The sequence below is a fragment of the Micromonospora lupini str. Lupac 08 genome (genome assembly GCF_000297395.2).
GTDB classification, from domain to species: domain Bacteria; phylum Actinomycetota; class Actinomycetes; order Mycobacteriales; family Micromonosporaceae; genus Micromonospora; species Micromonospora lupini.
Map to the genome: position 1 here is coordinate 1,851,735 of NZ_HF570108.1, position 101,878 is coordinate 1,953,612.

97 protein-coding genes, 6 tRNA genes and 3 pseudogenes (1 of these 106 running past the window's edge) are annotated in these 101,878 nt (G+C 72.3%); 55 read left to right on the plus strand and 51 right to left on the minus strand.

Annotated elements, in window-relative coordinates:
* The 4 genes in view from MILUP08_RS09680 to MILUP08_RS09695 are tightly spaced (at most 56 nt apart) and all read left to right on the plus strand, a layout consistent with a single transcriptional unit that may run on beyond the window.
* Nucleotides 1–817, plus strand: the 3' portion of a protein-coding gene (locus MILUP08_RS09680) for an 8-amino-7-oxononanoate synthase (protein ID WP_039907566.1). The gene continues 320 nt to the left of window position 1, outside the view; only the last 817 of its 1,137 coding nucleotides appear in the window; the start codon falls outside the window, past its left edge; it ends in the stop codon at nucleotides 815–817.
* 26 nt (nucleotides 818–843) lie between these two features.
* Nucleotides 844–1,548, plus strand: coding sequence for a dethiobiotin synthase (bioD, locus tag MILUP08_RS09685; RefSeq protein WP_358107647.1), 705 nt, complete (start codon nucleotides 844–846; stop codon nucleotides 1,546–1,548).
* Between the two features lie 54 nt (nucleotides 1,549–1,602).
* Complete coding sequence (locus tag MILUP08_RS09690; protein ID WP_237747046.1) at nucleotides 1,603–3,189, plus strand: sensor histidine kinase; 1,587 nt, start codon at nucleotides 1,603–1,605, stop codon at nucleotides 3,187–3,189.
* 56 nt (nucleotides 3,190–3,245) lie between these two features.
* On the plus strand, nucleotides 3,246–3,863 hold the full coding sequence (locus MILUP08_RS09695) for a response regulator (RefSeq protein ID WP_039907571.1): 618 nt from the start codon (nucleotides 3,246–3,248) through the stop codon (nucleotides 3,861–3,863).
* 31 nt (nucleotides 3,864–3,894) lie between these two features.
* Here MILUP08_RS09695 and MILUP08_RS09700 read toward each other — a convergent pair whose 3' ends face one another.
* The 3 genes from MILUP08_RS09700 to MILUP08_RS09710 form a co-directional block, all read right to left on the minus strand.
* Nucleotides 3,895–4,716 (minus strand): ABC transporter permease subunit, encoded by an 822-nt coding sequence (locus MILUP08_RS09700; RefSeq protein WP_007457097.1) that lies wholly within the window; start codon nucleotides 4,714–4,716, stop codon nucleotides 3,895–3,897.
* Nucleotides 4,713–5,645: an ABC transporter ATP-binding protein gene (locus MILUP08_RS09705; protein ID WP_007457099.1), complete on the minus strand. Its 933-nt coding sequence runs from the start codon at nucleotides 5,643–5,645 to the stop codon at nucleotides 4,713–4,715. Before MILUP08_RS09705 ends, MILUP08_RS09700 begins: the two co-directional genes overlap by 4 nt.
* An 83-nt stretch (nucleotides 5,646–5,728) precedes the next feature.
* Complete coding sequence (locus MILUP08_RS09710) at nucleotides 5,729–6,589, minus strand: polysaccharide deacetylase family protein (protein ID WP_237747047.1); 861 nt, start codon at nucleotides 6,587–6,589, stop codon at nucleotides 5,729–5,731.
* 109 nt (nucleotides 6,590–6,698) lie between these two features.
* Here MILUP08_RS09710 and MILUP08_RS09715 point away from each other — a divergent pair, with 109 nt between their 5' ends.
* Nucleotides 6,699–6,992 (plus strand): hypothetical protein, encoded by a 294-nt coding sequence (locus MILUP08_RS09715; protein ID WP_007457101.1) that lies wholly within the window; start codon nucleotides 6,699–6,701, stop codon nucleotides 6,990–6,992.
* On the opposite strand, the gene MILUP08_RS09720 is transcribed toward MILUP08_RS09715, so the two are convergent.
* Entirely contained in the window at nucleotides 6,966–8,147 is a 1,182-nt protein-coding gene (locus MILUP08_RS09720; RefSeq protein WP_007457102.1) for a cytochrome P450, read from the minus strand. The two genes, MILUP08_RS09715 and MILUP08_RS09720, sit on opposite strands and share 27 nt — an antisense overlap.
* A gap of 9 nt (nucleotides 8,148–8,156) precedes the next feature.
* Nucleotides 8,157–8,825 carry a class I SAM-dependent methyltransferase gene (locus MILUP08_RS09725; protein WP_007457104.1) on the minus strand — a complete coding sequence of 223 codons (669 nt, stop codon included), beginning with the start codon at nucleotides 8,823–8,825 and terminating at the stop codon, nucleotides 8,157–8,159.
* Between the two features lie 190 nt (nucleotides 8,826–9,015).
* Between MILUP08_RS09725 and MILUP08_RS09730 the strand changes: the two genes are divergently transcribed.
* A complete protein-coding gene (locus tag MILUP08_RS09730; RefSeq protein WP_007457106.1) occupies nucleotides 9,016–9,876 on the plus strand; it encodes a hypothetical protein in 861 nt (286 codons plus the stop codon).
* A 45-nt stretch (nucleotides 9,877–9,921) separates the two neighbouring features.
* Here the strand turns inward: MILUP08_RS09730 and MILUP08_RS09735 are convergent, their stop codons facing one another.
* A complete protein-coding gene (locus MILUP08_RS09735) occupies nucleotides 9,922–12,852 on the minus strand; it encodes a M36 family metallopeptidase (RefSeq protein WP_007457108.1) in 2,931 nt (976 codons plus the stop codon).
* A 220-nt stretch (nucleotides 12,853–13,072) separates the two neighbouring features.
* Here MILUP08_RS09735 and MILUP08_RS09740 point away from each other — a divergent pair, with 220 nt between their 5' ends.
* Nucleotides 13,073–14,206, plus strand: coding sequence for an alkane 1-monooxygenase (locus MILUP08_RS09740; protein ID WP_007457111.1), 1,134 nt, complete (start codon nucleotides 13,073–13,075; stop codon nucleotides 14,204–14,206).
* A 4-nt stretch (nucleotides 14,207–14,210) separates the two neighbouring features.
* On the opposite strand, the gene MILUP08_RS09745 is transcribed toward MILUP08_RS09740, so the two are convergent.
* Complete coding sequence (locus MILUP08_RS09745) at nucleotides 14,211–14,792, minus strand: TIGR03086 family metal-binding protein (RefSeq protein ID WP_007457112.1); 582 nt, start codon at nucleotides 14,790–14,792, stop codon at nucleotides 14,211–14,213.
* Between the two features lie 99 nt (nucleotides 14,793–14,891).
* A complete protein-coding gene (locus tag MILUP08_RS09750) occupies nucleotides 14,892–15,494 on the minus strand; it encodes a TetR/AcrR family transcriptional regulator (protein ID WP_007457114.1) in 603 nt (200 codons plus the stop codon).
* Between the two features lie 406 nt (nucleotides 15,495–15,900).
* Between MILUP08_RS09750 and MILUP08_RS09755 the strand changes: the two genes are divergently transcribed.
* The 3 genes from MILUP08_RS09755 (at nucleotide 15,901) to MILUP08_RS09765 (ending at nucleotide 16,166) form a co-directional block, all read left to right on the plus strand.
* Nucleotides 15,901–15,973, plus strand: a tRNA-Gly gene (locus tag MILUP08_RS09755).
* Nucleotides 15,974–16,007: 34 nt separating this feature from the next.
* Nucleotides 16,008–16,078 (plus strand) — tRNA-Cys (locus tag MILUP08_RS09760).
* A gap of 13 nt (nucleotides 16,079–16,091) precedes the next feature.
* Nucleotides 16,092–16,166: transfer RNA gene (locus tag MILUP08_RS09765), tRNA-Val, on the plus strand.
* An 84-nt stretch (nucleotides 16,167–16,250) separates the two neighbouring features.
* Here MILUP08_RS09765 and MILUP08_RS09770 read toward each other — a convergent pair.
* The 5 genes from MILUP08_RS09770 to MILUP08_RS09790 form a co-directional block, all read right to left on the minus strand.
* Nucleotides 16,251–19,010, minus strand: coding sequence for an FtsX-like permease family protein (locus MILUP08_RS09770; protein ID WP_007457117.1), 2,760 nt, complete (start codon nucleotides 19,008–19,010; stop codon nucleotides 16,251–16,253).
* Complete coding sequence (locus tag MILUP08_RS09775) at nucleotides 19,007–22,171, minus strand: hypothetical protein (RefSeq protein ID WP_007457119.1); 3,165 nt, start codon at nucleotides 22,169–22,171, stop codon at nucleotides 19,007–19,009. Before MILUP08_RS09775 ends, MILUP08_RS09770 begins: the two co-directional genes overlap by 4 nt.
* A 7-nt stretch (nucleotides 22,172–22,178) precedes the next feature.
* Complete coding sequence (locus MILUP08_RS09780) at nucleotides 22,179–22,901, minus strand: ABC transporter ATP-binding protein (protein ID WP_007457122.1); 723 nt, start codon at nucleotides 22,899–22,901, stop codon at nucleotides 22,179–22,181.
* Entirely contained in the window at nucleotides 22,898–23,830 is a 933-nt protein-coding gene (locus tag MILUP08_RS09785) for an ABC transporter ATP-binding protein (protein WP_007457124.1), read from the minus strand. The genes MILUP08_RS09780 and MILUP08_RS09785 overlap by 4 nt, the downstream gene beginning before the upstream one ends.
* Before the next feature lie 336 nt (nucleotides 23,831–24,166).
* Nucleotides 24,167–25,147, minus strand: a complete 981-nt coding sequence (locus MILUP08_RS09790) for a helix-turn-helix domain-containing protein (protein ID WP_007457125.1) — start codon at nucleotides 25,145–25,147, stop codon at nucleotides 24,167–24,169.
* Nucleotides 25,148–25,217: 70 nt separating this feature from the next.
* Between MILUP08_RS09790 and MILUP08_RS09795 the strand changes: the two genes are divergently transcribed.
* Entirely contained in the window at nucleotides 25,218–26,033 is an 816-nt protein-coding gene (locus MILUP08_RS09795) for an isocitrate lyase/PEP mutase family protein (RefSeq protein ID WP_007457127.1), read from the plus strand.
* Nucleotides 26,034–26,169: 136 nt separating this feature from the next.
* On the opposite strand, the gene MILUP08_RS09800 is transcribed toward MILUP08_RS09795, so the two are convergent.
* A complete protein-coding gene (locus MILUP08_RS09800; RefSeq protein WP_007457129.1) occupies nucleotides 26,170–26,442 on the minus strand; it encodes a DUF6458 family protein in 273 nt (90 codons plus the stop codon).
* A 148-nt stretch (nucleotides 26,443–26,590) separates the two neighbouring features.
* Between MILUP08_RS09800 and MILUP08_RS09805 the strand changes: the two genes are divergently transcribed.
* The 4 genes from MILUP08_RS09805 to MILUP08_RS09820 all read left to right on the plus strand — a co-directional run bounded on the left by MILUP08_RS09805 (nucleotide 26,591) and on the right by MILUP08_RS09820 (nucleotide 28,671).
* A tRNA-Gly gene (locus tag MILUP08_RS09805) sits at nucleotides 26,591–26,663 on the plus strand.
* A 48-nt stretch (nucleotides 26,664–26,711) separates the two neighbouring features.
* Nucleotides 26,712–26,786: transfer RNA gene (locus MILUP08_RS09810), tRNA-Val, on the plus strand.
* Between the two features lie 112 nt (nucleotides 26,787–26,898).
* Nucleotides 26,899–27,549 carry a TOPRIM nucleotidyl transferase/hydrolase domain-containing protein gene (locus tag MILUP08_RS09815; protein ID WP_039907573.1) on the plus strand — a complete coding sequence of 217 codons (651 nt, stop codon included), beginning with the start codon at nucleotides 26,899–26,901 and terminating at the stop codon, nucleotides 27,547–27,549.
* A gap of 111 nt (nucleotides 27,550–27,660) precedes the next feature.
* Nucleotides 27,661–28,671: an NAD-dependent epimerase/dehydratase family protein gene (locus tag MILUP08_RS09820; protein ID WP_007457133.1), complete on the plus strand. Its 1,011-nt coding sequence runs from the start codon at nucleotides 27,661–27,663 to the stop codon at nucleotides 28,669–28,671.
* A 63-nt stretch (nucleotides 28,672–28,734) separates the two neighbouring features.
* Here MILUP08_RS09820 and MILUP08_RS09825 read toward each other — a convergent pair whose 3' ends face one another.
* Nucleotides 28,735–29,718 (minus strand): Acg family FMN-binding oxidoreductase, encoded by a 984-nt coding sequence (locus MILUP08_RS09825; RefSeq protein WP_007457136.1) that lies wholly within the window; start codon nucleotides 29,716–29,718, stop codon nucleotides 28,735–28,737.
* 262 nt (nucleotides 29,719–29,980) lie between these two features.
* Here MILUP08_RS09825 and MILUP08_RS09830 point away from each other — a divergent pair, with 262 nt between their 5' ends.
* Complete coding sequence (locus MILUP08_RS09830; RefSeq protein WP_007457138.1) at nucleotides 29,981–30,619, plus strand: response regulator; 639 nt, start codon at nucleotides 29,981–29,983, stop codon at nucleotides 30,617–30,619.
* A 10-nt stretch (nucleotides 30,620–30,629) separates the two neighbouring features.
* On the opposite strand, the gene MILUP08_RS09835 is transcribed toward MILUP08_RS09830, so the two are convergent.
* The 6 genes from MILUP08_RS09835 to MILUP08_RS09860 all read right to left on the minus strand — a co-directional run bounded on the left by MILUP08_RS09835 (nucleotide 30,630) and on the right by MILUP08_RS09860 (nucleotide 38,757).
* Complete coding sequence (locus tag MILUP08_RS09835) at nucleotides 30,630–32,306, minus strand: sensor histidine kinase (protein ID WP_051065917.1); 1,677 nt, start codon at nucleotides 32,304–32,306, stop codon at nucleotides 30,630–30,632.
* A gap of 98 nt (nucleotides 32,307–32,404) precedes the next feature.
* The gene (locus tag MILUP08_RS09840; protein ID WP_007457143.1) at nucleotides 32,405–33,388 is read right to left on the minus strand and encodes an Acg family FMN-binding oxidoreductase; all 984 of its coding nucleotides are present in this window, start codon (nucleotides 33,386–33,388) and stop codon (nucleotides 32,405–32,407) included.
* A 256-nt stretch (nucleotides 33,389–33,644) separates the two neighbouring features.
* Nucleotides 33,645–34,490, minus strand: coding sequence for a universal stress protein (locus MILUP08_RS09845; RefSeq protein ID WP_007457145.1), 846 nt, complete (start codon nucleotides 34,488–34,490; stop codon nucleotides 33,645–33,647).
* 10 nt (nucleotides 34,491–34,500) lie between these two features.
* Entirely contained in the window at nucleotides 34,501–36,894 is a 2,394-nt protein-coding gene (locus MILUP08_RS09850; protein WP_007457147.1) for a phosphoketolase family protein, read from the minus strand.
* Nucleotides 36,895–36,961: 67 nt separating this feature from the next.
* The gene (locus tag MILUP08_RS09855; protein ID WP_007457148.1) at nucleotides 36,962–37,822 is read right to left on the minus strand and encodes a universal stress protein; all 861 of its coding nucleotides are present in this window, start codon (nucleotides 37,820–37,822) and stop codon (nucleotides 36,962–36,964) included.
* A 131-nt stretch (nucleotides 37,823–37,953) separates the two neighbouring features.
* The gene (locus tag MILUP08_RS09860; protein WP_007457150.1) at nucleotides 37,954–38,757 is read right to left on the minus strand and encodes a helix-turn-helix domain-containing protein; all 804 of its coding nucleotides are present in this window, start codon (nucleotides 38,755–38,757) and stop codon (nucleotides 37,954–37,956) included.
* Nucleotides 38,758–38,866: 109 nt separating this feature from the next.
* On the opposite strand from MILUP08_RS09860, the gene MILUP08_RS09865 reads away from it, so the two are divergent.
* From MILUP08_RS09865 to MILUP08_RS09905, 10 genes and pseudogenes are all read left to right on the plus strand, one after another.
* Nucleotides 38,867–39,289, plus strand: coding sequence for a hypothetical protein (locus tag MILUP08_RS09865; protein WP_039905724.1), 423 nt, complete (start codon nucleotides 38,867–38,869; stop codon nucleotides 39,287–39,289).
* 5 nt (nucleotides 39,290–39,294) lie between these two features.
* Nucleotides 39,295–40,326: a zinc-dependent alcohol dehydrogenase family protein gene (locus MILUP08_RS09870; protein ID WP_202805207.1), complete on the plus strand. Its 1,032-nt coding sequence runs from the start codon at nucleotides 39,295–39,297 to the stop codon at nucleotides 40,324–40,326.
* 94 nt (nucleotides 40,327–40,420) lie between these two features.
* Nucleotides 40,421–40,657: an HTH domain-containing protein gene (locus MILUP08_RS09875; protein ID WP_007457155.1), complete on the plus strand. Its 237-nt coding sequence runs from the start codon at nucleotides 40,421–40,423 to the stop codon at nucleotides 40,655–40,657.
* Nucleotides 40,657–40,848, plus strand: a pseudogene (locus MILUP08_RS37525) (Clp protease N-terminal domain-containing protein); the annotation flags it as partial. The gene MILUP08_RS09875 and the pseudogene MILUP08_RS37525, both read left to right, overlap by 1 nt.
* 180 nt (nucleotides 40,849–41,028) lie before the next feature.
* Nucleotides 41,029–41,235: pseudogene (locus tag MILUP08_RS37530) on the plus strand (Clp protease N-terminal domain-containing protein); the annotation flags it as partial.
* Nucleotides 41,236–41,328: 93 nt separating this feature from the next.
* Nucleotides 41,329–42,333: a diacylglycerol/lipid kinase family protein gene (locus MILUP08_RS09885; RefSeq protein WP_039907577.1), complete on the plus strand. Its 1,005-nt coding sequence runs from the start codon at nucleotides 41,329–41,331 to the stop codon at nucleotides 42,331–42,333.
* Nucleotides 42,326–43,327: a YihY/virulence factor BrkB family protein gene (locus MILUP08_RS09890; RefSeq protein WP_007457160.1), complete on the plus strand. Its 1,002-nt coding sequence runs from the start codon at nucleotides 42,326–42,328 to the stop codon at nucleotides 43,325–43,327. Before MILUP08_RS09885 ends, MILUP08_RS09890 begins: the two co-directional genes overlap by 8 nt.
* A 71-nt stretch (nucleotides 43,328–43,398) precedes the next feature.
* Nucleotides 43,399–44,889, plus strand: coding sequence for a phosphatase PAP2 family protein (locus MILUP08_RS09895; RefSeq protein WP_007457162.1), 1,491 nt, complete (start codon nucleotides 43,399–43,401; stop codon nucleotides 44,887–44,889).
* 8 nt (nucleotides 44,890–44,897) lie between these two features.
* Nucleotides 44,898–45,698 (plus strand): endonuclease/exonuclease/phosphatase family protein, encoded by an 801-nt coding sequence (locus MILUP08_RS09900; RefSeq protein ID WP_007457164.1) that lies wholly within the window; start codon nucleotides 44,898–44,900, stop codon nucleotides 45,696–45,698.
* Nucleotides 45,699–45,761: 63 nt separating this feature from the next.
* Nucleotides 45,762–46,880, plus strand: coding sequence for a hypothetical protein (locus tag MILUP08_RS09905; RefSeq protein WP_144056891.1), 1,119 nt, complete (start codon nucleotides 45,762–45,764; stop codon nucleotides 46,878–46,880).
* A 16-nt stretch (nucleotides 46,881–46,896) separates the two neighbouring features.
* Here MILUP08_RS09905 and MILUP08_RS37080 read toward each other — a convergent pair whose 3' ends face one another.
* The 3 genes from MILUP08_RS37080 to MILUP08_RS09915 are packed head-to-tail and all read right to left on the minus strand — an operon-like array spanning nucleotide 46,897 to nucleotide 48,814.
* The gene (locus tag MILUP08_RS37080; protein ID WP_007457169.1) at nucleotides 46,897–47,025 is read right to left on the minus strand and encodes a hypothetical protein; all 129 of its coding nucleotides are present in this window, start codon (nucleotides 47,023–47,025) and stop codon (nucleotides 46,897–46,899) included.
* Nucleotides 47,022–47,855 (minus strand): alpha/beta fold hydrolase, encoded by an 834-nt coding sequence (locus MILUP08_RS09910; RefSeq protein ID WP_007457170.1) that lies wholly within the window; start codon nucleotides 47,853–47,855, stop codon nucleotides 47,022–47,024. Before MILUP08_RS09910 ends, MILUP08_RS37080 begins: the two co-directional genes overlap by 4 nt.
* Complete coding sequence (locus MILUP08_RS09915; RefSeq protein WP_007457172.1) at nucleotides 47,852–48,814, minus strand: TIGR03557 family F420-dependent LLM class oxidoreductase; 963 nt, start codon at nucleotides 48,812–48,814, stop codon at nucleotides 47,852–47,854. Before MILUP08_RS09915 ends, MILUP08_RS09910 begins: the two co-directional genes overlap by 4 nt.
* A gap of 378 nt (nucleotides 48,815–49,192) precedes the next feature.
* Between MILUP08_RS09915 and MILUP08_RS09920 the strand changes: the two genes are divergently transcribed.
* Nucleotides 49,193–50,614 (plus strand): cellulase family glycosylhydrolase, encoded by a 1,422-nt coding sequence (locus tag MILUP08_RS09920; protein WP_007457174.1) that lies wholly within the window; start codon nucleotides 49,193–49,195, stop codon nucleotides 50,612–50,614.
* A 66-nt stretch (nucleotides 50,615–50,680) separates the two neighbouring features.
* On the opposite strand, the gene MILUP08_RS09925 is transcribed toward MILUP08_RS09920, so the two are convergent.
* A complete protein-coding gene (locus MILUP08_RS09925) occupies nucleotides 50,681–51,001 on the minus strand; it encodes a DMT family transporter (protein WP_007457176.1) in 321 nt (106 codons plus the stop codon).
* A gap of 198 nt (nucleotides 51,002–51,199) precedes the next feature.
* Between MILUP08_RS09925 and MILUP08_RS09930 the strand changes: the two genes are divergently transcribed.
* Nucleotides 51,200–51,391 (plus strand): hypothetical protein, encoded by a 192-nt coding sequence (locus MILUP08_RS09930; RefSeq protein WP_039907580.1) that lies wholly within the window; start codon nucleotides 51,200–51,202, stop codon nucleotides 51,389–51,391.
* Between the two features lie 285 nt (nucleotides 51,392–51,676).
* Here MILUP08_RS09930 and MILUP08_RS09935 read toward each other — a convergent pair whose 3' ends face one another.
* The 6 genes from MILUP08_RS09935 to MILUP08_RS09960 form a co-directional block, all read right to left on the minus strand.
* Nucleotides 51,677–52,975 carry an RNA polymerase sigma factor gene (locus tag MILUP08_RS09935; protein WP_051065684.1) on the minus strand — a complete coding sequence of 433 codons (1,299 nt, stop codon included), beginning with the start codon at nucleotides 52,973–52,975 and terminating at the stop codon, nucleotides 51,677–51,679.
* A 4-nt stretch (nucleotides 52,976–52,979) separates the two neighbouring features.
* On the minus strand, nucleotides 52,980–53,381 hold the full coding sequence (locus MILUP08_RS09940; RefSeq protein ID WP_007457182.1) for a YciI family protein: 402 nt from the start codon (nucleotides 53,379–53,381) through the stop codon (nucleotides 52,980–52,982).
* 94 nt (nucleotides 53,382–53,475) lie between these two features.
* Nucleotides 53,476–55,683, minus strand: a complete 2,208-nt coding sequence (locus MILUP08_RS09945) for an alpha-galactosidase (RefSeq protein WP_007457184.1) — start codon at nucleotides 55,681–55,683, stop codon at nucleotides 53,476–53,478.
* Nucleotides 55,680–56,594 (minus strand): carbohydrate ABC transporter permease, encoded by a 915-nt coding sequence (locus MILUP08_RS09950; RefSeq protein WP_007457186.1) that lies wholly within the window; start codon nucleotides 56,592–56,594, stop codon nucleotides 55,680–55,682. The genes MILUP08_RS09945 and MILUP08_RS09950 overlap by 4 nt, the downstream gene beginning before the upstream one ends.
* On the minus strand, nucleotides 56,591–57,547 hold the full coding sequence (locus MILUP08_RS09955; RefSeq protein WP_007457187.1) for a carbohydrate ABC transporter permease: 957 nt from the start codon (nucleotides 57,545–57,547) through the stop codon (nucleotides 56,591–56,593). The genes MILUP08_RS09950 and MILUP08_RS09955 overlap by 4 nt, the downstream gene beginning before the upstream one ends.
* Nucleotides 57,548–57,568: 21 nt before the next feature.
* Nucleotides 57,569–58,900: an ABC transporter substrate-binding protein gene (locus tag MILUP08_RS09960; protein ID WP_007457188.1), complete on the minus strand. Its 1,332-nt coding sequence runs from the start codon at nucleotides 58,898–58,900 to the stop codon at nucleotides 57,569–57,571.
* A 284-nt stretch (nucleotides 58,901–59,184) separates the two neighbouring features.
* Between MILUP08_RS09960 and MILUP08_RS09965 the strand changes: the two genes are divergently transcribed.
* From MILUP08_RS09965 to MILUP08_RS09980, 4 genes are all read left to right on the plus strand, one after another.
* Nucleotides 59,185–61,176 (plus strand): beta-galactosidase, encoded by a 1,992-nt coding sequence (locus tag MILUP08_RS09965; protein ID WP_039905729.1) that lies wholly within the window; start codon nucleotides 59,185–59,187, stop codon nucleotides 61,174–61,176.
* 37 nt (nucleotides 61,177–61,213) lie between these two features.
* Complete coding sequence (locus MILUP08_RS09970; RefSeq protein WP_007457192.1) at nucleotides 61,214–61,987, plus strand: DeoR/GlpR family DNA-binding transcription regulator; 774 nt, start codon at nucleotides 61,214–61,216, stop codon at nucleotides 61,985–61,987.
* Nucleotides 61,988–62,018: 31 nt separating this feature from the next.
* Nucleotides 62,019–63,068, plus strand: a complete 1,050-nt coding sequence (locus MILUP08_RS33685) for a HEAT repeat domain-containing protein (protein WP_007457194.1) — start codon at nucleotides 62,019–62,021, stop codon at nucleotides 63,066–63,068.
* Between the two features lie 190 nt (nucleotides 63,069–63,258).
* Nucleotides 63,259–64,233, plus strand: a complete 975-nt coding sequence (locus MILUP08_RS09980) for a sporulation protein (RefSeq protein WP_007457196.1) — start codon at nucleotides 63,259–63,261, stop codon at nucleotides 64,231–64,233.
* A gap of 74 nt (nucleotides 64,234–64,307) precedes the next feature.
* Here MILUP08_RS09980 and MILUP08_RS09985 read toward each other — a convergent pair whose 3' ends face one another.
* Entirely contained in the window at nucleotides 64,308–64,592 is a 285-nt protein-coding gene (locus MILUP08_RS09985; RefSeq protein WP_377555661.1) for a hypothetical protein, read from the minus strand.
* Between the two features lie 404 nt (nucleotides 64,593–64,996).
* On the opposite strand from MILUP08_RS09985, the gene MILUP08_RS09990 reads away from it, so the two are divergent.
* Entirely contained in the window at nucleotides 64,997–65,416 is a 420-nt protein-coding gene (locus MILUP08_RS09990; protein ID WP_051065919.1) for a hypothetical protein, read from the plus strand.
* 102 nt (nucleotides 65,417–65,518) lie between these two features.
* Here MILUP08_RS09990 and MILUP08_RS09995 read toward each other — a convergent pair whose 3' ends face one another.
* A complete protein-coding gene (locus tag MILUP08_RS09995; RefSeq protein ID WP_007457202.1) occupies nucleotides 65,519–67,819 on the minus strand; it encodes a HelD family protein in 2,301 nt (766 codons plus the stop codon).
* Nucleotides 67,820–68,014: 195 nt separating this feature from the next.
* Entirely contained in the window at nucleotides 68,015–69,160 is a 1,146-nt protein-coding gene (locus tag MILUP08_RS10000; RefSeq protein ID WP_007457204.1) for a LolA family protein, read from the minus strand.
* An 89-nt stretch (nucleotides 69,161–69,249) separates the two neighbouring features.
* Here MILUP08_RS10000 and MILUP08_RS10005 point away from each other — a divergent pair, with 89 nt between their 5' ends.
* Nucleotides 69,250–69,906: a response regulator transcription factor gene (locus MILUP08_RS10005; protein WP_007457206.1), complete on the plus strand. Its 657-nt coding sequence runs from the start codon at nucleotides 69,250–69,252 to the stop codon at nucleotides 69,904–69,906.
* A gap of 53 nt (nucleotides 69,907–69,959) precedes the next feature.
* Nucleotides 69,960–71,351, plus strand: a complete 1,392-nt coding sequence (locus tag MILUP08_RS10010) for an ATP-binding protein (RefSeq protein WP_420329268.1) — start codon at nucleotides 69,960–69,962, stop codon at nucleotides 71,349–71,351.
* Between the two features lie 25 nt (nucleotides 71,352–71,376).
* On the opposite strand, the gene MILUP08_RS10015 is transcribed toward MILUP08_RS10010, so the two are convergent.
* Together MILUP08_RS10015 and MILUP08_RS10020 are read right to left on the minus strand one after the other, a co-directional pair.
* Nucleotides 71,377–73,026 (minus strand): tetratricopeptide repeat protein, encoded by a 1,650-nt coding sequence (locus MILUP08_RS10015; RefSeq protein WP_007457211.1) that lies wholly within the window; start codon nucleotides 73,024–73,026, stop codon nucleotides 71,377–71,379.
* A gap of 57 nt (nucleotides 73,027–73,083) precedes the next feature.
* Nucleotides 73,084–73,545, minus strand: coding sequence for a MarR family winged helix-turn-helix transcriptional regulator (locus MILUP08_RS10020; RefSeq protein ID WP_007457213.1), 462 nt, complete (start codon nucleotides 73,543–73,545; stop codon nucleotides 73,084–73,086).
* A gap of 49 nt (nucleotides 73,546–73,594) precedes the next feature.
* Here MILUP08_RS10020 and MILUP08_RS10025 point away from each other — a divergent pair, with 49 nt between their 5' ends.
* Together MILUP08_RS10025 and MILUP08_RS10030 are read left to right on the plus strand one after the other, a co-directional pair.
* On the plus strand, nucleotides 73,595–74,116 hold the full coding sequence (locus tag MILUP08_RS10025; RefSeq protein WP_007457215.1) for a VOC family protein: 522 nt from the start codon (nucleotides 73,595–73,597) through the stop codon (nucleotides 74,114–74,116).
* A gap of 25 nt (nucleotides 74,117–74,141) precedes the next feature.
* Entirely contained in the window at nucleotides 74,142–75,053 is a 912-nt protein-coding gene (locus MILUP08_RS10030) for a hypothetical protein (RefSeq protein WP_007457217.1), read from the plus strand.
* 81 nt (nucleotides 75,054–75,134) lie between these two features.
* On the opposite strand, the gene MILUP08_RS10035 is transcribed toward MILUP08_RS10030, so the two are convergent.
* Nucleotides 75,135–75,314: a DUF4236 domain-containing protein gene (locus tag MILUP08_RS10035; protein WP_007457220.1), complete on the minus strand. Its 180-nt coding sequence runs from the start codon at nucleotides 75,312–75,314 to the stop codon at nucleotides 75,135–75,137.
* A 461-nt stretch (nucleotides 75,315–75,775) separates the two neighbouring features.
* On the opposite strand from MILUP08_RS10035, the gene MILUP08_RS10040 reads away from it, so the two are divergent.
* The 6 genes from MILUP08_RS10040 to MILUP08_RS10065 are packed head-to-tail and all read left to right on the plus strand — an operon-like array spanning nucleotide 75,776 to nucleotide 81,097.
* Nucleotides 75,776–76,801: an ABC transporter substrate-binding protein gene (locus MILUP08_RS10040; protein WP_007457225.1), complete on the plus strand. Its 1,026-nt coding sequence runs from the start codon at nucleotides 75,776–75,778 to the stop codon at nucleotides 76,799–76,801.
* Nucleotides 76,798–77,727 (plus strand): ABC transporter ATP-binding protein, encoded by a 930-nt coding sequence (locus MILUP08_RS10045; protein WP_007457227.1) that lies wholly within the window; start codon nucleotides 76,798–76,800, stop codon nucleotides 77,725–77,727. Before MILUP08_RS10040 ends, MILUP08_RS10045 begins: the two co-directional genes overlap by 4 nt.
* Nucleotides 77,720–78,586 carry an ABC transporter permease gene (locus MILUP08_RS10050; RefSeq protein WP_007457229.1) on the plus strand — a complete coding sequence of 289 codons (867 nt, stop codon included), beginning with the start codon at nucleotides 77,720–77,722 and terminating at the stop codon, nucleotides 78,584–78,586. Before MILUP08_RS10045 ends, MILUP08_RS10050 begins: the two co-directional genes overlap by 8 nt.
* Before the next feature lie 11 nt (nucleotides 78,587–78,597).
* Entirely contained in the window at nucleotides 78,598–79,932 is a 1,335-nt protein-coding gene (locus MILUP08_RS10055) for an LLM class flavin-dependent oxidoreductase (protein ID WP_007457231.1), read from the plus strand.
* Nucleotides 79,929–80,489 carry a flavin reductase family protein gene (locus MILUP08_RS10060; RefSeq protein WP_007457233.1) on the plus strand — a complete coding sequence of 187 codons (561 nt, stop codon included), beginning with the start codon at nucleotides 79,929–79,931 and terminating at the stop codon, nucleotides 80,487–80,489. The genes MILUP08_RS10055 and MILUP08_RS10060 overlap by 4 nt, the downstream gene beginning before the upstream one ends.
* Entirely contained in the window at nucleotides 80,486–81,097 is a 612-nt protein-coding gene (locus MILUP08_RS10065; RefSeq protein ID WP_007457235.1) for a malonic semialdehyde reductase, read from the plus strand. Before MILUP08_RS10060 ends, MILUP08_RS10065 begins: the two co-directional genes overlap by 4 nt.
* A gap of 6 nt (nucleotides 81,098–81,103) precedes the next feature.
* Here the strand turns inward: MILUP08_RS10065 and MILUP08_RS10070 are convergent, their stop codons facing one another.
* Entirely contained in the window at nucleotides 81,104–81,559 is a 456-nt protein-coding gene (locus MILUP08_RS10070; RefSeq protein ID WP_007457237.1) for an RrF2 family transcriptional regulator, read from the minus strand.
* 7 nt (nucleotides 81,560–81,566) lie between these two features.
* Nucleotides 81,567–82,559 (minus strand): helix-turn-helix transcriptional regulator, encoded by a 993-nt coding sequence (locus tag MILUP08_RS10075; RefSeq protein WP_007457239.1) that lies wholly within the window; start codon nucleotides 82,557–82,559, stop codon nucleotides 81,567–81,569.
* 190 nt (nucleotides 82,560–82,749) lie between these two features.
* Here MILUP08_RS10075 and MILUP08_RS10080 point away from each other — a divergent pair, with 190 nt between their 5' ends.
* Entirely contained in the window at nucleotides 82,750–83,526 is a 777-nt protein-coding gene (locus MILUP08_RS10080) for an SDR family oxidoreductase (protein WP_007457240.1), read from the plus strand.
* Between the two features lie 141 nt (nucleotides 83,527–83,667).
* On the opposite strand, the gene MILUP08_RS10085 is transcribed toward MILUP08_RS10080, so the two are convergent.
* Nucleotides 83,668–84,099, minus strand: coding sequence for an SsgA family sporulation/cell division regulator (locus tag MILUP08_RS10085; RefSeq protein ID WP_007457244.1), 432 nt, complete (start codon nucleotides 84,097–84,099; stop codon nucleotides 83,668–83,670).
* 294 nt (nucleotides 84,100–84,393) lie between these two features.
* On the opposite strand from MILUP08_RS10085, the gene MILUP08_RS10090 reads away from it, so the two are divergent.
* Together MILUP08_RS10090 and MILUP08_RS10095 are read left to right on the plus strand one after the other, a co-directional pair.
* Complete coding sequence (locus tag MILUP08_RS10090) at nucleotides 84,394–84,951, plus strand: TIGR02611 family protein (protein ID WP_039905742.1); 558 nt, start codon at nucleotides 84,394–84,396, stop codon at nucleotides 84,949–84,951.
* 50 nt (nucleotides 84,952–85,001) lie between these two features.
* Nucleotides 85,002–85,073, plus strand: a tRNA-Val gene (locus tag MILUP08_RS10095).
* 256 nt (nucleotides 85,074–85,329) lie between these two features.
* On the opposite strand, the gene MILUP08_RS10100 is transcribed toward MILUP08_RS10095, so the two are convergent.
* The 3 genes from MILUP08_RS10100 to MILUP08_RS10105 form a co-directional block, all read right to left on the minus strand.
* Nucleotides 85,330–85,731 carry a hypothetical protein gene (locus MILUP08_RS10100; RefSeq protein WP_237747049.1) on the minus strand — a complete coding sequence of 134 codons (402 nt, stop codon included), beginning with the start codon at nucleotides 85,729–85,731 and terminating at the stop codon, nucleotides 85,330–85,332.
* Nucleotides 85,732–85,795: 64 nt separating this feature from the next.
* Entirely contained in the window at nucleotides 85,796–86,089 is a 294-nt protein-coding gene (locus tag MILUP08_RS34430; protein WP_007457249.1) for a GNAT family N-acetyltransferase, read from the minus strand.
* Nucleotides 86,090–86,377: 288 nt separating this feature from the next.
* Entirely contained in the window at nucleotides 86,378–86,917 is a 540-nt protein-coding gene (locus tag MILUP08_RS10105) for a hypothetical protein (RefSeq protein WP_144056893.1), read from the minus strand.
* Nucleotides 86,918–87,187: 270 nt separating this feature from the next.
* Here MILUP08_RS10105 and MILUP08_RS10110 point away from each other — a divergent pair, with 270 nt between their 5' ends.
* Nucleotides 87,188–87,463 (plus strand): hypothetical protein, encoded by a 276-nt coding sequence (locus MILUP08_RS10110; protein WP_007457253.1) that lies wholly within the window; start codon nucleotides 87,188–87,190, stop codon nucleotides 87,461–87,463.
* 655 nt (nucleotides 87,464–88,118) lie between these two features.
* Here the strand turns inward: MILUP08_RS10110 and MILUP08_RS10115 are convergent.
* Entirely contained in the window at nucleotides 88,119–88,892 is a 774-nt protein-coding gene (locus MILUP08_RS10115; RefSeq protein ID WP_039905746.1) for an ATP-grasp domain-containing protein, read from the minus strand.
* Between the two features lie 513 nt (nucleotides 88,893–89,405).
* Here MILUP08_RS10115 and MILUP08_RS10120 point away from each other — a divergent pair.
* Nucleotides 89,406–90,359: a hypothetical protein gene (locus MILUP08_RS10120; protein ID WP_007457258.1), complete on the plus strand. Its 954-nt coding sequence runs from the start codon at nucleotides 89,406–89,408 to the stop codon at nucleotides 90,357–90,359.
* Between the two features lie 135 nt (nucleotides 90,360–90,494).
* Here the strand turns inward: MILUP08_RS10120 and MILUP08_RS10125 are convergent, their stop codons facing one another.
* Together MILUP08_RS10125 and MILUP08_RS10130 are read right to left on the minus strand one after the other, a co-directional pair.
* Complete coding sequence (locus MILUP08_RS10125; RefSeq protein WP_144056894.1) at nucleotides 90,495–90,947, minus strand: hypothetical protein; 453 nt, start codon at nucleotides 90,945–90,947, stop codon at nucleotides 90,495–90,497.
* A 631-nt stretch (nucleotides 90,948–91,578) separates the two neighbouring features.
* On the minus strand, nucleotides 91,579–92,433 hold the full coding sequence (locus tag MILUP08_RS10130) for an META domain-containing protein (protein ID WP_167626037.1): 855 nt from the start codon (nucleotides 92,431–92,433) through the stop codon (nucleotides 91,579–91,581).
* A gap of 178 nt (nucleotides 92,434–92,611) precedes the next feature.
* Here MILUP08_RS10130 and MILUP08_RS35205 point away from each other — a divergent pair, with 178 nt between their 5' ends.
* From MILUP08_RS35205 to MILUP08_RS10150, 5 genes are all read left to right on the plus strand, one after another.
* Nucleotides 92,612–93,523: a hypothetical protein gene (locus MILUP08_RS35205; RefSeq protein ID WP_007457269.1), complete on the plus strand. Its 912-nt coding sequence runs from the start codon at nucleotides 92,612–92,614 to the stop codon at nucleotides 93,521–93,523.
* A gap of 3 nt (nucleotides 93,524–93,526) precedes the next feature.
* The gene (locus MILUP08_RS10135) at nucleotides 93,527–94,138 is read left to right on the plus strand and encodes a hypothetical protein (RefSeq protein WP_007457270.1); all 612 of its coding nucleotides are present in this window, start codon (nucleotides 93,527–93,529) and stop codon (nucleotides 94,136–94,138) included.
* Between the two features lie 365 nt (nucleotides 94,139–94,503).
* A complete protein-coding gene (locus tag MILUP08_RS10140) occupies nucleotides 94,504–95,613 on the plus strand; it encodes a hypothetical protein (protein ID WP_007457272.1) in 1,110 nt (369 codons plus the stop codon).
* Between the two features lie 81 nt (nucleotides 95,614–95,694).
* Nucleotides 95,695–96,108, plus strand: a complete 414-nt coding sequence (locus tag MILUP08_RS10145; RefSeq protein WP_039905754.1) for a hypothetical protein — start codon at nucleotides 95,695–95,697, stop codon at nucleotides 96,106–96,108.
* The gene (locus MILUP08_RS10150) at nucleotides 96,099–96,359 is read left to right on the plus strand and encodes a hypothetical protein (protein ID WP_007457276.1); all 261 of its coding nucleotides are present in this window, start codon (nucleotides 96,099–96,101) and stop codon (nucleotides 96,357–96,359) included. Before MILUP08_RS10145 ends, MILUP08_RS10150 begins: the two co-directional genes overlap by 10 nt.
* A gap of 38 nt (nucleotides 96,360–96,397) precedes the next feature.
* Here MILUP08_RS10150 and MILUP08_RS10155 read toward each other — a convergent pair whose 3' ends face one another.
* The 3 genes from MILUP08_RS10155 to MILUP08_RS10165 form a co-directional block, all read right to left on the minus strand.
* Nucleotides 96,398–96,922 carry a hypothetical protein gene (locus MILUP08_RS10155; protein ID WP_007457277.1) on the minus strand — a complete coding sequence of 175 codons (525 nt, stop codon included), beginning with the start codon at nucleotides 96,920–96,922 and terminating at the stop codon, nucleotides 96,398–96,400.
* 183 nt (nucleotides 96,923–97,105) lie between these two features.
* Nucleotides 97,106–97,603, minus strand: coding sequence for a YfbM family protein (locus MILUP08_RS10160; protein ID WP_144057093.1), 498 nt, complete (start codon nucleotides 97,601–97,603; stop codon nucleotides 97,106–97,108).
* Nucleotides 97,604–97,792: 189 nt separating this feature from the next.
* Complete coding sequence (locus MILUP08_RS10165) at nucleotides 97,793–98,101, minus strand: hypothetical protein (protein WP_007457279.1); 309 nt, start codon at nucleotides 98,099–98,101, stop codon at nucleotides 97,793–97,795.
* A gap of 146 nt (nucleotides 98,102–98,247) precedes the next feature.
* Between MILUP08_RS10165 and MILUP08_RS10170 the strand changes: the two genes are divergently transcribed.
* The gene (locus MILUP08_RS10170) at nucleotides 98,248–98,808 is read left to right on the plus strand and encodes a hypothetical protein (RefSeq protein WP_039905759.1); all 561 of its coding nucleotides are present in this window, start codon (nucleotides 98,248–98,250) and stop codon (nucleotides 98,806–98,808) included.
* Nucleotides 98,809–99,466: 658 nt separating this feature from the next.
* Here MILUP08_RS10170 and MILUP08_RS10175 read toward each other — a convergent pair.
* Nucleotides 99,467–100,372, minus strand: a complete 906-nt coding sequence (locus tag MILUP08_RS10175; protein ID WP_007457282.1) for a septum formation family protein — start codon at nucleotides 100,370–100,372, stop codon at nucleotides 99,467–99,469.
* A 734-nt stretch (nucleotides 100,373–101,106) separates the two neighbouring features.
* On the opposite strand from MILUP08_RS10175, the pseudogene MILUP08_RS34440 reads away from it, so the two are divergent.
* A pseudogene (locus MILUP08_RS34440) lies at nucleotides 101,107–101,261 on the plus strand (siderophore-interacting protein); the annotation flags it as partial.
* Between the two features lie 71 nt (nucleotides 101,262–101,332).
* On the opposite strand, the gene MILUP08_RS35815 reads toward MILUP08_RS34440, so the two are convergent.
* Nucleotides 101,333–101,878, minus strand: a 546-nt coding sequence (locus MILUP08_RS35815) for a VCBS repeat-containing protein (protein WP_237747050.1), incomplete at its 5' end; no start/stop codon positions are given.

Consider the following 101,878-nt stretch of genomic DNA (forward strand, 5'->3'; position numbering starts at 1 on the left):
GCTGCGGGCCCTCGTCCAGCCCCGGACCCTGCTCGTCTCGGACGCCCACAACCACGCGTCGCTCATCGACGGCTGCCGGATCTCCGGCGCGGAGACGGTGGTCAGCGCGCACGCCGACGTGACGGCGGTGGCCGCCGCGCTGGCCGTGGCGCCGGGACGTCCGGCGGTGGTGGTCACCGAGTCGGTCTTCTCGGTCGACGGCGACCTCGCGCCGCTGGCCGAATTGCACGCGGTGGCCCGTCGCTACGGCGCGCTGCTGCTTGTCGACGACGCGCACGCGCTCGGCGTGACCGGTCCGTCCGGGGCCGGCGCGGTCGCGGCCGCCGGGCTGGCCGGCGAGCCGGACGTCGTGGTCACCGCCACCCTCTCCAAGGCGCTCGGCGGTGCGGGTGGGGTGGTCGCCGGCCCGGCGGAGTTCGTCCGACACCTGGTCGAGACCGGCCGTACGTTCATCTTCGACACCGCCCTGCCGCCGGCCGTCGCGGCCGGTGTGCACGCCGCGCTGCGGCTGGCCCGGGCCGGCGACGACATGCGTGCCGAGCTGGCCGACCGGGTGGCGTTGGCGGTCGGTCGACTGGGCGCGGCCGGCCTGGCCGTCTCCGCGCCGGACGCGGCGGTGATCTCGGTGGCGGCGCCCGGCCCGGAGGCGGCGACCGCCTGGGCGGCCGACTGCCGGGACCGGGGAGTCGCGGTGGGCTGTTTCCGGCCGCCCTCCACCCCGGACAGCCGCTCCCGGCTGCGCCTCACCGTCAGCGCCGGGGTGCCCCGGGTGGATTTCGAGCGGGCGTTGGACGTCATCGTGGAGTGTGCGCCGTGAGCGCCGTGAGCGCGTGGGAGGGGCCGGTGCTGGTCACCGGCACCGACACCGAGGTGGGCAAGACGGTGGTCACGGCGGCGATCGCGGCGGCCGCGCAGGCCGCCGGCCTGCGGGTGGCGGTCGTCAAGCCGGGTCAGACCGGCACGGCCGGTGGGGAGCCGGGCGACGTGGACGCGGTCAATCGGCTGGCGGCTCCGCTGACGGGTCGTACGCTTGCCAGTTTTCCGGATCCGCTCGCCCCGCTGGCCGCCGCGCGGGTCGCGGACCTGCCGCCGCTTGAGTTGTACGCGGCGGTGGATGCCGTCCGGGAGGAGGCGGACAAGCACGACCTGGTCCTGGTCGAGGGGGCCGGTGGCCTGCTGGTGCCGATGGGGCTGCGTCCGTCCGGCGAGCCGTGGACGATGGCCGACCTGGCGGTGTCGCTCGGCGCGCCGGCGGTGGTGGTCACCCGCGCCGGGTTGGGCACGCTCAACCACACCGCGCTGACCCTGGAGGCGCTGGACCGTCGGGCGGTGCCGGCCGGCGTGGTGATCGGCGCCTGGCCGGCGTCGCCGGAGCTGGTGCACTGGACGAACCTGACCGACCTGGTGCCGAACCTGCTGGGCGCGGTGCCGGCCGGCGCGGGCGCGATCGATCCGGGGGTGTTCCGGCGGTCGGCGCCGGGCTGGCTCACTCCGGCGCTGCACGGGGTGCTCGACGACTGGCGCGTCTGGGCCGAGGAGAGCAGCTGAACACCTGACTTTCGTCGGTGTCCGCGCAGGTCGGGCGTGGGTAGCCTGGCCGCCGTGAGGATCCTGGACCGGTTGCTGCCCGGACGGTGGCGGCGTCCGCTGCTGGACGTGCTGCTCTGGGCGGTGGTGGCCGCTCCGATCGCGGCTGCCCGGCTGAGTCCGCCGTACCCGCGTTTCGACGTGGCGTTGCTGCTCGGCTCGCTGGCGCTGTTGGCGGCCGCGGTGGCGTCGGCGCGGCGCTGGCCGCTGGTGGGGTTGCTGCTGGTGGTGCTCGGTTCGCTTGTGGACGGCAACTTCGTCTTCGCCATCCCGGTGTTCAGCTATCTGAGCGGGCGGCGCAGTGCGGGCGCCGCGCCGGCGGCAGTGCTGTTCGGCGTGATCGCCCTCGGCGGCACGGTGTTGAACCTGGGGTTGCTCGGCACCGGGGCGGCGACCTGGTTCCTGCTCGCTTCGGTGCTGCTGTTCGCCGGGGTGTTCCCGTGGCTGGTGGGTCGCTACCGGCGGCAGCAGCAGGCGCTTGCCGACGCCGGGCGCCGGCACGTCGAGGCGCTGACGCGCGAGCGGCGGGGCGCCGCGGAGCGGATCCGGCTGCGGGAGCGGGCCCGGATCGCCGAGGAGATGCACGACTCGCTCGGTCACGACCTCAGCCTCATCGCCGTACGGGCCGCCGCCTTGGAACTGGCCGACGACCTCGCCCCGGAGCACCGGACGGCGGTGGGGGAGCTGCGGGCCAGCGTCGCGGCGGCGACCGAACGGCTGCACGGCATCATCGGGGTGCTGCGGGAGGAGGGCGGTCCGGCCGGCGTCCGCCCGGTGGGGGAGACCGTCGTCGACCTGGTGGCCGGGGCCCGCGAGGCCGGGATGGCGGTACGGCTGGACGCCCCGCCCGACACCGTGGAGTTGCCCGGGATGACCGGGTCCGCCGCCCATCAGGTGGTGCGGGAGGCGCTCACCAACGCGGCCCGGTACGCCCCGGGCGCGCCGGTGACCGTCACCCTCGCCCGCGACGCGGACGGGGTCGAGGTACGGGTGCGTAACGCGTCGGCGCCGGCCGGCCCGCTGCCCCGACCGGCCTCCTCGGGGAGCGGGCTGCTGGCCCTCGCCGAGCGGGTCCGGCTGGCCGGTGGCGTACTGGATGCCGGTCCGGGCTCCGACGGTGGCTTCGCGGTGCGCGCCCGGCTGCCGTTGCCCGCCGAGGCGCACTCCGGCGCGGGATGGTCGGCGGTGCCCGTTCCGGTGTGGGCCGTGCCCGACGGCACGGGTACCGCCCTGGTCGGCGGCGGCCCGGAACGGCCGGCGGACGCCGAGCGTCGGCTGCGCGAGGCGCGTCGTCGGGCCCGGCGCAGCCTGCTGACGGCGCTCGCCGCCCCGGCCGGCTTCGGGCTCGTCCTGTCTCTGCTCTACTACTCCTTCGCCACGGCCGGGACGGTGCTTGACGAGTCGGCGTACGACCGGATGCGGCCCGGGACCGAACGCGCCGACCTGCCCGGTCTGCCCCGCCGGCAGCTAACCCCGCCGCTCGGTGCGTCGGCGCCGGGGTGCGAGTACTACACCGACGGCAACTTCCCCCTCGCCGAGCCGACGTGGCGGCTCTGCTTCACCGACGGCCGGCTGGCCAGCAAGGAGCGGATAGCGTCGTGAACACCGACACGGCCGTGCCGACACCGGTCCGGGTGGTCCTCGCCGACGACGAGGCGATGATCCGGGCCGGCGTCCGGGCCATCCTCGCCGCCGATCCGGGCATCGAGGTGGTCGCCGAGGCCGGCGACGGGCGGGCCGCGGTGGAGTTGGTCCGCGCGCACCGACCCCGGGTGGCGTTGCTGGACATCCGGATGCCCTGGTTGGACGGACTGGCGGCGGCGGCCGAGATCCACCGGGTCGCGCCGGCCACCGCGACGCTCATGTTGACCACCTTCGGCGAGGACGACCACGTGGCCCGGGCGCTCGGGCACGGCGCGAGCGGGTTCCTGCTCAAGTCCGGCGACCCGCGCGAGCTGATCGCCGGGGTGCACGCGGTGGCGGACGGCGGGGCGTACCTGTCGCCGCGGGTGGCCCGCCGGGTGATCGAGCTGGGGGCCGGGCGGCTGGCGCGCCGACCCGCCGCGCGGGACCGGACGGCAGGGCTGACCGAGCGGGAACGTGAGGTGCTGGCCCTGGTCGGGGCGGGGCTGTCCAACGCGGAGATCGCCCGCCGGCTGCACCTGGTGGAGGGCACCGTGAAGAGCTATCTGACAAGCATCTTCACCCGACTGGACGTGCGTAACCGGGTGCAGGCGGCGATCCTCGCGTACGAGGCGGGGTTGGTCGAGCGGTGAGCGGGGGCCGCGAGGGCCCCCGCTCAGTGCCTCAGGCGTCGCGGCGGCGCAGGGCGGCCCGACCGAGCAGTAGGGCGGCTCCCGCCCAACCGACGAGCACCAGCAACCCCACCGCGCCCGGGTACGGGTCGGTGTCGCCGGCCATGAAGTGCCCACCGGCCACGCCGGGGAACGCGTCCGCGATCCGGTTCAGGACTGCGATGTCCGGCTCCTGCAGGGACAGCGGCACGATCATCAGGGTGGCGAAGAGCACGACGATCGTGAGCACCGCGCTGCGCAGTGCCGCGCCGAGGCCGAGCGCGAGGACGCTGACCAGGGCCAGGTAGGTCGCCACCGCCACGATGTCGCCGATCGTGCCGGCGGTCGGCGCGCTGCCCCACTCGCCGAGTACCGGCCGGGCGACCAGGGCGCCGACACCGCCGAGCAGCAGTCCGAGAACGAAGGTGACGGCGCCGGCCACCACGGCCTTGGCCAGGAGCACCCGGCCGCGTGCCGGGGTGCACTGCAGGGTCGTCCGGATGGTGCCGCTGGTGAACTCCGTGGTGATGGCGAGCAGTCCCAGTGCCAGCACGGCGTACTGGGTCAGCTCGACCGCGTCGATCAGCACGCTGCCGACGGCGACGATGCCGGGGTTGTCGGCCGGGTCGTCGTTGGTGTTGGCGTTGGCCGCGTAGATGGCGAGTTGTCCGGCGCTCGCGGCCATCACGAGCAGCCCGGCCAGCATCGTCCACCAGGTGCTGCGTACCGAGACCAGCTTGGTCCACTCGGCGGCCACCGCCGCGCGGAAGGCGGCCGGCGCGCTGAGCGCCGGCGCGACGGTGGGACGGCTGCCCACCACGGTCTGCGTGCTCATCGCGCGTCACCTCCGGTCGGGCCGCCGGCGTACTCGACGCTGTCGGCGGTCAGCTCCATGAACGCCTGCTCCAGCGACGCGCCGTGCGGGCTCAGCTCGTGCAACCGCACCCCCAGCTCGTACGCCAGGTCACCGATCCGGTCGACGGTGGTCCCGGTGACGGTCAGCTCGTCCGGGCCGGCCGGTTCGACGATGGCGCCGTGCGCGCCCAGACGTGCGGCGAGGGTGGCGAGCCCCTCCGGGTGCGGGCTGCGGACCCGCACGGCCTGCCCACTGCCCGCGATGACGTCGCCGACCGGGGCGTCGGCGAGCAGTCGTCCCCGGCCGATCACCACGAGCTGGTCGGCGGTGAGCTGCATCTCGCTCATCAGGTGGCTGGAGACGAAGACCGTGCGGCCCTGCCCGGCCAGGGAGCGCAACAGGTGCCGCACCCAGCGCACCCCGTCCGGGTCGAGGCCGTTCACCGGCTCGTCGAACATCAGCACCGGCGGATCGCCGAGCAGCGCCCCGGCGATGCCGAGCCGCTGGCCCATGCCCAGGGAGAGGGTACGGCCCGGTTTGGCGGCGGCACTCCCGTCCAGCCCGACGGTGTCGAGCACCTCGTCGACCCGCCGGGCGGAAATGCCGTTGCTGCGGGCCATGGCCAGCAGGTGTGCCCGCCCGGAGCGGGCCGGGTGGACGGCTCGGGCGTCGAGCAGGGCGCCCACCTCGTGCAGCGGTCGCCGCAGCTCCCGGTACGACCGGCCGTCGACGAGCGCCGTTCCGGAGGTGGGCCGGTCCAGGCCGAGGATCATCCGCATGGTGGTGGACTTGCCGGCGCCGTTGGGGCCGAGGAAACCGGTGACCCGACCGGGTGCGATGTCGACGGTCAGCGCGTCGACGGCGACTGTCGCCCCGAACCGTTTCGTCAACCCACGTAATGTGATCATGCGCTGACGCTAGGCGTCCGGCACGTCGGCCCGCCGCGCCCGAAGGGCAGCACCCGACCCTGACTTTCGTCAGGCCGCCCGGGTCAGCGGATGTAGTCCTCAAGCAGCGCCGGGGTGAGCCCCGCCCGGTGGATCGCCTTCAGCGCCGCGAGGAGGTCGTCCATCAGCGCCGGTCGGAAGTGCATCAGCAGCACGTCGCCGGGTTGGACCACCTTCTCCGGGGTCTGGTAGCGCACCTTGCCCTCGTGGACGGTCTCGGACCAGTGCAGGACCGCCTTCGCGCCACAGTCCCGAGCGGCGGTCAGCGTGGTGCTGTCGTACTCGCCGAACGGGGGGCGGAACAGGGTCGCCCGCTTGCCGAACAGCGTCTCCAGCTTGTCCGCGGCGCCGCAGATCTCCTGCCTCTGGTAGTCGTACGATCGGCCGGCCAGCGAGGTGTGCCTGACCGTGTGGTTCTCGACGATCCCGCCGGCCACCTGGATCTGCCGGAAGTAGTCGTCGTGCTCCTCGGCCGCCGGAGAGTTCAGGAACATCGTGACCGGGATGTGCGCCCGCCAGATGAAGTCGGCCACCGCGGGCGGGCGGGCCAGCCCACCGTCGTCGATGGTGATGAAGGCGACCTTCTGGTCGGTCGGCAGGCGGTGCCAGAACGGAATCGCCCCGGTCGCGGTCAACGGCACCGGCTGCGGAGGTGGCGCCTCGGGAAAGGTCGGCGCCTGGGACACGTACCAGTCCAGGCTTCCGGGGGCGGGCGGGGCCGTCGTCGTCGGCGCGGCCGACGGGGACGGCGACGTCGACGGCATGGGCGTCGGGACCGACGGGCTCGGCGGGGCCGCGGTGATCTGCCGGGCGTGGAACACCGGTCGGGCTGCGCAGGCGCTCAGCGTCAGCAGGGCCAGAAGCGTTGCGGCGGCGAGGATCCGACGCGCAGAGGTGGCGGACACGCCCGGAAACATACCGAGTCACGGGCAGGTGCTGCGTGCCCGCTCCCGTGCTTCCTTGCCCGGGCTGTCTAGCCTCGGATCGAGTCGATTCGATCAGCGGGGGCAGCCGATGACACGGTGGATCTTGCAGGTACTCGCCACCGTTGGCTTCGGCCTGCTGCTGGGGTTCATCGGGCTGACGATGGTCTTCGACCTGTTCGGGTTCGTCGACGCACACACACGCCGGTTGTCGAGGACTTCGTTGAACCGCCTGTTGGGCTTTCCGGATCGGGATCCGGCCGAGGTGCGGAGGGGCGTCGGCTACCGCTTCGCGCGGTTCTTCGTCAGCGGCATCACGCTCCTCCTCGGTGTCGTGGCGGTGGTCGGGGGCATCGTGCTACTGGTCGGCGGGCCGCTCGACTGACCGCACCACGAAGGCGTCCGGCATCCGGAAGGTGAGGTTGTCCGGGCACCAGGGCGGCCGGACCACTGTCACCCCGTCGAGCAGCGGCGTCGCCTCGGCCACCACCACGGCCGCCTCCATCCGGGCCAGGACGTCCCCGACACAGCGGTGCGCGCCCGCGCCGAACGCCAGGTGCCGGCGCGAACCGCGCTGCCCCGGGCGGAACTCGTCGGGGGACTCGACGATCGCCGGATCCCGGCCGGCGCGGGCCAGCCACAGCACGATGCTGGTGCCGGCCGGCACGGCGGTTCCACCAAGCGTGCCGTCGACCGCCGCGACGCGCCGCCACGTGACGATGGGCGGCTCGAGGCGCAGGCCCTCCTCGACGACGTCGGCGACCGCGACGTCACCGGTGCGCAGGCCGGCGCGTACCGCCGGTTCGCCGGCCAGCCGGTGCAGCAGCAGGGTGAGGAACTGCGAGGTGGTCTCCTGGCCGGCGACCAGCAGGAAGAAGAGCGCGCCGACCACCACGTCCGGCGGGTGGCCGCCCGCGCGCAGTTCGGCGGCCAGGCCGCCGCCGGTGGCCGCGAACTCGCGCAGGACGCCGTGGAAACGGCCCACCTCGGTGGCGAGCGCCACCTGCCGGTCGCCGTCCAGGGGCGCCCAGAACAGCTCCAGCGCCGCCCGGGCGAACTCCTTCACCGCGCCGACCGGCGCGTCCGGCAACTCGACCAGTCGGGCCAGCACCAGCAGGGGCAGGTCGGCGGCGAGGTCCGCGTACAGGTCGACCGGCTCACCGGCGTCGAGCGCGGCGCGCAGCCGGGCCACCCGCTCCCGGACGAGGGCGGTCAGCCAGGGGCGCTGCGCCGCGACCCGGGCGGGGTGCAGCGCGTCGGCGACGATCGCCCGGATCTCCGGATGGCTGGCGGCGGAGTTGTTGGCGAGGGTCGGCGGCAGCCGGAACCGGTGCCCGGCGAGCACCCGCAGCGCGGTCACCGGCATCGGGGTCACCGCGTCCAGGGCGTTGTCCGGCCGGTAGCGGACCGGGTCGGCGAGGACCTGGCGGACCAGCGCGTGCCGGGTGACGACGAGGTGACGTACGCCGACGTGGTCGGTCACCTCGGCGACGTCCGGCCAGGGTGCCTCGACCTCGGACGCCCAGCCGGAGAACAGCACGTCGACACGCTAGCCGGCAGCTCCCGGCAGGCCGGCGCGCAACTGCCAGACGGTGGTGCGCTTCACCCGGACGCTCTCCAGGGCCTCCGGCACCGGCACGTCGTACGCGGCCAGCTCGTCGAAGCGGTCCCGGGGCAGGAACGCCCGGCCGGGGTCACCGACAAGCGCCGGCGCCCCGGCCCGCGTGGCGCGCAGCAGGAACCGCAGCACCCGGCGGGCCATCGCCTCGCTGTAGAACACGTCCCCGGCGAGCACCACCTCGGCGTCGCCCGCGTCGCCGTCGAGGATGTCGCCGAACTCGGCGTCGACGCGTACACCGTTGGCCTCGGCGTTGAGCGCGACCGCCGCGACCGCCAGCTCGTCCACCTCGACGGCCCGCACGGACGCCGCGCCGGCCCGGGCGGCGGCGATGGCCACCAGGCCGGAGCCGGAGGCGAGGTCGAGCACCCGGCGGCCGGCGACCAGCTCCGGGTGATCGGTGACGTACCGGGCGAGCGCCTGCCCGCCGGCCCAGGCGAAGGCCCAGAACGGCGGCGGCCGGTCGCTGGAGAATTCACCCTCGGTCAGCTCCCAGAGCCCGATCGGTTCGTCCGCCTGGTGCAGGCGCACCTCGGGAACGAAGGCGACCGGGGCCAGCCGGGCGTGCAGGCGGACGAACGTGCTGGAGAGCTCGGACACCCGGCAATTCTCGCGCACCGGTCGGCCCCGACGACGCAGGGAGGTGGTCCGGGACGCGCGGGTACGGGTGAAGGGTTCACCACTCTCGGTGAAATCACCAGCCGCGCTTGGCGGCCGATGCGAAGACACCCCTCTGTCCGGCCCGCCCGTTTCCTCCTAGCGTTTCCCACAAGCGACGAGAAGGAACGGGGTGGTGGTGATCGTGTGGCGGTACGTGCTGCGGCTCGCAGCGTTGGTTGCCGGTGTTGCCGGGGTGGTGCTGACACTGGCCGCACCGGCGCAGGCGGCCTTCGCCACCGAGATGAGCGGCCTGCCGGCCCGGTTCACCGCGGGGGACCAGGTGCGCACGATCTCGGCGGTGGTCTCGCAGACGGACCGGCGCGGCGGATGCGCGAAGGTGCGCTGGTCGATGGTGCTCCGTGTGCAGGGCATCCGGCTCGACCAGGTGAAGATGGACCGGGTGGAGGAGACCGGCGACTTCCCGCTGGAGATCCGCACCGAGGGGGACGTGGCCCGGTTGACCGACAGGCAACTCGACCCGGGCACGCTCTGCCCGGGCCGCACGGTCACCGCCCGCTACCGGGTGGCCTTCGACGAGGACGTCACCCAGGGGCGGGTCACCCTCGCCGCCGAGGCGTACGACGCGAACCTGCGCCTGTTGGCCCGCCAGACCGCCACCCGGTCGGTGGTGGGGGCGGCCGTCCGGCCGACGGGTACGCCGACACCGAGCGCGACGCCTGCCGAGCCCAGCGACCCGCCGAGCGAAGCGGTCGAGGAGAGCGCCCCGGCCGGGGAGCCGGTCGCCGACGGGCCCGTCGACGTCGCGCCACCCGCGGCCGGCGCCGGCCGTCCGGTCTCGCAGAGCGGTGGGTTCGGCGTGGTGCAGGCCGCGTTCCTGCTCGGTGGGCTGCTGCTCTCGCTCGGGGTGGGGCTGCTGCTGCGGCTGCGGCACCTCACCCGGACCGCGACCGCCGTGGAGGACGACCCGCCTGTGGACCGGCTCTGGGAGCGACAGGCGACGGCCGACCCCTGGCGGCCGGCCCGCCGCTGAACGGGAGGTGTCGGGGCCGACGGAGATCCGCCGGCCCCGACCGTGTCACTTCGTGAACGCCTGGAACTCGGCGATCCGGACCTGGGCACGGGCCGGGCTGGCGGTCGCGCAGTCCGTCGTCGTGGCCGGGTCGGCGTCCTGCTCACCGGCGTACTGCGGGCCGCCGGTGCACTGACTCGCCAGCACCTCCAGGCGCAGGTGGGTGGCGAGGGTGGTGGGCACCGCGAACGTCCGCAGGTTGATGTCGCGGCTGTACGCCCGGTACGCCCCGCCGGGGAACGCGTCGCCCGCGCTGGTGTAGATCCGCTGCCAGTGCGCCGGATCCGCGCAGTCGGTGGTCGTCGCGTCGCACGCGGACACCGCGAACGAGCGCAGCGCGCTCAGCGCGTTCTGACTGCCGGTGTCGGCGTCCCCGGTGATCGCGGGCCGCAGCATCGCGCTGACGTTCACGCGCTTGACCGACTGCGGGCCGTCGCCCGGCAGGTCCACCGTGAGCTGCCGGCCGGCCACCCCGTCCAGGGAGGCCCAGTTCGTCGCCTCGGTGTCGTCGGCGACCCGGTCCAGGTTGACCCCGTCGCCGGTGATCGTGGCCCCGGAGGCCGTGGACGCGAGGTTGCGACTCATCCGCAGGTCCACGTATCCGGTCCGGCCGGCGTCGGCGACCACGCTGAGCCGCTGGTGCCCGAAGCCGGGCGCGACGGCCAGCAGGTCGTACGTGCCGGCCACCAGCTCCAGCGTGTCCGGGATCGGCGTCGCCGGGTCGGTGTCCGCGACGGGGGTGGCCCGCGCCTCGTACGCCCCGACGTACACCCGGATCGGCGCGTCGACGCTGTCCCCGCGGGGACGCAGGGTGAGCGTCGCGTTGCCGCCGCGCGGCGAGGCGAAGCTCGGCGTCGGGTCGGTGTCCCCGGCGCCGTTGGTGACGGCGTCGCGGCCCATCCCGGAGCGCGCGAACTCGGCCCAGATCAGGTCCTGGTTCGCGCCCCCGAAGCGCAGCAGGTCGGCGGTGAGCATGTTGTCGCGCATGTCGAGCATGCTGACCTGGCTGGCGGCCTGGAGCAGGAACGAGTCGAAGACCAGTTGCGACCAGCGCCGGTTGCCCGGGCACTTGTCGGCGGCGACCTTGCCCTGTGCGCACTCCACCTGCCGTTGGGTGGTGCCGAGGCCGTACCGCTTGACCAGCGCCGAGCGGACCCGGTAGTTGGTGGCGCCCCAGATCTCCCCGTCGGCGTGCACGGCCGGGCCGCCGGTGTTGTAACCGATGTCGGAGTAGTTCAGCGGGCTGCGGCTCAGGTCGTAGTTGCGGATGCCGCTGACCAGGTTGCCGGTGACGTAGCCGCCGGTGACGAAGGGCGTCTCGCCGGGCGCGCGCAGCCCGTTCTGGTACAGGTACTCGGCGGCGAGCAGGTCGCCCCACGACTCACCCATCGCCCCGCCCTGGTGGCCGCTGATCCCGCTGTCCGGCCCGGCGATCATCCGGTTGGTGATGGCGTGTGTGTACTCGTGGCCGATCACCGTCATGTCGTAGTCGCCGTCCACGCACGGCGGGTACGGGCCGCCGGCCTGGGGCTGCCACAGGTACATGTTGGTGGTCGGCGGCACGCCGTCGCGCCCGGTGCCCTGGTTGGCGTTGTTGCGGTTGCCGGTCAGCGCGCCCTGCTGGGCGCGGCCCTGCTCGGCGTCGCCGCCCAGCCCGGACGGGGTCAGGTTGACCGCCTGGAGGTTCCACGCCGACTCGGTGAAGCCCAGCTGGTACGCCCAGTCGTGCATGCGGTTGTGCATGACGAAGAGGTTGGCGATCGCCGCGTCCGCGTCGTTGCGCTGCGCTGACGTGAACACCTCGGGGTTGCACTTCGCCTGGTGCCACTGGTCGGTGAACGGGTACTCGTAGCGGCGCTCCGGGCTGGGGGTGGCCGGGACGACCGGGGTGTTGTTGCCCCAGGAGAGCACGGTGTTGGCCGAGTTGCCGCGCGAGGTGAAGGTCGGTGTGCCGGTGGCCGCGTCGACGTCCCACGGCTGGCCGGTGGCCGGGTCCCGGTAGGCGGCCTGGCAGCCGGGGGCCGGGTCGCCGCACCAGCGCACCCGGGGGTCCTGCCCGGCGGCGAGGTCGCGGGGCGGGGCGGCGGGGAAGACCGCCCAGCTCGGGTTGTCCGAGTCGAAGTCGACGAGGTCCTCGCGGACCAGGACCTTTCCGGTGCTGCCGTCCACGTAGCTGGTGAACGCGGCCGGGTGGTCGGCGTCCTTGCCGATCAGGGTCACCTCGTAGGCGGCCCGGGGTCCGTCCAGCGGGGTGGGCACGGCCACGGCGCGCACGGTGTGGCTGGCCACCGCCGCCGCGGTCAGACCGGCGTCGGCGAGGGCGTCGGTGTACGCCTGCTCGGCGGTGCGGGTGGCCGGCGCGGGCGCGCTGGTGTCGCGGGCCAGCGAGGAGTTGACGGCGAGCACCGAGCCGCCGGAGACCGCGAGTGTGACCAGGCCGTCGGGCCCGGCCGGCAGGTTGCCGAAGCGCTGCCGCAGGGTCACCACGGCACCGCTGCCGATCGGTCGGACCAGCACCCGTTCCAGGCCGGCGACCGTCGCGGCGTCCATGCCGTACAGGTCCCGGTTGGCGGCCAGGTAGGCGCGGGCGGCGGCCTCCGGGTCGCCTGGCAGTCCGGTGGCGAGCGGGGTACGACCGGGACCGAGTGCCTGCGGGGTGCCGAACCGGTTCCACCGCACGTCGGGATCGGCGGCGCGGGCCAGGCCGCGCTGGCGGGCGTCGGGTGCCGCCGTACCGGAGCGGTTGTCGAGGTCGGCGGGCTCGTGGTTGCCCTCGGCGAACGGCCCGGACGAGCGTGGGGTGGACGGCGCCCCGGCGGGGGCCGCGGTGCTCGCGCCGGTGGGTAGCAGCGCGGCGATGGTCGCGGTCGTCGCCAGGACGGCGATGAGCCGGCGTCGACGCCGGCTCATCGGGGGTGACCACTCCGGTTGTGGCACGGGACCTCCTCGTGGGAGCGGGATGGCCGGCGGCTGCCGGCCGACGCAGCGCGGTGACGCATGCGCATCTGTGGATATCAGTCGGCCGGGGTGGCGGCAAGGCCCGAGATCACTGAGGCGCCACTCAATCGAGAGAAATCAACTTTACAAAAGCTGGCGTCTTGTAAAAGAGCGTGACGGGTGCCACAGTCGGTGCGGGACGCGAGACCGGAGGTTGGCCATGACAGTCGATGCCGATCCGACAGTCGAGCCCGCCGTCTGGCGGGACCGCCGCAAGCCGCTCTGGCCGCTGGCGCTGCTGGTGCCGGCGCTGCCCTTCGTCGGCTTCGCTCTCTGGCGGGCCGGCGGCGGCGCCTGGGCGTGGTGGCTCACCCCGGCCGTCGTCTTCGGCCTGATCCCGGTGGTCGACCTGCTGCTCGGCGACGACCGGCAGAATCCTCCCGAGGAGGCGGTGCCCCGGCTCGCCGCCGACGGCTACTACCGCTGGCTCACCTACCTCTACCTGCCGGCGCAGTACGCGGCAGTGGTGCTGTGCTGCGCGGTCTGGGCCCGCGACAGCCTCTCCGTCGCCGGTGCCGCAGGCCTCGTGGCGACCGTCGGGGTGGTCGACGGCATCGCCATCAACACGGCCCACGAGCTGGGCCACAAGCGCGAACGGATGGAGCGGTGGCTCTCCAAGGTGGCCCTCGCGCCGGCGGCCTACGGGCATTTCTACGTCGAGCACAACCGCGGCCACCACGTCCGCGTCGCCACGCCGGAGGATCCGGCCAGCTCACGGCTGGGGGAGAGCTTCTGGGCGTTCTGGCCGCGTACCGTCCTCGGCGGCCTGCGCTCGGCGTGGCGGTTGGAGACCAGCCGGTTCCGCATCCGCGGCCGGTCCCCGTGGACGCACCGCAACGACGTGCTCAACGCCCTCGCCATCACCCTGGCGCTGTACGCGGCGCTGACAGTGCTCTTCGGCCCGGTGGTGCTGCCGTTCCTGGCCCTGCAGGCGGTGGTCGGATTCTCCCTGCTGGAGGCGGTCAACTACCTGGAGCACTACGGGCTGGCCCGGCAGCGCACCGCCGCCGGGCGCTACGAGAAGGTCGACCCCCGGCACAGCTGGAACAGCGACCGCACGGTCACCAACGTCTTCCTCTTCCAGCTCCAGCGGCACAGCGACCATCACGCGAACCCGTTGCGCCGTTACCAGACGCTGCGCAGCTTCGACACCTCACCGCAACTGCCCGCCGGGTACGCGACGATGGTGGTCGTGGCGCTGGTCCCGCCGCTGTGGCGACGGGTGATGGACCACCGGGTGCTCGCGCACTACGGCGGCGACGCGGGACTGGCCAACACGCGGCCCCGACGGTGACCGCTCAGTCGCCCGGCGCCCAGTCGGGGTCGCGGCCGAAGGCGGCCAGCAGGCGGTCCTGCTCGTCGGCGTCGGCGGACACCTGTGCGCCGTCGCCGACCAGCTTGTCGCGCCGGTAGTCGTCGACCCGGCCGGCGAACCAGCGGGCGCACACGCGCACCGCGTCCGGGTCGAGCCGCGGCTCGGCGCCGATCGCCACCGCCAGATCCCAGCCGTGCACCAGGTGTTCGGCGAGGAGCTGCTGGACGTACTCGGCGGCCGGGGTCGGGCCGGACGACAGGTGCACGGTGCGGTCGATCGTGCCGGGATGGGTGACGGCGATCTCGGCCTGCGCGGTCGCCTCCCGCGCCGTCCTGGCCGCGTCCGCGCCGAGCACGTCACCGTCGAAGCGGTCGCCGACCTCGTCGAGGGTGCGGCCGGCGAGCAGCGGAACGCTCCACCGGTCCTCGCCGACCACGTGGTTGACAAGCGTGCGGACGTCCCAGTCCGGGCACGGTGTCTCCTCGACCCACTGGCCGGGCCCGATCTGGTCCACCCGGTCGACGAACTCGGCCAGGCTCCGGCGGTACGCCTCCAGCAGATCCATGCCGTCGATTGTTCTCCTCGGGGCGGTGGCCCGAGCCGTTTTGCCCGGCCCGGAGCCGTTCTGTCCGGCCCGCCGTCGCTGTCGCCCCGCCGGCCCCGCTCAGTCCAGGTCGGTCGGGGCCAGGCCCAGCTCCCGGGAGGTGACCAGGCGCACCCACTCCCCGAACTGCCGGCGGGAGATCACCCGGTCGTGCACGGCGAGCTGCACGGCGAGGCCGTCCATCACGGCGCTGATCCGCCAGGCGGCCCCCTCCGGGTCGGCGCACTGGAAGGTGCCGTCGGTGACCCCGGCGGAGATGACCGCGGCGAGATCCTGCCGCCAGCGCAGGTCGAGCCGCCGCGAGACCTTCTCCAACTCGGGGGTGCGCAGCGACTCGGACCAGCCGTCGATCCACATCGACCAGGACGTCGCCCGGCCGGCCGGGGTGTAGAGCTTGAGGATCCGGCGGAGCTTCGTCAACGGCGGAGCGGAGGAGCGGGTGACCACGTCCAGGCGGGCCAGATCCTGCTCGACGGCGTACGCGAACGCCTGCGCGAGCAACCGCTCCTTGGTGGCGAAGTGGTAGAACACCAGTGCCTGACTCACGCCGGCGGCCTGTGCCACGTCCGCGGTCCGGGTGTTGGCCAGACCGCGCTCCACGATCACGTCACAGGCGGTGCGCAGCAGGGCATCCAGGCGGATCTCGGCCGCACGTCTCGTCACGACCGTTACCGTAGCCCATCCACCCGAACACGAACAGTTACCGCTACCGTCCGATTCGTGGGGTAAGAGTCGGAAGCCGGACAGTTTCCGGGGGTGCCGCAGCCCGGTCTACTGGCGGTGTTCGTCGAGGTCCGACGCTCGCCCCAGGATGCATCGCCGCCGGTCGGTGGGCCTGCGCCCCATCGCGGCGCCTGTCATCGCGTGATGCCGGAGTGTGACGGTGGGAAGTCAATTGAGAACCAGTCCAGCTCCCTAGGAAGCCTGCGGCAGGTGGCCTCGGCCCTGCCCGGGACCGGCCCGCGGCCCCGGCCGGGCGGGAGGAACGCGCCGACCCGGACCCCGAGTTGGCAGTCGTTCACCGGCTCGGCTAAAGTTCTCATCCGTCACCCGGGAACGCCGGGGGCGTGCGGACGTAGCGCAGCTGGTAGCGCATCACCTTGCCAAGGTGAGGGTCGCGGGTTCGAATCCCGTCGTCCGCTCGGAGCTGCCGCCACGCATGACGGGGGCAACCTCGGTGGGGTGGCCGAGAGGCGAGGCAACGGCCTGCAAAGCCGTGTACGCGGGTTCAAATCCCGTCCCCACCTCGGTTCTATGCACGGGCGATTGGCGCAGTGGGAGCGCGCTTCCTTGACACGGAAGAGGTCACTGGTTCAAACCCAGTATCGCCCACCAGCTGGACAGTAGGTTGAAAGGCCCGTTACCGGAGATCCGGTAACGGGCCTTCGTCTATTCGGTCGTAGTCCACCGGCCGGCCGTCTACTCGCCGGCGCGGAGCACCTCGCTCAGCCGGTCGCGTCGCCGCAGCGCCGACTCGACAGGTACGACCGTGGCGGCCGCTGCCAGCAGCGCCACGCTCACCAGGCCGAGCAGCCACCACGGCAGGACCACGCCCGGGTCGGCGGCCTGACCGGTGAGCAGCCGCAGGTCGAGCGGGCCGAGCATCAGGCGTGCGAGCAGGACACCGAGGAGCGGGCCGCACACCGCGGCGACCACGACCGGCGGCAGCAGCTCTCCGGCGGCGACCCAGCGGGCGTCACGTGGGCGGAGGCCGAGGGTCCGCAACCGGGTCAGGGTCTGCCACCGCTCCGACGCGCCCGCGGCGGCGGCGAGCGTGAGGCCGAGCAGCCCCAGCGCCAGCAGCACCGCAGCGGCCGTCCACGCCAGCCGCAGCAGCCCCGTGGTCAGCGGCGTCGCGCGCTGCGCCCGCAGGACGTCCGCGCGCAGCACGACGTCGGCGGCGACGCCGCTGTTCGACACGGCCCGCGCCGCGCCGGGGCCGGTCACCCAGACGGTGTTCGGAACGGCGGGCAGCCCGGCGTCGGCGAGAGCCGCGGCGTCCACGATGACGACGTCGTCGGCGCCGCCGACGGACGGAGCGGTACCGACCGCGGTGAGTCGGATCGCCGGGGCGTCGTCCCGGGTCAGCTGCAACCGCGTGCCGGTCCCCAGAACGCCGTCGCTCGATCGGACCAGCGCGGGGACGTCCCCGGGGCCAGGACCGGGTGCGGTGAGCCGGGCCAGCGCCGGCGCATTCGGCAGCGGGGTGGTGGCCAGCAAACGCTGGAACGCGTCGGCGTCCACGACGACCAGCCGTGGGGTGAGTGGAGTCGATTCGGTGAAGACACGCGCCGAGTCGGTCACCTGCGCGACGACGACCTGCCGTACCCCGGGCGCGGCAGCGATGCGGTCGGCGAGTGCGGGCGTGGCGGCCTCGGCGTCGGCGCCGACGTCGAGACGGGCGTCGGCCCCGACGGTGCTCCACGCGCCGTCGGCGAGCCCTCGGGTGACGGTGGCGCCGAGGATGAGCGCGAACGACGCGAGCGCCATGGTGCTGACCAGAACCAGCAGCGGCAGCGCGCGCCCGGCCGTCGTGGCCGCCCGGGCGGCACCGAACACGGCCAGCGGGCGGCGCGAGCGCAGGGCCTGTCGGAGCGCGAACCGCGCGCCGAGGGGCAGCAGCCGGAGCAGGACGAGCGCACCGACGAGCGCGCCCAGAGCGAGGGCGCTGATCGGTAGGACGAGGTCGCCGCTCAGCTCACCCGTGTCGCCGTCGGAGGCGACGGGCAGCAGCCCGCGCTGGTGCAGTGCGCCGAAGGCGGCGACCGCGGGGATCAGGACAGCGGCCTCCACGGCGGCGCGGCGCAGCCGGCCGGTGGCCCGGATCCAGCGCCGAGCGGCCGGGTTGGCGGGTTGACGCCTGTCGCGACTGGCGCGGGCGGCGGCGAGGGTGCCGAACGCCGGCCCGGCGACGGCGCCGGCCAGGACCACGGGAACGGCCCCGATCCAGGAGATGCCCGGAGCTGCCGCGCGAGCGAGCGCGAGCCCGACGGCGGCGGCCGACAGGGACACCACGGCGGACTCGATGAGCAGTTCCGCACCGAGGTCGGGCAGCGCCGCCCCACGCTGCCGGGCGGCGCTCAGCGCCGGCGTACGGCGACGGACCAGCAGTTCGGCGGCGAGCAGCAGGACCAGTACCGTGGCGGTCAGCACTCCGGTGAGCAGGACGGCGGCCTGTGTGAGAACGGCGCTGATCCGTGTGCGGGCGTCGCGCAGCGCCGTGTCGAGCTGCGACTCCCACTTCAGGGACTCGTCGCGGTCGGCTGATGAGCCGGAGGTCGCCTTGAGCTTGACCACCCGGCTGGCGAGCGCCCCGGCGGTGTCCCAGGTGAGCGCGTCGGGTTCCGGGGCGAAGTGGACGGTGCGCCGCAGCTGGTCCTGGTCGACGGCGAGCCGGGCGTCCGGTAGCGACTCGCGCGACAGCAGGCCGCCGAACCGGGTGGTCCCCACGCCGTCGGCGCCGGGCACGGGGCGCAGTAGCGACAGGGCGAGTCGCCAGGCGGGGTCGGCGGTGTCCGCGGGTCGGTAGATCCCGCTGACCCGTACGTCCATGTCGCGACCCCGGCCGTCGCTGAGCGGGATACGATCGCCGGGGGCGAGCTGGAGCGCGGTGGCGTCCGCCTCGGAGAGGCCGACCTGCACCGGCCAGGGCGGTCCGCCGTAGGGCGTCTCGACGTACTCGCCGGTGACAGTGGGGCCGGGCGCGTTGCCGGCGATCCAGGTCACGGCCGGGCCGCCGAGGTCACCGGCCAGGTAGGTGAACTGGAAGGTACGCGGCGCGGTGCCGTCGGTGATGCTGAGGATCGGGCCGTTGACGACGGCGACGGGCGGGAGCAGCGCGGCGTCCAGGTCGGGTCCGAGCGCGTAGGTCGCCCGGGCGCGGAAGTCGTCGACGTTTCCGGCGAGGCGGGGTGCCCGGACCCGCCCGCCGGTCGGGCCGTCGTCGCGTTCCCAGTCGGCGTGCGCGGAGACGTTCGAGTCCTGGCCGGCGCGGCGGACCGTGTCCTGGACGGCGTCGTCGGCGGCGGCGCGGAGCAGCGCCGGCGCGGCTCCGGCGAGCAGGGCGACGGCCGCGATGACGGCGGCGGTGAGCAGCAGCGGTCCGGCGTCGGTACGGCCCCGGCCGCGGATGCTGGGCCAGTGGAGTGCCGGCCACCGGCGGGTCAGCCACCGCTTCACGGCGCCACCCGCAGGTGCGCGGCGTCGGCCCGGCGGGCCTGCACGGCGACCACGACGGCGACCGCCAGCAGGCATCCGACAAGCAGGACGGCGAGCAGTGCGGCCTCGGCTGGCCACGGCCAGTGCGGCTGGGCGGCCGGGACGGGCGCGGCGCCGCTGTCGGAGCGTACGAGCAGGGGAGCGACGACGCGGGTGGCGAGGGCGCCGACGGCCGCGCCCGCCCCGAGCAGGGGCAGCAGAACGCCGGCGTGCTGGCCGAGCAGTACGCCCCGGATGCCGCGCCGGGACATTCCCAGGCCGCGCAGCCGCGCCACCTCGACGGCGCGGACCTGTAGATCGCAGGTGACGTGCAGGACGACGCCGGCGAGCAGCAGCAGCGCCGCGGCAGGGACGATGAGCCGGAGCGCGGCCGGAAGGCCGGCGCGCAGCGGGCCGCCGGTGAGCCGGGCGGACTCCGCCTCGCGGGTCTCGACGGTGCCCAGGTGCAGGGCGGTGGTCCGCTCGGCGGCACCGTCGGCGGGGTGGCCGACCCACCAGGCGTCGACCGGGAACGTCAGGTCGCCGGTGACGATGCGTGCGCGGGACAGCGTGTCCAGATCGGCCAGGACGGCGACGGCGCCGGGGGCGGACGGCACGGTCGGCACGACCTCGGTGACGACGACCGGGACGGGCGTGGCGCCGACAGTGACGCTGAGCTGGCTGCCGCTCTCGGCGCCGACCTCGCTCGCGAAGCGGGCGGAGACGGCGACGGGCACCGGTCCGGGGTCCGGGAAGGCGGAGGCGACGAGGGTCCGGGCGGCGTCCTCGGCGCCGCCGAGATCGACGGTCGCGGTCATCCGCAGCGCGGTTCCTCTCGGCGTGGTGGACAACCTGAGGTTCAGGTCGCTCACCTTGGCCGGGACCGGCGGCGCGGACGTGGCGGTCCAGTCCGATCCGTCCGTGGACGCCTCGGCCGACCCGGCGGGCGGCACGGTGAGCGTGACGGCCACGGCGACGGGTCCGCCGACCGCGTCGGCGGTGACCGGCAGGGCGACCGCGACGAGGCGCAGCCCGTCGGCAGTGGCGCAGGTCGGCAGCCGAACCTCCTGGCCGTCGAGCGGTACGGCGGGACCGGTGCAGGACGTGCGGAGGCCGGTGGCGTCCTGCAGCAGCAGTCGGGGCGTCACGGCGAGCGGGATGTCGCCGGCCGCGGTCCCGCTCACGACGAGCGGGGCGCCGGTCGGTACGGCGACGCCGGTGACCCGGGTACGTGGTGCCAGCGTGGCGCCCACGTCCGCCCATCCCCGGTCGTTGTCCAACCGCCCGCGTAGCAACGCGTCGGCGCGGGTGGTGTCGACGGCGACCAGGCGTGGCGCCTCGCCGGCGGTGCCGAGCCACTGACCGACGCTGGTGCCCCGGTCGAGGGCGGGGCTCACGGCCCCCGCGGTGGCGGCGCTGACGACCGCGCCGTCGCCGGGCATCGGCGCCGTGCCGAGGGTGAGTGCCAGATCGGTGCCGACGGAGAGCGCCGCCTGGTCGCGCTGCGACTGGTGCCACGTGTCGTCGAAGGCGAGGCCGAAGGTTCCGGCCGCGCAGGCCAGCCCGACGAGCAGCCCGGCGGCGACCGCCTGGGGTCGGCGGGCGCTCTCGGAGGCCGCCAACGGAAGCGCGAGCCCGCGGGCGCGGTACGCCAGCCGGTCGGCGCCGCGCAGGGCGGGCAGTACCACCCGGAGCGCCAGGGCGGCGCCCGCGGTGAGCAGCAGCGCCGGCGCGAGCACCCGGACCGCGTCCGCGCGCGGACTGGCGGCGGTGGGCTGCGCGTACAGCTGCCACCACCCGGCGGCGGCGAACACCGCGAGCAGCAGGTCGGCGCCGGAGCGGGCCAGCAGTTCGCGGCGGGTGCGCCGGTCGCCGGGTGCCGGGACGGGCCGGATCGCCAGGACGGTGAGGACAGCGGCGAGCGCCAGCGCGCCGCAGGCGACGGCGAGGACCTGGACACCGGTGACGGCCGGCGGGACGGTCAGGCCGGCGCCGTCCAGCGGCGCCAGGTGGGTCAGGCCGGCGTGCAGGGCCGACGAGGCCGGTGTGGCGAGCGCGGCGGCGACGGCGGCGACGAGCCCGGCCTCGAGTGTCGCGGTGGCGGCGAGTTGGCGACGGTTGGCGCCCAGGGCGGACCGCAGGGCGGTCTCGTCGGCGCGGATGCCCGCGGTCAGCCGGCCGGCGAGGACGAGTGCCGTCGCGGTCAGGACACTGCCGAGGACGGCGATGGCGAGCACGACGGCGGCGGTGACGTGCCGTTGGTCGTCGGCGGATCGCAGGGTCGTCGGCAGGTCGGAGGCGACACGTGCGAGCTGGACGCGGTCGCCGAGGGTGCCGGCCAGCCGGCGGTCCGCACCGTCGACCGCCCCGGCGACGGTCTCCAGGTCGCGGCGGTGGGGGTCGGACAGGTCCGGATGGGCGGTGATCTCCATCCGGTCGACTGTGGAACTGGTGCTGACCAGGTCGGCGAGGTCGACGAGGAACGGGCCGTAGGCGTTGACCGGTTGCAGGAAGCGGCCGTCCCGGTAGCCGACGGCGGAGCCGGCCGCGGCCAGCGGGTCGCGGTCCCAGCCGCGCCCCGGCAGCGGGCGTACGACACCGACGACCGTCACGTCGACGGCCGGGACGGGCGCGTGGGCCAGTTCGGCGCCGAGGCGCACCCGGCGACCGGGGGTGAGGCCGAGCAGGTGGGCGGTGGACTCCAGCAGCACCGCGTCGCCCGGGTGCTGTGGCCAGCGCCCGGTGACCAGCTCGGCTCGGGTCGGCAGGTCGTCCAGCCCGGACAGGTACGCCTGGGGCGCGACTGTGGTGCCGGGGGCGAGCCCGGGCGGCAGCGCCCGCAGCACCGTGGACGCCCGCGCGCTCGTCGTCACCGGGAACGGTGCGAGCGCGGAGGCCACGACGGTGCGGGTGTCGGCGGCGACGGACGCCGCGTCCCGGCCTTCGACGGTTCCGGTGTAGACGGTCACGTCGACGGCGGCGGGGGCGGCGCGGGCCATGGCGACCTCCAGCGCCCGCTCGGCGGTGCGGGTGCTCAGCAGGGTGCAGGTGCCCAGCAGGGTCGCGCCGATGGTGACGATCCCGAGGAGGGCTGCCAGCAACGGCCACTGCGCGCGGGCGCGCCTGCGGACAAGCCTCAGCATCGTCGCGTCACCTGACGTCCGGCACGGGCGCGGAGGGCTGCCCGGCCGACTGTTCGTCGAGGTGCCCGTCGTGGATGCGGATCACCCGGTCGGCCAGGGCCATCATCACCGCGTCGTGCGTCGACACCACGACGGTGACGCCTTCGGCTTCCGCTATCCCGCGCAGCAGCGCCATCACCGACAGGCCGGTCTCGGCGTCCAGTTGCCCGGTGGGCTCGTCGGCGAGCAGGAGCTGGGGCGAGGCGGCCAGCGCGCGGGCGATCGCCACCCGCTGCTGCTGGCCGCCGGACAGCTCGGTCGGGCGCTGTCGGGCGTGGTCGGCCAGGCCGATCAGCTCCAGCAGGAGCTCGACCCGCCGTTCGCGCTCGGCCGGGGCGACGCGGGCCAGCCGCAGCGGGGCGGCGACGTTCTCGGCGGCCGACAGCACCGGGATCAACCCGAAGCTCTGGAAGACGTACGACACCTTCTCGCGCCGCAGCCGGGACAGGCCGTCCTCGTCGAGCGCGGTGACGTCGGTGCCGTCGACGTGCACGGTGCCGGCGTCCGGGCGGTCCAGGCCGCCGATGATGTTGAGCAGGGTGGTCTTGCCCGAGCCGGACCGGCCGACGAGCGCCACCATGGAACCGGCGGCCACGTCGAACGACACGCCGCGCAGGGCATGGACGACTGTCGGCCCGGTGCGGAAACGCCTGTGTACGCCGCGCACGCGCAGCAGCGGCTCGCCGCTCATTCGCCGCTTCCCGCGTCGGGGTGGATCGTGATGTGGTCGGTTTCCAGGGCCAGCCGGACCCGTCGGGTCAGGGCCAGCGCCTGGCGGAACTCGCGGGGCACCTGGACGCGTCCGGCCCGGTCCATCACGGCGTACTCCTCGGCGATCGTGTGCGTGTCGCCCTCCGCGTCGGTGGTGGTGCGGCGCAGCACCTCGCTGCTGGTGCGCCCGTCCCGGATCGCGACGGTCCGTTCGACCTGGCCGCTGACCTCCGGGTCGTGGGTCACCACGACGACTGTGACGCCGTACCGTCGGTTGACGTCCCGCAGCACGCCGAAGACCTCGGCGGACGTGGCGGCGTCCAGTTCGCCGGTCGGTTCGTCGGCGAGCAGGATCCGCGGCTGGTTGGCCAGCGCCACCGCGATCGCGACCCGCATCTGCTGCCCTCCGGAGAGCTGCCCGGGGCGCCGGTCGGCGCAGTCGGCGACACCGAGGCTGTCCAGCAGCTCGGCCGTGCGCTCCCGGCGCTCCTTCTTCGCGGTACGGGCCGCCGTCATCGGCAGGTCCACCATCTCCCGCGCGGTCAGGTAGGGGATCAGGTTGCTGGCCGTCTGCTGCCGTACGAACCCGACGGTGTGTCGCCGGTAGTCCACCCGGTCCGCGCGGGACATGGTCAGCAGATTCCACCGGTCGACGCGGACCCGCCCGGCGGTGGGGGAGTCGATGCCGGCCAGGATGGAGAGCAGCGTCGACTTGCCCGACCCGGAGGCGCCGACGACGGCGACCAGCTCACCGCTCTCCACGGCCAGGTCCAGGCCCTGCAGCGCCTGCACCTCGATCGAGCCGGTCTGGTAGATCCGCACCAGGTTCTCGCAGACGATGAGCGCGTCCCGGCCGTACTCGGGCGCCCGCGCGGTGGGCTGCGGCAGGGACAGCGGTGTGCGGGACATGCCCTTCTCCGTCCGGGTTGTGCCGACCGTGCTGACGCAGATTGAAGCAGCTTCGCGTATCGGCGGCTCGGTTGACCATGCCCCTGCACGCTTTCCTGCATCCTGGGCGAGGGTCTGCCACCCACCGTTCCGCTGGGCGGGGCGGCGGGGCTGGCGCTGTCCGCGCTCAGAAGGTGAGGAGCCGGAACTCGCCCACCGGCTGGAAGTCGAGCCGGCGGTAGACCGACTCCGCGATTGGCGACGAGGTGAAGGCCGCCGTGGAGGCGCCGTAACGCGGGCAGTCGTGCCCCTCGCCAGGGGTAACGACGCTGGGCGGGGCCGCCCCGGAGTCGCCGCCTACGCGGTCGCCGAGAGCAGTGCCTCCGCGAGGTCGGTGCGGGCGCTGAGCAGCGTCCGGCCCCGACGGTGGGTCGCCACCAGACCGGCCGCGCGCAACGCGGTGAGGTGCTGGGAGACGCCGCCGGGTGACATCCCGCTGCGCCGGGCCAGCTCGGTCGTGCTCACCGGCCCGGTCAGTTCGGTGAGCAGCCGGGCCCGTCCGCGGCCGAGGACTGCGGCCAGCGCGTCCGGGACGCCGCGCGGCCGCTCCCAGAGGGTGCCCAGTCCACGGGCGGGATAGGCGAGCTGCGGCGCGTCCCCGGTGGAGACGCTCAGCACCGACGGCCAGACGAATACCGACGGAACCAGCACCAGGCCCGGACCGTCCGCGACGTCCGGGGCCAGGCAGTGCCGCTGCGCGACGAGCAGGGTGTCGCCCTCCCACCGGACCTGCCGGTGCAGGTCGTTGAGGAGCACCGCCGCGCCGTCCTCGGCGAGCAGGCGAGCGCGCGCGGTGACGTCGGCGTCGAGCAGCAGCCGCAGCCGTGGCCAGTGCGCGGCCAGGGCGATCCGCCAGTACGCCTCGATCTCCGCACTCAGCCGGCGCAGCCCGGCCGGCGGGTCGGCGTACAGGGCGGCGAGCGCCGGCGTGCGGTCGCCCGGGTACAGGTCCAGGTGTGCCCGGACGGTGTCGGCCGGGGTGGCGCGCAGGGCGGCCAGTTCGGCGGCCAGGTCCGGGATGAGGCCGGTGGGCGGCGGGGTGAGGAAGTCGGCCAGGTAGCCCGGCGGGGCCGGCACCAGCTGCCAGAGCAGCGCGTCGTCCTCCTCGATCACACCCGCCTGGACCAGCGGTTGTCGTACCCGGCGAACCCAGGGCAGGTGGACCGCGTGGTCCCCGGGGTCGCGCAGCACCCGGACGCTCGCGACGACCTCCCACAGGCAGGAGACGGCGAACCGGATGCGGGCGACGGCGCCCGCCGACATGCTGATGGCGACCACGGCACCCCCGGTGGTTTCAGCTGGCGCTAAAACATTACCGGCGGCTGCGGGGCCGGCCGAGACTTGCCGCGTGAGCGAACACCACACCCGAGCCGAACTCTTCCGATCCCTGCACACCCCCGGGTCGCCGCTGGTCCTGGTCAACGCCTGGGACGCCGCGAGCGCCCGCGTCGTGGTGGCCGCCGGCGCCCGCGCGGTGGCCACCACCAGCGCCGGCGTCGCCTGGAGCCTCGGTACGCCCGACGGTGACATCCTCGGCCGCGACGCGGCAGTGGACCTGGTCCGCCGGATCACCGCCTCGGTGTCGCTGCCGGTCACCGCGGACATCGAGTCCGGGTACGGGGGGACACCGGCGGAGGTCGGCGCAACCACCCGGGCCGTGCTCGACGCCGGCGCCGTCGGCGTGAACATCGAGGACGCCCACCGTACGGGCGGCCCACCCCTGCGCGGCGTGCCCGACCAGTGCGCCCGCATCGGCGCGGTGCGGGGCGCGGCCGACGCGGCGGGTCTGCCGCTCTTCGTCAACGCCCGGATCGACACGTTCCTCAGCGGCGGCGGGGGCGTCGACGAGACGGTGGCCCGGGCCAGCGCCTATCTCGCCGCCGGCGCGGACGGCATCTTCGTGCCGGGAGTGGTCGACCCGGTGACCATCGGCGCGCTGGTGCAGGCGGTTCCGGCGCCGCTGAACGTCCTGGCCGGGCCGGGTGCGCCGGCGGTGGGGGAACTGGCCCGGCTGGGGGTGGCGCGGGTGAGCCTCGGCTCGTCGGTCGCGCAGGCGGCGTACGCGGTCGCCCGCCGAGCGGCGGACGAGGCCCTCGGCGCGGGCACGTACGGCGCGCTGGCCGACGCCCTCGACTACGGCACGCTCAACGCCCTCATGCGCTGACCGGACGGGCCGGGTCGCGCTCGGAGCCGGCGCCCTCCGTGGCGGGAGGGGGGCCAGGAAATCGACGGGCCGGCCGCCTCTGTCGAGGTGGCCGGCCCGGGTTCGCCTGCTCCGCCTGCGGTGGCCCATGCTCGTGTCACAGCGGCGGGGCGATGTCCCGCCGCTCCTCGACCCGGCGGTACTCGACCGGCTCCTCGACCCGGCGGTACTCCACCGGCTGCTCGGTGGCGACGGGAACCGCCTGGCGACGGCGACCCCAGATCAGCGTGGTCATGATCAGGCCGAGCACGCCGGCCCCCATCAGGATCCAGCCGACCACGTCGAGGTTGATGCCGCCGACGCTCGCGTCCAGCGCGAAGGTGAGGATCGCGCCGAGCGCGATCAGGAAGATGCTGGTGCCGATACCCACGACAGCCTCCTTAGGGGGTGTGGTGCGCTGTCGAGGTCCCTCAGTACCCCGGCGGCGACCAGCGCAATCTCCGCCGCCCAGGGTCGCGCGCCCGCCGATCTTGGCATCGGGTAGAGTTTGCCGCGTCGCCGACGTTCGTCGGGGACGTGCGGACGTAGCGCAGCTGGTAGCGCATCACCTTGCCAAGGTGAGGGTCGCGGGTTCGAATCCCGTCGTCCGCTCGCGATTCGCCTCGACGGGCCTGAGCGCCCGGGTCGGGCGGAAACCACGGGCGATTGGCGCAGTGGGAGCGCGCTTCCTTGACACGGAAGAGGTCACTGGTTCAAACCCAGTATCGCCCACCAGGCAGAACGGCTCGTCACCGACATCGGTGGCGAGCCGTCGTGCGTGCTGACACCTGACGCCGCCGGCAATACCGGTGGCGGGGGCCTGTCGCTCCTTGCGAGACTCGGCCCCGTGCGAGAGCCGGACCGCTTCCGAGCCGCCGTACGCCTCTGGGCGGCCGGCGGTCCCGACGTGGCGACGGCCGCCGGCGTGGCCCGGGAACTGGCCGCCGGCCTGAGCGCCGTCGTGCTCGTCGAGGGGGTCAGCGACCAGCGCGCGGTGGAGGCGCTGGCAGAGCGACGGCACCGCGACCTGGCCGCCGAGGGTGTGTGCGTGGTACCGCTCGGCGGCGCGATGAGCGTCGGTCGGTACCTGCGGCTCTTCGGCGCGCAGGGGCTCGCCGTGACCGTACGAGGGCTGTGTGACGAGGCCGAGGAGAGCTTCTTCCGGCGTGGCCTGGAGCAGGCGGGCCTGGGCGCCGGCCTGACCCGGTCGGCGATGGAGGTGCTCGGCTTCCACGTGTGCGTCACCGACCTGGAGGACGAGCTGATCCGCGCGCTCGGCAGCGACGGCGTCGAGCGGGTCGTCGCGGAGCAGGGGGACCTGGCCCGGTTGCGGGTCTTTCAGAACCAGCCCGCCCAACGTGGACGGTCGGTCGAGCGGCAACTGCGCCGCTTCCTGGGCACGATGAGTGGCCGTAAGGCCCGCTACGCGGGGGCGCTCGTGCGCGCTCTCGAACCGGGTGCCGTACCCCGCCCGCTGGACCGGCTGCTCGCGGGCTGACCGACCCGAGCCGGCTGCGCGCGGGCGTTGGCGCGCGGTTCTGCCGAGGGCAGATCCGCTCACCGTGAACAGGAGCGCCACGCGCCGCGACCACCCGGCAGGGTGGAGCACATGAGATTGCTGGTGTTGGGCGGTACGGGTTTCGTCGGTGGTGCGACGGTCGCCGAGGCGGTACGCCGGGGCTGGTCGGTGACGGTGTTCAACCGGGGGCTGCACGGCTCGGTTCCGCCGGGCGTACACCTGTTGCGGGGTGATCGGACCGCGCCCGACGGTCTGGCCGCACTGGCCGGCGGCGAGTGGGACGTGGTGGTGGACACCTGGGACGGCGCGCCGCGGGCCGCGCGCGACGCGGCCCGCGCCCTGGTCGACGCCGTCGGGCACTTTGTCTACGTCTCCAGCGGCTCGGTCTACGCCGACCCGGTGGCACCCGGCTCGGACGAGACGGCGCCGGTGGCCGACGGTGACCCGGACGCTGTCGACGGCGACTACCAGCAGCTCAAGGCGGGGGCGGAGCGGGCGGTGCGGGAGGTCTTCGAGAACCGCGCGCTGATCGCCCGGGCCGGGCTGATCCTCGGTCCGGGGGAGGACATCGGCAGGCTGCCCTGGTGGCTGAACCGGATCGCGCGGGGCGGCGACGTGCTCGCCCCCGGCCCGGCCGAGCTGCCCATCCAGTGCATCGACGTGCGCGACCTGGCCAGCTGGATGCTGGACCAGGGCGAGCGGGGGCAGGGCGGCACGTTCAACGCGGTCAGCCGCCCCGGGCACTCCACGATGGGTGAGCTGCTCGACGAGTGCGTGGCGGTCACCGGCTCCGACGCCCGGCTGCGTTGGATCGATCCCGAGTCGATCCTCGCCGCCGGTGTGGAGCCGTGGAACGAGCTGCCGATCTGGTTGCCGCTCGGGCATCCGTACCGCTGGCTGCTGGAGCGGGACACCAGCCGGGCTCACGCGGCGGGGTTGACCTGCCGGCCGGTGGCCGAGACGGTGGCGGACACGTGGCGGTGGCTGCGGGAGGTGGGCACGGTCCCGCCGCGCGCCGGCAGGCCCGACCCTGGTTCGGTCGGCCTGGACCCGGCCCGGGAGGCCGCGTTGCTGGCCGCGGCCGAGCCTGCGGCGGGCTGACCGGCGACCGCCGGAGCCCGATGAGGTCCTTGCCGGTGGGCGAAGTCAAGACGCTCGTGGCTGCTACCCCGCGATCGCACCGGCGGTCGGTGCCGTGAGCACCTCGTCGACAGCACGGCGCGGGGTGGGGCGGCCCGGTTGGCCGTACCCGATGCGCAGCGCCATCTGCGGTGCGCCGAACCGCCCCAGCGACACCCGTAGCTGCTCCCGCGCCGTAGGCACCTCGATCGGCTGGGACAGCAGCGACACGCTGAGCCCCGCGTCGGTGGCGGTGAGCAGCACCCGTTGCAGGGCCTGCCCGGCGACCACCTGGTCCACTGCGGTGTTGCCGACCGAGCCGAGCACCCCCACCAGGGGTTCGGGTTCGAAGTCCCGCCCCGGCGCGCGGTCCCGTCCACCGAAGCCGCGCGTCGGCAGCACGTCCTGCGGCTCGTGCTGCGGGCCACCGGCCGCGGCCGGCAGGCCGTCCGGCGCGGGCTCGTGACGCAGCCACAGTTCCCGCTCGGCGCGGTACGCGGGGTCGCGCTCCAGGACCCGGTGCGCGCTGCGGGCGATCTCGCCGAACGCGGTCACGGCGCTCACCCCGATCAGCAGCTCCAGCCAGCACTGCTCGGCGCGGGCCGCCTCGGCGAGGCGCCACCGCGCGTCGGACGGCACCGGGTCCGGCCAGAATGGGAGCCGGTTGCTGAACCGGCGGGGGATGGCCGCGTGCAGGCTCTGCTCGGCGGGTGTGGGCCGGCGCGGGAGGTCCGGCACCAGCCGGGCCAGCAGGTCCGGCTCGGCCGGGTCGGGGCGCAGCCGTACCCGGGCCGGGGCGCCGGCCGCGGCCAGCGCGAGCCGCAGGTTGAACAGGGCGGCACCGCAGGCGATCCGTACGCCCCAACCGCTCGGATCGGTTGCCGGCAGTCGCCGGGTCGGATCGGCAAGCACCTCGATCCCACCGTCGCGCAGCCGTAACCGCCACGGCTGGGTGTTGTGCAGCGACGGCGCCCGGACCGCGTCCGCGGCGGCGGCCCGCAGTTGGTCTGTGGTGTAGCCGATGTCCATGGCGGTGCTCCCTTCCGGTGGGTCGATCGTCGAGCCGGGACGGTCGGCCACCCCTACGGTCCGCCCGCCGGGTGGGGCCGAGCAGGGCCGGACGTCCCGATCCACCGGGTCCGACCGCCCGGGGCCGGGACCACCGGAGGCCGCCGGCGGGCCGGGGCCGTCCCGACCCGCCCGCCCGGCACCGACGCCGGCCGGGACGACTGACGCCGGGTCGGGACCTTCGGCCCGTGCGCCTGGCCAGCGGCGCCTGTAGAAACGAGTAATGATCCGCGTCTTCCTCCTCGACGACCACGAGGTCGTCCGCCGTGGCCTGGCCGACCTGCTGCAGAGCAGCGGTGACATCGAGGTGGTCGGCGAGTCCGGCTCCGCGCAGGAGGCGTCCCGCCGCATCCCGGCGCTGCGGCCCGACGTGGCGATCCTCGACGCCCGGCTGCCCGACGGCAACGGCATCGACGTGTGCCGCGACATCAGGGCCGTCGACTCGTCCATCAAGGGCCTGATCCTCACCTCGTACGAGGACGACGAGGCGCTGTTCGCCGCGATCATGGCGGGGGCCGCCGGGTACGTGCTCAAGCAGATCCGCGGCACCGACCTGGTCGACGCGGTGCGTCGGGTGGCGGCCGGGCAGTCCCTGCTCGATCCGGCGATCACCGCCCGGGTCCTGGAGCGCATCCGCAACGGCGTCGAGCAGCCGCGCGAGCTGAAGTCGCTCACCGAGCAGGAGCGGCGGATCCTGGAGTACGTGGCGGAGGGGCTCACCAACCGGGAGATCGCCGGGAAGATGTTCCTCGCGGAGAAGACGGTGAAGAACTACGTCTCCAGCGTGCTGGCGAAGCTCGGCCTGGAGCGTCGCACCCAGGCCGCCGTCCTGGCCACCCGCCTGCTCGGCAAGACCACCTGAGCTGCGCCGGTCAGTCGCGCAGCGGCACCGACCAGCACAGCTCGGTGCCGTGCGCCTCGACCGGGCGGATCGTGAAGATGCCGCCGAGGCGGTCGGCGCGTTCCCGCAGGTTGATGAGGCCACCCCGGGCGGCGGCCGGGTCGCAGCCCACCCCGTCGTCGGTGACCGTCACGCTTACCTGACCGCCCTCGACGCGTACGGCCACGTCGACGCGGGTGGCCCGCGCGTGGCGGACCGTGTTGGACAGCGCCTCGCGCAGCACGGCGGTGAGATCCGGGCGGATCGTGTCCGGCACGGCGCTGTCCACCGGGCCGGTCACCTCCAGGTGCGGCTTGAAGCCCAGCGACTCGGCTGCCACCTCGACGGCCTCACCGATCTCGGTGCGCAGCGCGGCCGTCATCGGCGTCCGCAGCTCGAAGATGGTCCGCCGAATGTCGCGGATGGTGGCGTCGAGGTCGTCGACGGCCGCGTTGATCCGCTTGGCCACCTCGGGGCGGGCCATCATCGGCGCGGCGCTCTGCAACTGCAGGCCGGTGGCGAAGAGCCGCTGGATCACCACGTCGTGCAGGTCGCGGGCGATCCGTTCGCGGTCCTCCAGGACCACCAGCAGCTCCCGTTCCTCCTGGCCGCGGGCCCGTTCCATGGCCAGCGCCGCCTGCCCGGCGAAGCTGCCCAGCAGCGCCACGTCCTCGTCGCTGGCGCCGCCGCCGCGCTCCGGCCGGTGCGCCACGATCAGCACGCCGTGCAGAGTGTCGGCGGTGGCCAGCGGTGAGACGATCGCGGGCCCGGTGTGCAGCAGCGCCGGCCACGGCGCGGCGTGCGCCAGGTCGTCCACCTGGTCGTGCCGGCCCTCGGCCACGGCAGCCCCGAAGCTGGTGTCGGTGGCCGGCAGGACCGCGCCGACAAGCGCCCGGGCCCGCTCGTCGGCGCCGTCGACCACCTCCACGGTGAACTGCGCCGTGTCGGCGTCGTACAGCAGCACCAGCGCCAGCTCCGCCTCGGCGACCTCCCGGGCGCGGCGGGCGACGAGCGCCAACGCGTCGGTGCGGCGCACCTCGCCGAGCAGCACCGTGGTGATCTCGGCGGTCGCGGAGAGCCAGCGTTCCCGCCGGTGGGCCAGCGCATACAGGCGGGCGTTCTCGATGGCCACGCCGGCAGCGGCGGCGAGCGCGACGACGATCTCCTCGTCGTCCTCGGTGAACTGCGCGCCGCCCTGCTTCTCCGCCAGGTAGAGGTTGCCGAACACCTGGTCGCGGATGCGCACCGGCACGCCCAGGAAGCTGTGCATGGGCGGGTGGTTGGCGGGGAAGCCGTAGGAGCGCGGGTGCTGGGTGATGTCCGGCATGCGCAGCGGGTGGGGCTCGTCGATGAGCAGACCGAGCACGCCCCGCCCGTGCGGCAGGTCGCCGATCTGCGCGTGCTGCTCGGGCGTGATGCCGTGCACGATGAAGTCGTGCAGCAGCCGGTCCGGGCCGACCACGCCCAGCGCGCCGTAGCGGGCGCCGACCAGCTCGCAGGCCGCCTGCACGATGCGGCGCAGGGTGGTGCGCAGATCCAGGTTGGTGCCGATGCCGACGACCGCGTCGAGCAGTGCCCGCAACCGTTCCCGGCTGGTCATCACCTCGCCCACCCGGTCCAGCATCTCCTGGAGCAGCTCGTCGAGGCGGACCCGGGACAACGGGCTCAGCCCGAGCGACGGCGTCACCGGGGACTCCGGGCGGGGGTGCGGGACGCTGCTGGTCACGGGGGCGATGCTATCGCTGGCACCTCCGTTCACCAGACCCGTCAGCGTACTGCGGAGGTGTCGACCACCTGTTCCACGTCGAGTCGCGGGGTGTGCGGCGGGCCCGCGTGTGCCGGGTCGGCGATCCCCAACCGCAGCACGAGGTACGGGAAGCCGATGCCGGCGAGCAGCTGACGCAGGGTCTGCCGGGTGCCCGGGACCTCCACCACCGCGCTGAGCGGCACCACCGACACGCCGAGTCGGGTGGCGGTCAGCCAGGCGGCGGAGAGCGCTTCACCTGCGCGCAGCCAGCTGTCCCGCTCGTCCTCGTCGCCGTGCAGCAGGGCGTACACCGCCGCGCGGTCGTGACCGGGGCCGACCGGCAGGCTGCCGGCGCGGCCGAAGTCGCGGGCCGGCACGGTGGTCTGCGGCGGCTGCTCGGGCAGCACCTCGGCCGGCAGACCGGTGCCGGCGCCGGCGCGGCTCGTCCAGTACGCCAGCTCGGCGCGCAGCTCCGGGTCCTCGGCCTCGACCGTGTCGGCGTGCCCGGCCGTGGCGGCCAGCTCCAGCACCTGGTCGTGGTCGAGGATCTGGAGCCGGCCGCCCTCGGCGGTGACCGCCCGGGCGATCTCCCCGACCGCGTCGGTCGGCACCGGTTCGTCGCTGACCGGCCGGCGGTCGGTGTGCCGCACCGACATGCACTGCACCATCCGCACGGCGTCCGGGTCGGCGGCGGTCCGGCTGAGGGTGGTCAGCCGGGCCAGCAGGTCGGGGTCGCCCGGGTCGGGCAGGCGCTGCACCACCGCGCGCCAGCCTTCGGCGGCGAGCGCCAGCCGGGCGTGGTGCAGGGCGGCCCCGCAGCTGATCGCCAGCAGCCGACCCTCCGGGTCGCCGGCCGCGAGCTGCCGGTCGGTGACCGTACGCAGCTCCAGCGCGTCGGGGAGCACCCGCCAGCGCCAGGGCTGCGTGTTGTGCACCGAAGGGGCGTGGCCGGCGGTGGCGGCGGCCTCCGCCAGCGCGGTCGTCAGCTGACCGTCCTGACTCATCGTCCTGACCTTTCCATCTCTGCCATCGCTCACCTGGCGGTGACGCGCGGTGTCTCGCCGCTCCATCCTGGGGCATCGCCGGACGTCGTGCAGGGGTCGCAGGTCCCGAACCCGCGGGTCGTGGAGCCCACCGGGGCGGGTCGTGGAGCACACCGGGCGCGTCCAACGGGCGGCTCGGATGCCGGCGATGTGCCGAGCCACCAGGACGCGCCGCTGGCGCGTCACCGCCGACGCGGGCAGGTGAGCGAGCGCGGCCTCAGCGTTCCCGGACGACCGCGACCGGGCAGCCGGCGTGCTGGATCACCTGCTGGCTGACCGAGCCGAGCAGCATCCCGGCCAGCCCACCCCGACCCCGACTGCCGACCACCACCAACTGCGCGGACCGGCTCGACTCGATGAGCGTCCCCGCCGGGCTGCCCGCGACGAGGTCGAGCGTCATGTCCAGCTCGGGGTACGTCCGCCGCCACGGCTCCAGCGCCTCCTCGACGGCGGCCTGCTCGTCGGGCTTGCCGGCCGCCCCGTCGGGGCCGGGCGTCCAGGCGTGCAGCACGCGCAGCGACACCCGGCGTTGGGCGGCCCGTTCCGCCGCGAAGCCGAGCGCCACAAGCGACGGCTCCGAACCGTCCACGCCGACCGCCACCGGGGCGTCCGGCCCGCCTGCCGTTCCGTCGCGCACCACCACGACCGGGCAGTGCGCGTGGGCGGCGACCGCCACCGCCGTCGACCCGGTCAGCAGGCCGCCGAACCCGCCGTGGCCCCGACTGCCGAGCACCAGCAGCCCTGCGTCGGCGGAGCGCTCCTGCAACACCAGGGCGGGCGGCCCGTCGTACACCTCGCCGGTGATCGTCAGGCCGGGATGCGCGGCGGTGGCGTCCGCCGCGGCCTTGCGGACCAGGTCGTCGACCTGCCGCCGGGCGGTGTCGTCCGGCCAGACACCGGGCGCCACGCCCGGACCGACCCAACTGGCCACCGTCAGCCATTCGAAGACGTACGCCAGCCGCACCGGCTGGCCGCTGCGCTCGGCCTCGGCCAGCGCCCAGTCCAGGGCCACCGACGCGTCGGTGGAGCCGTCGTAGCCGACCAGGATCTCCGCGTCCCGCACGTCGTCCTCCTCAGGGGTTGGTCGGGTCGGTCTCGCGGACCCAGCGCCACTCGGCGACCCGGGGATCGTCCTCGCCGTGCTCACGGGTGTAGTCGCGGGCGGCCTGGCGGGCGTCGACCATCTGCTGACGCAGGTGCGCGGCGCGGGCGCCCAGGCCGGGCACCCGGTCGATGACGTCGATGACCAGGTGGAACCGGTCCAGGTCGTTGAGCATCACCATGTCGAACGGGGTGGTGGTGGTGCCCTCCTCCTTGTAGCCGCGCACGTGCAGGTTGTCATGGTTGGAGCGGCGGTAGGTCAGACGGTGGATCAGCCACGGGTAGCCGTGGTAGGCGAAGATGACCGGCCGGTCCGCGGTGAAGATGGTGTCGAACTCCTTGTCCGGCAGGCCGTGCGGGTGTTCGGTGTCCGGCTGCAGACGCATCAGGTCGACCACGTTGACCAGCCGCACCTTTAGCTCCGGCAGGTGTTCGCGCAGCAGCTCGGTGGCGGCCAGCGTCTCCAGGGTGGGCACGTCACCGCAGCAGGCCAGGACGACGTCCGGCTCGCTGCCGCCGTCGCTGCTGGCCCACTCCCAGATGCCCAGCCCACGGCGGGTGTGCTGGATCGCCTCGGTCATCGTCAGCCAGTTCGGCGCCGGCTGCTTCCCGGCCACCACCACGTTGATGTAGTGCCGGCTGCGCAGACAGTGGTCCATGGTGGAAAGCAGGGTGTTGGCGTCCGGCGGCAGGTAGACCCGCACCACCTCGGCCTTCTTGTTGACCACGTGGTCGATGAAGCCCGGGTCCTGGTGCGAGAAGCCGTTGTGGTCCTGCCGCCACACGTGGCTGGACAGCAGGTAGTTCAGTGCGGCGAGCGGCTGCCGCCAGGGGATCGCCCGGGTCACCTTCAGCCACTTGGCGTGCTGGTTGAGCATCGAGTCGACGATGTGGATGAACGCCTCGTAGCTGGTGAACACGCCGTGCCTGCCGGTCAGCAGGTAACCCTCCAGCCAGCCCTGGCACAGGTGCTCGGAGAGCACCTCCATGACCCGGCCGTCGGGGGAGAGGTGGTCGTCGCCGGGGACCGTGGCGCCCATCCAGGCCCGGTCGGTCACCTCGAAGGCGGCGCCCAACCGGTTGGACGCGACCTCGTCCGGGCCGAACAGCCGGAACGACTGCGGGTTGGCGGCGATCACGTCGCGGATCCACGGGCCGAGCACCCCGGTCGCGCCGGCCATCGGCTGACCCGGCTCCCGGACGTCCACGCCGTAGTCGCGGAAGTCGGGCAGGGTCAGGTCGCGCAGGACCACGCCGCCGTTGGTGACCGGGTTGGCGCTCATCCGTCGGTCGCCGTGCGGCGGCAGCGTCCGCAGTTCGTCGACCGGAGCCCCGGTGGCGTCGAACAGCTCCTCCGGCCGGTAGCTGCGCAGCCAGTGCTCCAGCTCGGCCAGGTGCGCGGGGTTGTCGCGCACGCCCGACAGGGGCACCTGGTGAGCGCGGTACGTGCCCTCCACCTGGGTGCCGTCGACCTCGCGGGGGCCCGTCCAGCCCTTCGGCGTGCGCAGCACGATCATCGGCCAGCGGGGGCGCTCGACGACACCGCCGGAACGGGCCCGCCGCTGGATCTCGGCGATCTCGTCAAGCGCCCGGTCCATCGTGGCGGCGAGCGTGCGGTGCACCGTGGCCGGGTCGTCGCCGGACACCACGTACGGCTGGTAGCCGGAGCCCCGCAGGATGCCGAGCAGGTCCTCCTCGGGGATCCGGGACAACACGGTCGGGTTGGCGATCTTGTAGCCGTTGAGGTGCAGGATGGGCAGCACCGCACCGTCACGGGCCGGATTGAGGAAGACGGTGGAGAGCCAGCTACCGGCCAGCGGTCCGGTCTCCGCCTCGCCGTCGCCGACCACGCAGGCCACCACGAGGTCCGGATGGTCGAACGCGGCGCCGTAGGCGTGGCTCAGGGCGTACCCCAGCTCGCCGCCCTCGTGGATCGAGCCCGGCACGTCCGCCGCGACGTGGCTGGGGATGCCGCCGGGGAAGGAGAACTGTCGGAACAGCCGGGCCATCCCCGCCTCGTCGCGGGCCACGTCGTGGTAGCGCTCCGACCAGGTGCCCTCCAGCCACGTGTTGGCCACGATGGCCGGGCCGCCGTGCCCCGGCCCGGTGACCAGCATGGCGTTCAGATCGCGGGCGACGATCACCCGGTTGAGGTGGGCGTAGATCAGGTTGAGCCCGGGGCTGGTGCCCCAGTGCCCGAGCAGCCGGGGCTTGATGTCGTCGCGGGTCAGCGGCTCGCGCAGCAGGGGGTTGCCCAGCAGGTAGATCTGCCCGACGGTGAGGTAGTTCGCGGCACGCCAGTAGGCGTCCAGCCGGCGCAGCTCGTCGTCGGTGAGTGCGCGGTGCACGTCGAGAGCGGTGTCCATGATGCTGCCTCTCGCGGGTAGCGGGTGGGTGTCCGGCGTCCAGCCTCGCCGCTGCCGACGTGGCGGGTCAGGGTCGTTGGTCCCGGGCCGGGCGGGCGTCGGGCCCGGTGAGCGGCATTTCGGCCAGGCCGCGTACGACGACCACGGGGGCGGGGGAGTGGTAGAGCAGGGACTGGGCGACCGCGCCGAGCATGGCTCGTCCCGGTTCGTCGCCCCGGGCGGCCACCACCGCCAGTTGGGCCGACCGGGACGTGTCGACGAGCACCTCCCCGGGGTCGCCGCGGACGACCCGGCACTCGGTGGGCACCCCGGTGTGCCGGTCGGCGTGGCGGGCCAGGGCCTCGCTGAGCTGTTCGGCGACCGCGTCGGTGTCCTCGTCGCTCTCCACCACCCGTAGTGCCACGAGGCGGGCGTCACGCCGGAAGGCGCACTCCACGGCCCAGCGCAGGGCGAGATGGGAGCTGGGTGAGCCGTCCACCCCGACCAGGACCGGGCCCTGCGGCGGCGGTTCGCGGCGGACCACCAGCAGCGGGCAGTCGGCTCGCGCGGCCAACTGCACGGCGGGCGTCTCGGCCGGGACGCACTGGCCGCTGCCGGCCATTCCGCTGTCGCCGACCGCCAGCAGGAAGGCCGTCTCGGACCTGCGGATGAGGGTGGGCAGCAGGCCGCTCTCGACGATCTCGGCGCGTACGGTCAGACCGGGTTCGACCTGGTGGGCGAGCTGGGCGGCCCGGGTGATCAGGTCCTCGGCCTGGTCCCGGGGCGCGGCGACGGTCTCCGCCGCGAAGGCCGCGTGCCAGTCGAAGGTGTGCACCACGTGCAGGGGTCGGCCGTGCCCGGCGGCCTCCTGCGCGGCCTGCTCGACGACCGGAAGGTCAGCGTCCGAGCCGAGGCCGACAAGCACCTCCGCGTCGGCGGATACCGCCATCCGATATCACCTCCCGGGCGTCGCGCCCGGCACGACCGCGCTGTCTCCTGACCGAGGGTAGTCGGGTGAGCACGGTGGCGGTGTGGGTTCTCGGCGAAGTTGATCCGGGGCGGCGGACCGATCAGCGATGTTCACCAGGTGACGAGTTCGGCCAGTGCGGCCCCGGTGGTGTCGTCGGCCGGGAGGAATGCTTCCAGTCGCAGTTCGGCGATGGTGACGTCGGTGGCGGTGCCGAAGCGGGTGAGTGTGGTGATGAGCCGCAGTTCCCGATTGTCAGTGCCGCTCGCGCGCAGGTGCAGCGGCACCGCGAAGCCGAGGTGGTGTGGCGGGAGTTGCCGTGGCCGCGGGGGCACCAGGTCGACGAGTTCCTCGGCGAGGCGCTCGAGCCGATCGCTCGGGTTGCGGACACTCTCGGTGCGGACGCTGTCGATGATGTGCCACGCCCATTCGTCGAGGTTGACGATGCGGGGTGCGAGACCGCGGGGGTGCAGCAGGACTCGGGGGACACTCACGGGTGGGGTGAGCAGGTGCGGGTCCACTCCGCGGGTGATCATGTCGAAGCCGGCGTTCGCGGAGACGAGGTCGCCGTGCCGGTCGACGATCACGGCCGGGTACGGCAGGTGGCCGCGCAGGACGCGTTCGAGGGCGGTTCGGACCGGTGCCAGTTGCGGGTCGTCCAGTTCGCGCTGTGGGTACGCGGGCGCGAATCCGGCGGCGAGGAGCAGTTCGTTGCGTTCGCGGATCGGCACCTCCAACGATTCGGCCAGCCGTATGACCATCGCCCGGCCGGGGGTGGAGCGTCCGCTCTCGATGAAGCTGAGGTGCCGTTGCGTGGTGCCGGCCCGTACCGCGAGTTCGAGTTGGCTGACACGTCGTCGGGTGCGCCACGTGCGCAACGCGGCCGGGAGTCCGCCGTCAGCGGATCCGGTGATCATTGTTCCTGTCTACCGGGTGCCGCGCCGATTGGCGATTCCCTCCGGGGAATTGTCGCGGCGCGTCCGGCGCAGAACAGTCGTGACGGTCATCCACGACCGAAGGATCAGCATGACCGGCATCGATCTGAAGAACCTCACCGACCGCTACGTCGCGGTATGGAGCGAATCCGACCCGGCACATCGCCGTGCCGCCGTTCGAGAACTCTGGTCCACCGACGGGGTTCATGTCCTGCAGCCGCCCCGGGAGATGCGACAGGCCGCCGAGGGCCTGGGGTTCGATCGTCTCGTCCTGGAGGCGCGCGGGCATGACGAGCTGGAGGCGCGGGTGACGCGCGCGTACGAGACGTTCATCGCCCCGGGCACCTTCGTCTTCCGCTCCCTCGGGAGTGCCGAGCGGCTCCACGACGTGGTCAAGTTTCGCTGGGAGATGGTGCCGCGCGACGGTGGCGACGTGGCCGGTGTCGGGCTGGAGATCCTCGTGCTCGGCGCGGACGGGCGCATCGTCAGCGACTACCAGTTCATCGAGGGATGACCGCGATGACTGCGCTGCTCCCCTTGTCCGTGCGCAGCTACCACGTCGACAGCGGCGACGGCATCGATGGCCTGAGACTGCGTACCCACGAACCGCGAACGCCAGGTGCCGGGGAGGTCGCGGTCGCGGTCCACGCCGTCTCGCTCAGCTTCCGCGATCTGCTGGTGCTGCGGGGGGAGTACGTGCTGCCGGTCAAGCCGGACGTCATCCCCGTCTCCGACGGAGCCGGGCAGGTCGTCGCCGTGGGGCCAGGTGTCCGACGGGTGCGACCGGGCGACCGGGTCACCGCCGCGCTGTTCCCGCACTGGCTGGACGGCCCCCTGGAACCGTCCTGCCTGCCGCAACTGGGAGGCTCCCTCGACGGCATGCTCACCGAACTCGCCGTCCTGCCGGAGCAAGCCCTCGTCCCGGTCCCCGAACACCTCTCCTACGCCGAAGCCGCGACGCTGCCTTGCGCTGCGGTCACCGCGTGGAACGCGCTGACCGGGGACGGACCCGGGATTCAGCCCGGGCAGACGGTGCTGACCACCGGCTCGGGCGGCGTCTCACTGTTCGCGCTGCAGCTGGCCAGACTTCTCGGCGCGAGAGTGATCGCCACGACCGGCCAGGCGGAGAAGATGCCGCTCCTTCGCGGCCTGGGCGCTGACGAGGTCGTCAACTATCGCGCCGTTCCCGACTGGCACATTGCGGTCCGCGACCTCACCGACGGGCGAGGGGTCGACCGGGTCGTCGACACTGCCGGAACGCTGGAGCAGTCACTGAAGTCGCTTGCCATCAATGGGCATCTCGCGTTCGTGGGGTCCCTCTCGGGTGACTGGCCACCACTTGATCCGCGCCTGCTGTTCGGTGTCGCCGCGACGGTCCGGGCGCTGGCAGTCGGAAGTCACGCCCAGTTCACCGAGCTGAACGAGATCATCACCGCGCACCAGCTTCGGCCCGTCACCGACCGAACGTTCCCGTTCGAGGAAGCCGGCGCGGCGTTCCGGTACTACAAGTCGGCCAGCCCATTCGGAAAGGTCATCATCGAAATGCGGTAACCGGTGTCTGTGGCGAGGGAGCCCGCGACAAACATTCGGCCATTTCTCGTCAACCAGGGTTGACACCGCACGGCTGTCAACGTATGTTGACGACATGAGTCAGGCGACGGAACTCGCGGCGGCAGCCGGCAGCACCGACCCCCGGGTCGGGCTGCGCGCCGTCCGCGCGCTGCGCCGGCTGCTCGAGCGACTCGAGGTGGTCCAGGTGGACAACGCCCGACGACAGGGCTGGTCCTGGCAGGAGATCGCCGACGCGCTCGAGGTCAGCCGGCAGGCGGTGCACAAGAAACACGCTGGGCGACCGGCGGTCAACTCATCCTGGGAGGCGTGATGTTCGAACGGTTCACCGACCGGGCGCGCGGCGTGGTCCGGCAGGCGCTGGAGGAGGCGCGGGCCGAGGGCCAGCGGCCGGTCGGCACCGAGCACCTGCTGCTCGCCCTCCTCGCCGACGAGGCCGGCCTGGCCAGCCGGGTGCTGACCGACGCCGGGCTGCGCGCCGACGACGTACGCGAGCGGATCCGGCGGCACACCAGCGCCGGAGGCGCCGGCCTCGGCGACGCGGACGCGGCGGCGCTGCGCGAGATCGGCATCGACCTGGCCGCCATCGTGGCCCGCATCGAGGAGTCCTTCGGCCCCGATGCGCTGCGCGAGGCCGTGCCGGCGCCGCGCAGCCGCTGGAGGCGTCGCCGCTACCTGGGCGGGCCGTTCTCGCCCCGGTCGAAGAAGGCGCTGGAGCTGTCGCTACGGGAGGCGCTGCGGCTGCGCCACAAGCACATCGGCACCGAGCACATCCTGCTCGGGGTGCTGCGTGAGGGCCACGGGCTGGGCGCGCTGGTGCTCACCGAAGCGGGGGTCGACCTCGACGATCTGCGCCGACGGGTGGAGGCCGCGCTGCGCACCGCGGCGTGACGGGCACGTACGCGTTGAAACCTGTCTGTGGCACTTCCGACGCCGGCCGCCCACCGGGTCGCTGAAGGCGGCCCGGTGCTGCACACTGGCGCCGTGGATGCTGGACAGGACAGGCGCCCCTCAGGTGGCGACGGCGGGCTGCGCTCCGCCGTGGTGGTCAACCCGGCGAAGGTCGACGATCTCGACGAGCTGCGCCGCACCGTGAACGACGCTCTGACCGCCGCCGGCTGGCCCGAGCCGCAGTGGTTCGAGACCACCGTCGACGACCCGGGCCGGGGCCAGACCGAGCAGGCCGTGAAGGCCGGCGTCGACCTGGTCTTCGCCTGCGGCGGCGACGGCACCGTGATGTCCTGCGTCAGCGGGCTCGTCGGCACCGACGTGGCCCTCGCTGTGCTGCCGCAGGGCACCGGCAACCTGCTCGCCGCCAACCTCGGCCTCTCCACCGACCTCGCGGCGGGGCTCCAGGTCGCCGTCGAACGCGGTCGGCGGTTGCTCGACGTCGGCGCGGTGGAGGGCCAGTACTTCACCGTCATGGCCGGCATGGGCTTCGACGCCAAGATGCTCGAAGCCACAAACGAGACCACCAAGGCCCGTATCGGCTGGCCGGCGTACGTCGTGGGCGCTGCCCGGCACCTGCGGGACCGGCCGATGCGGGTGCAGATCCGCATCGACGACCGCCCGCCGGTGCGCCGCCGGGCCCGCTCCGTGCTGATCGCCAACGTCGGCCGGCTCCAGGGCGGGGTCCGCCTGCTCACCGAGGCCGAGCCGGACGACGGTTGGCTCGACGTCGCCGTGCTCACCCCGCGCAACCTGCGGCACTGGCTCGCGCTCGGCTGGGCGGTGGTCCGCCGCAGCGGCCAGGTGCCGCAGATGGAGGTCTTCCGCGGCCGCCGTGTGGTGGTCACCAGCAACCGCGCCCAGCCCCGGGAACTGGACGGCGACCTCATCGCGCCGAGTCGGCGGCTGCAGGCCGAGATCCGGCCCGAGGCGCTCTGGCTCTGCGTCCCGCAGCCCGAGGACGCCCCCGACCTGGCCGTCGACGCGCAGGGCGCCGGGGAGCGGGGCGAGCAGCTGATCGAGGAAGCGCGTCGTGAGTAGCACCCGGATCGTGCCGGAGACCCGGCTGATGGCCAACGAGGAGCTGTCCGCCGACGACGCCTGGCACACACTGCGCCGCAAGGGCGGCTGGCACCTGCTGCGCGACGCGTTCATCCGGTTCCGCTACGGCGACGGGTTCAGCCACTCCCGCGCCTTCGCGTTGCAGCTCTGCCTCGCCGTGGTGCCGTTCCTGATCGCCCTCACCGGTCTGATCAGCGAGCTCGGTGTCGAAGAGGGCGGCCAGGTGGTGGCCGACACCGTGCTGGCGCTCACCCCGGGCCAGAGCGCGCAGGTGGTCGGCGAGCTGCTCGGCGAGGGCGAACGCGTCGAGGACGCCGGTGAGCTGGCGCTCACCCTCGGTCTGCTCACCGGGCTGGTCGCGCTGACCACCACGATGGCCCAGATCGAGCGGGGCGCCAACCGCATCTACGGGGTCGAACGGGACCGCCCGGCCCTGCAGAAATACCTGCGGGCGGCCATCCTGGCCGTCACCGCCGGCCTGCCCGCCCTGGCCGGCTTCCTGATCCTCGTCGGCGGCGGGGCGGTGGGCGACTCGGTCCGACGGCACTACGAGTGGGGCGACGTCGCCAACGGCATCTGGGACGTGGTCCGCTTCCCGCTGAGCCTCGGGCTGACAGTGCTCGCCGTGGCCGTGCTGTTCCGGCACGCGCCGCGCCGAAACCAACCCGGTCTGTCCTGGCTGTTCTTCGGCGCGGGCATCGCCACGGCCCTGTGGTGGCTGGCCAGCCTGCTGCTCGCCGCGTACGTGCGGTTCAGCGACGGCTTCGGTCAGACCTACGGCGCGCTCACCGGCATGATGGCGCTGCTGCTCTGGGCCAACCTGACCGGCATGGCGCTCTTCGGCGGGCTGGCCTTCGCCGCCCAGTTGGAGGCGCTGCGCATCGGTGTGGAGGAGCCGGCGCAGCCCGACCTGTGGGAGCCCGAGACCGACCGCGCCGAGCTCGTCGACACCGGGGACATGACGGCGCTCTGAAAGGCGCCCGGGTGTACGCCTGACCCGGATCGGGTACAGCGCCTCGCCAGGTACAACAAGGGAGGTGCGGGGTGACCGCGGTCAAAGAGGTGGCTCGGCGTCCGATCGGTCACTTCGCCGAACGGAGCATCGCCGGCCTGGCGGCCGTCACCGGCGCCGGCGTGGCCTTCGGGCTGTTGCTGTTGCTCGTGCGAATGCGGTGGAGCCCGTTGCAGGACGCCGACCACGCGGTCGCCGAGTGGTTCAACTCGCTCGTCGCCCCGCACCACCCGCTGGTCACCGTGCTTCAGGCGGTCACCGACCTGGGCGGCCGGCCGATCCTCATCTGGCTGGTCACCATCGCGGTGGTCGGGCTGCTGATCCGACGGCAGCCCCGGCTGGCCGTCTACCTGATCATCACCGGGGTCGGTGGGCTGATCCTCGACCCGTCGCTCAAGACCCTCGTCGGCCGGCTCCGCCCGGTGGTGGACATCCCGGTCGCCAGCGCACCGGGCAACAGCTTCCCGAGCGGGCACGCGCTCGGCTCGTTCGTCGCGTACGGGGCGCTGCTGCTGGTGTTCCTGCCGGCGATGGCGCCGCGCTGGCGCAAGCCCGCGATCGTCGGCGTCGCTGTGCTGGTGGCTCTGGTCGGGTTGACCCGGATCGCGCTGGGCGTGCACTTCGTCTCCGACGTGCTGGCCGGCTGGCTGCTCGGCGCCGCGTGGCTGGGCGTGACCGCGTACGCCTTCCGGCTGTGGCGGCGCGAGCGCGGCCGGCCGGTGCCGCCGCTGAGCGAGGGGCTGGAGCCGGAGGCCGGGCACGACATCGCCCCCGCCCCGGCCGAGGAGCACGTGCTGGCGCACCCCCGCTCGGCGGTGGCCGAGCTGCTTGTCGGCTGGGTGCTGGTGTTCGGTGCGCTGTACGGCTTCGGCACGTACGTCAGCTACTACGCCAAGGGCACCTTCTTCGACACCCTGGACACCGAGGTCCCGCGCTGGTTCGCCGCCCGGCACACCGACGCGCTGACCGACGTGAGCTGGTGGTGGAGCAAGTTCGGCGACACCCACGCGATCCTGCTCATCTCGCTGGTGTTCTGCCCGCTGGTGCTCGCGGTGTGGCGGCGGTGGCGGCCCGTGCTGTTCGTGGCGCTGGCGATGGTGGGTGAGCTGACCCTCTTCCTCGCCTCGGCGCGGGCCGTCGAAAGGCCACGGCCGCCGGTGGAGAACCTGGACGGGCAGATGCCCACCTCCTCCTTCCCGTCCGGGCACATCGCGGCGACGATCTGCGTCTGGCTGGCGATCACCCTCATCGTGTTCCCGCGTACCGACCGCTGGTGGCGGTGGATCTTCGTGGCGCTGGCCGTGATCATGCCGGCCGGGGTGGCCACCTCGCGGATGTACCGGGGGATGCACCACCCGACCGACTTCATGGGCGCGATCCTGCTCTCCGCCCTCTGGATCGGGCTGCTCTACCTCGTGATCCGCCCGAACGCCGACCTGTTGGAGGGCAACCAGCCGGCCATCGAGTCGGAGGACGTGGACACCCTCGACGACGAGCTGGCGCGCGCCGGCCGAGCCGACTGAGCGCCGCCGTGCGGGTGCTGACCTGGAACATCCGCACCGGCGGCCGGGACCGCGGTGGCGCCGACCGGCTGGAGCAGGTGGTCCAGGTCGTCGACCAGCAGGCGCCGGACGTGTTGGCGTTGCAGGAGCTGCGCGGCTTCGACTCCGACGGGCTGATGGCCGACGTGGCGGGCCGGGTGGGGATGACGTCCCACCTGGCCCGGTCCTGCTTCGGGCAGCCGGTGGCGGTGCTGGTCCGGCCGCCGTACCAGGTTCTCGACGCGGGGGCGTTGCGTCGGCCGTTCCACCACGCCGCCGCCCGCGTCGTGGTGTCCACCTCGGCCGGCCCGCTCACCGTGCTCGCCGCCCACCTCTACCCGTACTCCGGGGGACGCCGGCGGATGGAGGTCGACTGGCTGGTGGCGGCGATCCGCCGCGCCCCGGGGTCGCTGACGCTGCTCGCCGGCGACCTCAACTCGCTCGACCCGACTGTCGACCACACCGAGCGGCTGGCCGGCATGCCGGCCCTCTACCGGCGACGACACCTGCGCCGGGGCGGTCGCGGCGTGGACACCCGGGCGATCGCGCGCCTGCTCGCCGCCGACCTCGTCGACCTGTGGCAGTCGTCCAACATGGGAGTGCCGGAGGCCGAGGGTCTCAGCGTGCCCACCCGGTTCGGCGGTGCCGAGTTCGCCGGCATGCGACTGGACTACCTGTTCGGCACCCGCGCGGTGGCCGAGCGGGTGCGTGGCTGCCGGGTGATTCGCGGCGGGGCCGCGGACACCGCCTCCGACCACTATCCGCTGCTCACCACACTCGACCTGAGCTGACGCCGCCAGGCGCGGCGCTGCCGACCACCACGGCGCTGGCACGGCCCGGTTACCGTGCCCACCGTGACCGACCGCCCCACCGTTCGCGCGCCGCTGCCCGCGCCGCGACCCGAGCACCCGATCGCGCCGACCGTGACGCGTCCGGTCCGCGACCCGTCGGCCCCGCACACGGCGGAGCCGGCCGCCGTCGCGCTCCCGCTGGTCGCGGCCGTCGCGCGGGGTGTGGCGCTGGTCGTGGTGCTGCCGGTACGCCTGCTCTGGGAGCTGATCGCGGCTGCCGGCCGGCTCGTCTACCGGAATCTGCTCAGCCCCGCCGGCCGGTTCCTGCGCCGCTGGCTGCTGTCCCCGCTGGCCTGGGCGCTGCACCGACTCCTCTGGCTCCCGCTGGTCTGGGGCGCCCGCAACCTGCTCTGGCTCCCGCTGCGGTGGGCGGCCCGCACTCTCGTCTGGCTCCCGCTGGTCTGGCTGGGGCGAGGGCTCGCCTGGGTCGCCGACAACCTGATCTGGCGCCCGCTGGTCTGGCTGGCATACGCGGTGGCCTGGGCGGCCCGCACGCTGGTCTGGGTGCCGCTGGTCTGGCTCGGTGGGGTACTGGCCGCAGTGGGATCGGCGGTGGGGCGGGCGGTCCGGTGGCTGCTCTGGACGCCACTGGTCTGGTTGGCCCGGGTGGTGCTCCGTCCGCCTCTGGTCGGGTTGGGCCGCGTCCTGGTCTGGCTCGTCGATCACCTGCTGGTGCGGCCGGCGCGGTGGCTGGGCGCGGCACTTCAGCCCGCTGGCCGGCTGGTGTGGCGCGGTGTCGGCATGCTCGCCGGGGCGCTCGGCGTCGCTCTCGTCGGGCTGGTCCGAGGCATCTGGTGGGTCGTCGTGCGGGTCGGCCGGCTGGTCGTCGCCGCGCTTGTCGGCGCCTGGCGGACGGCCGGCTGGCTGCTGCGGCTGCTCCACCGACTGGTGCTGCGCCCCCTCGGGCGAGGGCTGCGCTGGTTGTGGCGGCACACGGTCCGCCCGCTGGCGCGGGGTGTCGGCTGGGTCTGGTCGGCCACTGTCGTGCCTGTCGCACACGGCGTACGGGCGCTCTGGCGGGCCACCGTCCCACCGGCGGCACGATGGATCCGCCGTTCGGTGCTCGACCCGGCCCGGCTGGCCTCCCGAGAGGTGCTCGGCGCCCTGGGCCTGCGCCGCTGACCACGGCGCGGACGGCTCAGAGCACGACGTTGAGCAGGACGGTAAGCACCACCGAGGCGAGGATCGAGAAGAGGATCATCAGGAGGCAGCCGAGGCCGCCGCCGAGGGGCCGGATCTCCGTGTTGCCGAAGCGCATGAAAGTCACCTGTTCACGAGAGTAGGGGCGAGGAGCTGGCGGATCGCGTCGGCGACCGCCGTCGGGGCCGTGGTCACCACGTTGTGCGCGGCCCGGGGGACGACCGCCAGGCCGGCGTCCGGCACCAGCCGGGCCGCCTCGGTCCGCCACGCGCCCGGCACGACGGGGTCACGAGCGCCGGTGACGACAAGGGTCCGCGACGTGATCCGGATCAGGTCGGCCTCGATCGTGTTGTGGACCGAGTGCGACAACGTCGCCAGGACCCGCCAGGGCCGTGCGTTCCAGACGTCGCGGGCCAGGATCGGCGCCTGCAACGGCGACTCGCGCAGGACGTCCACCAGCCACCGGCCGAACTGGGCCCGTCGGGACCGGGCAGCCGGGTCGCTTGTCGGCCCGGCCAGCACCAGCGCGCGTACCGCCTCCGGGTGGTCGGCGGCGAGCGCGGCGGCCACCTCGGCGCCGAACGAGTGCCCGAGCAGGCAGACCGGCGGCAGGTCGTACGCGGCCAGCCAGGCGGCCAGGTGCGCGGCGTGCCGACGCACGTCGTACGCGCCGCGGGGGTGCGCGGTCAGGCCGAAGCCGGGCAGGTCCGGCACGTACACCTGATGGGTTTCGGCGAGCGCGACGGCCAGCGGGGTGAGGTAGCGGTGCGAGACCGCCAGGCCGTGCACAAGCACCACGGGTGGGGCGCCGGTGCCCGGGTCCGGGCCACGCCGGGTGTGGGTACGCAGCCCGTCGACCAGCCGCCACTCGCTGGTCAGGCCGGCGGCCGGCCGGGGCGCGGCCAGGGCGAGCCGCAGCTCGGCCGGCCCGAATCGACCGGCGGGCGTCAACCTCACAGCTGGCGCAGCCGGGGCAGCAGCTGCTCCTGTGCCCAGTCCAGGAACATCGGCTGGGTCTCGCCGCCGACCTGGACGATCGCCACGTGCGTGAAGCCGGCGTCGACGAACCTGCGGAACGCCTCGACGTGCGCGTCCACGTCCGGCCCGCAGGAGATGCCCTCGGCGACGTCCTCCTCCCGGACGAACTGGGTGGCGGCGGCGAAGGCATCCGGGTCGGGCAGGTCCGCGTTTACCTTCCAGCCCATGCCGAACCAGCGGAACTGGTCGTGCACGATCTTGCGGCACTCGGCCTCGTCCGGGCCGTAGCAGATGGCCACCTGCCCGTAGCGGGGCTGGCCGGCCCCGCCGGCGTCGTCGTACATCTCGATGATGTGCCGGTCGGGCTCGGTGGAGACGAGGCCGTTGCCGTACTCGGCGGCGAGGGTGGCGGACTGCCGGCCGGAGGCGGCGATGGCCATCGGCACCGGCCGCTCGGGGCGGTCCCAGACGTAGGCGTCGGGCACGTCGAAGTGGTTGCCGGAGAAGGTCAACGTCTCACCGTTGAGCAGCGGCCGGATGATCTGCAGCGCCTCCTCGAACATCTCGTGGCGCTGCTGCACGTGCGGCCAACCGCCGACGACGTGCTCGTTGAGGTTCTCACCGGCGCCCAGGCCGAGGGTGAACCGCCCGTCCGAGAGCGCCCCGATGGTGCTGGCCTTCTGCGCGACCACGGCCGGGTGGTAACGCCGGATCGGGCAGGTCACGAACGACATCAGCTCCGCGCGGGAGGTGGCGTGCGCGACCGCGCCGAGCACCGACCAGGCGTACGGGGCGTGGCCCTGGGCGTCGAGCCAGGGATAGTAGTGGTCAGAGATCACCAGTTGGTCGAAGCCGGCCGCCTCGGCCCGCACCGCGTGGTCCACCAGTTGCTTCGGACCGGCCTGCTCGCACATCAGGGTGTAGCCGACGCTCACCATCCGGGTATCTCCTTCTCGCCGACGGTTCGTCCCGAGATACCCAGGTCAGCAGCGGTCAACCCTCTCGTCCGGTTCGGACGGGCGATGCTTGACGGATCCCGGAGACCGGCCTACGGTCGTCTTAACCGGTTAAGACCTACGGTCTGGCGCACATCCTGTGGTGGGGATGACCGCCCCGTGACGGCCCGCGTACGCGCGGGCCGTTTCGGCTGTCCGCGCCCCCTGACCGGGCTACTGAACCGGTTGCTAGGGCTGACCCATCGCCCTACGCTGATGCGAGCGTCGCCGGGAGTCGGGCGGCGGCTGTCGGGCTGCAGCCGCCTTCCCCTGTCACGTCCCACCCCTGTCGGGCATCGGGGGTCCTCCCTGAGGAAGGCCATGAAGACTCGACTCTCCGCCGTAGGCGCGGCCCTGCTCGCGCTGCTCCTCGCCGTGCTGGCGTTCGGCCAACCGGCGCACGCCGCGGCCGGCTTCTCCGTCGCGGGCGGCAAGCTGTACGACGCCAACGGCGCCGAATTCGTCATGCGCGGGGTGAACCACGCCCACACCTGGTATCCGCAGCAGACCAGCTCGTTCGCCGACGTCAAGGCACTCGGTGCGAACACCGTGCGGGTGGTGCTGGCCAGCGGCGACCGGTGGACCCGCAACACCAACGCCGACGTCGCCAACGTCATCTCGCTGTGCAGGGCCAACCGGCTGATCTGTGTGCTGGAGGTGCACGACACCACCGGCTACGGCGAGCAGAGCGGCGCGATCACGCTGGACCGCGCCGTCGACTACTGGCTCAGCCTCGCCGACGTCCTCGCCGGCCAGGAGCGGTACGTCATCGTCAACATCGGCAACGAGCCGTACGGCAACCAGAACTACGGGTCGTGGGCCACCGACAACGCCAACGCGATCAAGCGGCTGCGCGCCGGTGGGCTGACCCACACCATCATGGTGGACGCCCCGAACTGGGGCCAGGACTGGTCCTTCACGATGCGGGACAACGCGTCGTCGGTCTTCGCCGCGGACCCGGCCCGCAACACGGTCTTCTCCATCCACATGTACGGCGTCTTCGACACCGCCGCCGAGATCACCGACTACCTGGGCCGTTTCCGGGCGGCCGGTCTGCCCATCGTGGTCGGTGAGTTCGGCTTCAACCACTCCGACGGAAACCCGGACGAGGACACGATCCTCGCGTACAGCCAGGCCAACGGGATCGGTTGGCTGGGCTGGTCGTGGAGTGGCAACGGGGGCGGCGTGGAGTACCTCGACATGGCCACCGCGTTCAACCCGGCCAACTTGACCACCTGGGGGCAGCGGATCTTCAACGGCGTCAACGGCATCCGGCAGACCGCCCGCGAGGCCAGCGTCTTCGGCGGCACCCCGCCGCCGACCACGCCTCCGCCCACGACGCCCCCGCCCACGACGCCTCCGCCCACGACGCCGCCGCCCACGACGCCGCCTCCGACGACGCCTCCGCCCACGACGCCTCCGCCTACCACGCCTCCGCCCGCCGGTGGCTGCACGGCGACGTACACGGTGCTCAACCAGTGGCAGGGCGGCTTCCAGGCCGAGGTACGGGTGACCGCCGGCGCGACGGCGATCGCCGGCTGGACCGCCCGGTGGACCCTCGCCAACGGCCAGAGCGTCACCCAGTCCTGGAACGCGACGGTGACCAGCAGCGGATCCACTGTCACCGCGCGCAACGTGGACCACAACGGGCGACTGGCGGCCGGCGCCGGCGCCAGCTTCGGCTTCCTCGGCGGCTGGACCGGCACCAACCCCACGCCGCAGGTGAGCTGCACGGCGAGCTGACCGACGCCGGGTGGCCGGGCCCGCACCGGGCCCGGCCACCGCGTCCGGCCACCGCGCCTGCTGCGGTCAGTGCTCCCCGGTCAGGTTCACGATGACCACCCCCGCGATGATCAGGGCGATGCCGGCGAGCTTGACCAGCCCGACCGACTCACCCAGGAACACCGCGCCGATCGCCACGATGGCAGCGGTCCCCAGACCCGACCAGAGGGCGTACGCGACACCGACAGGTATCTCCTTCACGGCCTGGGCCAGCAGGAGGAACGCCAGCGCGTACCCGGTGAGGCAGCCCAACGTCGGCCAGAGGCGGGTGAACCCGGCGGTGCTCTTGATCAGACTGGTCGCCAGAACCTCGGCAAGAATGGCGATCCCCAACAACACGTACGCCATACAGCTCCTCAATCCTCGCTGGTCGCTGGTCGCTGGTCGCTGGTCGCTGGTCGCTGGTCGCTGGTCGCTGGTCGCTGGTCGGATCGCCAGTGCCCAGGCTAGTGCCGGCCCCGGGGCCTCCGGGCGAGGCTCCGAAACCGGCCATGCAAGGCGGACCGGCCGCTGCCGCACCGTCCGCGCTCTAGCATCAGCGGCGTGATGGACCTCGACCGCAACGACTTCGCCGATGCCGTCTCCGCCCGCGCCGCCCAATGGAACAGCGCGGGCGTGCGATGGGAACTGCATTACGGACCCCTCCGCGACAAGTCAGCGGCCTGGATCGCCGCCGACCTCAATGCCTGCCTCGACGAACTCACTGACCGGCTGACCTCAACCCCTACCGGGACTTGACCAAGCCCGTGGGGACACCCCCCCCGGCTCCTGTCGTGCGCCCCTTTGGAGCTGATGCCGCAGACGAATCGGATGCGTCGGACCCCGACAGACGCGCGTTTCGTCTACGACAGACGCGCGATTCGTCTACGACATCAGCTCCATAGGCAGCCGACATACCTCTCCCCCCCCCCGAACGGGCCCGCTCGCCCGACCGAGCGAGCGGAGCGGGTACCCACGTCGGGTGGGCCGGGCCGAGCAGGACGTGACCACAGCGATAGCGGCGAGATCCGGTCTCGGCTCGAGTCACGACCGGCCGGGACGGTGCGGCAGCTCGGTGGAGGCGGGTCCGTCCGGTGGGCCGGAGGCGAGTCGGGCGGCTCGCATGGTGAGGTAGCGCTGTTCGGGGAGGCTGCTGGTACGCGCGGCGGCGACGCGGTAGTCCGTTATCGCCCGCTCCCGGTCGCCGGCCATCTCGTGCAGGTGCGCGCGGGCGGCAGCCAGTCGGTGGTGCCCCGCCAGTCGGGCATCGTCGCCCAGTGCGTCGAGAGCCGTGAGGCCGGCTGCCGGCCCGTGCACCATGGCGGTCGCCACGGCCCGGTTGAGGGCCACCACGGGGGTGCCGGCGAGTCGTTCCAGCACCTCGTACAGCGCCAGGATCTGCGGCCAGTCGGTCGCCTCGGTGCTCGGCGCCTCGTCGTGCAGGGCGGCGATGGCGGCCTGCACCTGGTACGGGCCGACCGGGCCGCGCGGCAGCGCCCGGGTGACAAGTGCGATGCCCTCGGCGATCGCCGCCGCGTCCCAGCGGCTGCGGTCCTGGTCGGCCAGGGAGATCAGCTCGCCGGAGGGGCCGGTCCGCGCCGGGCTGCGCGCCTCGGTGAGCAGCAGCAACGCCAGCAGCCCGGCGGTCTCGCTGTCGTCGGGCAGTCGGGTGTGCAGCGCGCGGGTCAGCCGGATCGCCTCGCCCGCGAGGTCGACGCGGCGCAGGGCCGGGCCGGCGGTGCTGGTGTGCCCCTCGGTGAAGATCAGGTAGAGCACCTGCCGGACGGCGGCCAGCCGCTCGGCCCGCTCGGCCTCCTCCGGCATCCGAAACGGCAGCCCGGACGTGCGGATGCGCTGCTTGGCCCGGCTGATCCGCTGGGCCATCGTCGCCTCGGGCACCAGGAACGCCCGCGCTATCTCGGCGGTGGTGAGCCCGCCGACCGCGCGCAGGGTCAACGCGACAGCCGACGCGGGGGCGAGCGCCGGGTGACAGCACAGAAAGAGCAGGACCAGGGCGTCGTCCCGCTCGGCGGTCAACTCCTCGTCCGCTGCCGGCGCGTACTGGCGGTCGTCGGGATCCCGGCGGGCGACCAGGTCCTCCCGGCGGCGGCGGGCCTGCTCGCCGCGGACCAGCTCGATCATCCGGCGGTAGCCGACCTGGATCAGCCATCCGCGCGGGTTGGCCGGCAACCCGTCGGCCGGCCACTGGGTGACGGCGGCGAGCAGCGCCTCCTGCACGGCGTCCTCGGCGGTGGCGAAGTCACCGAACCGGCGGGCGAGCACGCCGAGGACCTGCGGCGCCAACTCGCGCAGCAGGTCCTCGATGCGGGGATCGGTGGTCAGCCCCTCACAGCTCCTCGGTGGGCGCGGACATCACCGGGTGCACCTCGATCGGCATGTTCAGCGGCCGGCCGCCGGGGCCGGGCGCGGTGGAGATGTACGCGGCCAGCTCCACCGCCCGCTGCGGGCTGTCGCAGTCGACGATCCAGAAGCCGGCGAGGAACTCCTTCGTCTCGGCGAACGGCCCGTCCGTGACCACCGGCGTCCCGCCCTCGCCGGCGCGCACGATCCGCGCCTGCTGCGGGCCACCGAGGCCCTGCGCGTCGACCCACTCTCCGGCGGCGGTGAGCTTGTCGTTGACCTCGCCCATGAAGGCGATGTGGGCCCGGACCTCGTCCGGGGTCCAGGTGTCGATGCTCGGGAAGTCGGTCCCGGCGGCGCTGAACTGCATCAGCAGCATGTACTTCATGGTTCGCCCCTCACGTCCGCGCACCGTCGTCGGTGCTCTCACCCTGAGGTAGAAGCCGGCACCGCCGTTCTCGACACTCCGGCGGAAGATTTTTCTAGCCGACCGCGTCGACCTCCAGCACCAGGCTCTGCTCCGGATGCAACGCGGGCAGTTGCACACCCACCCTTGCCAGCGCCGCACCGGTGAGCGTGACACCGGAGGCCAGCCACGGTGGCGCGGACCGTTCGATTGTCGCCGGAGCGGGTACGTCCGCCACCTGTCGCACCCGGTACCGCCGGGCCGGGTCGAGGCCGGGCAGCCGTACCGCGCCGGGCACCTGCGCCACCGAGGTGGTCAGTCGGGCCACCGCGTACACCGCTCGGGTGTTGTCGTGATCGACCACCCCGTGCGCCCAGACGGCCGGGTCCGGATGGTCGACCCGGACCACCCGCCCGGCGTGCAGCAGCGGGCGCAGCCGCTTGTGCAGCGCCACCCAGGCGGCCAGCTCGGCCTGCTCGGCGGCGCTGATCGAGGCGATGTCCCACTCGATGCCGTGGTGGCCGAACAGCGCGGTGGCCGCCCGGAAGCCCAGGTCGTGCACGCGGTGGGTGGTGTGCGAGCGTTCCGGACCGATGTGCGTGCCGATCAGCTCCGGTGGCAGCAGCAGACCGGTCCAGCGTTGGATGCTGAGCCGTTCCAGGGCGTCGTTGCAGTCGCTGGCCCAGACCCGGTCGGTGCGCGCCAGGATGGCCAGGTCCACGCGGGCGCCGCCGGACGAGCAGCTCTCGATCTCCACGTCGGGATGGCGGCCGCGCAGCTCGTCGAGGAGGCGGTAGACCGCGAGGGTCTGCCCGTGCACTCCGGGTCGGCCGTGGTGCCCGGCCTCGGTGAGGTCCCGGTTCTGGTCCCACTTGAGGTAGCTGATGCCCCGATGCTCGCTGAGCAGCGCGTCGAGGCGTTCCCGCACGTAGTCGTACGCCTCCGGGCGGCCCAGGTCGAGCACCTGCTGGTTGCGCCAGGCCGGCGGCAGCCGTCCTGGCACGGCCAGCAGCCAGTCCGGGTGCGCGCGGAACAGGTCGGAGTCGGGATTGACCATCTCCGGCTCCACCCACAGACCGAACTGGAGGCCCTGGCCGGTCACGTGGCCGATGAGCGGTTGCAGGCCGTCGGGCCAGACGCCCTCGTCGACGTACCAGTCGCCGAGCCCGGCGGTGTCGTCGCGCCGGCCGCGGAACCAGCCGTCGTCGAGCACGAACCGTTCCACGCCGAGGTGCGCCGCGCGGTCGGCGAGGGCCCGCAGCCGGTCCAGGTCGTGGTCGAAGTAGACCGCCTCCCAGACGTTGAGGGTCACCGGGCGGGGGGAGCGCGGGTGTCCGGGCCTGGCCCGCAGGTGCGCATGGAGGACGTCGCTGAGCCCGTCCAGCCCGTCGTCGGACCAGACGGCGTAGAGCAGGGGAGTCTCGTACGACTCGCCGGGGGCGAGCCGGATCTCGCCGGGCGCCAGCAGTTCGCCGCCGCCGAGGGTCGACTCGCCGGTGGGACGCCGTTCGGCGACTGTGACGTGGTCGCCGCTCCACGCGGTGTGCACCGCCCAGACCTCGCCGTGACCGAAGCCGAACCCGGCGGTGCCGGCGACAAGCAACAGCGTGGCGTCGTGCCCGGTGCGTCCGTGCCGGCCCTCGCGGACCCAGGCGCCGTGCGGCCACGGGTGCCGCTGTGGCGAGCGTTCCCGACACCAGCGGCCGGTCAGGTCGAGCAGTTCGGTGGCGACCGCCGGCACCGGCAGCACCGGCGTCAGCTCCCGCACCTCGTACACGCCGTCGCCGTCGTTGCGTAGGCGGTGCCGGACGGTCAGCAGGCCGTGCGGGTCGAGCATGATCTCGCTGGTCAGGGTCAGCCCGGCGGCCGGGTCCGACGCCCGCACGGTCAGCAGCGCCGCGCCGGGCCCGCCGTGCCCACCGTCGGCCGGGAGTACGCCCACCACCTCGCCGCCCGCGGTCAGGTGGCCCGGGTCGGTGCTGCTGTCGCGCACGTCCCACCCGTCGAGGCGGAAGGAGGTGGACCAGTCCCGTCCGTCGCGGTGCCCGGCCAGCCCCGGACGGCCACTCCAGCCGGCGCTCGCCTCCGGCAGCAGGGACAGCGCGGGTGGCTCGTCGAAGCTGCTCGGCACCACGGGTGGCACTGTCGCGTCCACGAGGTGGCGCAGGGCGTCGTCGTCGAGGTCGCCGACGTCGCCGCCCCAGTGCACGACCCGGGGCAGCCCCGGGCCGCGCGCGTCGAGCACCAGGCTGGTCCGCGCGCGGCGCAGGTGCAGGATCGTCATCCCTTTGAGGCTCCCAAGGTCAGGCCCCGGACGAAGTGCCGCTGGAGCATAAAGAAGATCACCAGGGTGGGGATCGCGACGAGCACGCTGCCCGCCGAGACCAGGTTGTTGTCGGTAAAGAACTCGCCGCGCAGGTTGTTGAGCGAGCTGGTCACCGGGAACTTGTCGCCGGTGCGCATGAGGACGGTGGCCCAGAAGAACTCGTTGTAGATCCAGGTCACCTCGAGTGTGGCGAGCGCCGCCAGGGCCGGCCGGCACAGTGGCATGGTGACCTGCCAGTACTGTCGCCAGACGCTGGCCCCGTCGACCATCGCCGCCTCGTACAGGTCGCGGGGCAGCGCCTTCATGTAGTTGCTGAGCACGAAGACGCAGAACCCGCACTGGAAGGCCACGTTGATCAGGATCAGGCCCCAGTAGCTGTCGTAGAGCAGCTCCGAGTCGCTCATGAACTCGGGCAGCGGCACCTCGGTGAACAGCCGGAACAGCGGGATGAGCAACGCCTGTTGGGGCAGCAGGTTGGCGGCGGTGAACACCCCGAGCAGGACAAGGTTGATCTTCCAGTTGAACCGGGCGATGACGAACGCCACGCAGGAGGCGAGGAAGAGCGTCAGCAGCACCGCCGGCACGGTGATGTAGACCGAGTTGAGGAAGTGCTTGCCGAACTCCGCCGTCCGCCAGGCGGTGACGTAGTTGTCGAAGGTCCAGCCGCCGAACGACACGTAGCCGTTGGCGGCCGTGTACTCGTAGGAGCGCAGCGAGGTCAGCACGGCCCAGGCGATCGGGAAGATCCAGGCCAGCGAGACGACGATGAGGAAGCCGTGCAGCAGCAGCCGCGCCGGGGTCAGCTTGCGGCGGCGGACCGGGGTGTCGGTGCCGTCCTCGGTACGCCGGGTCACTGTTGCGGTGCTCATTCCCGGTTCTCCCTCATCACGGTCGCCAGGTAGATGGTGATGAAGACAAGCGAGACGACCAGCATGATCGTCGCCAGCGCCGAGCCGAAGCCGATCCGGCTCGCCTCACCCACCACGTTCTGGGTGACCAGCGCGGAGATCAGCTCCAGCCCGTTGCGGCCCTTGTTGACCACCCAGACCAGGTCGAACGCGCGCAGCGACTCGATCACGGTCACCACCAGCACGATGATGTTGATGGGCCGCATGACCGGGAACACGACCCGGAAGAACGTCCGGCTCTCCGACGCGCCGTCGACCGCCGCGGCCTCCCGCAGCGACGGGTCGACGCCCTTCAGGCCGGCCAGGTAGAGCAGCATGATGTAGCCGACGTGCCGCCAGCTGGACGCGATCATGACCGCCCAGATGTTGACGCTGGAGTCGCCGTACCAGTCGACGTTGCTGCCGAAGACGGCGTTGATGAGACCCTGGTCGCGGGAGTAGAGCAGCTGCCAGACGAAGCCGATCAGCGCCAGCGAGAGCACCACCGGCAGGTACAACGCGGTCTGGTAGAAGCGGCTGCCGCGCAGCTCCTTGTCGAGCAGCACGGCCAGGAACATGCCGAACGGGGTGGCGACAACGAACAGCACGGCCAACCAGAGCAGGTTGTGCTGGATCGCCGGCACGAACGGCGGGTAGATGTTCACGACGTCGCTGTAGTTGCGGGCGCCTACGAAGTCGATCTCGTTCAGTGGGCCGATGCCGTCCCAGTCGGTGCCGGAGAGCACCACCGTCGCCAGCGCCGGCAGCCAGACGAAGGCGGTGACGAGCAGCAGCGGGACGAGCACCTTCAGCGTGATGACCACGCGGTCGGTGCGGGACAGGAGCCGTAGCCGCCGGCGACGACCACCCGTTGAGGTGGTCGCGGCCGGCGGCGGCACGGCGCGATCCGCTTGGATCAGGGGCAGGTCGGACACGATGTCCTCCCCCTTCCGCCGTCAGTCAGTGAAGATCGACTTCTTCTGGTTCTCGATGGACGAGGTGAGACCGTCGATGTCCTTGGGGTTCTTGATGAACTGCTGGATCGCCGGGATCATCACCGTGGAGGCGAAGTCCGGCCGGGTGTCGCGGTCGAGGAACTGCGCGATCTCGGTGGCGGACCCGACCAGCTCGGCGGCCTTCTTCTGCAGGGCGGTGTAGCCGCTGACGTCCGCGCCGGTGTTGGCGACCAGGGTGGTCGGGTCGCTCTTGACCGTGATGTCCGCGGCGGTCTTCCCGCCGAAGTACTCCATCAGCTTGCGGGCGTTGTCCTCGTTCTTGGGCTTGCGGGCCATCATGTAGCCGTCGATCGGCGCGTCGAGGGCCTTCGCCCCGATGGACGGGTCGATCTCCGGGAACGTGAAGAAGTCGAGGTCGCTCTGCTCGTCGTTGCTGAACTGCTGACCGACGAAGAGACCGAGCAGGTACATGCCGCTCTTCTTCTGCTGCAACGACTGCGCGGCCTCCTGCCAGGTGCGGCCGAGGCTGTCCGGCTGGTGCAGGGGGAGCAGGCCGGCCCAGGTGTCGAAGACCTTCTTGACCTTGTCGGAGGTCCAGGCCTCCTTGCCGGCCATCAGGTCGACGTGGAACTGGTAGCCGTTGATCCGCAGGTTGAGGATGTCGAAGGTGCCCATCGCCGGCCAGCCGTCCTTGTCGGCGAAGGCGATCGGAGTCAGGCCGTCCTTCTTCATCTGCGCGCCGAGCGCGGTGAACTGGTCCAGCGTCGTGGGCACCTGGTAGCCGTGCTGCTGCCAGACCGACTTGCGGTAGAAGACGGCCCACGGGTAGTACGACGCCGGGACGAAGTACTGCTTGCCGTCGTCACCGGTGGACGCCTTCTTGAAGGCGTCGGAGTAGCCGGAGATCTTGCCCCACACGTCGCTGATGTCGCTGGCCAGGCCCTTCTGCGCGAAGAAGCGCATCCGGTAGCCGGCGAACCAGGTGAAGACGTCGTCCGGCTTGCCCTGGAGGTAGTTGTTGATGTTCTCCTGGAACGTGTTGTGGTCGACCGTGTTCACCGCGACCTGGACGCCGGACGAGGTCTTGAACCCGTCGGCGACCTTCGCGAGGACGTCCTTGGGCTTCGGGTCGGACTGGTTGGATCCGAGCGACACGTCCTTGCTGGACCCGCCGCCGGAGCCGGAGTCGTCGCCGCAGCCGGCGAGCAGGCCGGTGCCGAGCAGCGCGCCCGTGCCGGCCGCGCCGGCCAGCAGCGACCGTCGGTTGATGCCGGCGACGGAGGGCGGTACGAGCCGAGCCAGGTACTCGGCTTGGGATCGGGGACGGGACATCTGTGCCTCCTGCGGATGAAGAGGTGCTACGCCCGAGGGCCGTCAGGGTGGTGGTGAGCGGGTCCGGCCTTGCCAATACGCATCGTGATCCACCGAGAATCCACATTGGCGAACACGATCGGCCAGTGGGGCCTCAAGCTACCCCTCCGTAGGCCGCTGTCAAGAGGGCTGTTCGCCTCCGATAACCCAGTCGTGATACGGCCGTTACGTGGTAAACGTTGGAAAGAAAGTCGATGTTGGAACCTGTTGACTTCGGTGCGGCGGCGGGTGCACCCTCAGCTGTCATGCGGCGATGGCAGGGGAACGGCATCTATTTCGGCGGCGACTACAACCCGGAGCAGTGGCCCGAGGAGACCTGGTCGGAGGACGTCGAGCTGATGCGCCGGGCCGGGGTCAACCTGGTCTCCGTCGGCATCTTCTCCTGGGCTCTGCTGGAGCCCGCCCCGGGCCGGTTCGAGTTCGGCTGGCTGGACCGGGTCCTGGATCTGCTGCACGACGGCGGCATCCAGGTCGACCTGGCCACCGCCACCGCCAGCCCGCCGCCCTGGCTGGCCCGCGCGCACCCGGAGATGCTGCCCCGCCGTGCCGACGGCGCGATCCTCTGGCCGGGCGGCCGACAGGCGTACTGCCCCAGCTCCCCGGTGTTCCGCGAGCGCTCCCTGGAGCTGGTGCGCGCGGTAGCGGGCCGGTACGCCGAGCATCCCGCCGTGGTGATGTGGCACGTCTCGAACGAGCTGGGCTGCCACAACGCGCACTGCTACTGCGACGTCAGCGCCGAGGCGTTCCGCGGCTGGCTGCGCGAGCGCTACGGCGACCTGGACCGGCTCAACGACGCCTGGGGCACCGCGTTCTGGAGTCAGCACTACGGCGACTGGGCCGAGATCAACCCGCCGCGCACGGTGACGGCCTTCGCCAACCCCACGCAGCAGCTCGACTTCCTGCGCTTCTCCTCCGACGAGCTGCGCGCCCAACTGCGCGCCGAACGCGAGGTGCTCAAGACGCTTGTCCGCCAGCCGATCACCACCAACTTCATGATCGGCATGGGCGTCAAGCACATGGACTACCAGTCCTGGGCCGACGACGTGGACCTCGTGTCCAACGACCATTACCTGACCGCTGCCGACCCGCAGGCGCACCTCGGTCTGTCGTTCGCCGCCGACCACACCCGGGGCGTCGCCGGCGGAGATCCGTGGCTGTTGATGGAGCACTCCACGAGCGCGGTCCAATGGCAGCCGCGCAACGTGGCCAAGCTGCCCGGTCAGCTGCGTCGCAACAGCCTCGCGCACGTCGCCCGCGGCGCCGACGGCGTGCTCTTCTTCCAGTGGCGCGCGTCCCGGGCCGGTGCCGAGAAGTTCCACTCCGCGCTGGTCCCGCACGCCGGGCCGGACACCAAGGTGTTCCGCGAGGTCTGCCAGCTCGGCGCGGACCTGAAGGCGCTGGCCGAGATCCGCGGCAGCCGGGTGGACGCCGACGTGGCGATCCTGTTCGACTGGGAGGCGTGGTGGGCGGTCGAGCTGGACTCGCACCCAAGCGTGGACATCACCTACGCCGACCGGGTGAACGCCCTGTACGGCGCGCTGTGGCGGGCCGGCGTGACCGCCGACATCGTTCACCCGTCGGCCGACCTCAGCGGCTACCGCCTGGTCCTGGCGCCCACCCTCTTCCTGGTCCGCGACGCCGACGCCGACGCGCTGCGCCGGTTCGTCGAGGCCGGTGGCACGGCTGCCGTCACCTACTTCAGCGGCATCGTGGACCCCGACGACCACATCCGGCTGGGCGGCTACCCCGGCGCGTTCCGGGACCTGCTGGGCGTACGGACCGAGGAGTTCTTCCCACTGCGCGAGGGTGAGCGGGTCCGGCTCGACGACGGCAGCACCGCCGACGTGTGGACCGAGTGGCTGCACGCCGACGACGCCGAGGTGCTGGCGTCGTACACCGATGGGCCCTTGCCTGGTGTGCCGGCGCTGACCCGGCGGCCGGTCGGCGCGGGCGCCGCGTGGTACGTCGGCACCCGGCTCGACGAGCCGGCCACCGACCGGCTCGTCGCCCGGCTCCTCGACGAGGCCGGCGTCCGCCCGGCGGCCCCGGCGCCGACCGGGGTGGAGGTGGTACGGCGGCGCGACGGCGAGCGGAGCTGGCTGTTCGCGATCAACCACACCGACGCGGAGGTACGGCTCCCGGCGCACGGCGACGAGCTGTTGACCGGGGCGCGATGTGCCGGTGAGCTGACCCTGCCGGCCGGTGAGGTGGCGGTTGTCCGTGAGGATCGGACCTGATTCTGACGACAGTCACGGTACGAAGGAGGTTCCTCCGATGCTGGCCCAGCAGCGCCAGACCGCCATCCTCGATCTGATCCGCCAGCGGGGCGGCGTGCGGGTGAGCCACCTGGTCAGCCGGTTCGGCGTGTCCGACATGACGATCCGGCGTGACCTGGAGGCGCTTGCCGAGCGCGGCCTCGTCGACAAGGTCCATGGCGGCGCGACCCTCGCCGGGCCGGGCTCGGCCGAGGAGCCCGGGTTCGCCGCGAAGTCGATCCGTCAGCAGGCGGAGAAGCGGGCGATCGCCGAACGGGCGGCGGCGATGGTGGAGCCGGGCATGGCCATCGCGCTGTCCGCCGGGACGACCACCGCCGCGCTGGCCACCCTGCTCTCCGACGTACGCGGGCTGACCGTGGTGACCAACTCGATCCCGGTGGCCGACGCGCTCTACCAGAACCCGCGCGCCGACCAGACCGTCGTGTTGACCGGCGGCATCCGTACCCCGTCGGACGCGCTCACCGGTCCGGTGGCCGAGGCCGCGATCAGCGCGCTCAACGTCGACCTGCTCTTCCTGGGTGTGCACGGGATCAGCCCGCGTACCGGTTTCACCACGCCGAACCTGCTGGAGGCCGGCGTCAACAGGTGCCTGATCGGCGCGGCCCGCCGGCTCGTGGTGCTCGCCGACCACACCAAGTGGGAGACGATCGGCATCGCCACCATCGCCCCGCTGGAGGCGGCCGACGTGCTGATCACCGACCGAGGGCTGCCCACGGACGCGCGTACCGTGATCGACGAACAGGTCGGTGAGCTGGTAGTCGTCGACCCGTGAGTCTGATCGACCCGGGTTCCTGGAAATCGGGGTGTCCACTTCGGCGGGACACCGCGCCTTCCAGGAACCCGAGTCGATCAACCGGGCGGTGCGGCGGCTGCGTCGCGTCGTCGACTCGGACGACTCCGACGACGGCTCCGACCTGCTTCAGCAGGCGGCCGATGCGGGTGCGGTGGCGGTCCGGCTGGCGGTCGGGCACCTGGCCGACGCGGACCGGGTGGTGCGCGCGGCGGCGTGCGACCTGCTCGGCTCCACGAGTGCCGTGCACGGGGACGACGTGCGCCGCGAGGCCGCGACGGCCCTGATCGCGCTTTCCGACACCGAGACCGACGCCGAGGTGCACTGGTCCATCGCTCGGGCACTGGGTGCCACCTGTGATCCCCGCGCCCTGCCCACCCTGGTCACCCTCGCGAGAAGCCCCGACAGCGACGTGCGGTTCCAGGTCGCGGCCGCCGTGCCGATGGTCCTCGACGATCCTCCGGCCGAGGCGGGTGAGGCGGTGTTGATCGACCTGTGCACCGACCCCGACCCGACGGTGCGGGAGTGGGCCACCTTCGGGCTCGGCTGGATGAGCACCGCGGACGGGAACGCCGTCCGACGGGCGCTGTGGGACCGTACCCGCGACACCCACGACGAGGTACGCGCGGACGCCGCCCGAGGGTTGGCTCGGCGTCGGGACGCGCGGGCGCTTCCACTGGTACGCGAGCTGCTTGCGCAGGACGAGGTCCACAGGCTCACGTTCCAGGCCGCCGCGTACCTGGGGGACCCGTCGTTGCTGCCGCTGCTGGACGGGTTCGATCCCACCGCGGGCGGTGTCGCCGAGGCCCTGCTCGAGTGTGACCCGGTACGCCGCGCCGAGCGCGACGAGTCGGTGTGGCGGATTCTCGAGTCCATTCACCGCCGCCGCCCCGAGCTGCGGATCACTGTCTTCGGTGAGCGGTGCGACCTTGGCCTGTACCTCGACGTCACCGACGGAGCGGACGTCGCCGCCCACTGGTTCGCCGACGGACTGCTCATGAGGAGGGCCGGGAACGACCCGGAGCGGGCCGCCGACCTGGCCATCGCGGATCTGGACCGCTGATCGACTCGGGTTCACCGAAAGCGGGCTGTCCTGCTCACGCGGACACCCCGACTTCCAGGAAGCCGTGTCGATCAAGGGCTGCCCCGGCGCGGCGCTTCACAGCCATCTCACAGGGGTGCTGGATAGGGTGCCCGTCGAGTCAACGTCCGACTCCAACACAGGAGCGGTCGGCTGTCGCACAGGAGTCCCGATGGTCTTCAAGAAGATGTTGAGCGCGTTCGGTGTGGGTGGCCCCAGTGTGGACACCGTGCTGACCAACCCCAACACCCGGCCCGGCCTGACCCTCGACGGGCAGGTCAACCTCGTCGGCGGTGACAGCCCGGCGGCCATCGAGCAGGTGGTGATCGGTCTGGTCACCCGGGTCGAGGTCGAGGGCCACGACACGGAGTACGCGGGCACGATGGAGTTTCACCGGATGGCCGTGAGCGGCGCGTTCCAGCTCGCGCCGAAGCAGGAGTTGTCGATCCCGTTCCAGCTCCCGGTCCCGTGGGAGACCCCGATCACCGACGTGTACGGCCAGCGCCTGCACGGCATGACGATGGGCCTGCGGACGGAGCTGTCGGTGGCCCGCGCGGTCGACAAGACCGACCTGGACCACGTGGCCGTGCACCCGTTGCCGGTGCACGAGCGGATCCTGGAGGCGTTCCAGCGGCTCGGTTTCCGCTTCAAGCACGCCGACCTGGAGCGCGGTCACATCCGGGGTGTGCAGCAGACGCTGCCGTTCTATCAGGAGATCGAGTTCTTCGCGTCCCCCCAGTACGCGGGCACGATCAACGAGGTCGAGCTGACGTTCGTGACCAGCCAGCGCGGTGTCGACGTGATCCTGGAGTGTGACAAGCGGGGCGGCTTCCTCAGCGCCGGCCACGACGCGTTCGGCCGCTACCAGGTGTCCCACGCCGACGTCGACCGCGTCGACTGGGCGCAGGTCGTCGACGGTTGGCTGCGCGAGACGACGTCCCGCTACGGCAGCCTGCGCTCCCAGTACGGCGGCCACGGCCACGGCCACGGTCACGGCCGAGGGCACGGCGGTATGGGCGGTATGGGGGGCATGGTGGCCGGCGCGGCGCTCGGCGTCGCCGGCGGCATGGTTGCCGGCGAGCTGATCGAGGACGCCTTCGAGGGCGACTTCGGCGGCGACTTCGGCGATTTCGGCGGCGACGAGTAGTCGGTCCACACACGACGGCGGTGGCCTCCGGGAGAAGTCTCCCGGAGGCCACCGTGTGCTGTGCTGTCACCCGGTCAGTGCCGGGCCTTGCGCTCCTCGCCGCTGCGCCAGTTGCTGCCGGCCTTGGCCAGGCCGCGGCTACCGAGGTAGCCAAGCGTCAGCAGGGTGATCAGGAACCAGGCGTTGTCGGCCCGGAAGATGTCCACTCCGGCGGAGTTCCGTCCGACGACCTGCGACGCGCCCAGTACGGCGGCCACCGCGATCAGGTAGATCCAGAACTCGGTGGTCTTGAAGGCCTGCTTGGTCTCCGTACCAGGTGCCTGCATGTCGTTGCGACGCCCGTCGTGCATGACCGGCATCTGCTGCGTGTCCCGCATCGCGGCGGGATTCTGCGGGTCGTTCATGGGCCGGTTCATCGGCCGGGTGGAAGCAGCCTGCGTGCTCATCTGGTCCTCCTCAGGATGCGATGAGTCGTACCTGCGTTCCCTCGCCCCGCTACCGCGTTTCGGCCACGGCACGGTTCGTGTTCACGGCGGGGACACCCCCCGACTACCCGAGGCCGCCGACCAGGTAACACGTCCTCGGGCCAAAAGAATCGGCGGCGGCCGGGGTGCCAATTATCAGTGCGGGCACCCGGACGGACCGTGCCCGGCGCGGTCGACTGCGCCGGATGTCCGTTTCTGCGTCGGTGCGCGCGCTGCGGGTTTGGCCGACGGGCGACCGGGCACGCAGTCAGTTCCACAGCTTCTGTGAGGTGATGAACGTGCGTGAGGACGACATGCGGCAGGAGGCCGCCCGGCGGGCCGAGAACCGGATCGCCGGCGGCGTGTACGGCGAGGGCGCCCTCGACGAGGTGACACTGCCCCGTACCGACATCGAGAGCCAGATCCAGCGGGACGACCCGTTCGATCCGGCGAAGGAGCGGGTCGACCCGCAGGTGCTGCGCGATGGTGGTCCGGTCGGAGGTCAGGGCGCGGTGACCACCACCGGCGGCACGGCCGGTCCGGCGAGCGTGCGGCGGGTGGCCCGCCAACCGGAGCGACACCCCGGCAAGGTGGCCCCGACGACGACCGGAGACGCCACCACCGGCGGTCTGAGCACCCCGATGGGCGGCGGCACCAGCGACCAGTCCACGTCCGCCACCGGGCCGGCGAAGTCGATCAGGGACAAGGCCGGAGACTGACGCGCTGCGGCGCCCCGTTCTCGGGGCGCCGCACGCCTCCCGGCCCGTCGATCATGAGGTGGACGGGGGCTTCGATCACTCGGGCCCCGGCCAACCTCATGATCAACCGGCGGGGGCGGGGCGCAGGACGCCCAGGCGCTGGGTGGCCCGGGTGAGCGCGACGTAGAGGTCGCTGCGCCCGCGCGGCGACTCGGCGACCATCCGGTCCGGGTCGACGACCAGCACCGAGTCGAACTCCAGCCCCTTGGCCTGCGCCACAGTCAGCACGACCACCCGGCTCTCCAGCTCCGGGTGCTCGCCCACGGTGGCCTCCGGCAGCGCGGCGGTCAACGCCGCGCCGAGCGCGTCCACCCGGCTGGCCGGGACGATGACGCCGAGTCGGCCCTCGGCCAGCCCGGCGGCCTCGCGCGTCGCCGCCGACACCAGCTCCGCAGGGAGCTGCTCGTCGGGCACCGCCCGATCCCACGGCGGTACGCCGCTCTCCCGCACCGAACGGGGCGGCCGCAGGGCTGGATCGATCTCGGCCAGGACGTCGGCGGCGACGGCCATGATCTCGGCCGGCGTGCGGTAGCTGACCGTCAGCTCGGTCAGCCGCCAGCGCTGCGCCACGTACGGGGCGAGGGCGTCGGCCCAGGAGGGCGTCCCGGCGAGAGCGCCGGTCTGCGCCACGTCCCCGACGATCGTCATCGACCGGCTCGGGCACCGGCGCATCAGCAGCCGCCACGCCATCGGCGACAACTCCTGCGCCTCGTCGACTATCACGTGGCCGAACGCCCACGTGCGGTCGGCGGCGGCGCGCTGCGCGGTGGTCAGCCGGTCGGCCTCCTCCTGCCGCTCCAGCAGCCGGTCCGCGTCGATCAGGTCGGTCACGCCGAGGATCTCACCGCCCTCGGCCTCGTCCTCGACGTCGATCGAGCGGGAACCCCTGGCGATCTCCAGCACGCCCTCGGCGTACTCCCGTTCCATCATGCGGATGCGGTCGCGGCGGGCGGCGGCGGCCCGCTCGTCCTCACCGAGCAGCTCGGCGGCCTCGTCCAGCAACGGCACGTCGGCGGGCGTCCACCCACCCGGCTCACGATGCAACCGGGCCCGCTCGTCGTCGGTGAGCATCGGCGCGGCGGTGGCGATCCGGTCCGGGTCGGCGTACAGGTCGGCCAGTAGGCGCTGCGGGGTGAGCACCGGCCACAGCCGGTCGAGGGCGGCCTGGATCTCCGTCTCCTCGCGCAGCTCGCGGCGGATCTCGGCGCGGTCGGCCTCGTCGAGCAGGTTGTCCCCGCCCAGCGGGTCGGCGCCGATGCGCTCCGCCACCTGGTCGGCGAGGGCGTGCACGATCTCCACGTCGAACAGCGCCCGCGCCAGGTTGTGCGGCCGGTCGGTGCGGCGCACCCGGTCGCGGGCGGCGCGCACCGTCTCCGGGTCGAGGGTCAGCACCTCCCGCTCCACCTCGATCTCCAGCGGCTCGTCCGGCACCCACTGGCGGTCCCGGACGGCGAGCGCCAGCACCTCGGCGAGCACCGCGCGGCCCTTGAGCGCCGCCGTCTCGGCCGGCTCGACACGCTGGGCGCTCACCCCGGGAAACAGATCACCCTGGGTACGCAGCAGCACGCCCGTCTCGGCCAGGGTGGGCAGCACCTGGGAGATGTAGCGCAGGAACGTCGCGTTCGGGCCGACCAGCAGCACACCGCGGCTGGACAGCTCCCGCCGGTGTGTGTAGAGCAGGTACGCCGCCCGGTGCAGCGCGACAGCCGTCTTGCCGGTGCCGGGACCGCCCTGGACCACCATGACGCCGGGCAGTTCGGCGCGGATGATCCGGTCCTGCTCGGCCTGGATGGTCTCCACGATGTCGCGCATCCGGCCGGTCCGACCGGCGTTCAGTGCGGCGAGCAGCGACGCCTCACCGGTCAGCTCCTCGTGCCCGCCCGGCGCGGCGCTCTCGATGTCGAGCACCTCGTCGTTGAGCCCCGTCACCTTGCGCTGGCGGGTGCGCAGGTGCCGCCGCCGGCGTACGCCCTGCGGGTTGGCGGCGGTGGCGAGGTAGAAGGGACGCGCGGCGGGGGCGCGCCAGTCCATCAGCAGCGGGTCGTAGTCACCGCTGGTGTCGAAGATCCCGATCCGGCCGATGTAGCGGCGGGAGTCGTCGGCGCCGTCGAGCCGGCCGAAGCAGAGACCATTCTCCACGGCGGAGAACTGCTCGACCTGGTCGGCGTACATCGCCACCGAGCTGTCGCGCTGGGAGCGGTCCTGCAGGGTGCCGCCGGTGCTGCGCAGCGCGTCGGTGAGCCGGCGGGCGGCCTGCTCACGTAGCCCGTCCAGCCGGTCGTAGAGCATCGAGACGTACTCCTGCTCGCGGCCGATCTCGTCGTCGAGCGGCAATTCACCGGTACCGCCGGAGTGCCTTGACAAGCCGTCTCCCTAAAGATTAGAATGCCTTGCAGGAACGGCTTTTATGCCGTTCTTTTTTGTGCCCTCGAAACCCTCGAATTGTTGAAGATAGCGCGGTCCGCCTGCCGTCACCAAGCCGACCGGGCCGATTCGAGTCACACGACGACGAACGCCGGGCCGACCAGATGGTCGACCCGGCGCGAGAGCTTCGGAACGTCAGCCGCGAGCGACCTGGTAGAGCCGCTCCGGGGTGACCGCTCCGGCGAGCACCCGACCGTCGTCGGTGAGCAGCACACTGAACAGCTTGCCGGTGAGCAGCCGGCCGCTGCCCCAGTCCCCACGGACCGCCGGCAGTCCGCCGAGCAGCTTCGACAGGTCCGCGTCCGGCGTGGCGCCGGCCGGCTTGCCGGCGGCCGCCTTGCCGGGCGTCCCGTCGAGGCGCGCGACCAGGACGGTGGCCCAGCCGTCGCCGACGGTACGCACCTGCGGGTCCGCGCCCCGCTGCTCGGCCTGCGCGGGCCGGCCCGCCGAGGGCCGCTCGGCGGTCTCCTCGGTGACGGTCACGCCCGGCGGCGGGTTGAAGGCGAACTGGTCGGCGTCGGGGCGCCGGTAGTCGACCTGCGTGAAGGCCATCTCGAACGCCGGCTGGTCGCTGCCCTTGGCGAGCACCTCGAAGCGCAGCGGCACGTGCTGCTGCGCGTCGATGGCGATCCGCAGTTGGTGCACCAGCGAGTCACTGTCGCGCGGCTGGAGCACCAGCTCGTAGGCGTCCCGACCGGCGACGGTGGCCGAGCGGCCGACGCTGACCTCGGTGCTCGGGTCGATCGCGCCCAACGCCAGGTCGGCGGCCTCCTGCGGGGTGGCGGGGAGACTCGGCGTGGCCGCGTGACCCGGCTTTCCGGCCGTGCCCGCGCCGCCGGGCTTTCCGGCCGTGCCCGCGCCGCCAAGCGTGCGGTGGCGCGCGGTGTTGCCCCGGCTCTCCCAGGTCCACACGTCCCGGCCGTTGCGGATCACGTCCTGCTCGCCGAGGGTGTCCAGCAGCGCGACGCGCTGCCGCTCCGGACCGGAGTACCAGACCCGCAGGGTGTGCGTGCCGGTCAGCAGGGTGGTCAGGTCGTTGCCGGGAACCAGCCCGACCAGCGGCGGCAGACCGAGGTCGGCCCGCTGCACGACCGTCCCGGACAACCCCTCCAGCCGGGACGTCTGAAGATCCACCAGGAGCTGTGCGGCGGTACGCGGCGGCAGGCTCGGCTCCGCCTCGGCGGCGAACGTGCCGATCGCGGCGCCTCCGCCTATGACGGCGACGCCGGCGGCGGCCGGGACCAGCCAGCGCAGGACGGGACGGCTTCTCAGGATCGACATGGTGGGCACCTCCTGCCCGACATCCTGCCTCCTCGGCCCTGTGAACGCGCTGAGGACGCCGGCATTGACCCGGGTGGCACCCTTGAGCCGTGCGGTTGTTGGTGGTGGAGGACGAGGCCCGGCTGGCGGCTGCCCTGCAACGCGGCCTGCAGGCGGAGGGGTTCGCGGTCGACGTGGCGGCGACCGGCCCCGCCGGTCTGGACGCTGCCCGGCACGGCGAGTACGACGCGATGATCCTCGACGTGATGCTTCCCGGGCTGTCCGGCTACGAGCTGGTCCGCCGGCTGCGCGCCGAGCAGCACTGGCTGCCCGTCCTGATGCTCTCGGCCAAGGACGGCGAGTACGACCAGGCCGACGGCCTGGACTGCGGCGCCGACGACTACCTGACCAAGCCCTTCTCGTACGTGGTGCTGCTGGCCCGCCTGCGGGCCCTGCTGCGCCGGGGAGCGCCGGAACGTCCCACCGTGCTGACGGTCGGTGACCTGCGGCTGGATCCGGCCCGCCGACGGGTGACCCGCGCCGACGCCGAGGTGACGTTGACCGCGCGGGAGTTCGCGTTGCTGGACTACCTGATGCGCCGGCCCGGCCAGGTGATTTCCAAGATCGAGCTGTTGGACCACGTGTGGGACGCCAGCCTGGAGACGGCGCCCAACGCGGTCGAGGTGTACGTCGGCTACCTGCGCCGCAAGCTCGGCCGGGACCGGCTGGAGACCGTCCGGGGCGCCGGCTACCGGCTGGCGACGTGACACCTGTCGACCCGGTGGGCGGTCGCCGGGTCCGCCGGCTGCCCGGGTGGGGTCTGCGGGGCCTGGGCCTGCGCGGGCGGCTCACGGCCCTCGGCGTGGTCGGTCTCACCGTCGGGCTGGCGCTCGGCGGGGCGGTGCTGCTGGGCGCGCTCGGGTTCCTGCTCCAACGCACCGTGGACACCGAGGCGTTCCGGACCGCCGACGCGGTCGCCCTGCTCGCCGCCGAGCACGCGCTGCCCGACCCGCTGCCGGTGGCCGGCGGGCAGGTCCGGGTCCAGGTGATCGACGCGCAGGGCCGGATCCGGGCCGCCTCGATCGACGCGGACCGGCTGGTCCCGATGGTCCGCCCCGAGCGGTTGGACGCCGGTCGCCGGCAGAGTCTGGTGGCGCCGGCGGAGCGGACCGGACTCGCCGGCCCGGTCCGGGTGGTCGCCGTGCCCGCCGGCACGGCGGCCGATCCGCTCACCGTCCTTGTCGCCCGGTCGATGGCCGACGTCCGGCACGGCACGCACGTGGTACGCACCATCCTGCTGGTGGCGTTCCCGCTGCTGGTGGCAATACTGGCCGCGGTGGCGTGGCGGGTGGTCGGCGCGACGTTGCGTCCCGTGGAGGCGCTGCGCCGGGGCGCCGAGGAGATCACCGGCCGCGCAGGCGGCGACCGTCTGCCGGTGCCCGCCTCCGCCGACGAGATCCATCGGCTGGCGGTCACCCTCAACGGGATGCTGGACCGGTTGGAGTCGGCCCGGATTCGCCAGCGCGCCTTCGTCTCCGACGCGGCACACGAGTTGCGCAGCCCGCTCACCAACATCCGCACCGAGCTGGAGGTGGCCCAGCGGCTCGCCGACCGGACGGACTGGACGGCGGTGACAGTGAACCTGCTCGCCGACACCGAGCGGTTGAGCCGGCTGGTCGACGACCTGCTGCTGCTGGCCCGCCTGGACGAGATGCCACCGGCCCGCGGGGTCGGCCCGGTCGACCTGGGCGCGCTGGTGACCGAGGTCGCCGACCGGTATCCGTCGCCGCCGGTGCTCCTCGTGCCGCCGCCGGGCCCGCTGTGGACGGCCGGGAACGCGGCCGAGCTGCGGCGGGTGCTGTCGAACCTCGTCGACAACGCGGTCCGACACGCCCGGAGCAGCGTGGTCCTCACGGCCGAGCCGCACCGGGAGGCCGCGTACCACCTGGTGACGGTGACCGACGACGGCCCGGGCATCCCGGCGGCCGACCGGCGACGGGTCTTCGACCGGTTCACCAGGTTGGACGACGGCCGGGGCCGCGACGGCGGCGGCGCCGGCCTGGGCCTCGCCATCGTGTGGGACCTGGTCCGCCGTGCCGGCGGCACCATCACCCTGACCGACGCCGACGGCCAGCCGGGGCTGCGGGTGTGTCTGCTGCTTCCGACGCTGCCGCCCGAGGACGAGCGGGGACCGGCGGTCGAGACACCATGACCACGGTCGCCGGCCGGCCGGGAGGTCAGCGGCGGCGGGTGCAGACCTGGTCGGCGCTCGCGACGGTGTCGGTCGACCAGACGACGGCCACGGTGAAGCAGTAGTCGTTGGCGCGGTTCAGCGCGTAGACGATGTAGGTGTCGGTGCCGGCGGGCAGCGTGGCGATGGCCGTCTTCTCCTGCCCGGCCCGGCCGGCCGACACGACCACCGGCCCCTCGCCGCCGGCCGGGTACGTCCAGCTCAGGGCGATGTTGTCCCGGTTGTCGCGCAGGTTCACCGTGCCCGGCGGGGTGCCGGGCGCGGCTGCCGGCGCCGTCGTGCCGGCGGCCGCGGTGCCGGTGGGGGCCGGCGCGCCCGTGCCGGTCGGGCCGGCGCTGGGGGAGCCGTTACCCGGCCCGGGTAACGGGTCGTCCCCGTCACCGACCCGCGCCACCCCGGCGATCACCGCCGCCGTGCCCAGCAGCACCACGACGACGCCGGCCACCAGCACGGGCACCAGCTTGTTGCGCGGCGGCATCTTCGCCCGGTGCACGGGCACCGGCAGAAGCCGGGACGGCGTGTACGGCTCCAGCGGCGCGTACGGCTGGGCCGGTGGCTCCGGCTGGCTCGACGTGCCGGGGCGGTGCAGCCGGTAGACGCCGGACGCCTCCTCGGTGCCGCCGGTGAACCCGGCCACCGATGGGGGCACCGGCGGGGCGGTGGCGTGCGGGGCCGGGTCGTCGTAGGTCGGGTCCGGCGGCCAGCGGAAGTCCGGCGACCCGTCCGGCTCGTCGGCCGGGAGCCGAGGGTTCGGCACCGAGCCGACCCCGTGCGCGGCCCATGACTCGTCGTCGCGGTCGGCCGGAGCGGTCACCTCCTCCTCGACCTCGCGCGGCGGGGGCGCGGGTGGGTAGTAGGCGGACTCGACCGGCCGGTCGGTGTGCGGCGCGGTACGCGCGGCCGGCACCACCGGGACGTCCCGGTCGGCGGGCGCGTCGTCGACGCAGACGTGGTCGGGGTTGGCCGCCGCCCGGGCCAGAGCCGCCACCTGCGACGCCAGTGGATCGTCGGCGGCCAGGTGCTGCCGGCACAGCTCGCGGGCCAGCGCCAGGTTGTCGTGCGCCTCGGCGAACTGCCCACAGTCGCGTTGCATGGCGCCGAGCCGGGCCAGCATCTTGATGCCGCTGGGGTGACCGTCGCCGTACACCTCGCGGTGCAGCTCCCAGGCGTCCTGGAGGCGGTCGCGGGCCACCGTGCACTGGCCGCGGGCGTACTCGACGGTGGCCAGGTCGGCGTGCGCGGCCAGCACCCGTAGCGACTCGGGCCCGTCCTGCGCGGTCAGCTCGATGATGACTTCCTGGTACAGCCGGGCGGCCCGGGAGTGGCTGCCCACCCGGTGCAGCACGGCGGCCAGGGTGGCCGCGGCGGCCACCGTGCGGGGGTCGGAGCGGCCGTGCAACCGGGTGGTGGCCGCGTACGCAAAGGCAGCCCAACCCCGGGCGGAGTGCGGCTCGCCGAGGGCGACGAGCACCCGCGCCTGGAGGCTGGCCGCCTCGGCCAACTCGGGCGTGGCGTTGGCCGGGCTGGGGTCGGCGTCGGTGAGCGCGTCGGAGAGCAGCCGTTGCGCGCCGGCCACGTCGCCAGTGGACACGAGGTGGTGCGCCTGGTCAGTCAACTCGTCGAAGCCGGAGGACACGCCCCATCGTGCTCATCCGACGACGGTAAGTACAAGACCCGCGCCGGTGCCGATCGGTCAGGATCTGGTCAGGTGCTCGGCCAACGTCTCGCTGATTCGGCGCAACTGGTCGACCTGGGCCGGGCTCAACGCGTCGAACAGGTGTCGGCGTACCCCCTCGACGTGGCCGGGGGCCGCGGCCGCGAGGGTGGCGAAACCCTCGTCGGTGAGCACCGCGATCTGCCCGCGCCGGTCGGTGGGGCAGTCCTCGCGGCGCACCCAGCCGGCCGCCTCGAGGCGGGCCACCGCGTGCGAGAGCCGGCTGCGCGACGATCCGGCCGCCTCGGCCAGGTCGCTCATCCGTAGTTGCCGACCCGGCGTCTCGGAGAGCCGGACCAGGATCTCGTAGTAGGCGTGCGGCATGCCGGCGTCTCGTTGCAGCTCGCGGTCGAGCGTGTCCATCAGCGCGCGGGAGGCGGCGAGGTACGCCCGCCAGGTGCGCTGCTCGTCGGGGTCCAACCAGCGGGTCATGGCGACCATCATACCCACGATGGTTGAACGCTCAACCAAATGACGCTAGCCTGGGGTCATGGGTATCCACCGGCTCAACCACGCGGTCCTCTACGTCAGTGACCTCGCCCGCAGCGTCGCCTTCTACCGCGACGTGCTGGGCTTCCGCCCGGTGGCGATGACCCCGGACGGTTTCCGGGGCGCCACCTTCCTCCAGGCCCCCGACTCGACAAACGACCACGACCTCGGCCTGTTCGAGATCGGCGCCGCCGCTGGGCGGTCCACCGCCGGCCGGGCCACCGTCGGGCTCTACCACCTGGCGTGGGAGGTCGACACCCTCGACGAGCTGGCCGTCACCGCCGAGCGGCTCGCCGCCGCCGGGGCGCTGGTCGGCACGTCCGACCACGGCACCACCAAGAGCCTCTACGGCCAGGACCCGGACGGTCTGGAGTTCGAGGTGGTCTGGCTGGTCCCGGCCGACCGGCTCGACGACACCGCGCTGGCGGCCCGCAAGCGCATCGGCCGGCTCGACCTGGCCGCCGAGCGACAGCGTTACGGCGGGCAGACCCGCGGTGGCGTGGGGATCTCCGTGCCGGCCTGAGTCGGCCATAGGGTAGAACGGACCGATGCCTACCAACCGGACCACCGACTTCCTTCGTGAGCTGCTGGTCCGCCAGGTGGCGACCTGGCTGCCCGCCGCCCTGCACCGCTCCCGGCGGGCAACCGTCGCGCTGGCCTGGGCCGGCGCCGACGACGGCGGCGCCGAAGCGGCGCTGCGGGTGGTCGCCGACCACGCCGCCCAGGTGCGCGGTCGACAGGTGACGGTGCTGGTGCTCGCCGACGGCGCCGCCGACCTGCCGGCCCGGCTCGGGCCGATCGAGGCGGAGTTGCCGGCCGAGGTGACGGTGCACCTGCTGCCCGGCGGGCCGGACCGGCTGCCGGTCGCGGTGAAGGCGGGCGGCGCGGCCGGCTCGCCGCTGTTCTGCTTCCTGGACCTGCCCGGGGAGGTGCCCCCGCACCTGCTCGACGCCGCTGCCAACGGCCGCGCCGGCGAGGTGCTGCTCCACGCCGGCGGTCCCACCCGCGCGGCCCTCACCGCCGCCGGGTTCCCGCTGGTCGCCGAGGTGACGCCGGTACTACCGGCCGACGCGACAGGTGACGCGGCCGGCGCGGCGGCCGGCGTGGTCGCGTTCGGCAGCCGCTCGGACCGGAGCCTGGAGGCGGTCCGCGACGCGCTCTGGGCGGTCGGCGCGGAACTCGGCGTGCGTTACCGCGACCCCGCCGACCCGGCGGCCCCGCCGGTGGACGTGGCGGGGGAGCCGGCCTTGGAACCGCTGGCCCGCCAGTTGCTCGCCGAGCTGCGCCGGGGCGGGCCACGGCCGGTCACCGAGCTACGCCGGCACACCCTCACCGCGACCGTCTACCGTGCCGCGGACGCCAACCGGGCGCTCACCGATCTGGTGGACGCGGGCGACGTGCGCCGCGAGCGCGACACGGGCCGACTCGCGGGCGACGAACTCATCACCCCCACCCGCTGAGCCGCCGGCCCCGGCCCGCGTGGTGCAGACGCCGAGCGGGGTGCCGGTGAATCACCGGCACCCCGCTCGACCCCCGGGACGCTACGACCGGGACTTGTCCTGCTTCCAGGACAGCGGACCCGGCAGGTCGACGCGGTGCGCCCGGGCCTTCGAGTTCCAGGACCAGCGCCCGATCTTGATGCTCCACGAGGAGAAGCCGTTCTCGGTGAAGTTCAGGATCAGCGGACCGATCTTCTTGCGCTTGCGAAACATGAGGCCCATCGGAGGACTCCCCTCGTCACCGTTCCCTGCCGTGTCGAGATCGAACATTCCCGAACGGGCGAATTCCGAAACCCTCTCCCGGTCCCGGTTGGACGGTGCCGCCGCCCGCCCCGGCAATCTCTATCCACCAGATAGGTGTTGCGCGGCGGTAAACGCTGCTCGGGGCGCTTCGTAACATCGTCAGCGATGAAAGTCTCACCTTCTGGAAGACCGTTGACCGGCCGATCCCACCGGCGGCAGCATGAGGTCATGTCGCAGCGGGATGAGCTCCTCCTCATCGCTTGCGTGCACGTCGACCTGGTCCGGCACGCGAGCGCGCTCTGTTGAGCTGACCGGGTTCGCTCCGGCTCGGCTCCGTCGCCGCACTCTCACCGCTCGCCCGCTCACCGCGGAGCGGCGTGCCTCCGCGCCCCCACCCGGGCGCCCTGCGCTCCCATCGTGGACAGATCAGGAGACTCCCCATGTCCCCACCCCGTCGTGCCCTCCTGCGTACCCTCGCGGCCGCCGTCGCGTTGACCCTGCTCACCGGCGCGGCCGGCTGCGGCGGCGACGCCGAGGCCGGGCAGACCACCGAGCTGCGCTACCAGGGCTCCGTCGGCCAGGTCACCCTCCCCGAACTCGCCGCCGACCTCGGCTACCTCGGCGACGTCCGGCTCACCTGGATCGGCAACGTCACCGGCGGCCCGCAGGACATCCAGGCCACCGCCACCGGCCAGAGCGACTTCGGCGGCGCGTTCAACGGCGCGATCGTCAAACTCGCCGCCGCCAACGCCCCGATCACGGCCGTCGTCAGCTACTACGGCTCCGACGCGCAGACCTTCCAGGGCTACTACGTGCTCGACGGCAGCCCGATCCGCAGCCCTCGGGACCTGATCGGCAGGAAGGTCGGCATGAACACCCTCGGCGCGCACGCCGAGGCGGTGCTCAAGACCTGGCTGGCGCGCGGCGGGCTCACCCCCGCCGAGATCAAGCAGGTCGAGCTGGTGGCCCTGCCGCCGGTCAACGCCGAGCAGTCGCTGCGGCAGAAGCAGATCGACGTCGCGGTGCTCGGCGGTGTCATCCGGGACAAGGCGATCGCGGGCGGCGGCATCCGCACCATCGTCACCGACTACGAGCTGCTCGGCGCGTTCAGCGCCGGCACGTACGTCTTCCGCGACGACTTCATCAAGCGCAACCCGGAGACCGTCAAGGCGTTCGTGACCGGGGTCGGCAAGGCCATCGAGTGGGCCCGCACGCAGCCCCGGGAGACCGTTGTCGCCCGGATGCGCGACATCATCGCCAAGCGTGGCCGCAACGAGGACCCGTCGCTCGTCGCGTACTGGAAGAGCAGCGGCGTCGCCGGGCGCGGCGGGGTGATCGGCGAGCAGGAGTTCGGCACCTGGATCGACTGGCTCGCCGCCGAGGGCGAGCTGAAGGGCCAGCGTCCCAAGCCGTCCGACATCTTCACCAACCGGTTCAACCCCTTCGTGGACGGGGGCGACGCGTGAGCACCGACAAGATCCTCTTCGACCGGGTGAGCAAATCCTTCCCGGTCCGCGCCACCCGGCGTGGGACCGCCGGCGCGGTCACCGCGCTGGACCAGGTGACCCTCGGGGTACGCCCCGGCGAGTTCCTCGTCGTCGTCGGCCCCAGCGGCTGCGGCAAGTCCACCCTGCTCGACCTGCTCGGCGGGCTCATCCCACCCACCGGCGGTCAGGTGCTCGTCGACGGCCGGCCGGTCACCGGCCCCGGCCTGGACCGGGGCATCGTCTTCCAGCAGTACGCGCTGCTGCCCTGGCGCACCGCCGCCGGCAACGTGGCGTTCGGGTTGGAGGCCAAGGGCGTGCCCCGCTCCGAACGCGCCGAGAAGATCGCGCACCACCTGGACCTGGTGGGCCTGAGCGGCTTCGCCGACCGCTACCCGCACGAGCTGTCCGGTGGCATGAAACAGCGGGTCGCCATCGCCCGCAGCCTCGCGTACGACCCGGACGTACTGCTCATGGACGAGCCGTTCGCCGCGCTGGACGCGCAGACCCGCGACTCGTTGCAGGACGAGCTGGTGCGGATCTGGGCCCGCACCGGCAAGACCATCGTGTTCATCACCCACGGCATCGACGAGGCCGTCCACCTCGGCCAGCGGGTGGCGGTGCTGACCTCCCGACCCGGCCGGGTCAAGCAGGTCATCGACATCGACCTCGGCGACCGGGACGCCGTCGAGGACGTCCGCTCCACCGACGCGTTCCGCCACCACCGACACCAGATCTGGACGCTGCTGCGCGACGAGGTACGCGCCGCCCAGGCCGCCGAAGGCGCTGCGGGCAGCCGCGCCGCCCACACCGGTGCGGCAGGTGGTCGTACTCCCGCCGTGGCCGGAGCCGACGCGCGGCGCGGGACGCCGACGGCGGCCGACCCCGAGGAGGCCCGCGTTGGTTGACATCGTCGAACGTCCCACCCGGCTGGCGGCGCCGACCGCCGTGCCCGACGCGGTGGCCGCGCCCGAGGCCCCCGGCCTGACCGGTCGGTTGCTCGGCCTCGGCGCGCGGGTGCTGCACCGCAGCGTCGCGATCGTCGCGCTGGCCGCGGTCTGGGAGGTCGCGCCCCGGCTCGGCCTGGTCGACCGGGTGTTCCTGCCGCCGCTGTCGGAGGTGCTGGTCGCCTGGTGGGAGCTGCTGCGCAGCGGGCAGCTCGCCGAACACGTCGGCGCGAGCCTGACCCGGTCGCTGGCCGGGCTGGGCCTGGCCGTGCTCACCGCGATCCCGCTCGGGCTGCTGATCGGCTGGTACCGGCCGCTCGCGGAGCTGCTCAGCCCGCTGCTGGAGGTGTTCCGCAACACCGCCGCGCTGGCCCTGCTGCCGGTGTTCGTGCTCATCCTCGGCCTGGGCGAGACCTCCAAGATCGCCCTCGTGCTGTACGCGTGCTCCTGGCCGATCCTGCTCAACACCATCGCCGGCGTGAAGGGCGTCGACCCGCTGCTGATCCGCTCGGCGCGCTCGATGGGGCTCAACCACCTGCGGCTGTTCCAGAAGGTGATCCTGCCGGCGGCGGTGCCGACCATCTTCACAGGCGTCCGGCTGGCCGGGGCGTACTCGATCCTGGTGCTCGTCGCGGCCGAGATGGTCGGCGCGAAGGCCGGGCTCGGCTACCTCGTCAACTACGCGCAGTACAACTTCGCGATCCCCGACATGTACTCCGGGATCATCACGATCTCCGCCATCGGCCTGGTCGTCAACCAGCTCCTCGTCGCCCTCGAACGCCGCTTCTCCACCTGGCGCGTCGACGTCTCCGCCGGATAGGACAGAAACCCATGACCCGCACCCTGCACCTCAACGCGTTCCTGATGGGCGTCGGCCACCACGAGGCCGCCTGGCGGCACCCCCGCACCGACCCGCGTCGGGTCACCGACGTTCGGCACTTCCAGGAGTTGGCCCGCATCGCCGAGCGCGGCACCCTCGACTCGCTGTTCCTCGCCGACGGCCTCTCGGTCGGGCCGAACCCCCGGCACAACATCCAGGCCGTCTTCGAGCCGCTGACCCTGCTGGCCTCGCTGGCCGCCGTGACCGAGCACATCGGTCTCATCGCGACCGTCTCCACCACCTACAACGAGCCGTTCCACGTCGCCCGCAAGTTCGCCTCCCTGGACCATCTCAGCGGTGGTCGGGCCGGCTGGAACATCGTCACCTCCGCCCAGGAACGGGAGGCGGTCAACTTCAACCGGGACAGCCACCCCGCGCACGCCGACCGGTACCGGCGGGCCGCCGAGTTCGTCGACGTGGCGATCAAGCTCTGGGACAGCTGGGAGGACGACGCGCTGGTCTTCGACACCTCCGGCGGGGTGTTCGCCGACACCGACCGGGTGCACGAGGTGGCGCACCGCGGGCCGGAGTTCCAGGTCCGCGGCCCGCTCAACATCCCGCGGCCGCCGCAGGGCCGGCCGCTGCTCGTGCAGGCCGGCTCGTCACCGGCCGGGATCGCCTTCGCGGCCCGGTACGCCGAGGCCGTCTTCACCGCCCAGCAGACCCTCGCCGACGGGCAGGGCTTCTACGCCGAGCTGCGCCGGCAGGTCGTCGCCGCCGGCCGGGACCCCGACCTGGTGAAGGTCCTGCCCGGCATCGCCCCGGTGCTCGGCGGCACCGAGGCCGAGGCGCGGGCGCTCGCCGCCGAGCTGGAGGAGCTGATCGTCCCCGACTACGCCCTCGCCCAGCTCTCCGGGATGCTCGGCATCGACCTCACCGGCCTGCCGCTGGACGGGCCGCTGCCCGACCTGCCGGACGCCGGCAGCATGCAGGCCCACCAGAGCCGCTACCAGCTCGTCACCGACCTGGCCCGTCGGGAACGGCTCACCGTCCGGCAGCTCATCGGTCGGCTCGGCGCCGGTCGGGGCCACCGCGTGGTCGCCGGCACCCCGGAGCAGATCGCCGACCAGATCGAGCTGTGGTTCACCCAGGGCGCGGCCGACGGTTTCAACATCATGCCGCCGCACCTGCCCGGCGGGCTCGCGGACTTCGTCGACCACGTGGTGCCCGTGCTCCGCGCGCGGGGGCTGTTCCGCACCGAGTACACCGGCGCGACCCTGCGCGAGCACTACGGCCTGCCCCGACCGGCTAGCTCGTACGCCGCGCCGGCCCTGGTGCCGGCGTGACCACCGTGGAGCGTCCGGTCACGGACGCCGCCGAGCTGCGACCGGTGGACCGGAACCTGTTCCGCTCGTTGCTGCGCCGACAGGCCACGAGCGTCACAGTGGTCACCGCGGTGGCCCGCGCCACCGATCCGGCCTGCCTGGGCGGGATCGGCGCACCGATCCGGGCCGGGTTCACCGCCACCTCGTTCACCTCGGTCTCGCTGGACCCGCCGCTCGTCTCGTTCTGCCTCGGCGTGGCGTCGTCGAGCTGGCCGGTGCTGGCCCGTGCCGAGCACGTCGCCGTCCACCTGCTCGCCGCGGAGCAGCGGGAGGCCGCGACGGTCTTCGCCACCAGTGGCATCGACCGGTTCGCCGCGTACCCGGACTGGACACCCGGCCCGTTCGGGGTGCCGCTGCTGACCGGGGTGCTGGCCCGGCTGCTCTGCCGGGTGGTGCACCGCGTCCCGGCCGGCGACCACACGCTGGTGATCGCCGAACCGCTCGCCCTGAGCGACGGCGGCGACGGCCGGCCGCTTGTGCACCACCAGGGCGGCTACACCACGGCGGCGCCGGCATGACCGCGCCCGCGGCGGCCGACCTGTTCGCGTTGGACCGGGCCGCCCAGGACCTGCTGTTCCGGGCGGCCCGCACGGCCAACACGTTCACCGACGAGCCGGTCACCGACGCCCAGGTCGCGGCCATCCACGACCTCATCCGGTACGGACCGACGGCCTACAACGGCCAGCCGCTGCGGGTGCTGCTGCTGCGCTCGCCGGAGTCGCGGGCGCGGCTGCTGCCGTACGTGTCGTCGAGCAACCGGGCGAAGACGGCAAGCGCGCCGCTGGTGGCGGTGCTCGCCGCCGACGTGGACTTCCACGAGCGACTGCCCGAGCTGTACCCGCACCGCCCGCAGGCCCGCGACTGGCTCGCCGACCGTGCGGCGCGCGCCGAGCAGGCCCGCTTCAACGCGACCCTGCAGATCGGCTACCTGCTGGTGGGCGTACGCGCCGCGGGGCTGGCCGCCGGACCGATGGCCGGGTTCGACGCCGCCGGGGTGACCCGGGAGTTCTTTCCCGACGGGCGGCACGAGGCGCTGCTGCTGATGAGCGTGGGCCACCCCGGCCCGGACGCCTGGCGCGAGCGGCTGCCCCGCCTGCCCACGGCCGACGTCATCCACACCCTGTGACCAGGGTCAGCGGGGTTCCCACGCGTCGGGCAGGGCGGTGAGTTTGCGCACGTGCGCGGGCAACCGCCCGCTGACGATCTCGGCGAGGCTCACCTCGTCGACCACCCGCCGGACGGCGGCGCGTACCGCCACCCACAGGCCGGGCAGGTTCTCCGCCGCGCCCTCGTAGCGGGTCTCCTCCGGGCGCAGGCCGCGTACGCCCGCGAGGGGGCCCTCCACCGCGCGCAGCACCGCGCCGACGGTCACCTCGCGGGGCGGACGGGCGAGGGTGTAGCCACCCTCGGCGCCGCGTTGGGCGCGCACGATGCCGGCCCGGCGCAGATCGGCCAGGACCGCCTCCAGGAACTTGCGGGGCATGTCCTGCTCGGCGGCGATGGCCTGGGTGGACAACAGCGAGGGGTACGCGGTCGCGAGGCTCAGCGCCGCCCGTACCGCGTAGTCGCCGCGCGCGGAGATCTGCACCCCGCCATCATGCCCGCCCGGCCCCGCCGCCCGGCCCGGTGGGCGTCCCGGACCGCGTGGCGTGACCGCCGTTGGCCGGTTCGACGGCCGTGCCGGTGCGGAACCGCCCGCCGTTGGCGCCCGTCGGCTCGACCGCGGGTCGGGGTCGGACCACCCGGCCGGCGACCGGCTGATCGCGGGTGGCGCGGAACGCGCCCGGGCTGACCCCGATCTCGCGGGTGAAGAACCGGCCGAAGTTGGTGGGCTCGGAGAAGCCGAGCTGACGGCCGATCTGCGCGATCGGTTCGTCGCTCGCCGCGAGCAGCCGGGCTGCCTGCAACGCGACCCGCTCGTCGATCACCTGTTTGGCACTGCGACCGGTGATGGCCAGGCAGGCCCGGGTCAGAGTGCGTACCGAGCAGCCGAGCGCGGCGGCATAGTCCTCGACCCGCCGGGTCACCTGGTAGCCGTGCTCCACCTCCCGGCAGAACCGCTGGAACGTCTCGACCTCCGGCCGGTGCCCGGACCGCGCCACACCGGGCAGCGCCAGTCGCAGCAGCAGCACGGCGAGTTGGTGGCGCAGCAGCGCACGACCGGCGGGGCCGTCGCCGTGCCGCTGGCAGTCCACCGCCAACTGGCTCACCTCGTTGATCACCGCGTCCTCGTCCTCGCCGGCCAACTGCCGCCAGGTCTGCGGGGCGTCCGGGTCGACGGCCAGGCCGTCCAGCGCCTCGGCGGTCCAGCCGACCACCGTCGCGTCGAACTGCGGGCCGGCGCAGCGCAGCACCTGACCGGCGCGGATCCGCAGCAACGTGCCGGGCCGGCACGGCAGCAGGTGGAAATCCAGCTCGGCGTCGCCGTGACCCCGGGTGGTGAGGATCAACAGCTCCCGCTCGACGAACACCGGCCGCCGCCAGCCGGGGTCGCCGGCCAGGTCGGCCAGCGCGAACGTGGAAATCTCGTCGGGTACGGGTGACGCCGTTCCGATCGATGGCGCGGGGGAGGGATCGGTGGAGACCATCGTCTGCGACGGTAGCCCGAACCGCAGGTCACCGCATCCCGATCTCCGTACGCGGCGGCGCCGAGGCTTGTCGCGGTCCCCGCGGCCGGGCTACGTTACCCGGCGGTAGCGCTGTGCGGTCCGTGGCCCGCGTGGCGTCCGCCGTCCGCCCGACCGCCCGGCGGACCCGCCGACACGCGATGGGATGGGCATGACGCAGCTGTTCTCGGTCGAAGGCAAGACGGTCCTGGTCACCGGTGGGTCGCGGGGGATCGGGCTGATGATCGCCCAGGGCTTCGTCCGGGCCGGCGCCCGCGTGATCATCTCGTCCCGCAAGGCGGACGTCTGCGAGACCGTCGCCAAGGAACTCTCCGCCGAGGGCCACTGCGAGGCGATCCCCGCCGACCTGGGCGCCGACGCGGGCGCCGAGTCGCTGGCCGCCGCCGTCCGCGAGCGCGTCGAGCGCCTCGACGTGCTTGTCAACAACGCCGGCGCCACCTGGGGCGCGCCGCTGGAGAGCTACCCGGAGGCCGCGTTCGACAAGCTCTGGGCGGTAAACGTCAAAGCCGTCTTCCGGCTCACCACCGCGCTGCTGCCGGCGCTGCGCGCCGCCGCCAGCGCCGACGACCCCGCCCGCGTGATCAACATCGGGTCCATCGACGGCATCCGCGTGCCGTTCATGGAGGTGTACGCCTACACGGCCACCAAGGCGGCCGTGCACATGCTCACCCGCAGCCTCGCCCACCAACTGGCCGGCGAGCAGATCACCGTCAACGCGATCGCGCCCGGCCCGTTCGAGAGCAAGATGATGGCGTTCGCCCTGAACGACCCGGCGAGCCGGACCGCCATCGAGCAGCAGGTGCCGCTGGGCCGCATCGGTCGCCCGGAGGACATGGCCGGGACCGCCATCTACCTCTCCTCGCGGGCCGGCGCGTACCTCACCGGCGCGGTCATCCCCGTCGACGGCGGCATCACCACCCACGGCTGAGCACCTGTCGGCCACGGCCGGGCGGCGCCTCCGCCCGACCCGGGTCGGGCTGCCCGCGTACTCCCGGGTATGCCGGGGCCGCGCGGACTCGGCAGATCCGCGCGGCCCCGTCTGGCCGGTTCTTGCCCGTTCGGGCGGTGCTCAGCGACCGGCGAGCAGCCGGTTCACCGCCGTGTCGACGTCCAGGTGCTCGGCCTCGCGGCCGCGCGGGACGACGACGTACGTCCGTCGAAGGAAACGCACCAGGACGCTGCGCGGCACCTCGAAGAGGGCGTTGCCGTCCGGTGACGAGAGGGCCAGCGCGACGAAATCGCCGCGCGGTGTGGCCCAGGGCCAGACCCGCACATCGCCGATTCCGGCCGGTTCGTCCAGGCCAGTGACCAGAAGTTCGCGAGCGAACGACCAGCTCACCGCCTCGCCCCCTGCCGATTCGGCATGGAACAGGACATGGACCGCGTACGGGTCAGCAGGGTCGTAACGCAGACTGGCACGCACCGGCAAGGCGGTGGCGTCAGGTGCGACGAGCCTTAGCGACGTCTCGACCTCTACGGTCGTCGGTCGGATGACACTCATGGACGTTCTCCCCCCGGCACCGCTGCGGAACGCGCGTGTCCCGCTTTTCCCATACTCAGGTGCTACTCCTGGCTACGCTCCGCCATACGCTGACTTCACCCAGTGGTGGGAAGGGGGACGGAAAGGCCGCGTGAATGTGAGCATTCATGTAGGATTTCCGGTTCTGCCCAGTGCGTGATTCCGCCCGGCGTCGGGTGGCTCAGTCGTCGACTTACTCCGGTAACGTCCAGTCGGCCGTTGCAGTGACGGGCCCGAGCGACACTGGGGGGTGAAATGGTCACGAACCGATCCTCAGTGGATCCGGTGACCGCGCCCGGTCCGCCGAAAGTCGCGGTCCGAGCAGCCGAAAAGCGGGGGTACGACGTGCCGATGGAGCAGCCCGAGCGACCCGGACGGTCGACGACCGACGCCGGCCGCCCCGGCGGGGTCACCGTCGTCGGAGAACCGCCCCGGCGCCCACGTTGGCGGGACCGCATCTCGACGACCCTCGACCTGATCCGCGCCAACCCCACCGGCCGGATCGCCCTCAAGATCTTCATTGCGATCGCCGGCGCGTTGGTGGTCACCATCGGCATCGCCCTCATCCCGCTGCCCGGGCCGGGCTGGCTGCTGGTCATCGCCGGCCTCGGCATCTGGGCCGTCGAATACCACTGGGCCCGCCGGCTGCTCGGCTTCACCCGCCGACACGTGCACGGCTGGACGCAGTGGGTGACGCGGCAGTCGCTGCCGGTGCGCCTCGTGCTCGGCGCGGTCGGCCTGGTCTTCGTGGGCGTGGTGGTCTGGCTCTCCCTCAAGCTCAGCTTCGGCATCGACGTGGTGGCCGAGGCGATGCGGTACCTCGGGGCGCGCTGACCCCGGATTTCCGGTCCGGTTCCACGATCGGGTAGAGTCATGGGCGCTGAGGGCGATTAGCTCAGTGGGAGAGCGCTTCGTTCACACCGAAGAGGTCGCTGGTTCGATACCAGCATCGCCCACTCTCAGTTTGTGCAGGTCAGAAGCCCGTTGCCGGAATAGTCGGTAACGGGCTTCGCCGTATGTGCCGCTTACATTGGGAGCAGATGGGGAGCAGCGCGGCTGGTTCTGTGTTCGGGCCGCCATGGACCTGTCCGGTTGAGTGACCTGATGTGCGGTCGCGAGCGGGCCTGCTGGCTAGTTGAGGAGTTCGGCCGACCGCTTCGCTTGAAGTGCTTTCAGCGCGGCGAGGAGCAGATCGAGGTCCCTACTGCCGGGTCACAGGTCGGGGTGGGGACCGGCAAGATGTTCGGTCCCCACCACCAGCCAGCCATCGGATTCGAACTGCCACAGGACCGCCGGCGGGTGTCGGTCGATGGCTCGGGTGGCCGCGAGTTCGTAGCGCAGCGACCGAACGCTCAGCTCGCCGGAGGCCGCCTTGACGAAGATCCGCCCGGCGGGTCCGGTCACCGTCGAGGCGATCTCGGCGTGGTTGCCACCTGAGGCCGAGGTGACGTCAAAGGTTCCGCCGACCCGTTCGGCGATCCCTGCCGTGACACTGTGAGGCTGGCCGGGTTGGCCTGATGGTGATGGGCTGATGGCCGGTAGCAGCGGACGTGACTCTTGACCTGACTGGCTTTGTGCCTTTGCGAGGACTTGTCCGTCTGCTGCTGCCGGCACCCAGGTACGAGACAGCCCTTGGCGACGACGAGGAGCGTGGGCCGGGCCGCGAATATTTGCGCCGTCAGGACGGGTACGCGTTGCCAGACGTCGTTGCGATCAGTACATCGGCAACCGGCTGCCAGCCGAGCGTCCTGTACAGACGTTGACCGTCCTCACTGGCGATGAGAATGCCCTGTTCGACGCCTTCTTCAATCGCGGAACGGACTAGTGCACTCATGACCGCGCTGGCTAGGCCCTTGCGGCGGTGAGCCGGCATGGTTTCGATCCGGTCTGCGACCGCATCCGTACCGGCCAATCCCATCGTTCCGCGCGCAGCGACCTCTCCCGACTCGTGCCGTACCGTGGCCGTGACCATGCTGTCGCCTCTGTGCGAGGGGGCGCTCCGGCTCCAGGATGGCCGGGGCTCCGTCGGCGGGTCACGGTCCGTGGGTGGTTGCGGTAGGCCCTCCCGCCCGCCATCGACCCGGGCAAGCCGAGCAGACCCCCGCCCGACCCGCCAGCGTCCGAACCTGCGTCAAGGTCCGCTTGACGTGGCGGGCCGGGCGGCGGCCCGCTCCCCGTGTAGGCGGGTCGATGGCGGACGGGATGGCGAGTTCGAGGGCGTCTGCTGCGCCGCCTGCTGTCCGGCGGTGGCGGCCGGTGCCTACCGGTCGGCCGTTGCGCGAGCGATCAGGGGAGGTCCGTGGTCGGGCAGGACGACGATGAACTGCCACGGTCCGTGCTCGACCTTGGCAAGCCCGACCGATCCGTTGACGCTGAGCGCCGCGATCAGGGCGGGGCTGCCTTCGACGATTCGGTCCAGCTCGGCGTAGTGCTTGGCCAGGCTGGCGGCGGGGCCGTTGATCCATAGCTTGATCTCGGCACCTCGGCGCAGAGCGTCGAGCAGTTCCTCGCGCCTTGGTCCCGCCGCAGCCGCTAGGACCCGGTCGTGCAGGCGTTCCTGTCCGCAGGGTTGGGTCGGGGCGGCGACGGCCTGCTGTCGGCAGGTGGGGCAGGCCGAGGCGTCCTCACGGTCGAAGAGGTGTAGGTACAACTCGATCTGGTCCTCGACGAGGCCGCACAGGGTTTCCTCGTCGCCCCAAGCGTGCTGCACACCGGGTGTGAGCGGCTGGATCGCAGCGCCGAACTGGGCCGGGACCCGAGCTGTGGCGAACGACCAGCCTTCTTGATCAGCAGACGTCACGGCGCGAGGTTACCGACCCAAGGCCTGAGTCGTTGCACCTCTGCCGCCAGGACCCAAGGTCAGACGCGGGCAAAGAGCCTCCCGGCAGTGCCGGGGCACACAGGGGGCACAAGATGACGTGAAACGCCGTCAAGCAGCGATCAACGCTGGCAACCCGGGATGCGGTGTGAGCAGGTGTTGAGCGTCGTCGCCGCTGGTGGCGGAGTAGCGGCTCTGAGTTCCGCATCAACGTCTGCCGTGGGCACAGGGGGTCGGGTCTAGGCTGCCTCTGTGCGTGAGCGACCACTAGGCGAGGTGGTGCAGGGCTTGGGCCAACTCGACGGCGGAGTGATCTACGCGAGTAGGCCGTGGCGGGCCGACTCGGTGGCCGAGGTACACGACGACGAGCAGCCCGCCCGCCATCATGAGTACTTGCTTGAGGTGGATCTCGCCCAGGAGGTCTTAAAGGTCTGGTCGCTCTGGCGTGATGGACGGCAGCCGACAGCGTTGGAAGCTGTTGGAGCTGTGATCTACTACGCCGAGCACGACGTCCATCAGCCTGAGTGACTAACTGGGTGACGATCACGGCGTACACGGCTGGACGTTGGCGGACGACGGGGGGGCCGACGCCAGCTCAGGGCGTGCGTTAAGGCAGGTTGACGGGCCCTGATCGTTGCCTGGGGGTCAAGGAGTCCGTGGCTTCGGCGATAGGTCGGGCGCAGCCATGTGGAAGGCCGCCGCTGGCTGGTTAGGTCGCCATCCCTCAGCTAGAGCCTTGCGGACGACTGCCGCGACCGTCGACGGTAGAACAGGGACGGGCGGGCCACCGATCCAGTTGCTCGGATGGTCCTGAGGCATGGTGACCAGCAGCACGCTGCCCTTGCGGTCGGCTTGCTCGATGGCGAGGGTAAGTGGTCGCTCGCAGAGCGCTTGGGCGTAGGTTGGCTTCCCGCGTACTCGCCACCTGTAGACGATGCCGTCGACCGTGATGAGCCTTGAGCCCTCCCTGGTCAATGCCATGTCGATCCCCTCGCGGTCGGCTGTCGGGTGCCGGCAGCAAACCACGCTGCGTCGAGCCATGGGGCACAAGACACCGTGAACGTCGTCAAGCAGCGAGCAACCATGGCAGCCCGAGACGCCCTTCTGAGCATGTGTCGGACAGCATCGCCGCTGGTGGTGCGGCAGCGGCCCTTAGTTCCGCTTCAACTCGACGAGGTGGCGCTCACCGATCCGAAAGCCCAGCGGTTAGCTGAGACCGTCGGATGAATTGTCGGTCGCGGGCGGTGACCGAAGCCGTTGGACTGGCCGCTCGGAGGACGACATCGAGAACCAGATCAGGATCCGCTGAGTAAGCACCGCTGGCCCATGCGGCATTTGCCTCGATTACGGCCCACCAGCCGTCGAGCAGTCCTACGTCTACGACGATGGCGGAGGGCAGCGTGTGCCCGTATCCGGCGATGAGGTCGGCGCCGAAGGCTAGCGCGTCGGTCGACGGAGGGCCGAGGTGCAAGCGGCCGTGCGCGGCGTACTGGCTGCCGGTGTAGACAGCACCGTCGAGCAGGTGCAGCCGGTACTCGGCGGTGAAATCGACGATGTCGCTGACGAGCACTGGAGTCCGTGGGTCGACGGCGTCCGGGCCGGGCAGGCGGGAGCCATCGGTATAGATCATCGCTGGGATGTTCTTGTCGTTGGGCGACTTGATGAAGGCCGGTCGACGGAGTCCGTAGGCCTCGCCGATGGCGACCATGGTGATCTCGCGGCGGGTGAGCTCACGAGGAAGGCCAGTCAGCCAGCCAGGTTCAGCCTCCAGGGGCGCGATTTCGAGCAGCGGTGCGACGACGTCGGCGAAGCTCGGCCCCGCGTGAAGGTGATCGGCACGCATGCCGGCGGGTACTTCGAACGTGCGGAGCTGGACGGTGCGTAGTCCGCGTCGGTGAGCGGTGTCGCGCAAGCTCTGAGCCGAGGCTGTCAGGCGCGGCGGCAGGACAAGTGTCACGGCCGATGATCCTGCCCCAATACACCGTGACCGTTACAGCGGTTATCAGGCGGTCCGGTGCGGCCGGCGCGAGCGCGCGGTGGGCTGTCGACAGCAACGGCGACAGCAACGGGCCGAGGCGACGACAGCGGCCAGCGGCTCAGCACCGACAGCCGCCCGAGGCCGCGGATGCGGATCGACCTCGCCGGACGAAGCGCCCCGCTACATCCCCGCTGGACCGGCGGGTCCATCGTCTGTCGGGCGCAAAGCTTCGTCGGCGGGACGCGGCGAACTGAGCGCTCGATGGTGCCGACGGGCGCGGGCGACGGCGGTTTTAAGATCTGCGTCAACGGGCGGTTCGCCGTCCGAAGGTTCGATGGCTATCGGACGGTGTTGGGCCGCAGTGCCTGGGGGAGCAGTTGACGTAGCTTCGGGCCATGGCCGTGGCCAGCGTGCCGTTGCAGCTGGAGTGCATGATCAGGTTGATCACCCCGGGCGCGAGCTGTCCGGTGCAATTTCCCGTACTGTTCCCGCGTGCCGGACGACGCGAATTTCCTGCGCCTTCGCTGGGCGATCCTGGGGCCGCCCGTTGCGACGGTCCTCATGCTTGGCGTCCTCGTTGTGGTCGGCGCGGTGAGGGGCGGTGACCCGGACCTGTGGATGCGTCCGGCGGTGCTGGTTCCGGGCGGCCCGCTGCTGCTGTGCTGGTGGCAGGTGGTGGTCCGTCCACGGCATCGCTGGTGGGCGCTTGGCGTCGCTGTGGCGGTGACGATCGGTGCGTACCTGCTGCTGTACCGGCTGGTCTTGGCGGAACTGCCGTTCCCGTGGGCCGGCGTGGTCAGCTTCGCGGTCGCCGGCTGGCTGGGAGCTTTCGCCTACGTCGCGGTCACTCAGCGACCGACGATGCCGTTCTCTCGCGGTAAGACCGAGGGCAGCACGATCGCGCCGGGCGAGGTGTACGAGGAGCGGTTCGGCTTCACCCGCGGCGACCTGCTGCTGATGCCTACCAGCGTGGTCTTCGTCGCCGTAGGCGTCGCACTTCTGCGTGACGAACCACTGCCTGGCTTGGCTGTCACCGTGTTTGGTGGCGTGTTCCTGCTGCTGCGGCTCGTCAGCGTGCTGAGCTGTCGTGTGGCGCTGCGCGTTGACGCGGCCGGGGTCACCCTGGGGCAGACGCCGCCCTGGCCGTCCTCGCACACCGCGGTGGTGCCGTGGTCCGACATTGAGGCTGTCGTGCTGTGGACGCAGCAGGTTGGCCTGAATTCGGTCCCGTACGTCGGCCTGCAGCGGCGCCCGGGTCTGCCGCCGCTGCCGGGCTCGGCGCGCTCGCGCGGCCTGCGGCGGATGAACCAGGCGCTCGTCCCGCACGTGCCAAGGGCCGTGATCGCTGACAGCCGGCCGGCGACCTTCTGGCGGTTGCACCGCCCGAGTATCGAGGCGGCGGTCCGCCACTTCGCACCCGCAGTGGAAATCGTCGACGCGGGCTGAGGGTTCGCCGCGAAGTCCACGAGAGCCTTCATTCGGGTGTTGACGGCGTAGCCCACTATCCGACTGTGGATCGGTGCAGACCAGGAGGGGAGCACAGGCCGGCCGACGGTCAACTGCTGTGCGTCACTGACCCATTCATTTGCGCCAGTCGGGCGCGTCGCAGACCAGAGGATCATGATCGGAGTGCAGCGCGACTGCGAGGCTGTTGACTTGGCTTGCCCCGTCAGGCGATGTTAGCTGTGCCCGGTAGACCAAGAACGTGCCTTCGAGGCTCGACTGTCGTTGCGGCTCTCCGAGCTGGAAGCTGGCAAGCGGTGGCTGGGTCCGTAGGAACTCCTCGTGCTGGGCTTCGGAGTAGCTCTCCAACACATCGCTGCATAGCAGTAGATAGGCCCCGTCGAAGTCTTCGTTGCGAACCCGCTCCAGATAGGCCACAAGCACCGTCTTGGCCTCGGCAGCCTCAATCGCGTTCCGACGTTCCACGTGTAGACGCCAGCTGTAGTCGGCCGCGACCAGCGCCAGGACGATCGCCGCGCCCGGCGCGGCTACCCGGCCAAGCTGTAACCTCCACCAAGCCGCCCCCGCCACGATCGTCAGCCTAGCCGGCACTCTGCCCATGGCGTTTCATCAGCTCGCCGGCTCCCTCGTCGCGGTCGCCTTCGCTATGGCAATTCGCCAGGCCTGGCAAACCGGCAAGAGCACTGCGGTCAGCGGTACTGCGGCTGGAGCTAGTCGAAATGCGGATCCGTCCTCGCAAAATTCGCCGCATCCACAGGCGGTGGGAGTTTCGCGGATGTCGGCGTTGTTGAATCGGGCGGCTCGCAGTGGGCTATCAAACAACGCGTCAACGCTGGCTCCAGCCGCACTCGGCGCCGTGTCCGGTCCACCTTTATGGAGATGACCGAGGGGCAGCCGGTGCCGGAGCCCGACTCCCGCAGGTGGGCACGCCGCAAACGCAGAGAGAGGCCGCCGCCTCCGCCCGCCCGAAGGCAGGTGGAGGCGGCGGCCTCTCGCAGATGTGGCTGTTAGGTTCGGTTCTTGACGGTGGTGCGGACGCTGTCGTCCGTCGCGACCGCTTCACAGGTCAGGTTGACCGCTGGGGGCGTCGGGCCCAGCAACGCGGAGTTCAGCATGATGTTGGCGGTGCTGTTGACCGACCGGGCGCGCGCCGGTGCAGCCGCCAACCGATGGTGGACAGCCGCAGTCGACGGGACGGCGTTTAGTTCGCGGGGAACAACCGACCTGTCTCCGCGCCCTGGGCGTCGAGGAGCACGAGGACGTGACCGTCGAAACCTGCTCGTCTGGCCGTCATGAGCCATCCTCCGACCGACACACTGTCGGCGCAAAACATCAGTGTAATTCCTCTTGCGGTCGTGAGTAGTGTGCCGTTGGCGGCGGTGATCCACCGACCGCTCTCGTCGTTGCAGCCGTCGGATCCGCGCCATTCACCGTCGGCCGTGAACTTCACGTACGCGGCCTTGTGCCCGGTCAGGGGTACCCAGCGACCTGCCAGCCGGGTTCGGTCTACCGGAACTAGCTTCGTCGGTAGGGCGACCGCTGGTGTCAGGGCCCGGCGGGCCTCGTCGGTGATCACCGGTGGTTCCAGTACGTCGTCGGCCTTGTCGGGCTCGGGCGTCGGTGTCGCCCCGGGGATCAGCCGGGCGACCGGGTGCGCTCGTGCGTCCAGGAGCACGGGTTGCCCTGCGCCGTCGAACTGGTAGGCGGTGACCCGGCGCAGCCATTCAGGAGTTTCTTGACTCGCCTTCGCGCAGCCGGGGAGGCCTTCGACCGCGGCGGTGGAGGCCGTGAAGATGTCCGCGAGGAAGGTGCCGTCGCTGCTGGCCCGCCAGGATCCGCCCAGAGTGCCGCAGCGGCTACCAACCAGGTCCAGATCACGGTCCGCGAGGCGCAGGATCGTGCCCGCGCCGGGGTCAGCAACGTCAGCGATCGTCCAAGAACCGATCAGTGACTCCGGCGCCAACGGCGCCCCAGGCCCGCTAGTTCCCGAGATCGGCTGCGGATTCGGGCGCTCCGGGTGGCTCTGCCTGCTGCATCCGGCGAGCAGCACACCCATCACGACCATTGTCGCGAGGCGACCCCGTCGTACCACCTCGGCTCCTCCGGTCGGGCTCCGGCCGGCTCTGGGTCTCGCGTAGCGAGTTAGCGAACCGCCTGTTCCTATCTAACGGCCGAAAGGGGCATCGGGTACGTGCGGCTGTCAAGAGCGAGGGGGCGTCTGCGATCATGGCCGGATGTTCGAACCGGGATCGCGTTCGAAACAGGTCAGCACTTTCATGCTGCCCGAGGACGAGGCGGTATTCGACGAGGCGCTGGGGCCCGCGATTGCCGATCTCGGGCAGTGGGAAACCCATGATCAGCGTGCTCGGAGCATCATGCTGCACGACTCATTGCCGGTCGCGATGCGCCACGACCGCACGCAGGCGTTCTTGCGGCTGCTCGGCCGTGACGGCGGAACCGTGGGTCCCCTCATCCAGTACCTGCACACCTCCGTTGTGACCACGGACGAAGCTGTACTCGCCACTACCGACGGTCGATACCGGGCAACGGCCGAACGGCCCGAGGCGATGTCGCCGGGCAGGCTGGCGTTCAGGTGGTTCCCTGAAGACGAAGCGGACTGCGTGAGGCGGGACTTCGTCCTTCTGGCGGGCATGGCCTGGGAGGCCTTGCAAGCGGTCACCTCACCGCACATCGAAACCGTCGCGGGCAAGCCGCTGCGGCGGTACCGGGTCGGGGCGGCAGCGAAAGCATGGGCGCTCGATCGCCCGGGTCTTCAACTGCACGACTACGCGTTGCGTCTAAGGATCCGACCGGGCATGCCACCGGCCGTGCGCGGTGCCTCAGGCATCGGTCCTGCTGACCGACCAGACGCGGTCCCAGCGACGGCGATATCGATGCCACGACTCTGGCTGTCGTCGCGGTGGCGTCGGTACGGATCGCGCGAGCTGAGACCCAGATCCCACTGGCGATCCTCGGAGCAGGGCTTCCTGAACGGTGACCACTTCGGCGGACCTGAAGTGCTCAGCGTGTGGACTACCTTTATCGGCTCAAACTGCACGGCGCGTTCGGCGCCGCCGTGCGCGCGGTGCCGAAGGCCAACCTCGATCCGCCCGTGTCGCCTCCCGGCACGGTGCACAACTCGCTGAGCAGTGTTCGATGACCTGTATCGGGAGCCCTGCAAGTGGACGGGAACCTACTCACGGGGGTTGTGGGACGAACTGCTGCGTCGTCTCGGCGAGATCCCGGACGCGGCATCCTTCGAGGCGCGGACCAAGGACGAGCAGGGACGGTTGAACCAGCCGAGTTTCCTCGTGAGTGCGGTCAGCGACGAGGGCTGCGTCGATCTCGTCAGCACCATCGACGACGCGGTGGCCAATGATCCCGGCGGTGAGCGAGCGCTCCTCGCGGCCGTCCGCGATGTGGCGGACTTGGCCGCTCCGGTGGCGGTCGCCGTCGCGTTACGAGGTTCGCTGACGGATACGCCGCTGGAGGCGGCGCTCAGCGGTTGCTCGACTGACTACCGCAAGCGCCCGGGCGAGGTGCTGCGCAACTACGGTTGGCTGACCGTGCTCAGCGACGAGATGGCCGAGCGGGTCGGCGGTGCTGATCGCCTGCGCACGTCTGGCGCGCTCGTCGAGGTGGAGCCGCTCGCTGCTGGTGGCTGCTGGCGACGAAGACTTGGGACGAGTACGGCCCGGAGCAGGCGACCCGGCTCTTCGAGCTCCTCGCGCCGGTGCTGCCGGCGCGTCGGCCGGAGATGACGCAGTGGTGGATCCCGGCGGTCGGGGAGCCAGCGGTTCCGGTCACCCTGCCAGACGTGGTGGCCGAGCGAGACCCACGGGAATCGCCGGCTGAGTCCGTACAGTCGGAGAGTTGGTCGGCGAGAACCTGTGCGATCGTCCGGAGCGCCGGCGCGGTCCCTGGTGTGAACTGGGCGTCCTGCGCAGGGCGCCCATCCATTCCCACTGCAGGTGAACAGCGGAAGAGCTTGGCGAAGTCGGGCTCTGCGGCGAGGTCGAAGCAGTCCTAGTCGAGTACGCGGTCCAGCTTGCTGCAGGGTGCGCGAAGGTGGGATCATCGCGGCCATGATCGAAAGAATCGAGTCCTCCGTCCGCCGGTGAGCGTGATGACCGAGCCTGGACTGCTCGGACCCCAGATCGCTTTGTTCGAGCACGCTCTGCGTCTCCATCAGCAACATCCCGACGGTGCTCTGCCTCGCGCCGGTGAACCGTATCCGGACCATGACCGTCACCGCTCGCGGCCGTCGTACCGACGTGCGAGGGATCGACGCCTCTACGGGGCCGATGTCGCTGTCATCCTCGACAGGCACTTCAACGAGCCTGACGCGCAGGCGAGTGAACTTGTCGACGCCTTCCGCGATGTCTACGTCCCGATCCATCGCAACGACCACATCCTTGCCGCGGCGCTGCGCGCGGATCGGCAGCGCATGCGGCAGACCGGCCGGTGGTTGGTGCGGCACAGCAACGACCGCAATGCCGCCACGGTCGGGCTCGCGCTGCTGGCCGCCGATTCGGCCCGGGACGACATCCCGCTTATCCAAACCATCGGTCTGCTGTCGAACCACTTCGGGCCTTTGGCCGCCGAGGCGTTGCAGCGCCGCCGTGGAGGTGCCGAAGCGCTGCAATGGCTCGCCGAGCGCGTCGCCGGCTGGGGCCGGGTATACGTCGTCGAGGCGCTATGCCGACAAGGCGCCCCCAACTCCCGGGCATGGTTACTGCGCCACGCCTGCGACGGCGACTACCTCAACGGCTACTTCGCCGGCAAGGTTGCCACCACAGCGCACCTGCACGAAGCGATCACCAGCACCGATGCCGACGACGAGCTGATCGATCACGCCGGCCGGCTCCTGAGGACCATGGCCGACTGCGAAGGCATGGGCATGGCTCTCGAGCACTACCCGCCGGCACCCGCCGTGCTGGCCGCGCATGCTACTCACCTCGCCCACCAGCCGCCGACAGCGGACCGATACGTCGACGCCGCGATCATCGCCAACTATCTGACGGCCAAGCCTCCGAACCGGTGTGGCTGCACTGCGGAGCAGCGGGACCACGTCGTCCAGCATTACCTCGCAGTACTCGACCAGCCGGATTGGCGCAGCGCGGTCCGCGTAGGCCTCGGCCCGACCAGCACCTTCTTCGCCTGGTTCGTCGACCACGTAGCAGCGCGGCTGCGTCTCGGCACGTTTTCCGACGTGGCTGAAAGTGGCGAGCGGTGAACCGCGGCGGCCCTCGGCGTGTGGCAGGGCTGGCGGAACGTGACGGTGGACCCGCCTGCGCCTGCGGCAGTCTGCCCGCTCGTGCGGACGGAGGTGATCGACCGCCTCGTGCCCGCGCACGGTCCCCCGCAGGTGGGAGAGCAGAACGCCCCCGGCCTGCGCACGATCTACTGTCTGGTTAAGAGCGAGCAGAGTAGAGCGACCTACCTGTGGGTGTCACTCGGGCGTTTCGGGCGGCACGAGGGCCGCGGCCCGCGTTGCGTGGACCGGGACGGATTGCAGACGGTCTTCAACGGACGGAATCATCGCTTGGCGCTCGGGGACAGCGCGGTCTACTTCTTGGCCGGTGATGCCGCGACGGGACGGCGCGTCAACTTCTCGACGTGTCTCGGCACCTACGGGGTGGTCGTCGCATACGAGGCGTACGACACCGCCGACGCCCCAATGGTCGAGTCAGCCGCCGCCGTTGCGCAGGAGGTCTTGTCGTGGCTCTGAACGGGCCCCCGCTGTGGGCGTTGCGTCCGGACGACCTGCCCCGCCCTGAGCGCTCGGGCCGCCGGATGTCACTGCGGCGGTGGCTGCTGGTCGCCGCGGCGGTGTCGCTCGTCATCGCCGTCGTCATCGCCGCCTGGAACGTCAGCCGGCTGGCGGCGCCGGCGCTCGTAGGGTGGCAGATCAGCCGGACTGACGAGTTCGCTGACGCCCCGCCGCTACCCGACCTGCCGGTGCCCGCGAAGACGCGCTGACGTCCCCGCCCAGCCAGCCGGCGCGGTGATCACGGCGGTCAATCGCCGATGAGCCTCTCGTACGGCGTGCCTTCCGGGGTGAAGACGAGGACGAAATCCCTCCCGGCCTCGGTGGCGACCCTGCGCAGGGTCGTGAGTGCTTCGGCCTCGGTGGGAAGGTCGAGGCCGAGGGCCGTGGCCGCCCGGTCGCGCCGGGCCACCAGGTCGGGCATGTCGTCGTGGTACTCGGCGGCCAGCTTGCGGCTCTCTTCCTTGGTGAACGCGCGGCAGTCACGCCACCAAGGCGCCACCAGCAGGAGTTGCAGCAACTGCTGCACGCCGATCGCGACGAGGGTCGCGCCGCCTTCCGAGTCCGCATAGAGGATTGGCCGTTCCTCGCCACCGTCACCGCAGAAGAAGTACGTGCCCCCGGAACCGTCGCCGGCGAAACCCTCGAGCGCCGCGCCCGACGCAAGGTGGACGTCCTCGACGTGATCCTTGCAGTCCAGCTCGAAATCACCGGGCCAGGTCAGGAAGCTGGCGGCCTCGGCGTTCTCGGTGATGGCCCTGATCATCGATGGCATGTGCGGCACCCTATCCACTGGTCGCCGCCCAACAATCATCCAACATGACGATTGTGCCAGCAGTTCGGGAGCACCTCGGGCAGCCTGGTGCACTTTTGAGCGTTGGTTTTCTTGGCTACGTCGCCGGCAGCGCCGCAGGAGTCATGAGGAGATACCCGCAGGTTGTGAGTCCGAGTGGCAATGTCAGACAATGGCAAGGAGCACTGCCTGGTTCTCGCCGGCGGCCGAGCGGTAGAAGCGGCAGAGGTCGGCAAAGGCCGGCGCGAGGAATTTGTCGAAGTCGTTGACGCCGCGAGCCCACCCGCCCGGGTATACGTCCGCGGATGCCAGGGCGTCTGGGTCGAAGCGGGCGCGCAACGTGTCGACGTCCAGCATGTCGAGCGCGGCGGCGACGACGCGGACTGTTTCCACATCGAGGAGGCGCGGCGGTCCGTAACCGCCCTCCTCACCGATGTCGACGCCGCCGAGGACGGCCGCAGCGGCTGGATCGTCCACCTCTGCGGCGGTACCCGCCAGCAGATAGTGCAGGGCGTGCCATGACTTGTGCAGATCCAGCTCGGGATCCGGCATCTCTGCGTCTTCATCGTCGAGGTCGCCGAAGAGCAGCAAACTTACGGTCGCCGGATCATCCAACACGGCCCGCAGTTCCTCGACCGACAGCCGGCGCCCGATCAGCTCCATCCCCACGAACCAGTCCTCCCGATAAGTCTGTTCGCCTCCACTTGCGGGAGTGCCTTGCTGCTGGCGGGCACGATACCGACGTCTGATTCAGCGGTGAACACCATCCTGGGCAGCACGTGCTTCGCACGTCGAGCCCGAGCATCGCGGTTCTGGGGGGCCGGCGCGAACTACGGAAGGGGGCGTCGGCTGTCAATCGAGCGCCGTCGCGCGCTCGACGTCGGTGGCTGAACCGAAAATGGTGCACGTCGGCCACGGTGGGGTCTCTGGTTGTCCGCTCCATGTCAGATGGACCAGCGCCCATCGGCTGCCGACCTTGACCAGCACATCGTCGTGTGCCTCGGATCGTGCGATGACCGTGACGGCCAGGCCGTACAACGGATGCCCGGGTGATACCTCGCGGAGCAGTTCGTTGCTGACTGCTTGGGTCTGCTGTTGCTCGGCGTCGCCGGGAGCTCGCAGATCCCACCAGGGATCACGAAGGACCAAGTCGTCAGGCACGCCGTCATCCTGTCATGCAGTGATCCGGGTGCTACTCACGCCGATGCGACCCGGGTGCCATCCGGACATAGCGAGGAGATCGGGCCGACCACGATGTTGTCGACGCTGCTCGTGCGAGCTACGACCTGTACTTCTGGCCGTCTGGGGTGACCGAGGCCCCTCGTCGGCTGGCGGATCGGCTCGCGGATGAGAAGGCTGATGGTCTGGTGCCGGATGAGCGCGTTCTGGCTTTTCGCGCCGAGCTGTTACGTCGGTGGCCGGACCTCGTGGACATGATCGCACCGTGGCACAACGATTTGGGTTGGCGGCAGCCATGGGGCGAGGGCGGGCTCGTCGATCGATTCGTCGGTCTGGCCCTTCCCCACGGCTGGGAAGGTATGAGTGCGCTCCCTGTTCTGGCCGGCGCGTACGGCCTCGACTCGTACGATCTGCAATCGGAGCAGTTGGTGCCGCCCGGATCGCTGCCACAGGACAGGGCAGTTCGCGACGACGTGGCGCAGGTCGAGGGATGGGTTGCCGAGGAACATTTCGTTCGGTTGCTTCGGCAGATCAGTGCCTACGTCGGTTATGCCTACGACGATCTGGACGAGGTGGCACTGATCGGCGCACTCGATGGCACCAGCGACGATGCAGTCGACGGCTGGTTCGAGTACCCGCTGACAGGCACGCCCACGCTGGTTAGTCCGGCTGGCGCAGTCGCCCGGTAGCGCAGTGGTCAGTGTCCGCGTCGACGGCGTCATGGATTTGGTACTGGCTACACGGACAGAGACGGCGCTGGACCTGCTGTAGCGACTCCCAGGAACAGCAAGCTGTGTTTCGGGATCTCCCGCACTCCGCGTGCTACGCGGCGTTCCGCCGAGCTGGCCCGCGTGTCTGGACGTTAGAGGGCGTGCTGGCCGTGAGCAGGTGACCGCCCGGTGCGAGCCCGGTTTAGAGGGAGCAGGTTGGGAGCAGCGGGTTGCCCTGAACGGCCGCTGAACATGCGCGACCCGTGCCAGCTATAGGTGGTTGCAGTGTGGAGAGCAACGACGGCCAAGGGGGTAGGGCTCTCTGCTCGGTGACCTCTTCGGCGGGCCCGAGGAGGTCATCACCACAGCTAGGCTTGCGTGAGCTTCAGAGTCGCGCGGAGCGTCATCGGCGGTGGGGTAATGGGTCGTGTCGCCCCGCGGACACCAATGATTTGCCCACGGTGCGTGCTGAGATCGACTGCAGCACGCACCGTGGGCGTTTCGGTCTGGTAGGTGAGTCGACGCGACGACCCCCGCAGTGCAGAGCCGTACGTCGATGCCTTGTGACCTTCGTGAATTCCGGCAACAGCCCAGCCCCCGGACACAGCCCGTACCAGCCAGACGGCGAGGAGCGCGCTCAGCGGACCGGCAGCGCCCTTGTGCCACCGCCCTTGATCGAGCGAGTCACCTTCGGGCCTCCTGACCAGTAGAAGCATCGGATTCCCCGGTCGCCGCGCGCCCACGCCTCCTCGGCCGGCACCAGGTACGAGGTGCCCGTGCGGTAGCGCAGCGTGCTGTCAACCGGGACCTTGGCATACCGGGCCACGAGGGTCCGGCACTTCGCGTGCGCTCCGTCCTCGTCGCGGTCCGCGTCCGCGTACGAGGTGTCGGGCGCCGTCCATGAGCCGACGTACTCGAAGGTGTGCGGCCCGGCGCAGGTGCTCTGCTCGAATTTGCCGTACCGGTCCTCGTTCAGGCACCCGAAGGCCAGCGGTGACGTGCCCTTCAGTTCGTCCCGCAGGCTGCCGGTGTGCTGCACCGGGTGGTCGTCCGGATGCCGTTGCGCCGAGCCGCCGTCGGCGGTGTCCAGCTCAAAGATGTCGCACCGGAACCAGCGACTGCCACCCTGCCATCCGCCCGGAGACGGGGGCGCGACCTGCACCGTCAGGCGAGCGCCCCGCCAGTCGCCACCGACGAACGCGGTCGCCTTCGCGTCGCATTCGGCAAACGCCGGTCGAAGCATTGCCGAGCCCACCGGCGGCGGGGTTTCCCGTTCGGCTACCGGGCCGGTGAACGTGCCCAGGTAAAAGGTCTCCAGCAGGTGCTGCCGTGCGCAGTCGACCGGGTGGTAGCTGGTCAGGTAACTCGACGGTTCGGGATCCACGTGGCAGTCGCCCGCCTTCGGGGTGAACTGCACGGCCGCCGCGGCGGGCGGCCAGTCGTCGGTCAGGTTGCCGTCCAGCCCTGCCGGTGCCCGGCACCCCGCCATCGCCGTCACCCCGGCCAGGGCGGCCACCGCCACCCATACCCGCCACCGTCGCATGTCACCCTCCCCGTCGTGCCGCGGCAGCATATGCCACCCGGAGGCATCGCCAAGGTCCCTGTCCGGCGTGCGGCATCCGGCGGGGCCCAGGTGCTGAGAGCGCGGGCGGCAGCCAGGTCAGCATCGTGTCAACGTCGAAACTCGTTGCGCCGATTTCGAGGCGGACCGTGACCGCCTTGCGCAGGCCATCACCATGCAGCATGGCGCACCGCGGCCAAGAGATCTGATGCTGTACGTCTTCGGCAATCCGCCGCGTGATTCGACGCCTGATCGCCCTTCCGGACATGCCGCTGACAAGGCGCGGCGATCGTGAGCGTGCTCCCCGATCGACCGATGCGGCTGCGGGAAGCCAGCACTGGTGTCCACCGAAGCACTTGGCCGGAAGCTCACGATCGGTCGGCGGCCTGGTGCGAGCCCGGTTTGGGGGGAGCAGGTGGGGAGCAGCGGGGTGCCCTGAACGGCCCTGAACCGCGTCCAACGGCATCGAACGGCGCTCAACTGCACCCACCCCTGCCTGCGGCTCTAGGTTGCCGCAGGTCAGAGCGGGTGCGGCGTCCTGTTTCACACCGAAGAGGTCGCTGGTTCGATACCAGCATCGCCCACTCTCAGTTTGTGCAGGTCAGAAGCCCGTTACCGGAATGGTCGGTAACGGGCTTCGCCGTATGTGCCGATTACCTCGGGAGCAGCGGCGCCTAGCCGGTTGGCCGACGGTCGCCGCGGTGATCGACCGGTCGGAGTCGCGCCGGCTGCTGCGCGTCGAGCGGGCGTGCCCGTCGGCCGGCTCTCCATCTCCGGCTACTGGCGGCGCGGCATGGACGACGAGGGCTGGCGCTCCACCAAGGCCGACTGGAACCACCAGGTCGAGGCCGAGGAGACCACCGCCGCCTGACCAGACGCGAACCGGGGGTCACCGGCGCAGCCGGTGATCCCCGGTTCCTGTTCGTGCGCGACCAGGTCAGGTCACCAGTTGCCGAGGACGAGGCGTCCGTTGACGGGGCCGAGGTGGTAGGGGCCGGAGGTGTACCAGCGGCCGAGGCTGGTGAGGCCTTGGTTGAAGGTGTAGTAGCCGAAGGTGCCGTTGCCGAGGTCGTAGGCCATGACGATGTCGGCTTTGCCGTCGCCGGTGACGTCGCCGGCGGCGACGCGGTCGCCGACGTTGGTGAGGTCGAAGCTGCCGGTGCCGACGTAGTCGGTGGTGCGGTTGAAGCTGGTGCCGGTGCTGGTCCAGCGGTGGATGGTCATGCTGGCGTCGCCGTCGTCGTGGGCGAGGGCGGGTTCGGCTTTGCCGTCGCCGGTGAAGTCGGCGACGACGAGGCGTCCGGCGACGGGGCCGAGGCTGTAGGGGCCGGAGGTGTACCAGCGGCCGAGGCTGGTGAGGCCTTGGTTGAAGACGTAGAAGCCGAAGGTGCCGTTGCCGAGGTCGTAGGCCATGACGATGTCGGCTTTGCCGTCGCCGGTGACGTCGCCGGCGGCGACGCGGTCGCCGACGTTGGTGAGGTCGAAGCT

Bases quoted from the DNA above. Each gene is read 5' to 3' on its own strand.
- MILUP08_RS09695 (WP_039907571.1), top strand. From the start codon at position 3,246: ATGATCCGGGCCGGCGTCCGGGCCATCCTCGCCGCCGATCCGGGCATC.
- MILUP08_RS09700 (WP_007457097.1), bottom strand. From the start codon at position 4,716: ATGAGCACGCAGACCGTGGTGGGCAGCCGTCCCACCGTCGCGCCGGCG.
- MILUP08_RS09705 (WP_007457099.1), bottom strand. From the start codon at position 5,645: ATGATCACATTACGTGGGTTGACGAAACGGTTCGGGGCGACAGTCGCC.
- MILUP08_RS09715 (WP_007457101.1), top strand. From the start codon at position 6,699: ATGACACGGTGGATCTTGCAGGTACTCGCCACCGTTGGCTTCGGCCTG.
- MILUP08_RS09740 (WP_007457111.1), top strand. From the start codon at position 13,073: ATGACAGTCGATGCCGATCCGACAGTCGAGCCCGCCGTCTGGCGGGAC.
- MILUP08_RS09745 (WP_007457112.1), bottom strand. From the start codon at position 14,792: ATGGATCTGCTGGAGGCGTACCGCCGGAGCCTGGCCGAGTTCGTCGAC.
- MILUP08_RS09775 (WP_007457119.1), bottom strand. From the start codon at position 22,171: ATGCTGAGGCTTGTCCGCAGGCGCGCCCGCGCGCAGTGGCCGTTGCTG.
- MILUP08_RS09780 (WP_007457122.1), bottom strand. From the start codon at position 22,901: ATGAGCGGCGAGCCGCTGCTGCGCGTGCGCGGCGTACACAGGCGTTTC.
- MILUP08_RS09785 (WP_007457124.1), bottom strand. From the start codon at position 23,830: ATGTCCCGCACACCGCTGTCCCTGCCGCAGCCCACCGCGCGGGCGCCC.
- MILUP08_RS09820 (WP_007457133.1), top strand. From the start codon at position 27,661: ATGAGATTGCTGGTGTTGGGCGGTACGGGTTTCGTCGGTGGTGCGACG.
- MILUP08_RS09825 (WP_007457136.1), bottom strand. From the start codon at position 29,718: ATGGACATCGGCTACACCACAGACCAACTGCGGGCCGCCGCCGCGGAC.
- MILUP08_RS09830 (WP_007457138.1), top strand. From the start codon at position 29,981: ATGATCCGCGTCTTCCTCCTCGACGACCACGAGGTCGTCCGCCGTGGC.
- MILUP08_RS09840 (WP_007457143.1), bottom strand. From the start codon at position 33,388: ATGAGTCAGGACGGTCAGCTGACGACCGCGCTGGCGGAGGCCGCCGCC.
- MILUP08_RS09850 (WP_007457147.1), bottom strand. From the start codon at position 36,894: ATGGACACCGCTCTCGACGTGCACCGCGCACTCACCGACGACGAGCTG.
- MILUP08_RS09855 (WP_007457148.1), bottom strand. From the start codon at position 37,822: ATGGCGGTATCCGCCGACGCGGAGGTGCTTGTCGGCCTCGGCTCGGAC.
- MILUP08_RS09860 (WP_007457150.1), bottom strand. From the start codon at position 38,757: ATGATCACCGGATCCGCTGACGGCGGACTCCCGGCCGCGTTGCGCACG.
- MILUP08_RS09865 (WP_039905724.1), top strand. From the start codon at position 38,867: ATGACCGGCATCGATCTGAAGAACCTCACCGACCGCTACGTCGCGGTA.
- MILUP08_RS09870 (WP_202805207.1), top strand. From the start codon at position 39,295: ATGACTGCGCTGCTCCCCTTGTCCGTGCGCAGCTACCACGTCGACAGC.
- MILUP08_RS09875 (WP_007457155.1), top strand. From the start codon at position 40,421: ATGAGTCAGGCGACGGAACTCGCGGCGGCAGCCGGCAGCACCGACCCC.
- MILUP08_RS09915 (WP_007457172.1), bottom strand. From the start codon at position 48,814: ATGGTGAGCGTCGGCTACACCCTGATGTGCGAGCAGGCCGGTCCGAAG.
- MILUP08_RS09920 (WP_007457174.1), top strand. From the start codon at position 49,193: ATGAAGACTCGACTCTCCGCCGTAGGCGCGGCCCTGCTCGCGCTGCTC.
- MILUP08_RS09925 (WP_007457176.1), bottom strand. From the start codon at position 51,001: ATGGCGTACGTGTTGTTGGGGATCGCCATTCTTGCCGAGGTTCTGGCG.
- MILUP08_RS09930 (WP_039907580.1), top strand. From the start codon at position 51,200: ATGGACCTCGACCGCAACGACTTCGCCGATGCCGTCTCCGCCCGCGCC.
- MILUP08_RS09940 (WP_007457182.1), bottom strand. From the start codon at position 53,381: ATGAAGTACATGCTGCTGATGCAGTTCAGCGCCGCCGGGACCGACTTC.
- MILUP08_RS09945 (WP_007457184.1), bottom strand. From the start codon at position 55,683: ATGACGATCCTGCACCTGCGCCGCGCGCGGACCAGCCTGGTGCTCGAC.
- MILUP08_RS09950 (WP_007457186.1), bottom strand. From the start codon at position 56,594: ATGAGCACCGCAACAGTGACCCGGCGTACCGAGGACGGCACCGACACC.
- MILUP08_RS09960 (WP_007457188.1), bottom strand. From the start codon at position 58,900: ATGTCCCGTCCCCGATCCCAAGCCGAGTACCTGGCTCGGCTCGTACCG.
- MILUP08_RS09965 (WP_039905729.1), top strand. From the start codon at position 59,185: ATGCGGCGATGGCAGGGGAACGGCATCTATTTCGGCGGCGACTACAAC.
- MILUP08_RS09970 (WP_007457192.1), top strand. From the start codon at position 61,214: ATGCTGGCCCAGCAGCGCCAGACCGCCATCCTCGATCTGATCCGCCAG.
- MILUP08_RS09980 (WP_007457196.1), top strand. From the start codon at position 63,259: ATGGTCTTCAAGAAGATGTTGAGCGCGTTCGGTGTGGGTGGCCCCAGT.
- MILUP08_RS09985 (WP_377555661.1), bottom strand. From the start codon at position 64,592: ATGCCGGTCATGCACGACGGGCGTCGCAACGACATGCAGGCACCTGGT.
- MILUP08_RS10000 (WP_007457204.1), bottom strand. From the start codon at position 69,160: ATGTCGATCCTGAGAAGCCGTCCCGTCCTGCGCTGGCTGGTCCCGGCC.
- MILUP08_RS10020 (WP_007457213.1), bottom strand. From the start codon at position 73,545: ATGGTCGCCATGACCCGCTGGTTGGACCCCGACGAGCAGCGCACCTGG.
- MILUP08_RS10025 (WP_007457215.1), top strand. From the start codon at position 73,595: ATGGGTATCCACCGGCTCAACCACGCGGTCCTCTACGTCAGTGACCTC.
- MILUP08_RS10030 (WP_007457217.1), top strand. From the start codon at position 74,142: ATGCCTACCAACCGGACCACCGACTTCCTTCGTGAGCTGCTGGTCCGC.
- MILUP08_RS10035 (WP_007457220.1), bottom strand. From the start codon at position 75,314: ATGGGCCTCATGTTTCGCAAGCGCAAGAAGATCGGTCCGCTGATCCTG.
- MILUP08_RS10040 (WP_007457225.1), top strand. From the start codon at position 75,776: ATGTCCCCACCCCGTCGTGCCCTCCTGCGTACCCTCGCGGCCGCCGTC.
- MILUP08_RS10055 (WP_007457231.1), top strand. From the start codon at position 78,598: ATGACCCGCACCCTGCACCTCAACGCGTTCCTGATGGGCGTCGGCCAC.
- MILUP08_RS10065 (WP_007457235.1), top strand. From the start codon at position 80,486: ATGACCGCGCCCGCGGCGGCCGACCTGTTCGCGTTGGACCGGGCCGCC.
- MILUP08_RS10075 (WP_007457239.1), bottom strand. From the start codon at position 82,559: ATGGTCTCCACCGATCCCTCCCCCGCGCCATCGATCGGAACGGCGTCA.
- MILUP08_RS10080 (WP_007457240.1), top strand. From the start codon at position 82,750: ATGACGCAGCTGTTCTCGGTCGAAGGCAAGACGGTCCTGGTCACCGGT.
- MILUP08_RS10085 (WP_007457244.1), bottom strand. From the start codon at position 84,099: ATGAGTGTCATCCGACCGACGACCGTAGAGGTCGAGACGTCGCTAAGG.
- MILUP08_RS34430 (WP_007457249.1), bottom strand. From the start codon at position 86,089: ATGGTCACGGCCACGGTACGGCACGAGTCGGGAGAGGTCGCTGCGCGC.
- MILUP08_RS10130 (WP_167626037.1), bottom strand. From the start codon at position 92,433: ATGGGTGTGCTGCTCGCCGGATGCAGCAGGCAGAGCCACCCGGAGCGC.
- MILUP08_RS35205 (WP_007457269.1), top strand. From the start codon at position 92,612: ATGTTCGAACCGGGATCGCGTTCGAAACAGGTCAGCACTTTCATGCTG.
- MILUP08_RS10140 (WP_007457272.1), top strand. From the start codon at position 94,504: ATGACCGAGCCTGGACTGCTCGGACCCCAGATCGCTTTGTTCGAGCAC.
- MILUP08_RS10155 (WP_007457277.1), bottom strand. From the start codon at position 96,922: ATGCCATCGATGATCAGGGCCATCACCGAGAACGCCGAGGCCGCCAGC.
- MILUP08_RS10160 (WP_144057093.1), bottom strand. From the start codon at position 97,603: ATGGAGCTGATCGGGCGCCGGCTGTCGGTCGAGGAACTGCGGGCCGTG.
- MILUP08_RS10175 (WP_007457282.1), bottom strand. From the start codon at position 100,372: ATGCGACGGTGGCGGGTATGGGTGGCGGTGGCCGCCCTGGCCGGGGTG.